The following is an 81,728-nucleotide window of genomic DNA, read 5'->3' on the forward strand; positions in this document are numbered from 1 at the left end:
GCTGTCCATGCGGGTGGATGTGCCGGGTATACCGTGTACACGGTTTGCGGGTTAAATCCCAAAATATGGGATGTAAATATATATATTGAGATTGTTCGGCGGTCGGGTTTATAGTCGGTTCCATCAGCAACATGCACTCACACTAAAAAAACAACACAGGTGAAGTGATGCAACGATCTGCCCTCGCGTGCCTCGGTGGCACAAGCGACTCTCCGTTCCAGCAATGCCAAAGGCCGGTCATCCCTGGATGCCCGGCCTTTGGCACGCCTTCGAACCGGGGGGCCTGAGCGATGGCCCAACCGCTTTGCTTGCCACCGGTGCCCGAGCCACCCAAGGGCGAGCGATTGAAGAACAAGGTGGTGCTGTTGACCGGTGCCGCCCAAGGGATCGGCGAGGCGATCGTCGCCGCGTTCGCTTCGCAGCAGGCGCGGTTGGTGATCAGCGATATCCAGGGCGAAAAGGTCGAGCAGGTCGCCGCTCAGTGGCGGGAGCGCGGGGCGGATGTGCAAGCATTGAAAGTCGATGTGGCGAAACAGCATGACCTGCACGCCATGGCACGCCGCGCCGTGGAACTGCACGGACGCATCGATGTGCTGGTGAATTGCGCTGGCGTCAATGTGTTCCGCGATCCACTGCAGATGAGCGAAGAAGACTGGCGTCGCTGTTTCGCCATCGACCTGGACGGCGCCTGGTATGGCTGCAAGGCGGTGTTGCCGCAGATGCTGGAACAGGGCGTGGGCAGCATCATCAACATCGCTTCGACCCACTCGTCCCACATCATTCCCGGCTGTTTTCCTTACCCGGTGGCCAAGCACGGCTTGCTCGGCCTGACCCGCGCCCTGGGCATCGAATATGCGCCCAAGGGCATACGTGTCAATGCCATCGCACCAGGTTATATCGAGACCCAACTGAACGTCGATTACTGGAACGGCTTTGCCGACCCCCATGCCGAACGCCAGCGGGCGATGGACTTGCATCCGCCCCGGCGCATCGGCCAGCCGATCGAAGTGGCAATGACAGCCGTGTTCCTGGCCAGCGACGAAGCACCTTTCATCAACGCTTCATGCATCACCCTCGATGGTGGACGTTCGGTCATGTATCACGACTGAATGTCCGGGTTGGCAGGTGGTTATGCTGTCTGTCATCCAATCATCATACGATATGACTATTTGGATCTATGCTGTAGCAACACGATTTGACGGCCCGGCCTGCGCAGCACCACCCCGTAGGGGAGCAGAACCGAGGCCTTGGCTTTCAATAAAAAAAACAAGGAGTCAGCTATGAATCATCGTCGTGGGATTCGTTCCCTGTGTCGCGCCGCCCTGGCCGTTACCGCGTTCACTTTCGGCAGCAACCTGCTGGCCGCTGAAGAAGTGAAAATCGGCTTCCTGGTCAAGCAGGCCGAGGAGCCCTGGTTCCAGACCGAATGGGCGTTCGCCGAGAAGGCCGGTAAGGACCGAGGCTTCAAAGTGATCAAGATCGCCGTGCCTGACGGCGAGAAGACCCTCTCGGCCATCGACAGTCTTGCCGCCAATGGTGCCAAGGGCTTCGTCATCTGCCCGCCGGACGTGTCCCTGGGTCCGGCGATCATGGCCAAGGCCAAGCTCAACGATCTGAAAGTCATCGCGGTGGATGACCGTTTCGTCGATGCCAACGGCAAGTTCATGGAGGATGTGCCGTACCTGGGCATGGCCGCATTCGAAGTGGGCCAGAAGCAGGGCGCCGCCATGGCCGCCGAAGCGAAGAAACGCGGGTGGGACTGGAAAGACACCTACGCGGTGATCAACACCTACAACGAACTGGACACTGGCAAGAAACGCACCGACGGTTCGGTCGATGCCCTGAAGAAAGCCGGCATGCCCGAGGACCACATCCTCTTCTCGGCCCTCAAGACCCTCGACGTACCCGGCAGCATGGACTCCACCAACTCCGCGCTGGTGAAACTGCCCAGCGCCGCGAAGAACCTGATCATCGGTGGCATGAACGACAACACGGTGCTGGGTGGCGTACGCGCTACCGAAGCCGCCGGATTCAAGGCCGCCAACGTGATCGGGATCGGCATCAACGGTACCGACGCCATCGGCGAATTGAAGAAACCGGAGAGCGGCTTCTTCGGCTCGATGCTGCCAAGCCCGCACATCGAAGGCTACAAGACCGCCGAGATGATGTTCGAGTGGGTCACCACCGGCAAGGAGCCACCGAAGTACACCGCCATGGATGAGGTGACGCTGATCACTCGGGAGAACTTCAAGCAGGAGCTGGAAAAGATCGGCCTGTGGAATTGATGGCCGGTTGATTCAAAAGCGGCGCAGGTGTCCTGTCCCCAGCTTCGGACAGGACCTCGACGGCGCCGCTTGATCTCTGTGAGTTCGAGGTGGTTATGCAAGCGCAGACAGCGACACAACAACACAACACCGGCGCCAGCCTGCGGTTCAATGGGATCGGCAAGGCCTTTCCTGGCGTGCAGGCGCTGGCCAATATCAGTTTCGTTGCCCATCCGGGGCAGGTCCATGCCTTGATGGGCGAGAACGGCGCGGGCAAGTCCACGTTATTGAAGATTCTCGGTGGCGCCTACATTCCCAGCAGTGGCGAGTTGCAGATCGGCGAGCAGACGATGGCGTTCAAATGCACCGCCGACAGCATCGCCAGCGGTGTGGCGGTGATCCACCAGGAATTGCACCTGGTGCCGGAAATGACCGTGGCGGAAAACCTGTTCCTGGGGCACCTGCCGGCCCGTTTCGGCCTGGTCAATCGCAGCGTGCTGCGCCAGCAGGCGCTATCGTTGCTCAAGGGCCTGGCCGATGAAATCGATCCGCTGGAGAAAGTCGGTCGCCTGTCTCTCGGCCAGCGGCAACTGGTGGAGATCGCCAAGGCCTTGTCCCGGGGCGCCCATGTCATTGCGTTCGACGAGCCCACCAGCAGCCTTTCGGCTCGGGAAATCGATCGTTTGATGACGATCATAGGGCGCCTGCGGGACGAGGGCAAAGTGGTGCTGTACGTCAGCCACCGCATGGAAGAAGTGTTCCGTATCTGTGACGCGGTGACGGTGTTCAAGGACGGTCGCTACGTGCGTACCTTCGAGGACATGAGCGAGTTGACCCATGACCAGTTGGTGACTTGCATGGTCGGTCGCGATATCCAGGACATCTATGACTACCGCCCGCGGGAGCGGGGTGACGTGGCGCTGCAAGTGAAAGAGCTGCTGGGGCCGGGCCTGCGCGAGCCGGTGAGTTTCCAGGTGCACCAGGGCGAGATCCTCGGCCTGTTCGGGTTGGTCGGCGCCGGTCGTACCGAGTTGCTGCGTTTGCTCAGCGGCCTCGAACGCCAGAGCGAGGGGAGCCTCGTCCTGCACGGCCACGACTTGAAATTGCGTTCTCCAAGGGATGCCATCGCCGCCGGCGTGCTGCTCTGTCCGGAAGACCGCAAGAAGGAAGGCATCATTCCGTTGGGCAGCGTGGGCGAGAACATCAACATCAGCGCCCGTGCGTCCCATTCCACCCTCGGCTGCCTGCTGCGGGGCGATTGGGAACGAGGCAATGCCGACAAGCAGATCAAGGCGCTGAAAGTGAAGACGCCGACAGCCGGGCAGAAAATCATGTACCTGTCCGGTGGCAATCAGCAGAAGGCGATCCTCGGTCGCTGGCTGTCGATGCCGATGAAGGTGCTACTGCTGGACGAGCCGACACGTGGCATCGATATCGGGGCCAAGGCCGAGATCTACCAGATCATCCACAACCTGGCGGCCGATGGCATCGCCGTGATCGTGGTGTCCAGCGACCTGATGGAAGTGATGGGTATTTCCGACCGAATCCTGGTGCTCTGCGAAGGGACCTTGCGTGGCGAACTGCCCCGTGACCAGGCCAATGAATCCAACCTGCTGCAACTGGCGCTGCCACGCCAACGCGTTGCCGACGCGGCGAACTGAGAGGTAATCATGACCATTCAAAACAATGCACTGCCGACGGCGCGCAAACCCCTGGACCTGCGGCGTTTCCTGGACGACTGGGTCATGCTGCTGGCGGCCATCGGGATCTTCGTGCTCTGCACCCTGATGATCGACAACTTCCTGTCTCCGCTGAACATGCGGGGCTTGGGCCTGGCGATTTCCACCACGGGCATCGCCGCGTGCACCATGCTGTATTGCCTGGCGTCCGGGCACTTCGACCTGTCGGTCGGCTCGGTGATCGCCTGCGCCGGCGTGGTGGCGGCGGTGGTGATGCGTGACACCAACAGCGTTTTCCTGGGCATCGGCGCGGCGTTGGTGATGGGGCTGATCGTCGGCCTCATCAACGGTATCGTCATCGCCAAGCTGCGGGTCAATGCGTTGATCACTACCTTGGCGACCATGCAGATCGTCCGGGGCCTGGCCTACATCTTTGCCAATGGCAAGGCGGTGGGTGTGTCCCAGGAAGCGTTCTTCGTGTACGGCAACGGCCAACTGTTCGGCGTTCCGGTACCGATCCTGATCACCATCGTCTGCTTCCTGTTCTTCGGCTGGCTGCTGAACTACACCACCTATGGGCGCAACACCATGGCCATCGGTGGCAACCAGGAGGCGGCCTTGCTGGCGGGGGTCAATGTCGACCGCACCAAGATCATCATCTTCGCCGTGCATGGCGTGATCGGTGCGCTGGCGGGAGTGATCCTGGCGTCGCGCATGACTTCCGGCCAACCGATGATCGGCCAGGGGTTCGAGCTCACGGTGATCTCCGCCTGCGTCCTGGGTGGGGTGTCGTTGAGCGGTGGCATCGGCATGATTCGCCACGTCATCGCCGGGGTACTGATCCTGGCGATCATCGAGAACGCGATGAACCTGAAGAACATCGACACGTTCTACCAGTACGTCATCCGTGGCTCGATCCTGCTGTTGGCGGTGGTCATCGACCGGATGAAGCAACGCTGAGGTTTGCCAGGCTCCGTACGAAGAGTCTTGAGACAAAGGTCAGGCAACGGGAGAACAGCCGAGCAAGCGCAGAGTGCTGGAGTACATGAGCATGGCGAGGCCGTTTTCAACGCTGCATGGATGAGTATCAAAGGCTTTTCGTAGAGCCTGGGAAAAGGGTGGCTCGACCTCATCGTCAGTTGACCCAACGCCATCGCGAGCCGGCTCGCGATGGCGTGTTGCCGCTTACTAGCCGGCCTTGCGCAGCGCTTGGATCAGCTCCTCCTTGCGCATCTTCGATCGGCCGGGAATGTTCTTCGCCCGGGCCTCCTTCATCAGGCTATCCACGGTCTGCGCCTCATGGGAGGCCTTGCTGGTACGCGGATGTCCTTCGCGGGTCTTGGCGGCGCGTCGGGCCGATTCCTTGCGGTCGGTTTTCTTCTGCTCGGCGGGTTTTTTCTTGCCCGACCCGCCGGAGCGTTCGCCGCCGCCGGACTGCTTGTTCACCGTTGCCCAGGCCCGCGCCTCGGCCTGGCCTTCGGACACACCTTTTTGCTCATAGCTCTCTTCGATGTGTTCGGCCTTGCGTTTCTGCTTGTCGGTGTACTTGTCTTTGCTTCCACGAGGCATGCCAATTCCTCCTCATCTGTCGCTCAGCGGTTATTGGCTGGCGGCGCCACCTTCCGAGCCCGATCCCCCGGTGGTGGTCTTGGAACCCACGCCGGTCTCGGCGTTGTCGGGGGTGTTGGTGTCGGGGGTGTTCAAGCCACCCTGGCGCCCGGTGTCGTTGCCCTGCACGCGTGGATCGGTCCCGGTGGCCGGAGGCTGGCCGTTGTTCAAGGTGCCGCCTGTGCCGTCGGTGTTCAACTTGGGCAGGCCCTGGGTCGCCGGTGAGTTGGGTGCTTGTACCGGGTCGGTGGGGCCGGTTCCGGAGGTGGAAGCCGCCAGGGCCACCGAGGAAAGCAATGCGGCAAATGTGAATGCAGTCAGCCTTGCAGTGATCATGGTGTCGCCTCCATTTTTCGGATACTTGCCTGATCTTGGGCTGCCCGGGATAGGCGTTGGTGCCGTATGGGCGACGAATGGCGTTTTGAAGGGCGGGATCATTGAGGTGTGACGAGCGCTGCGTAGCGGCTTAGTATGGCGCTTTCCATTGGCTACAAGGGCCGTTCATGTCGATCGAGATCCGTCCCGCGCAACCCAGCGATGCGCCTCAAATCCTTGCCTTCATCACCGAGTTGGCCGACTACGAAAAAGCCCGCCACGAAGTCATCGCCAGCGTCGCCGACATCGAGCGCAGCCTGTTCAGCGAAGGCGCGACCGCCCACGGGCTGATCTGCCTGCGCGACGGTGTGCCGATCGGTTTCGCGGTGTTTTTCTTCAGCTATTCGACCTGGCTGGGCAGCAATTGCCTGTACCTGGAAGACTTGTACATCACGCCTGAACAGCGCGGCGGCGGTGCGGGCAAGACCTTGCTGCGCCACCTGGCAAAGATCGCCTGCGACAACGACTGCGGTCGCTTCGAGTGGAGCGTGCTGGAATGGAACACGCCGGCCATCGAGTTCTACAAGTCCCTCGGCGCGCAACCCCAGGAGGAATGGGTGCGCTACCGAATGGACGGCAAGGTGCTGCGGGACTTCGCCCAAGGCAATTGAACGCCTCAGCAATAGGTGTCGCCTGCGTATTCGGCAAACCCCGGTCGCTGTTCCAGTCGCTTGCAATAGGCGGCCACTGCCGGGTAGTCCGGGCGTTCCATGGGCGTCTGGCGCCAGCGGTGCACCGACAGCCCGATGAGCACGTCCGCGAGGGAAAAGTCCTTGCCGGCCACGTAGGCGCCGGTGCGGTTCAACTGCTGTTCAAGCAGCCCCATCTTCTCGTTCCACCCTTTGATACCGGCAGCGATGCGCTGCGGGTCCTGGAAATCCGGGTTCTTGCGTACCAGGGCGTGGAATGCATAACCCCATGACGGGTTGAGTTCCGTCGCCTGCCAATCCATCCATTGCTCGATTCGTGACCGGGCTGCAGGTTCGGCAGGCAGCAAATCATCGCGCCCTTGCTTGCCTGCCAGGTAGCGGCAGATGGTGTTCGATTCCCAGAGCACGCCGTTCTCGTCGATGATCACCGGCACCTGGGCGTTGGGGTTCAGGGCCAGGAATGCAGGGTCGTGGGTGGAATTGAAACCGATGCCCCAATCTTCACGGTCGTAGGGGATCTCAAGTTCCTGACAGGTCCACAGCACTTTTCTGACATTGATCGAGGAGGTGCGACCAAGGATTTTCAGCAGTTGGCCCATAAACGTTTTCCCTGAGTGGCTAAGGCATCCGATCAGGAAACTTAGCAGGGTCGTTGGCGGATAGCGATGGGCTTTAATCAAAGCTTATCCCTATATATGGGATCAATATTTATATATTGAGATTTTGCTGCGCCCAGGTTTATAGTCCGTTCACTCACTGCCAAAAAACAGAACAGGTGAAGCGGATGCAGGCGCAATTGATCGCGCTCGATTGGGGGACCACCTCATTACGGGCATACAAACTCGCCGACGGAGGCGAGGTGCTCGAACAGCGCTCGTTATCCTCGGGAATCATGCAATTGCCTGCCGGGCCGCGAACGGTGGCCGGGCAGGCCTGCACGGACGGTTTCGAACTGGCGTTCGACGAGGCCTGCGGCGACTGGCTCGACGCGCAACCAGGCCTGCCCGTGATCGCCTGCGGCATGGTCGGCAGCGCCCAGGGCTGGCGCGAGGCACCTTACTGCGACACGCCAGCCGATGTCGCCCAGCTCGGGCACTCCCTGCAAACCATCCGCAGCCTGCGTGGTGTCGATGTACACATCGTGCCGGGGGTGATCCAGCGTTCGCGGCTGCCCAATGTCATGCGCGGCGAAGAGACCCAGGTGCTGGGCGCCTTGCACAGCCTGCCGAACGAAGCCGTGCTGATCGGCCTGCCTGGCAGCCACTCCAAATGGGTGGAAGTGGCTGACAGCTGCATCGTGCACTTCGACACCTTCATGACCGGCGAGATCTTCGCCGTGCTCAGCGACCACAGCATTCTCGGCCGTACCCAGCAACGAGGCGTGGCTTTCGACGCTCAGGCCTTTGACCGGGGCGTGCACGTGGCCTTGTCGACGGATGGCCAGGCCGGCCCGTTATCCACCGTGTTCAGTGCCCGCAGCCTGGGCCTGACCGGCGAACTTGCCGCCGGTGCCCAGGCGGACTACCTGTCCGGCCTGTTGATCGGCCACGAACTGACGGCACTGGCCGCCGTGCAGCGCCAACGCCGCAACAGCGTCCATCTGCCGACGGTGGTGCTGATTGGCAATTCCCAACTCTGTGCCCGTTACCAACGGGCCCTCGACGCCTGCGGTTTCGCCCGGGTGACCCTGGCCGAACAGGCCACCGAACGTGGTTTGTGGCAGTTGGCCGTGGCGGCCGGGCTGCTTGGCCGCTGAACCTGACTGGAGGTCTGACAATGCTCACACAAGCCCTGGCGCAAAACGGGTTGATCGCGATTCTGCGCGGTCTGCGTCCCCAGGAAGCGACAGCCATCGGCCACGTCCTGTACGAGGCCGGATTCCGAGTCATCGAAGTGCCGCTCAACTCCCCCGAACCGTACGAAAGTATTCGCATCCTGCGCAGTACCTTGCCCGCCGATTGCCTGATCGGTGCCGGTACGGTGCTCACACCGGAGCAGGTTGCCCGGGTGAAAGCCGCTGGCGGCCAGGTGATCGTCATGCCTCACAGCGATCCGAAGGTGCTGCGGGCGGCGAAAGCGGCGGGGCTGTACCTGTCGCCCGGGGTCGCCACCCCGACCGAGGCGTTTGCCGCGTTGGCCGAAGGCGCCCATGTATTGAAGATGTTTCCCGCCGAGCAAATGGGCCCGGCGGTGGTCAAGGCCTGGCTCGCGGTATTGCCGGCCGGGACCGTGCTGGTGCCAGTGGGGGGAATCACACCCGACAACATGACGCCGTTCGTCGAGGCGGGCGTGAAGGGCTTCGGCCTCGGCTCCGGTCTGTTCAAACCAGGCCTGACGGCCGATGAGGTGGCGGTGCGCGCCAAGGCATACGTGGCCGCGTGGAAAGCCTTGAACTGAAGATTTTTCCGGCGCTCCGTGCGCTGCATCCGACAAGAGAGACAACACGATGAAAATCACCAAATTGTCCACGTTTATCGTTCCGCCGCGCTGGTGCTTCCTCAAGGTCGAAACCGACGAAGGCGTCACTGGTTGGGGCGAGCCCGTGGTCGAGGGGCGCGCCCACACGGTGGCGGCTGCCGTCGAGGAATTGTCCGACTACCTGATCGGCAAGGACCCACGCAATATCGAAGACATCTGGACCGTGCTCTATCGCGGCGGCTTCTACCGGGGCGGAGCGGTGCACATGAGTGCCCTGGCCGGTATCGACCAGGCGTTGTGGGATATCAAGGGCAAGGCCCTGGGCGTGTCGGTCAGCGATCTGCTGGGCGGCCAGGTGCGCGACAAGATCCGCGTCTATTCATGGATCGGCGGCGACCGGCCGGCGGACACCGCACGCGCCGCCAAGGAGGCCGTGGGGCGGGGGTTCACCGCAGTGAAGATGAATGGCACCGAAGAACTGCAGTTTCTCGACACGTTCGAAAAGGTCGACCTGGCCCTTGCCAACGTCGCGGCGGTGCGGGACGCGGTGGGGCCGAACGTCGGCATCGGCGTGGATTTCCACGGGCGGGTCCACAAGCCCATGGCCAAGGTGCTGATGAAGGAACTCGACCCCTACAAGCTGATGTTCATCGAGGAGCCGGTGCTCAGCGAAAACTACGAAGCGTTGAAGGAACTGGCGCCGCTGACCAGCACGCCGATCGCCTTGGGCGAGCGGCTGTTTTCCCGCTGGGATTTCAAGAGGGTACTCAGCGAAGGCTACGTGGACATCATCCAGCCGGATGCCTCCCATGCCGGCGGCATCACCGAAACCCGCAAGATCGCCAACATGGCCGAAGCCTACGACGTGGCGCTGGCGCTGCACTGCCCGCTGGGCCCCATCGCCCTGGCGGCGTGCCTGCAACTGGATGCGGCCTGCTACAACGCGTTCATCCAGGAACAGAGCCTGGGTATCCACTACAACGAGAGCAACGACCTGCTGGACTACATCAAGGATCCGCGGGTGTTCGACTACGAGAAAGGCTTCGTGAAAATCCCCAATGGCCCGGGCCTGGGTATCGAGATCAACGAGGAATACGTAATCGAGCGTGCGGCCGTCGGCCATCGCTGGCGCAATCCGATCTGGCGTCATGCCGACGGCAGTTTCGCCGAATGGTAAGTCAGGCCTGACCCTGTGGGAGCGAGCTTGCTCGCGATGGCGATGTATCAGTTACACATGCACCAACTGACACGCCCTCATCGCGAGCAGGCTCGCTCCCACAATTTGATCTTCGCAAGCAGGGAGATCTTCTTCGATACGCCCGTTTCCTCAATAAACATAAAAAAGAGGCACCTCACATGCAAGCGCACACCCTGAGCGCGCAAGCGTCGTTGGTGACGCCCAGCCGCAAGCGTTTTTTCATCATGGTCCTGCTGTTCATCACGGTGGTGATCAACTATCTGGACCGCAGCAACCTGTCCATTGCCGCCCCCGCACTGACCAGTGACCTGGGCATCGACCCGATCCATGTCGGGCTGATCTTCTCGGCGTTCGGCTGGACCTACGCCGCCATGCAGATCCCGGGTGGCTGGCTGGTGGACCGGGTGCCGCCGCGCATTCTCTACAGCGTCGCGCTGCTGCTATGGTCGGTGGCCACGGTCATGCTGGGGTTCGCCGCCAGCTTCATCGCCTTGTTCGTGCTGCGCATGGCCGTCGGCGCCCTGGAAGCGCCGGCCTATCCGATCAACAGTCGTGTCGTCACTACCTGGTTCCCTGAGCGCGAGCGGGCCACGGCCATCGGTTTCTATACCTCCGGACAGTTCGTCGGCCTGGCATTCCTGACGCCGGTGCTGGCCTGGCTGCAGCACACGTTCGGCTGGCACATGGTGTTCGTGGTGACCGGCGCGGTGGGGATTCTCTGGGCGGTGATCTGGTACGCGGTGTATCGCGAACCACGTGACTTCAAAGGCGCCAACGCCGCAGAGATCGAGCTGATTCGCGAAGGCGGCGGGTTGGTGGATATCCAGGCCGAGACTGCCCGAGTGAAGGCGAAATTCAGCTGGGCCGACCTGGGGATCGTGCTGACCCAACGCAAGTTGTGGGGCATTTACCTGGGGCAGTTCTGCCTCAACTCCACGCTGTGGTTTTTCCTCACCTGGTTCCCCACTTACCTGGTGAAATACCGTGGCATGGATTTCATCAAGTCCGGCCTACTGGCGTCGTTGCCGTTCCTTGCGGCATTTGTCGGCGTGCTGTGCTCCGGTTTCTTCTCCGACTGGCTGATTCGTCGCGGCGCCACGGTAGGATTCGCACGCAAGTTGCCGATCATCGGTGGGTTGCTGATTTCCACTTCGATCATCGGCGCCAACTTTGTCGAGTCGACGCCGCTGGTGATCGCGTTCCTGGCCCTGGCATTCTTCGGCAATGGCCTGGCGTCGATCACCTGGTCGCTGGTTTCCACCCTGGCGCCGGCGCGATTGCTCGGGTTGACCGCAGGGGTGTTCAACTTCATCGGTAACCTGGCGGCCATCGCGACGCCGATCGTCATTGGCTTCCTCGCCAGCGGCGATTCGTTTGCCCCGGCCATCACCTATATCTCTGTCCTGGCCCTGGCTGGCGCGCTGTCCTACATCCTGCTGGTGGGGAAGGTCGAGCGCATCGAGTTGTAGTCCGACGGGGCGGGCGACCATAATGCCGCCCGTTCCCCGCTCACAGTCGAAGGCCGGATATGCAGCAAGACGATCCAAAAATCACCAAGGACGCCGCGCCTACTGGCACGCAAACCCTGCTGCGCGGCCTGGGTGTGGTCCATGCGGTTGCCAGTGGCGCCCGGGATCTGAAGGAAATCGCCCGGCTGATCGGTACCACCCGCAGCACGACCCATCGCCTGGCCAGTTGCCTGGTGGACGAGCGGTACCTGCGAGTGGTGCCGCAGGTGGGTTATCTGCTGGGACCGAAACTGATCGAGCTGGGTTTCCAGGCCCGGGAGGAATTGCCCCTGGTGAGCCTGGCGGGACCGTATCTGGACGAGCTGTCGGCGTTGACCGGTGACACCGTGCACCTGGCGATTCGCGAGGGCGACGAGGTCTTGTACCTGCTGAAGAATCCGGGACGCAATGGTCCGGAGATGCGCTCGCGGGTGGGGCATCGCATGCCGTTGGCGCGTACGGGGATCGGCAAGGCGCTGATGCTGGACGACACTGAGGAGCAATGGCAGCGCTTGTATGAAATCAGCTTGCCGGCAGTAGGAAAAAATCAGTTCTGGCCGCAGCATCAGGAGCAATCCTGGGAGCAGTTCCAGCAGCGGATGCGGGAGTACGTGGCGGGGGGCTACGCGTTCGACCTGGAGGACAACGAACCGTCGATTCGTTGTGTGGCGGCACCGATTCGCGACGCCGGCAAGCGTATTGTCGCCGGTATCAGCATCGCCAGCACCGTGCCGTACATGCCATTGGAAAAAATGGCCGAGCTGATTCCCCTGGTCAAAGGGGTCACAGCCCGGCTGTCGGCGGAGCTGGGCGCCAAGGTCTGAGGAAAATCAGGCCTTGAGCGTCGCCATGTCGATGACGAAGCGGTACTTCACGTCACCGGCGATCATGCGGCTGTAGGCCTCGTTGATCTGGCGGATGTCGAGCATTTCGATGTCGCAGCTGATGTTGTGTTCGGCGCAGAAGTCCAGCACTTCCTGGGTCTCTGCGATGCCGCCGATCAACGAGCCGGCCAGGACGCGACGACCCATGATCAGTTTCGCGGCATGGACCGGCGGATCGATCGGTTCCACCAGGCCTACCAGGATGTGCACGCCGTCGAAACGCAACGTGTCGAGGTAGGGGTTGAGGTCGTGCTGTACCGGAATGGTGTCCAGCAGGAAGTTGAAGCGTCCGGCGGCAGCGGCCATCTGCGCAGGGTCGGTGGATACGATCACATGGTCGGCGCCCTGGCGACGGGCCTCTTCAGCCTTGCCGGCCGAGCGGGTGAACAAGGTCACTTCCGCACCCATGGCCTTGGCGAACTTGATGCCCATATGGCCCAGCCCACCCATGCCCAGCACGCCGACCTTGTCGCCGGCCTTCACACCGTGGTGCTTGAGGGGCGAGTAGGTGGTGATGCCGGCGCAGAGGATCGGCGCGGCAGCGGCCGGGTCGAGTGTCTGCGGTATGCGCAGCACGAAATGCTCGCTGACCACGATGCTGTTGGAGTATCCCCCCATGGTGTGGCCGCCGCTGATGCGATCCGGGCTGGCGTAGGTCTGCGTCATGCCCTGGTAGCAGTATTGTTCCAGGTCGGCGCGACAGGCCTCGCATTCGCGGCAGGAGTCGACCATGCAGCCAACGCCCACCAGGTCACCGACCTTATAGCGGGTCACATTCGCACCGACCGCGGTAACTTTGCCTACGATCTCATGACCGGGCATCAGTGGGTAGACGGCGATGCCCCATTCATTGCGGGCCTGGTGGATATCGGAGTGGCAGACGCCACAGTAGAGGATGTCGATGGCCACGTCGTCAGCCTGCGGGCTACGGCGCTGGAATTTCATCGGGGCGAGGGGAGTGGTGGGCGATTGGGCGGCATATCCGATGGCGGTATACATAATGAACCTCGCTAGGCTGTGAACAGAGGCGATCTATTCTGGGTGCCGTGGCGGCATGGGGCGATGGCGATTCCTACGGGTGTCATGCCTAATCCTCCGACCTTGGCCGTGGATCAGTCTTATGTGACGCCAGACCTGCGATGATGTTCCCATCCCTTTTTGCGTGAAGTTCCTACCATGTTGTTGACCCGCCATCTCGATGCCAATGCGGCGCTGGTTTCACTGATCGAACCCCTGGCGACCCGTGACGGTTTCATCCCTACATCGCTGCCGGGTGTGCAAGTGCTGCGGTGCAGCCAGGACATCGCCCGGGGGCCGCAGCTCTATGAGCCAAGCCTTGTGATCATTGCCCAAGGCAGCAAACTGGCTTACCTGGGACCTCGCACAATGGAGTATGGCGCCGGGCACTACCTGATCCAGGCGTTGCCGGTGCCGTTCGAGTGCGAAACCTATGCCATGCCCGATGCTCCGTTGCTCGGGGTTTCCGTGGCGATCGATCGGGCGATGCTGGGGGAACTGGTGCTGGCCATGGGGTTGACGCCGGGGCGAAGCCTGGCGGCGCAGACACCGGAATCCATGACCAGCGCCGCGCTCGATGGTGCGATGCGAGGGTGTGTCGAACGGCTGTTGCACTGTTTGCACGATCCGCTGGAGTGCCAGGTCATGGGCCAGGCGCGACTGCGGGAATTGCTGTTCGTCGCCTTGCGCGGGCCTCAGGCCGACGTATTGCGAGCGCTGGTGGAGCAGCATGGGCAATTCGCTCGGATTGCCGCGGCCCTGAGTCATCTGCATGCGCATTTCACCGAACCGCTGAACGTCGAGACACTGGCCAGTTGCGCCAACATGAGCGCTTCGACGTTTCATGAACATTTCAAGCGCAGCACCTTGCTCTCACCCGTGCAGTACCTCAAGCGTTTGCGTTTGCTGAAGGCGCAGCGGTTGCTACTGGTCGAGGGCATGGGCGTGGCGCAGGTCGCGCATCAGGTGGGCTATCAGAGCTCTTCGCAGTTCAGCCGGGAGTACAAGCGCTACTTCGAACACAGTCCCGCAGATGAGCGCGCCGCCTGAGCCAGTGATGTTCCCCTGTGGGAGCGAGCTTGCTCGCGATAGCGGCGGTTCAGTTTGCATCAAGGTTGAATGGGCTGCCGTCATCGCGAGCAAGCCCGCTCCCACATTGGGTTGTGGTGTTCCTTGGATGGCAGGCAACAAAAAGGCCCCCATTGCGGGAGCCTCGATGTCTTGCGTGCCAGCTTACATGTTCGGGTAAGTCGGACCGCCGGCGCCTTCCGGCGAGACCCAGGTGATGTTCTGCGCAGGATCCTTGATGTCACAGGTCTTGCAGTGCACGCAGTTCTGGGCGTTGATCTGGAAGCGCTTCTCGCCGTCCTCCTTGGTCACCACTTCGTACACACCAGCCGGGCAGTAACGCTGCGCCGGTTCGTCGTACAGCGGCAGGTTCTTGCTGATCGGGATGCTCGGGTCGGTCAGCTTGAGGTGGCAGGGTTGTTCTTCCTCATGGTTGGTACCGGAGATGAACACCGAGCTGAGTTTATCGAAGCTGATCTTGCCGTCCGGTTTCGGATAGTCGATCTTCTTGCACTCTGCCGCCAGTTTCAGGCAGGCGTAGTCGGGCTTGTTGTCATGCAGGGTGAACGGCAGCTTGCCGCCGAAGATGTTCTGGTCGAGCCAGTTGAAGCCGCCGCCGATGATGGCGCCGTACTTGTGGATCGCCGCGCCGAAATTGCGGCTGGCGAACAGTTCTTCGTACAGCCAGCTGTTCTTGAAGCTGTCGACGTAGGCGGTCAGTTCATCACCGCCTTCGGACTCGGCGAACAGGCGATCGGCCACCGCCTCGGCAGCGAGCATGCCGGATTTCATGGCGGTATGGCTGCCCTTGATCTTGGCGAAGTTCAGGGTGCCGAGGTCGCAACCGATCAAAGCGCCGCCCTTGAAGACCATTTTCGGCAGCGAATTCAGGCCGCCCTTGCAGATGGCACGGGCACCGTAGCTGACACGCTTGCCGCCTTCCAGGTATTGCTTGAGCACGGGATGGTGCTTGAGGCGCTGGAACTCGTCGAACGGCGAGAGGAACGTGTTGCTGTAGGACAGGTCGACGATCAGGCCCACCACCACCTGGTTGTTTTCCAGGTGATAAAGGAATGAACCACCGGTGTTTTCGGTACCCATGATGTCCAGCGGCCAGCCGGCGGTGTGTACCACCAGGCCGGGTTGATGCTTGGCCGGGTCGATTTCCCAGATTTCCTTCAAGCCGATGCCGTAGTGCTGCGCATCGGCGTCGCTGTCCAGGTTGAAGCGCTTGATCAGTTGCTTGCCGATATGACCACGGCAGCCCTCGGCGAACAGCGTGTACTTGCCGCGCAGTTCCATGCCGGGCGTGTAGAGGCCTTCCTTCGGATGGCCTTCGCGGTCGACGCCCAGGTCACCGGTGATGATCCCGCGCACCACGCCGTTCTCGTCGAACAATGCTTCCTGGGCGGCGAAGCCTGGATAGATTTCCACGCCCAGGTTCTCGGCCTGCTGGGCCAGCCAGCGGCACAGGTTGCCCAGGGAAATAATATAGTTGCCTTCGTTGTGCATGGTCTTGGGCACAAAGAAGTCAGGGATTTTGCTCGCGGTGTCGGCGTTTCTCAGGACATAAATGTCATCGCGCTTGACGGGCGTGTTCAATGGCGCGCCCAGCTCTTTCCAATCCGGGAACAGCTCGTTCAGGGCGCGGGGCTCGAACACCGCACCGGAGAGGATGTGCGCGCCAACTTCAGAGCCTTTTTCCACCACGCAGACGCTGATTTCCTTACCGGCTTCGGTGGCCTTCTGTTTCAGTCGGCAAGCGGCAGACAGGCCAGCGGGGCCGGCACCGACGATGACCACGTCGAATTCCATGTATTCGCGTTCCACAGGCTATCTCCTACTCAAGGCTCAGCGGTTTTTTCTAATTGGAGGTTGGCGTTGCATCCATTGTTTCCTTCATCGGTATGACGAAAGCGACAATGGATGAATCGCGGCGCTCTCTTTGAGCGGCGCATTATATCTACACCACTCTCAGCGTCCAATACAAACGTTTGTTTGAAATCGCTGGAAGCCAGATAAATCACTGACGTGCGGCTTATGGCTGGACATTTTGCCGTATTGACCGGAATAGGCGTTCCGGTCAAGATACGGTCGGTTTTGCGCTCGCCGTAGGCTGACTGTTGGTTTCAAGAGCACCTCTAAAGACAGGGCGAAGGCAGCACAAAGTGACTGGATTGCGTGTTCGGATGCGCAGTTTACACGCCGCGATAATGAATGACTCATCGGTCACCACTGACGAACGGTCATCACTCCCGTGAGCAAGGTCATGTGTGGTTCATGCCGGCGTTTTTAGAGGTGCCCTTGCGCCCATGAGCATCAACCGCCAGGTTCGCCTAGGCGACTTTCTTTTCACCGGAGAGTAACGAGGAATCCATGAAGGTTCTTGTAGCTGTCAAACGAGTGGTCGACTATAACGTCAAGGTTCGCGTCAAGGCGGACAACTCCGGCGTCGACCTCGCCAACGTCAAGATGTCGATGAACCCTTTCTGCGAAATCGCCGTAGAAGAAGCCGTGCGCCTGAAAGAAAAAGGCGTGGCGACTGAGATCGTCGTTGTCTCCATCGGTCCGACCACTGCCCAGGAGCAACTGCGCACCGCGCTGGCGCTGGGTGCCGATCGCGCCATCCTCGTCGAATCCGCCGAAGACCTGACCTCCCTGGCCGTGGCCAAGCTGCTCAAGGCCGTCGTCGATAAGGAACAGCCACAGCTGGTGATCCTCGGCAAGCAGGCCATCGACAGCGACAACAACCAGACCGGCCAGATGCTTGCTGCACTGAGCGGCTACGGTCAGGGCACCTTCGCGTCGAAAGTCGAAGTGTCCGGCGACAGCGTTGCCGTGACCCGTGAAATCGATGGCGGTGCGCAGACCGTTTCCCTGAAGCTGCCGGCCATCGTCACCACCGACCTGCGTTTGAACGAGCCGCGTTATGCGTCCCTGCCAAACATCATGAAAGCCAAGAAGAAGCCTCTCGAGACGCTGACTCCGGACGCTTTGGGCGTTTCCACCGCCTCCACCAACAAGACCCTGAAAGTCGAAGCGCCGGCTGCACGCAGCGCGGGCATCAAGGTCAAGTCGGTGGCTGAACTGGTCGAGAAACTGAAAAACGAAGCGAAGGTAATCTAACGATGACTATCTTGGTAATCGCCGAACACGACAACAAAGCGCTGGCTCCTGCCACGCTGAACACCGTTGCTGCCGCTGCCAAAATCGGTGGCGATGTGCACGTCCTGGTGGCCGGTCAGGGCGCAGGCGCCGTTGCCGAAGCCGCTGCGAAAATCGCTGGCGTGAGCAAGGTCCTGAACGCTGACAATGCCGCTTACGCGCACCAGCTGCCGGAAAACGTCGCTCCGCTGGTGACCGAGTTGGGCAAGGGCTACAGCCACATCCTGGCAGCCGCGACCTCCAACGGTAAAAACATCTTGCCGCGCGTCGCCGCTGCCCTGGATGTCGACCAGATCTCCGAGATCATCTCGGTAGAAAGCGCCGATACCTTCAAGCGTCCGATCTACGCCGGTAACGCCATTGCCACCGTGCAATCGAACGCCTCGGTCAAGGTCATTACCGTTCGCGCCACCGGTTTCGACCCGGTTGCCGCCGAAGGTGGCTCGGCTGCCATCGAAGCCGTGGGCGCCGCCCATGACGCCGGTATCTCCAGCTTCGTCAACGAAGAGCTGGCCAAGTCCGATCGTCCGGAACTGACCGCTGCCAAGATCGTCGTTTCCGGCGGCCGTGGCATGCAGAACGGCGACAACTTCAAGCACCTGTACGCCCTGGCCGACAAGCTGGGCGCTGCCGTCGGCGCTTCCCGCGCGGCGGTCGACGCAGGTTTCGTACCCAACGACATGCAGGTCGGCCAGACCGGCAAGATCGTTGCGCCACAGCTGTACATCGCCGTCGGTATTTCCGGCGCGATCCAGCACCTGGCCGGCATGAAGGACTCCAAGGTGATCGTTGCGATCAACAAGGACGAAGAGGCGCCGATCTTCCAGGTGGCCGATTATGGCCTGGTGGCGGACCTGTTCGAGGCCGTTCCAGAGTTGGAGAAGCTGGTCTGATCCGGCATCTTCACTTATAAAGAACCCGGCCGGTTGGCCGGGTTTTTTATTTCTGCATCGTGTGTTTGCAAGGGGAGCGTATCGTCATGGAGCTTCATCGTCTGGCTGGCTGGTCGCTGGCGTGGTTGCTGACAGGTGCACCGGCCCTGTCCGTTGCGGCCGGCAAGTGTGAGCGACTGATCGCCACCGGCAGCCCGGATGCGCCACCCTACCTCTGGCAGGACCCTCAGGACCCCAAGCACCTCATCGGTGCCGGCGCCGACCTGCTGACGAAAGTGGCGGGTGAGTTGGGTATCAAGGTCGAACTGCTCTACGCCGGCAAGCGGGCCCAGGCGCTGGAGGAAGTGCGCAGCGGCCGCATGGACCTGCTCACCGATGCCCCGCTGACCACCGCCGGGCTCGATTCGCTCGATTACATCCACCCGCCGTTGCTGGAGAACGATTACCTGGTCTGGACCCGCAAGGATTCGCCCCTCATCGCCGAGCGCCCCGAAGACCTCCACGGCCACACCGGGGCGTTGTCGGAAAAGGCGCGCATGACCCAGGCATTCGGTATGTTCGCAGAGCAGCAATTGTCCCTGGTACGCACCTCCAACTTGACCCAGGCCTTTCAGAAATTGCTGCTTGGAGAGGTCGAGTATGTCCTGGCGGGGCGCTATTCGGGCCTGGCGATGGCGCAGACGTTGGGCATGGCGCAAGACCTCCAGGCCATGCCGCAACCGGTGGATAAACCGGGGCTGTTCCTGGCGGTTTCCCATGACTCGGCCTGCAATGACCCATGGCTACGCGGACAGCTGGCGCAAAAGATGACAGAATTGGCCGCGTCCGGCCTGGCGGAGTCTGTATTGCAACGCAATCTCGAGCGCTGGAACACACAGTTGCAGTCATCTGCCAGCGCCTCAAAACAGTAGGGAACATTAGTGACTATTCGACCTCTTTTCGCTGCCCTGGCCGTTCTGGCTCTGGCGGGCTGCGCAGCCGATCCGGCGCCGAATGAACAGATCCGCCTGACCGAACAGGCGTTGGAGCAAGCCCGGGCAGTGGGTGCCACCGCCGACGAAGTGCCGGAGCTGAAACTTGCCGAAGAAAAGTTCGCCCGGGCCAAGAGCAACATGGCTGACGAATCGTACAAGAAGGCGCGCATGCGCGCCGAGCAGGCCGAGCTGGATGCGCGCCTGGCGGAAGCGAAGGTGCTGACGCTCAAGAGCCAGGAGCAATTGAACGTGCTCAACACCCGCATTGCACGCCTGCGCAAGCAATTGAGGGAGGATGCCCAATGAAACTCTCCCATGTGATGGGCAGCCTGGTCCTGCTGGGGCTGGCCAGTCTGTATGGCTGCGCGGGGCAGCGCAGCGAGGCAGCACTGGAAAAAGCCAGCGACGACTTCCAGAAGGTCAAGGAAGACTCCAACGTGTTGCGTGCCGCGCCCAAGGACGTGATACGCGCCGGTGAATCACTGGCCCGTGCCGATCGGCTTTCCACATACTGGGGCAGTGGCGAGGACGTCTTGCATTACGCCTACCTCAGCCAGCGCTACAGCGAAATTGCCCGGGAACACACCAACCAGGTGCTCAACGAAGAGCGCGCGGCGAAACTCGAACTGGAGCGCCAGCGCCTGCAGTTGGCCTTGCGAGAGTCCAAGTTGCTCAGCGTCCAGCAGCAAGGCAAATGGCTCGAAGAGCAGATCAAGGAAATGGCGACCACCCAGACCGATCGCGGCCTGGTGATGACCCTCGGTGATGTCTTGTTCGACACCGGCGAAGCTGAACTCAAGAGCTCGGCCAACCGGGTAGTGCTCAAGATCGTGCAGTTCCTGCAGCTCAATCCCAAGCGCGTGGTGCGCATCGAAGGGTATACCGACAGCACCGGAGGCAAGCAGGAGAACCTCAAGCTCTCCCGCGACCGCGCGCAGTCGGTGGCGGACGTGCTGGTGGATCTGGGTATCGATGAAAAACGCATCCAGGTCGAGGGCTACGGCGATCAGTTTCCGGTGGATGTGAACGCTACCGAACGAGGGCGGGCGCAGAACCGTCGTGTTGAAATCGTCTTTTCCGACGAAAAGGGCCAGCTCGGCGCCGCCCGCTGAAACTTGCCTGATCCAAAAACCCGGCCCCCTGCAAAGGCGCCGGGTTTTTGCTTTCTGAACCAGCCATCATGAGTACAGTTGGGGCTATCAACCCACTGTACTGTCGAGTAATCTGGCAACTGTCCCAGTACACTTCTAAACTGTTCCGGTATCGTTTCCGACAAGAATAAAATGCCCGTGAAATCGAGTGCTGCGCCATGACCAATCTCTTGCTCTATCAACGTATTGCACAGCAACTGGCTGAAGACATCCGGCGTGGTGTGTATCAGCCCGGTGAACGCGTGCCTTCGGTGCGCAAGATGAGCTCACAGCTCAACGTCAGCCACGCGACGGTGTTGCAGGCCTACGCGAACCTCGAGGACCAGGGGCTGATTCGGGCGCGGCCGCAATCGGGCTATTACGTGCACCAGACCCCTGCGCTCACGGCGTCGACCCCGGATATCGCCCGGGTGGAGCGCCCGGGCCTGGTGACCCGCAGCAGCATCATCCAGCAGGTGCTGGTGGAGTCGCGACGCGAAGGAGTGTTTCCCCTGGGGGCGGCGGTGCCGAGCGTCGATTACCTGCCAGTCCGAGCGCTGCATCAGCAGTTGGCCAAGGTCACGCGCTTCCACAGTCCGCGGGCGTTCAGCTACATGTTCAGCCCGGGTTTCGAGCCGTTGCGGCGTCAGGTGGCGATCCGCATGCGCGATGCCGGCGTGGTGGTGGATCCCTCCGAAGTCGTGATCACCCACGGCTGTGTCGATGCGCTGCAGATGTCCTTGCGAGTACTGACCCGCCCGGGAGACCTGATTGCCGCCGAGTCACCCACCTACTATGGCTTGTTGCAACTGGCGGATCTGTTGGGGCTCAAGGTCATCGAGATTCCCAGCGATCCGGTGACCGGCATGAGCCTGGAAGCCCTTCAACTGGCGGCCAACCAATGGTCGATCAAGGCATTGGTACTGACCACGCGCTTGAGCAACCCTCTTGGCGGGACCATGCCGGAAGAGCGGCAGAAACAGCTGTTGCGCCTGGCATCGGACTTCGACATCCAGATCGTCGAGGACGATATTTATGGCGAGTTGATGTTCGAGCAGGGCCGTACCAAGGCGCTCAAGGCCTATGATCGGCTGGACCGAGTCATCTACTGTTCGAGCTTCTCCAAGACATTGTCACCGGGCGTGCGCATTGGCTGGATGATCGCCGGTAAATTCCAGCAGGAAATCCAGCGGCTCCAGACCTTCAGTACCCACTCGGCCTGCAGCGTCACCCAGATGGGCATTGCGGCCTATCTGGAAAATGGCGGCTATGACCGGCACCTGCGCTATATCCGCCAGGAATACCGCAAGAATCTCAGCGCCTTCCAATTGGCGGTGCAGCAGCATTTCCCCGAGGGTACGCAGATGAGCCGCCCCACCGGGGGCTTCATCCTGTGGGTCAGCCTTCCGGGGCGGGTCAATACCCAGGAACTGCATGTCCGTGCGCTGCAACAGGGCATCAGCATCGCACCGGGGTTGATCTTCAGTAATACCGAGCAGTTCAACCACTGCATCCGCCTGAACTGTGGCATCCCCTGGAATCGCGAGGCGGAACGGGCCTTGATGACGCTGGGGCTGCTGGCCACTCAGTTGTGCCAGGAGACGGCCGGCGGGTTCTTTTAGAAAATCCGCTTGAAGATCAGCACCTTGGATTGATGTGCTTGTCAGCGCCCCATTATCGGGCGAGCATGGGTACCTCTGTCGTAGCTGCCATTGTATTTATGAAAGTCATTGCTCCTGCCGCCTGGGTTCTGATCGGCCTGCTGACCGCCTTCCATGCCGAAGGCGTTCTGGCTGCGCCAGCGCAGGAGAAACCGGCCGCCAGCGCCACGAACAACGTGTCCAAAAAAACAGTGGCGGCGAAAAAGGCTCCTGCCAAAAAAGCGGTCTCCCCGAAGAAGAAACGACCGCCCATTGCCTCCAAGACCAAGTCGGCCCGGGAAATCGCCAAGACTCCCCTGCCTGCGGCCAGACTGGACCTGAGCCTGCCTCATGAAATGGTCGAGGAGCTGGAGCCGCCGGGAAAAGCCCCTTTGCCCAAACGTGAGCCGCTGCTGCCGTCGATGTTTGGAGAGAAGCCTGGTCCGTTCCAGCTCAACGGTCGTCTGCTGAGCAACGAAATGCAGCTTCCGCTGCGTAATCAGGAACGCAACGAGGTTGAAGGGGCCGCGTTGGACTTCGAATTCAAACAGTGAAACCTGATGGCCATCGAGCCGTCGCTGACTGTCCGGTCGTCTGCATTGAGCGAAAAAACGCGTTCACGGCAATTTAAAACGAGCGTTTTAGCCGTTACTCTGTGTTGCGTTATGAATCCGTTACCTGTCGTGAGGATGTCGACGTCATGAAATGCCGTGAAGGCTGTGGCGCCTGTTGCATTGCCCCTTCCATCAGTTCGTCGATCCCTGGCATGCCCCATGGCAAGCCTGCCGGCGAACGTTGCGTGCAGCTGTCAGTCGATAACCTGTGCCAGATCTTCGGGCAGCCGGAACGTCCGGCGGTCTGCTCGGGATTCGCGGCCGACATCGAGGTTTGCGGCAGCAGTCGTGAAGAAGCCATTCGATTGCTCGGATGGTGGGAACAAGTCACCGCAGCGTAACGGGTCGACGGACGGGTCCTGGCGATTCGTTCCGATGACAAAACTCAATGAACGGACTTCGACAATAAGGAAAACACTATGGGTTCGCTGCATCGTATGGCTGTGTCGTGTGGTCTGGTCGTTCTGTTGGCGACGGCAAGCGCCCAGGCCGAAGACTGGAAAGTCGCCAAGGAGCAGGACGGCATCAAGGTTTCCCTCAGTGAAGTGGCCGGCTCCAAATACAAGGCCTACCGTGGCGTCACCGTCATGAACACCACGGTGGACAAACTACGCGCCCTGCAGGAAGACGTTCCCGGGGCCTGTGCCTGGATCCACGAGTGCAAGAAGCAGGAACTGATCAAGCACGAAGGCGACAAGAGCTGGACCTACACCCAGTTCAACACGCCGTGGCCTGTCACGTCACGGGACTCGGTGCTGGAAGTCACCACTGTAAACGGTGCCGATGGAAGCCTGACCCGTAACCTCAAGGGTGTGCCAACCTATCGGCCAGAAGAAAAGGGGTTCGTGCGGGTGACCCAGGTCGACGGGTTCTGGAAGTTGACGCCCAAGGGCCCGGGCCAGGTCGAAGTGGTCTATCAGGTCCATACTGAGCCAGGTGGGGATGTACCGTCCTGGCTGGCCAACAAGTTCGTGGTGGATGCGCCATTCAATACGCTGAAAGCCCTGAAAAAGCTTGCCGAAGAGAAGTAATCGGCGAGATTGTCTGCAAACAGCATCGACAGACCGCCGCGAGGCGGTCTTTTCATCTGTACCGCCCAGTACCCGGCGGAACGATCGTTCAGCCTTCAAGGTCGAGATAGAGGTAAGCCCGACGATGAATTGATCGAGGAGACACCAATGCGCAAGTGGGAGATCACTTTCGTTGATGATCACGGCGAAGCCATCGCCGAGCAGTTCGACCATGACCAGGAACCCACTATGGAGCAGGCAGCTCAGCTGATTCGTGAAAGATTGCTCCCGGTGTCCGCCAAGCTGGATCTCAATGACCTGGAAGGAAGGACAGAAGATCCCACGGTGAAGAATCTCAAGTCCCAGCACAGCATCGAAATCATCAGTATTAAACCGATTTCATGAAATCGTGGCCTGGCCCCGCTTGGCAGTGGCCATGACTTGCGACTACTCTGCAAACGAGATCAGCGAAGAGATCGCTAAGGTCTGGTCTTGTCAGCTACATGCTTGTGTCCCGACGGTCAGTTGATGCCGTGTTGCACGCAATCCCCGGATTGCCTGCGCGGGAAGACGGAAAGTCTATCCATCGATTTGAGGAGGACGTTTCATGAGCACAGCCTATCAAGAAGACATCAGCACCCGTGTGTTGCGCCGCATGAAAGAAGGCGGGTTCGATTTTTCACAATTCCATCCCATCGAGTTCTACGCCATCTTCCCGGATGAGGAGCGGGCGCGCAGGGCGGCGGGTCAATTTCGGGGTGAGTCCCTGAATGCACAGATCAGTCCACGGGATGACGGTGGCTGGTCACTGGAACTGAGTCGGGTGATGTACGCCACCTACGATGACATCGGGGACTTCGAGCAAGACTTCGAAGCGGTTGTGGAGCCCTTGGGCGGTGTCATCGAGGGTTGGGGCGTCAAGCAGGAAATCCGGCGCTTCCAGGCCTGAGGATTCATCCGCGACAACTGACAACGGCTGGCCTTTGGGCCGGCCGTTTTTCGTTTTGTACCCAACTGTATCCGGGACGGGCCGGGTTCTTTTTCCATGTCTATGCTCAGGGGAGCGAAGCTCCTGCGCCGCAACGAACCAGCGGCGCAGGAGAGGGCCGCGATGCCTTGATGTCGGATGACAGGGAGAACGGCATGAGCCGCGCCGGTTTTGATGAAATGTACGATGCCGAGGGTCAGGTTCGCCCGCATTACCGGGCGTTTGCCCATTGGCTGGCGTCAGCGCCGGAGGAGCTCCTGGCCCAGCGGCGGCGCGAAGCCGATCTGTTGTTTCATCGTGCGGGAATTACCTTCACGCTCTACGGCGATGAGCAGGGAACGGAGCGCCTGATTCCCTTCGACACGATCCCGCGCAGCATTCCCGCCAGCGAATGGCGAGTCGTCGAGCGTGGCTGCGTCCAACGGGTCCGGGCGCTGAACATGTTCCTGGCCGACCTCTACCATGAGCAACGGATCATCCGTGCCGGCATCATCCCGGCCGAACAGGTGTTGGCCAACGAACAATATCAGCTGGCGATGCAAGGCCTGGATCTGCATCGTGACGTCTATGCCCACATCTGCGGTATCGATCTCGTACGCGATGGGGATGGCACGTACTACGTACTCGAGGACAATCTTCGTACGCCCAGTGGCGTGAGCTATATGCTGGAAGACCGCAAGATGATGATGCGGCTGTTCCCCGAACTGTTCGCGGCCCAGCGCATCGCCCCCATCGACCATTATCCCAACCTGCTGCTCGATACCCTGAGAAGCGCCAGCGCGCTGGAAGATCCCAGCGTCGTGGTGCTCACGCCGGGGCGTTTCAACAGTGCATTCTTCGAGCATGCATTCCTGGCCCGGGAAATGGGCGTGGAGCTGGTGGAAGGCGCGGACCTGTTCGTACGCGATGACAAGGTGTTCATGCGTACCACCGACGGGCCGAAAGCGGTGGATGTGATCTACCGGCGCCTTGACGATGCGTACCTCGATCCGCTGGCCTTCAATCCGGAATCGATGCTCGGCGTGCCGGGGATCCTGTCCTCCTACCGCTCCGGCAACGTGGTGCTGGCCAATGCCATCGGTACCGGCGTGGCGGACGACAAGTCGGTGTACCCGTTCGTCACCGATATGATCCGTTTCTACCTGGATGAAGAACCGGTCCTGAAGAACGTTCCCACCTGGCAGTGTCGTGATCCTGTCCATCTGTCCCATGTACTGGCGCACCTTCCAGACCTGGTGGTCAAGGAAACCCAAGGTTCCGGTGGGTATGGAATGCTGGTGGGGCCTACTTCGACGAAGGCCCAGATCGACGCATTCCGGGAGCGGATCAAGGCCAGGCCGCATGCGTATATCGCCCAGCCGACGCTATCGCTTTCCACCTGCCCGACTTTCGTCGAGAACGGTATCGCACCGCGCCACATCGATTTGCGACCGTTCGTGTTGTCCGGCCAAGAAACCCGGGTAGTGCCCGGTGGCCTGACCCGCGTAGCGCTTCGCGAAGGATCGCTGGTGGTCAATTCGTCCCAGGGTGGTGGCACCAAGGACACCTGGGTGGTCGAGCAATGAGGGAGCTACGATGCCAGGAAGCCTGCCATGTTGAGTAGAACCGCCTCGGACCTTTACTGGATGTCACGTTACCTGGAGCGGGCGGAAAATCTCGCCCGGATGCTCGACGTCAGTTATTCGCTGTCCTTGATGCCCCAGGACGGTCATGGCGATGGCCTGCACGAGTTGGCCATGCCCTTGCTGATCACCGGTACGCTGGATGACTACCGGGAGCGACACGGCGATCTGCATGCCGAGCGATTGCTGCATTTCTTCGCCCTGGAGGCCGCCAACCCCGCCAGTATCTACAGTTGCCTCGGGGCGGCTCGGGCCAGCGCCCATGCGGTGCGTGGGCGAATTACCGCCGACATGTGGGAAAACATCAATGCCACCTGGCTGGATATCCGCGATATTGCCGGGCAGGGCCTGGGGCGTTACGGGCTGAGCCGTTTCTGTGAATGGATCAAGGAGAGGTCCCACCTGTTTCGGGGGGCAACCTATGGCACCGTCATGCGCAACGATGCGTTCAGGTTCATCCGCCTGGGAACGTTTATCGAAAGGGCCGACAACACCCTGCGTCTGCTCGATGCCCGCTATGAGATGGCCGGCGACCAGGCTGACGCCGTCAGCGACGGCACGGCCCATGCGTATTATCAGTGGAGCGCGGTGTTGCGTGCCCTGTCTTCCTTCGAAGCCTATACCGAGATCTACCGCGATGCCCCCGGAGCCCGCCATGTGGCCGAGTTGCTGTTGTTGCGTGCCGATGTGCCGCGCTCGCTGCGCGCCTGCACCGAGGAAATCGACCAGATCCTGGCCAGCCTGCCAGGGACCAATGGGCGGCCGGCGCAACGCCTGGCGGCGCAGATGGATGCACGCCTGCGCTATACCGGTATCCATGAAATCCTTGATGGAGGTCTGCATGCCTGGCTCACGGAGTTCATCCCGAGGGTCCGCGAGCTGGGCGACGCGATCCACCGTTCCTACCTGGAGGTCATATGAGACTCTCGATCAGCCACGAAACGGCCTACCACTATGAACATCAGGTTCGCGCCAGCATCCAGTACCTGCGCCTCACACCCCAAGACAGCGAACGCCAGCACGTGCTGAGCTGGAAGCTCGACTTGCCTCGACCGGTGCGTTCCCAGCTGGATCCGTTCGGCAATATTCTCCATGTGCTCACCCTGGACGAGCCCCACGAAACCATCATCATTGGTGCACGCGGCCAGGTCGATATCGATCCCTCGCATGAGGCCGAGCATGAGCAACGCTCGGCGCTACCGTTCCTGCGGTTCACCCGGCTGACCGAAGCGGACGAGGCCTTGCGTGACTTCGCCCATGAGCAGTGCGGGCAACGGCGTGACCGCGTGGCACTGATCGACCTGATGCACGGGCTGAACCGGCACATCGCGTATACCCCGGGCTCGACCCAGGTCGAGACCCGCGCGGCACAGGCGTTCGCCGGCCGCAGCGGGGTGTGCCAGGATCATACCCACGCCTTCCTGGCCTGCGCCCGCAGTCTGGGCGTGCCGGCGCGCTATGTGTCTGGCTATGTGTACAGCGACGGCTGCGAGCACCTGGCCAGTCATGCCTGGGCCGAAGCCTGGCTCGACGACGCCTGGTACAGCTTCGATGTCACGCACCAACTGGCCCGCCCGGAGCGACACTTGAAACTGGCCGTAGGCCTGGATTACCTCGACGCCTGCCCGGTACGGGGCATGCGTCGCGATGGCGGTTGCGAGCAGATGCGGGCCCGGGTGGTCGTGACGCCGGCTACGGTGGTTGCCTGGCAGGAACAATGATGCCTCATGGACTCGGCAGCTGTTTGCGTCCGGCCATGTGCTTCAGATAACCCACCAACAGGTCCAGTTCCGAATCCGGCAACACCGCTGCGGAGAACCCTGGCATCTTCCCTTGGGGCCAGCGGCGCAGGCTCTGGGGGTCGCGGATGTAGCGTTTGAGGAAGTCCCCCGAGAAGTATTCGGTGGGATTGAAGGGAATATTCAGGTCCGGACCGAACTGTGCGTCGCCCGCGCCATTGAGGCGGTGACACGCCAGGCAGTTTTTCTGGAACAGCTCGAAGCCTTTGTTGACCGGATCGTCCTTGGCCAGGGTAGGCGCCGGCAGCAGGGCAGGGAAGCGTTCGGCTACCGCTGGCAGGCGCTTGATGCTCGCCACCGCGTAGGGCCATTGCTCGGGGCTGATATGGCCCGCCTGCGGATCGGTCCAGACCAGGTAGAAAGGCCCGGCGCTGTGCTTGCCTTCACCCAGTGGAGGCCATGGCGCGGCCGGATCCTCTATCGCCAGCCAGGCGCGTGCGCCGCTCTTGTTCAACAAGGGCGCAGCGGGCAATTCGGCGGCGAAGCCATCCAGTGCCACGGCTTGCAGATGATCGTCCGGCTGGATGCCGGTCAACAACTCCGTCAGCGGCACGGCGCGGTAGGTCATCGGTTTCTTGTAGGAGACGTCCTCGGCGATTTGTACGGTCCGGGCTTGCGGATGCTTGAGCAGTTCTTCTGTTTGCCAGGTGCGTGTATTCGCGCCCAGTTCCAGCGTCAGCTGGGCGGCGTACAGGGGCGTGCCGAGCAGCAACGCCCCGAGCATGATGAGAGCCTTCAATGGATCGCCTTCCATGTCGAGTGGGGTGCCGCAAAGGTTGGCACAGCCACTGCGGCCCGAACAACGAGCCTGTCGCTTTTTTTAGCGAGAAACACAGTATCGAGGCAACTGCCCGCGTACGGATTCAGCCGATCATCTTGGGGATATTCGGCAGAATCAACAGCAGCGTCGTGGCGAAGAGAATGAGTCCGGCTTGACGAACTTTCGTATGTTTGAACATGGCTGACCCGCCTTTTTTGTTATTTCCTGAGCCAGCCTGCATAACTCCATGACGGCTGGCGTTGCACTTCCTGTCTGACAAGCGCCTCGGCAAAACCCGACGACTCTCTTGTACAAGGATTACATTAGGGGCCGCAGCCGGCTTGGCTTAGATCCAATTAGTATCAGTTTTTAACCAGCAGTTATCAAAACGCTATGAGGCCTATTGCCATCTACCTGAAGGACCTTTTGCTAGACAGTTCGCTCTCCTGAAACGGTTAACCCGATAGCTCGCTACCGTTCGTCTGACCGTGGTCGTCAACGCTGTTGAGCGCTGTGGTCATTGAATCCCCTGCCGCTGGGCTTATGGTTGGAGGCCTTGCATACAACTGCGGTTCGAGGGTGTCATGACCGAGGCTTTGATTTTCGACGCGTTGCGCACGCCCCGTGGCAAGGGCAAGGCTGACGGTGCCTTGTACAGCGTCAAGCCGGTGAGTTTGGTGAGTGGGCTGCTCAATGCCCTGCAGCAGCGCATGGACCTGGATACCGGCCAGGTGGATGACATCGTGCTCGGGTGTGTGACACCGGTGGGCGACCAGGGCGCCGACATCGCCAAGACCGCCGCCGTGGTGGCAGGCTGGGATATCAGTGTCGCGGGCATGCAGCTCAACCGGTTCTGTGCCTCGGGCCTGGAAGCGGTGAACCTGGCGGCGATGAAAGTGCGCTCCGGGTTCGAAGACCTGGTGGTGGCCGGTGGCGTCGAATCCATGTCCCGGGTGCCCATGGGCAGCGACGGCGGGGCCTGGGCGCTGGATCCGCAGTCCAACCTGTCGGGGCATTTCATACCCCAGGGCATTGGCGCCGACCTGATTGCCACCCTGGAAGGTTTCAGCCGGGAGGATGTCGACCGCTATGCACTGCATTCCCAGCACAAGGCTGCGCGAGCCAGGGCGGACGGTTCGTTCGATCGATCCCTGGTGACGGTGCGGGACCAGAACGGCCTGGCGCTGCTGGATCAGGATGAATTCATTCGCGCCGACTCGACCCTTGAGGGTCTTGGCAAGCTCAAGCCGAGTTTCGAGGCCATGGGCCAGATGGGATTCGATGCCACCGCACTCAGGGTCTACAGCCATGTCGAGCGGATCGATCATGTGCATACGCCGGGCAACAGCTCCGGGATCGTCGATGGCGCGGCGCTGATGCTGGTCGGCTCCGAAGCCAAGGGGCGGGCCCTGGGCTTGCAACCCCGTGCACGGATCGTCGCCACGGCCATCACCAGCACCGACCCGACCATCATGCTCACCGGTCCCGCGCCAGCTACCCGCAAGGCCTTGGCCAAGGCCGGCTTGCGGGTGCAGGACATCGACCTTTTCGAGGTCAACGAAGCGTTTGCCTCGGTGGTGCTCAAATTCATCAAGGACATGGCCATCGATCCGACGAAGGTCAACGTCAACGGCGGTTCCATTGCCCTGGGCCATCCCTTGGGGGCGACGGGGTGCGCGATCCTCGGCACCTTGCTCGACGAACTGGAGGCGCGTCGCCTGCGTTATGGCCTGGCGACCCTGTGCGTCGGTGGTGGCATGGGCATCGCCACGGTGATCGAGCGTCTCTGAGCCCGTCTTCAAGGAACCGTATTTTTTTAGGAACGCTATCGATGACCGATGCCATACGTTACGAAACAGGCCCCGACCGGATTGTCGTCCTGACCCTGGATATGCCGGGCCAGAGTGCCAACACCATGAATGCGGTGTACCGCGAGGCCATGGCCGCCTGCATCGCCCGACTGAGTGCTGAAAAGGACCGCATAGCCGGGGTGGTCATCACGTCCGCCAAGAAAACCTTCTTCGCTGGCGGCGATCTCAACGAACTGGTCAAGGTCGGCAAGGACCAGGCCAAGGCGTTCTACGACATGATCCTGGCTCTCAAGGCGCAACTGCGCGCCCTGGAAACGTTGGGCAGGCCGGTGGTGGCCGCTATCAACGGCGCGGCCCTGGGCGGTGGCTGGGAGCTCTGCCTGGCCTGTCATCACCGTGTGGCGCTGGACGATCCATCCGTGCAGATCGGTCTGCCGGAGGTCACCCTCGGCCTGCTGCCGGGCGGTGGCGGGGTGGTGCGGATGGTGCGTCTGCTTGGCTTGGAGAAAGCCTTGCCGTATCTGTTGGAGGGTAAGAGGGTCACCGCTCGGCAAGCCTTGCAGGTTGGGTTGATCGATGAGCTGGCAGGCGACCGTGACGAGTTGCTGGCCAAGGCTCGCGCCTGGATACTCGCCAATCCGAATGTGCTCCAGCCCTGGGATTTGAAGGGGTATCGGATTCCGGGGGGCACGCCATCCGACCCGGGCATGGCGCAGATGCTGGCGATTGCACCTTCGATTCTGCGCAACAAGACCCAGGGTTGCCTGCCGGCGCCGGAGAAAATCCTTTGTGCAGCGGTGGAGGGCGCACAGGTGAGCTTCGACGCTGCGCACTTGATCGAAACCCGCTATTTCACCGAACTGACCACCGGCCAGGTGGCAAAGAACCTGATCGGTACCTTCTGGTTCCAGCTCAACGAGATCAAGGCCGGACGCTCCCGTCCGCAAGGCTTTGCGCCGTTCTCGACAAAAAAAGTCGGCGTGCTGGGAGCCGGTATGATGGGCGCCGGTATTGCCGGTGTCTGCGCCCAGGCCAACATCGAGGTGGTCCTCAAGGACATCGACCTGACCGCGGCAGAGAAGGGCAAGGCTCGTCTGGCGGCTTTGCTCGACAGCAAGGTCGACCGCGGGCAGATCAGCGCGCAACAACACGAAGCCACGCTGGCGCGGATTCATGCCACTGACCGCGATGCCGACCTCGCCGGCTGCGACCTGATCATTGAAGCGGTGTTCGAAGATCGCGCCCTGAAGGCCAGGGTCTCGGCCGCCGCCCAGGCTCTGGCAGGGCACGACGCCGTGATTGCCTCCAACACTTCGACATTGCCTATCACCGGCCTGGCGACGGCGGTACCGGACCCGACGAAGTTCATCGGCCTGCACTTTTTCAGCCCGGTGGAAAAAATGCCCCTGGTGGAAATCATCAAGGGCGCCGGTACCAGTGATGAAACCCTGGCGCGCAGTTTCGATTTCGTCCTGCAGATACACAAGACGCCGATTGTGGTCAACGACAGTCGCGGCTTCTTCACATCACGGGTCTTCGGTACCTTCGCCCAGGAAGGCATCGCCATGCTCGGCGAGGGCGTGAGTGCGCCCATGATCGAGACCGAAGCACGCAAGGCCGGCATGCCGGTCGGCCCCTTGGCGGTTTCTGATGAAGTTTCCCTCAGCCTGATGAGTCATATTCGCGCCCAGACCCTTCAGGATCTGGAGGCGGAAGGGAAAGCCCCCATCGAGCATCCCGCGTTCGCGGTAATCGATTGGCTGCTCAATGAATGCAAGCGCCCAGGCAAGGCCGCTGGAGCGGGTTTCTACGAATACCCGGCCAGCGGGCCGAAGCACTTGTGGCCGGGACTCAAGATGCATTTCGAGGAGGCGGGCAGGCGGATTTCAGCGCAGGATATCCGTGACCGCTTGCTGTTCATCCAGGCCCTGGAGACGGTGCGTTGTGTGGAAGAGGGCGTGCTCAATTCGACGGCCGATGCCAACGTCGGCTCGATTTTTGGCATCGGCTTCGCGCCATGGACCGGCGGCGCGTTGCAGTTCATCAACCAGTACGGCCTGAAGGATTTCATTGCTCGCGCCCAGTATCTGTCCGAGCAATATGGCGAGCGTTTCGCTCCGCCGGCCCTGTTGCTGGAAAAGGCCGCGAAGCAGGAGCTGTTCTGACGACGAGGAAGGGCTTGCCTTGGAACAGTGTTTCGAGGCAGGCTCTTGGGTGTGCAATATTCCCATCACCGTGTCAGGTATTTTTTATGTCGCTACGCATCTGCATCTTGGAGACCGATATCCTGCGTCCGGAATTGGCCGATCAATATCAGGGCTACGGGCAGATGTTCCAGCGCCTGTTCTCGCAGCAGCCCATCGAGGCGCAATTCGTCGTCTACAACGTGATGCAAGGCCATTACCCCAGCGATGACGAGCGTTTCGATGCCTATCTCGTGACGGGCAGCAAGGCTGACTCCTTTGGCACCGATCCGTGGATTCAAACCCTCAAGGCCTTCCTGCTGGATCGCTACAAGCGGGGCGATAAATTGCTGGGCGTCTGTTTCGGGCATCAGTTGCTGGCGCTGTTGCTTGGCGGCAAGACCGAGCGCGCGACCCAGGGCTGGGGCGTAGGCACCCATCGCTACAAATTGGCAGCCAAGGCGCCATGGATGAGCCCGGTGATGGAAGAGCTGACCTTGCTGATCAGCCACCAGGACCAGGTCACCCAGCTTCCGGAAAACGCCACGGTCATTGCCTCCAGCGATTTCTGCCCGTTCGCCGCCTACCACATCGACGATCAGGTGTTGTGTTTCCAGGGCCATCCTGAATTCATCCACGACTATTCCCGGGCGTTGTTGGATATTCGCCAGGAACACCTGGGCGAAAAGGTCTACAGCCAGGGTGTGGCAAGCCTCGAACAGGAGCACCACGGCACGACCGTGGCGGAATGGATGATGCGTTTTGTCGCCCATAAGCCCCAGGGGTAAGCGTCGCAGGAAGGGTAGTCGGAGGGCGGGCTTGTCTGGAGAAGGGGCGGCCTGTCCGTTATCGATGCCGACTGACCGGGCAGCATTGCGCAACGCCCTGCACCATGGCTTCGGGCGTCATCCAGGAAATCCTGCCTTTGGACCGCTCTACAACCACCCCGATCGCTTGAAGCTCGCCCAGAGCCCGGTGCACCCCACCGCGATCACTCCCAGCACCATGAAGTAGCCGTAATGCCAGGTCAGCTCTGGCATGTTCTCGAAGTTCATCCCGTAGATACCGGCCACCGCCGTGGGAAATGCGAGGATCGCGGCCCACGCTGCGAATTTGCGCTGCACCACGCTCTGGCGCGACGCTTCGAGCAATACCCCGACCTCGATGGTCTGGCTGGCGATATCCGCCAGGGTGGTCAGGTCTTCCATCTGCCGCGTGACATGGATCTGCACATCGCGGAAGTAAGGACGCATGTTCTTGTCGATGAAAGGAAAGCTCAGTCTCTGCAGTTCTTCACTGATTTCCACCATCGGCGCCGCGTAGCGACGCAGCCGTAAGACGTCCCGTCGCAAGCCATGGAGTTTCTGGATGTCCCGTTCGTTCAGGGCGCTGCACAGGACATGTTGTTCCAGCTCATCGATCTCGGCATGAATGGCTTCGCCCACTGGCTGGTAGTTCTCGATCACGAAGTCGAGGATGGCATAAAGAACGAAGTCTTCCCCATGCTCCAGCAGCAGGGGACGGGCCTCGCAGCGTTGTCGCACGTAGGCGTAGGACGCCGAGTGGCCGTTACGGGCGGTGATGATGTATCCATTGCCAGCGAAGATATGGGTCTCGATGAACTGCAGCTTGCCGTCCTTGCGTACCGGTGAATACGTCACAATGAACAGCGCATCGCCGAAGGTCTCCAGCTTCGGGCGGCTGTGCTTCTCCATGGCGTCTTCGATCGCCAGTTCATGCAGGTTGAACTGGCGCTGCAGGTTGGTCAGTTCCTCGTTATTGGGCTCCTCGAGGCCGATCCATACGAAATGATCGGGTTTGGCGGCCCAGGTGCTGCCTTCATCGAGGGTGATATTGGTGACTTTCTTACCGGCGCTGTAGACCGCAGCGGCAACGACTCTACCCATGGTGGTGGTTCACTTTTCTTGGAAATGGCAGTGACAGGCTATGCGATGCGCAGCTTAGCGCGCCCTGATGCTTGAGAGTCAGCAAAATCCGCCAAGTTCGCCGGCAAAAGAAAACCCGCCGTGGGGCGGGTTTCGTTCAGGATTTGCGGATCTGTCGATCCATCGACTCGATGCATTCATGCATCTGCTCACGGCATTGGTTCATGAGCCGGGGCATGTCTTCCATGCTCAGCCCGGCTGTAGGAATTGCTGGCAATGAGCGTATGAGAATGTCACCGCTGCGCCAGCGATTGAGGCGCATGTGGTTGACGTAGTTGCTGACGCACACCGGGACAATCGGTACCCCGGCGGCGATCGCCATCTGGAAGGCGCCTTTCTTGAATGGCAGCAACTCATGGCCAAGATTGCGCGTACCCTCCGGGAATACCCAGATGGACGTATCTTCATGCTGCAACGTGTGGGTGGTGGTCAGCATCGCCCGGCGTGCCTTGATCGCGTTGCCCCGGTCGATCAGCACGTTACCCGCCAGCCAGAACAGTTGCCCGAACAACGGCACCCATTTCAGACTCTTCTTGCCGATGCACACGGTGCGCCGCGGCACCACGCTGCCGAAGACGAACAGGTCATAGTTGGACTGATGATTGGCAATGATCACGCAGCTCCGAGGCTTGTTCGCCAGCGTATCCACCCCGGCCTTGAGCCGCAGGCCCAGGATCCACATCGCGGGCCAGGCATACAGCCGGGCGCATAAACGGCTGTTGTCCGGATTGAACGGTCGGCAGACGCCAAGGATCAGGCCGAGCACACCCGCGAGGATAAAGTGCAGGCCCAGCAACAACATACGCAGTACGAACAACATCTACAGGCCCATCGGGACAAAGGTGGCGCAGTGTACGGATGTGCACTGTTTTCGGCAATTACTGCCCTGCAGGAAGGAGATGGGCGATGTTCGACGGCGTGCCCACGGATGGACGCGTCAGAAGCAGGCTAGAGCGGCCGGGGATTTTTAAACGCAACATGAAAAAGCCCGACACGTGGGCCGGGCTTCGATTCGCGGGTGTAGATGTCAAACCTGGAAATCCTGGTCCAGCAGAATGGCACCGTCCAACGTGTCCAGCAGAGCCTTGCGTACTTTCAACTTGGTCTGCTTGTGGGCGTTCATGTTGATTTTCTTCAACTGACGTGCCGCTTCCAGCGCAGCCCCTTGCAGCTCTTCGGCCGATACCACCTTGTCGAGGAAGCCGGCATCCACCGCTGTCTGTGGATTGAACATCTCGCCGTTGATCACCGAGCGATGGAAGGCAGACTTGCGCAGGCGATCACGGGCCAGTTCGATTCCGGCGTGGTGCATGGTCATGCCGATCTGCACCTCGTTCAGGCCGATGCTGAAAGGCCCGTCCACGCCGATGCGGTAGTCCACCGAAAGCAGCAGGAAAGCGCCCTTGGCCACTGCATGGCCCGGGCACGCGACGATGACGGGGAAGGGGTGTGACAACAGGCGACGGGCAAGGGTCGAGCCCGCCGTGACCAGGCTCACCGCTTCCTTGGGGCCGGCAGTCATCACCTTCAAGTCGTAGCCGCCCGACAGAATGCCCGGTTGGCCGGTAATGATCACCACCGCCCGATCCGCCACTGCCCGATCCAGCGCAACGTTGAACGCGGTAATCACATCCGGCGAAATGGCGTTGACCTTGCCGTTGTTCAAGGTCAGGGTCGCGATACCGTCTTCGAGATGGTAGGCAATCAGATCGCTCATGACGCTATTCCTTGTAAGAGAAGTGATGCAGACGTTACCCACCACCGCAGGTCAGGTAAAGCGCCGTGACTGACTCACCGGTCAGTGCCGGACCTCCTAAACAGCCTGCTCCACCCAATCGGCCGCGCTGGGGGCCATCACATCGCGTACAGACCGACCCAAAGATTGTCCGGTTTGCCATGTCCGCTGGATTTCAAATCGTCGTCCATCTTAAGCGCATGAAAATTCTCAAAAAAACCTTTGCCATCAGGAAAGCTTTCGACTACATTAGCGCGCCTCGACAGACTGAACAGTTTGCCGAGACACGGTGAAGTGTCCGAGTGGCTTAAGGAGCACGCCTGGAAAGTGTGTATACAGGAAACTGTATCGAGAGTTCGAATCTCTCCTTCACCGCCAAATTCGTTGAACACAAACCCCCGATTTTCAAGAGAAAATCGGGGGTTTGTGTTTTCTGGTGCCTGCAAAAAAGTAGCGATAGGGGCCCCGATCGATGCCGACGGTCCGCAGTTGCGTCGAGTTGGCCGGCTGGGGTGGGTATGGAGGTCGGATGCTGGCGTGCCGATGATGGTTGAATGGCCCGTCGCCGTCATTGGATAGTCGTTTTTGATTTGCTACTGTCCAGGCGTGGAATGGATTTGCTAACCAGACGGTACATTTTCGGTGGCAGCCCCTTCACGCTCGAACTACGCTCAAAACATCGTTTGTCGATTGGAAATGGAAAAATGAAAAGGATGTCGCCTGCTGTCATTGCGCTGACAATGTTCGTCGCATGCTCGAATACCGTGCTGGCCGATGCCGCTTCGCTCAATGACGCTCGTACCCTCGTTGCCCGGTCCGGAATGGGCAATAAACTCTCCTCCCTGGCGCTTTTGACGGCCAAGAGCAGTACGACCTACGCGGTTATCGCCGACAAGCTGGGAAACGCGAGTGCGAACAGCGCACTGTCCGATGAGATCAATGCACTGTTGCCGCAATACCAGCCCAAGTGGGATGAAAACCTGGCGGCTGCCTATGAACAGTCGTTTACCGGAGAAGAGTTGGCGTCCCTTGCCACCGAAGGCCGCGCCTCGAAGTACGCGCCGAAGGTCAGGGAGCGGCAAGACGGGATTGGTCGCTACATGGCGGTGAATGCCGAGCCTATCCTGGCGGCCCTGGCCTCCGATGCACTCAAGGCGACCTTGTCCAAATACGTTTCTCCACAGTAGGAAGCAGGTTTCGTCTGAAGAGCGCCAGGTTCAATTGCGTTTCGCCAGTCAGTGCCCTTTCCCAGCATCAGGCAACTTCGCAGCAGTATCGGGCAAAAGTTTTTGAGTGCGTGCCGTTAAGGTTTTCCCGGAGAGAAAATTCATCAACCGGGAGAAACCGCCATGACTCTATGGACAAGTTCGATCGTGCGTCTTCAGTTCTTTTTGCTGTGCCTGATACTGCCGGGAGCCGTTTGGGCTTCGCAAGCCTACGGCCAGGATGCCAACGCGCATCGGGTCCACCAGTCCTTCGTGAATTGGCAGCAGGGCAAAGGCAGTGTGTTCGATCTGCTGGCGCCCAATGCCAGATGGACAGTCGCCGGCTCCAGTCCCGTCTCCGGAGTGTACGAGAGCAAGGCAGATTTGATGGACCGGGCCGTACGCCCCATTACAGCCCGGCTGGCAACGCCTATTTTCCCTACGGTCCAGAGCATTGTTGCCGAAAATGACATCGTGGTCGTTCTCTGGAGCGGCAAGGCAACGGCGCTGGACCAGCAGCCCTATAACAATACTTACCTGTGGCACATGAAGTTCAAGGACGGGAAAGTGATCGAGGTAACCGCCTTACTCGACACTTATGTGCTGAACGACCTCCTGCACCGCGTGAAGCCAGCCGGTTGAGTCGGCCTTGACGCATTGGCGCTCCAGAACAAAAGCAGCTATGCATGGTCTTTGAGAACCGAAACTCAACGCCTGAGGTTGCATAATGAGTCTGATCGATTGTCCTGAATGCGCTTCCCGAATTTCCGACAAGGCTTACGCTTGCCCGCATTGCGGCAACCCGTTCAGGGAGCCAAGTTTCCGATTGACGGAAAAAAACGTCGGCCAGATCGCCGGAGTGACCGGCGTCTGGCTTACCGCGCCCTGGATCGCCCGCATGGTATTCGGTGTGACGGCCGTGATCGCGGTTGCTGCCGTGCTGATCCTGCGTTGAGGCAAGCGGGGGGACGCGACGCTGGGGCTGGTGACTACCGCGAGGTTGCGGCTGAACTCGAATACTCCACAACGCCGGTGTGTCTTGCCGTGAACGAGATGGTATCGCCTGTCTTCATCTCCAATCGCTCGCCGGTGTCGAGGGAAATGGCGATATGGCCTTCGATCAGCACGAAGGCTTCGTCGTTATCGAAGCACCAGCGAATTCAGACGGATGTGAAGTCAAAACACCCTGGAGGAAGGCAGGCCTGATGGCGGCTGCCTTGTTTGCACCACGCTCTCAGCCGGACGGGCTGCTGGCAGGTTCCAGCTGACGCATGCCGCGTTCGATCACGGCATCGATGTAACTTGAGTCGTCGTAGATGCGCGCCAACAGAATCGCACCTTCGAAATCGGCCACCAATTGTCGCGCCAGGCCATGCGCCTCAGCCTGGCCGTGGGCGGCGCGATAAAGCTCGGCGAAGGCCTGGGCCCAGTCATCCAGAAAGCGCCGGATCGGCGCCATGAGTTCCACCTTTCCATAAGTGGCATCGACTGCCACGACGCCCATCAGGCAACCGATCGAATCGTCCTGGAAAAGTCGCTTGGCCTTGCGTCCCATGCTGGCGAGGCGTTCGTGCACCGGCAGGTTTTCATCGAAGGCAATGGCGAACAACGATTGCTTCAATCGCTCGTGCGTCCAGTCCAGCACATCCCGCAGCAGCGCTTCCTTGTTGGGGTAATGGTGATAGAAGGAGGCCTTGGTCAGGCCGCAGGCCGATGACAGTTCATCCATGGTCGTGCCGTGGTAGCCGAGACGCTTGAAGGTATTGGCACAGCGTTGCAGAAGCACATCGCGTGGGATTTTCGGTGGACGCACGGGTAACTCCTGCGAACGATCATGCAAATTGATTCTACGGCATAAGCCTGACCGTCACAATTTGACGGTTACCGAATGTTTGTTTAGTTTTCTTGAACCGAACGTTCGGTAAGTAATGGGTTGGTACGGACCCTTACGTTCCTCCATGAAGCCAGGAGACTTTTTCCATGAGCGAAGCAAACAGTGGACCGGGTCGAGTGACCCGGGAGCAGCGCGGTCATCTGATCCTGATCGGCCTCGATCGGGCCGGTAAGCGCAATGCATTCGATAGTGCCATGCTGAACGACCTTGCCCTGGCCCTGGGCGAGTACGAGCGCAATGACGAGCTGCGTTGCGCCGTCGTATTCGCCCATGGCGAGCACTTCACCGCGGGTCTCGATCTGATGGAGTTGACCCCCAAACTGGCTTCGGGAGGCTTCAGGTACCCGGATGAAGGCATCGACCCGTGGGGTGTGTCGAAACCGCGCCGCAGCAAACCGGTGGTGGTGGCCATCCAAGGCACTTGCTGGACCGCCGGTATCGAACTGATGCTCAACGCCGACATCGCGATTGCCGCCAGCAATGCCCGCTTCGCGCACTTGGAAGTGCTGCGTGGCATCTCGCCGTCCGGCGGGTCCACCGTGCGTTTCACCCAGGCTGCCGGCTGGACTGACGCCATGCGCTACATGCTGACCGGCGAGCCATTCAATGCCGCCGATGCGCTGCGCATGCGCCTGTTGACCGAGGTCGTTGAGCCCGGGCAGGAGCTGGCGCGTGCCATCGAGTACGCCGAACGCATCGCCAAGGCTGCGCCCCTGGCGATCAAGGCCACCCTGCAATCAGCCTTCCAGGCTCGCGACGAAGGCGCCGATGCGGCCCTCGGCAAGCTCAACGATCTGCTGTTCACCCTGATCAAGAGCGAAGACGTGCGCGAAGGCGTCATGGCGATGATGCAAAAGCGCGAACCGGTGTTCAGAGGTCGTTGATTCCTCAGGGCAGGGGTAAGCGATGCAGCAGCACCAGACACCGATGGCAGCGCGCGGTATAGCGCGTCTGTCTGAAGCCCAGCGGCCTGTTAAGGCGGATTCTTTGATGATCGAACAACTGACGCTGGTGGCGGACGATGGCTACCGCCTGGCCGCCAACCGATACTCGGCCCAAGGGCCATTGAAAGGCAATCTCATCATGGCGGGCGCGACGGGTGTGCAACAACGCTTCTACCGCCGCTTCGCCGAACATGCCAGCAGACAGGGCTTCAATGTCCTGACGATGGATTACCGGGGTGTCGGTGCGTCCGCCCCCGACTCCTTGAAAGGCTTCGAGATGTCCTACCTCGATTGGGGGCTGCGCGACCTGGCGGCGGCCGTCGAGTACATGGATGACGCAGAGACGGGGTTGTACTGGGTCGGTCACTCTTTCGGAGGGCATGCATTGGGATTGCTGCCCAACCACCGCAAGATCGCGGCGGCCTATTGTTTTGGCACAGGGGCCGGATGGGCCGGGTGGATGCCCAGGCTGGAGGCCATCAAGGTGCGTCTGTTGTGGCGATGCGTCCTGCCACTGATCGTGACGTACAAGGGCTACATGGCCTGGAGCCTGCTGGGAATGGGCGACGACCTGCCGCTGGGGGTCTACAAGGATTGGCGGCGCTGGTGTGTCTATCCCCATTACTTCTTCGATGACCCATCGATGGCGGCTGTCGCCGACCGCTACGCGCAGGTCCGTTCGCCTTGTGTGTTCGCCAACGCGGTGGATGATCCATGGGCGCCGCCTCGGTCGAGAGACGCCTTCATCAAGGGCTATCGCAATGTGCCGTTACGGGTCCGGGACCTGCATCCTGAAACGAAAAAGCAACCCATCGGCCATATGGGCTATTTCCGTCCAGACGCCGCGCCCCTCTGGGATGAGGTTCTCGGCTGGTTCATTGACCAAAAAGCCTGGCAGACGAGCCAACGGCCAATGAGCGATGCCTGAACGTCAATCCGCAATCTATCCCATGGGGATCATCGTCCGATGGGATAGTGCTTGATACGGCACGGGTGGCTATTGCCATCGCCTTTGCAGATGCCGTCCAGATAGCGATAGTCGACCTGCATGGATTGCCCTTTTCGAGGCCATTGCCGGCGAGGAAGCGTGGCCTGGTAATCGGCGGTTTCCGGCGTGAAGGTCAATGTTGACCCTTGCTCCGGACATTCCACCGAGGCTGACGCGGGGTTTGCCTTCAGGATCTTGGCTTGTAGTTGGGGGAATGGACGTTTCAATACGTCAGTAATCTCCAGGTCCATCTTGCAAATCTGCCAGGTTCCTGCCTGTGCGTGGCCACAGCACACCAGCAGTGCAAGAACCGATAACCCGTAGCGTGTTGCGTGAGATTTCATGATGGCTTGCCTGGGTTTCAGGTGTGTCGATGATGAAGCGATCAGACCTAGGATGCCCTGCGCGTTGAAATGCATCAAATCGTCGATCAGCGTAGAGACAGCGAAATGTCGGGCTATTATCGAGCCGACAACAGGAAGAAGGACCTTCACCGTGCAAATCTTCCCTGAGCTGCAGACCCGACGCCTTTTACTCTCGCCCCTGCAACTGAGCGACGCAGCGGCCATCCAGCAGCTGTTCCCTCATTGGGACGTGGTGCGTTATCTCGACAGTCGCGTGCCATGGCCATATCCCGATGACGGCGCGCTGGCGTACGTTCGCGACCAGGCACTTCCCGCCATGGCGGCGGGGCACGAATGGCACTGGATGATTCGCCTGCGCGAGGAGCCGTCCCCTTGCATCGGCAGCATCAGTCTGTATGACCAGCCCGGCAATAACCGAGGTTTCTGGCTGGCACCCCAATGGCAGGGGAAAGGCTATATGCGCGAAGCCTGCGAAGTCATCAATGTCTTTTGGTTCGAAACCCTGGGACGTCCCACGATGCGAGTCCCCAAGGCCGTCGGCAATCACGCCTCGCGCCGGATTTCGGAGCACGAGGGCATGCGTCTGGTGGCAACGGCTCAAGGGGATTTCGTTTGCGGGACTTTGCCCAAGGACATCTGGGAAATGACGCGGGAGAACTGGCTGGCAAGCACTGCTTCGCCCGACCCACAGCGCCCAGGGGGGCTGCAATAAATCCTTGAGGTTTCAGGACAATCAGAAACGCGAGCTCCCCCCAGCCGGACTGATCTACAATGCCGCACCTTCGCAGAGGCTGGCATTTCGTGGATGCTTTTTCCCTTGTCTATCAACAACTGATCGAGTGGGTCGTCGAGCCCGTCTGCGAACAGTTCTTCAGCCTCTTCAACCTGAACGGTCGTCTCGGGGCCTTGTTCCTCTGCGCTTCCTACGGGGTTGCCTATGGTCTTTATCGTTCGCGCAAGCACCGCGGCCTGACCCAGGCCCGTTCGTTCTGGCAATTCATCGGCGGCAGTCGGGTGTATTGGCATCCCTCGGCATTGCTCGATTACCGGTATTACTTCGTGCGGGCGATTCTCAAGGTTGCCCTGGTATTGCCCATCGTCCATCTGGTGGATCCTTACATCCTGCGTTCAGGAGACTACCTGGCTTTCTTCATCAATCTCTGGGGCGCGCGACCGCGCCTGGGGGAGAGTCTATCGCTGGCCTTGCTCTATGGGCTTGGGGTGTTCCTGGTGAAGGACTTTATCCACTACTGGGCGCACCGGGCGTTCCACTCGCGCTGGCTCTGGGCATTCCATAAGGTTCATCACTCGGCCCCGGTACTGGTGCCGGCCACGGCGAGTCGGGTGCATTTTTTGGAAAAGATTGTCGAGAAGCTCGCCGTCGGCGCTGGTCTTGGGCTGTACGTCGGAGGGTTCTGGTATGTCTGCGGCGACGAGGTCAGTCGCTACACATTGTTTGGGGTGACCTATCTGGTGTTCATCTTCAATGGTCTTGCGGCGAACCTGCGCCACACCCATGTCTGGCTGTCATTCGGCCCGGTGATGGAGCATCTGCTCAATAGCCCCGCCCAGCATCAGATCCACCACAGTGACGCGCCGCGCCATTTCAACCGGAATTTCGGTACTAATCTGTCACTCTGGGACTGGATGTTCGGCACGCTCCATGTCACCCGTTCTCAACCCGAAAGCCTGCGCTTCGGCACCGGCGAGCCGGAGCATGACCGTTACCAGACGGTCTATGGCTTGATTGTCACGCCGTTTGTCGAAACCGTGCGCAAAATCAGGGGAAGGCGAGGGCAGCGGATCGAGCCGCAAGCGCCAAGTCCATGAGAGCGCCACTGATCCTTTGGAACTGATTGGCAGGCAAATTCCTTATTACGTGTAGGACGCGTCTGTAGTTTTATCGCCATTTTTTACCGTTCAGCACTCGGTCGCAGCGCTATACGCCTCACATTCCAATCGCACATTCCCGTCCGGCACGGGATAATACGGCGCGGCTTGAGGACGCAAGCACTTCGCTTCGATGATAAGGCAGTTGGGAAGGATCGAACGCATGACAGACTGGCTGCAGAGCGATGGTGAAATGGCCGCCCAGGTAAGGCGTCATGATTGGGCCGGCACGGCCATCGGACCGCTGGAGCAATGGCCGGATGTGCTCAAGACGACCGTGGCGCTGAGCCTTGCTTCGCAGTTTCCCCAGGCCATTGTGTGGGGACCGGAGCTGATCACCCTGTACAACGACGCATTCATGGCCATTCTCGGCAACAAGCCCGACGCATTGGGTCGCGGGTTCGACGAGATCTGGCAGGAGGCATGGAGCGAGATCGGCCCCATCGTGCAGGGGGCCTTCGACGGGCAAGCGACCTATATCGAGAACTTCCCCTTGGTCATCGAGCGGGGCGGTGGCCCTGAACAGGCCTATTTCACCTTCTGCTACAGCCCTATCCGCGACCAGTTCGGCAAGGTGGTGGGCATGCTCGACACCGTCACCGAGACCACGTCCACCGTCTTCATGACCCAGCGCCTGGCCGTTCTCGATGCCATTGGCAGCGCGGTGGCCAACGCCACCGATCCACAGACCATCATGGCAACCACCACGCGCATCCTGGCGGCGCATCTGAACCTGTCCAACTGCGCATACGCGGACATGGAAGAAGACGAGGACGCCTTCACGATTCGTGGCGATTGGGCCAGGGTGGGGTCTGCGAGTATTGTCGGTCGCTATCGACTGGCGGATTTCGGTCGGCTGGCGGTCGCCAACCTGCGGGCCGGCAAGCCCCTGGTGATCAATGACAACCTGGCGGAGCTGGCGCCGGAAGAAGCCGCGACATTCCAGGCGATCGGCATCGCCGCCACCATCTGCGTCCCGCTGATCAAGAACGGACGTTTGACCGCCTTGATGGCGATCCACGATAAAACGCCTCGGGTCTGGTCTTCCAACGATCTGGCGCTGCTGCTGGAGGTCACCGAGCGCTCCTGGGCCCACATAGAGCGCGCCCGTGCCGATGCGGCGGTGCGCGAGGGGCTCGCGGCCCTGGCCGAACTGAACGCGACGCTGGAGGAGCGGGTCGAGGAGCGCACTACCCGGCTGCAGCAGACCGAAGCGGCACTGCGCCAGTCGCAGAAGCTCGAAGCCATTGGCCAGCTTACCGGGGGCGTGGCCCATGATTTCAATAACCTGCTGACCATTATCCGCTCCTCCATGGATTTCCTGCGCCTGCCCAACCTCAGCGATGAGCGCCGCCAGCGCTACATGACGGCGGTGTCCGAAACGGTAGAGCGTGCCGCCAAGCTGACCAGCCAGTTGCTGGCCTTCGCTCGGCGTCAGCCTTTGAAGCCGAAAGTCATCGATGTGGGCAAGCAGGTGCAGAGCCTGGGGGACATGCTGGAGACCATCACCGGGGCACGCATGCAGGTCAAGGTGCAGTTGTGCGAGCGTCCCTGCTTCGTCCGCGCGGACTTGAGCCAGTTCGAAACAGCCCTGATCAACATGGCGTTGAACGCTCGGGATGCCATGAGCGGGCAGGGCACGCTGTGGCTGCGACTCAAATGCGGTAAAGGCATGCCGCCGATCCGTGGCCACGCCGGGTCCGGGCAGGCTTTTGTCGCCGTCGCCCTGGCAGACACCGGCACGGGGATCGCGCCTGAGGTCCTCGAACACATTTTCGAGCCGTTCTTCACCACCAAGGAGGTGGGCAAGGGCACGGGATTGGGCTTGTCCCAAGTGTTTGGCTTTGCCAAGCAATCCGGTGGCAATGTCGATGTCTCGACTGTGGTCGGCGAGGGTACGGTGTTTACCCTGTACCTTCCCGAAGTGAAAGCCGAAAAGACAAAGGAGCCCGCGAAGGAGGAAGCAGTCGATCTGATCCTGGAGAAGGGCAAGCGGCGCGTGCTGGTGGTGGAGGACAACCTGGAGGTAGGCAAGTTTGCCAACCAGATCCTGCAGGACCTGGGTTACGAAACCGTCTGGGCTACCAATGCCGAGGAGGCGCTGGACCTGGCCGGCCCGGACGCCATGGCCTTCGATGCGGTGTTTTCCGACGTGGTCATGCCGGGTATCAGCGGTATCGCCCTGGCCAAGGAGCTGCGCCGGCGCCGCGAGAGCCTGCCGGTGGTGCTGACGTCAGGCTACAGCGAGGAACTGGCCCACAGTGGCCATGAGGGCTTCGAGTTCTTGTCCAAGCCCTATTCGGCCGATCAGGTTTCCCGGGTGCTTAGCCGGGCAATCGTGCGTACAGGTTGACTGTTTCCCTTCTGAAACAGTGGGTTCCATTCGTCGGTCAAGCGAGCATCGAATGAGCGGTCTGTTGATGACCGGCTAGTCTCAAGACTTGAAGATCGATATTTTCCAGGCAACGGTTGTTGCCGGTATCGGTCCCGACGAAAGGGGAAGGCGATGGGAGCATCCTACAGCGAGGACATCGGAGCCACTTATCCGATTAACGAAGGGTTGCAATGCGGTCAATCGGCTTATCGATCTGACTTCGGCGATGAGCCGATCAAGTCCATCAGGACCAGGGTGCCCAAAGTGCAACGTGGGGAGAAGGCCAAGTTCCTGCCCAGGGTCCCGGCCAGAAGGTAGCGACAGTCGCAGCCCCGTCAGTGGACGGGGCTTTTTGTTGGGGGACCGGATGCGCGCGCGTGCAGCATCGACCGGCGTGTAGATTTTTTCTTCATCTTTTTTGTCGACGTTTCTTTCACGTTTCTTTCACACTCGGCCGCGTAGTCTCAGCTCATCCGTTAGAAAGCAGTACCTGCCCGTTTCCCCAGCGGGCTTTTTTTTGCCTGTCATAAAACAACTCCTGCATTCGCTGTCCAACCGGCATGGTTGAGCCGTTTGGCGTAAACTCGCGCCCGCGCGCAGCGGCCATTTTTCCCGATGCGGCATTTTCGAGGTTTTTATCATGCGTTTGACTTTGTCCACCCTGGTGCTTGGGCTTGTGATTGCCCAAGGTGCGATGGCGGCTGGCGATGGAACCGCTGCAATCGGCGGTGGCCTTGGCGGTGTCTTGGGTAATGTGGTTGGCCAGCAGATGGGCGGTAGCACAGGTGCCGCCATCGGTGCCGGTGTCGGCGGTGCGGCCGGCAGCGCGGTGGGGGCTCGCAAGGGCAGTCGTACAGAAGCAGCCATCGGCGGCGGCCTGGGGTCGGCCGGTGGTTCGATCGTCGGCAATCGCTTGGGTGGCTCAACGGGTTCCACCATTGGCGCGGGCATTGGCGGCGCAGCAGGCGGAGCCCTGGGCAGCAACCTGTCCAACGACAACGACGGGCACTCCGGCAAGAAACACAAGCACAAGAAAAAGCATCGCTGAGGTGATGCCTGAATGAGAAAACCCGGCCCCCGTGCCGGGTTTTTCTTTCTCGGGGATTTGTCCGGAACGTTTACCTTCCTCTCGCCTCGAATCCATACATCCATCTGCAATTGCGAGGTGTGCCATGACGCCGGAAACAGAAGGCAAGGAAGAGAAAGGTCCGTCGGGCCTTCCTTTCGTCAATGATCCGGGCAATGAGGATCCCGGTTCCCTGATGGACGACGCTCAGGTCCCCCTGATCGACGATGAAGACGCCGAGCTTGAGGAAGAATCCTACGATTGAGGTCGGTTCATCCGCCTCTGGAGGTTGCCATGACTGCCAATTCACCTGCCCCCGACGAAGATGAAACGCCGGAATACCCACTGCCATCACCCACGGACTCCCTGAGCCGGGACCAGCGTCCGCCGGATGACGAGGCCGGCATCGAGCAGGTGCCCGAAGAGGATGACAGCGTCGAAGCGACCCCGGATGACCCGGACATCGCCGGTGACGATGCTTCCGGTAAACCCAGCTGAACGCCGCAAGAGCGGCCGCCTGTCGATTTCGGGGCACCATCGGCGTCTCCTGGCGGCCACACATCAGGTAGGTACCTTGAAAAGGAGACTCACCATGATGAAATCACACCTGGCGGCGATGACACTCGCCGGCATTCTTTCGACCAGTTCGCTGGCGGCTTTCGCACAGACCACGGGCGATAATCCACCCGTGGACAAAGGTGGAATGCCACCTTCCACCCAGATGGATGCCGGTTCCACGACCGACACCAGCGGTAACGCCTTGCCCCCTGGCTCTGTCAGTGGTGGTAACGGCGGCGACGCCAGCGGCAGCAGCACCAGCCCTGGCACAGGGACCGGTTCGACCAGTGGGGGCAGTTCCATGGGTGGCGATGCCTCCAGCAGCGGGACCGGAGCCGGCACCACCGACAGTGGTGGTAGCTCAGGCGGATCCAGCGGGTCGAGCCAATAAGATAGATGAGCATTGACGGTGGGCACTGTAGGAGCTGGCGAGGGAAAGCTCGCCAGCTCCTACAGATTGCGCATGTACCTGTCGTAAGATTTTTCGTTGCCTGTTCCAACTCCCCCTCGTTATCCTGCTGAATCCTTTAAGGCGCACACCTCATCCTGGACGTACCTGAGCCATTTTCCGGAATGTAGTGTTGATAACGGATCCGCTGCGATGAAAGCACCGCACAAAGAGTTTGGCCCGATCAAGGCTGTGATATTCGACATGGATGGTCTGTTGCTGGATACCGAGGGCATCTACACCGAAGTCACCTCCATCATTGCCGAGCGTTACGGACGTACGTTCGATTGGAGTGTGAAGCAGAATATCATCGGCCGTGGCGCCGGGGACCTGGCTCGCTACGTGGTCGAGGCGCTGGAGCTGCCGATCACCCCCGAGGAGTTCCTGGTGATCCGCGAACCGCTCATGCGCGAGCGGTTTCCTCATGCCCTGGGGATGCCCGGTGCCGAGGAGCTGGTGCGGCATCTGAAGGCCCATGATGTGCCGATCGCGGTGGGCACCAGCTCGTCGAGCCATACGTTCAAGCTCAAGACCACTTTGCACCGAGACTGGTTCGCCCTGTTCGATTTCATCGTCACGGCGGACGATCCCGAGGTGGGAGCGGCAAAACCGGCGCCGGATATCTTCCTCACCGCGGCGCGGCGCCTGGGCGTGGCGCCGCGAGATTGCCTGGTGTTCGAAGACTCGCCATTCGGTGTCACCGCAGCCAAGGCGGCCGGCATGACAGCCATCGCGGTGCCGGACTCGGCCATGGCCGATGAGAAATACGCCCATGCCGACGCGATCATCCGTTCTTTGAAGCTGTTCCAGCCGGCCTTGTGCGGTCTGCCGCAGCTTGAGTGGGCCTGAGAAAACAAAGCAAAACGCCGGTCATGGTCGAGCCATGGCCGGCGTTTTCCGCATGGGCCGGGTCAGGCGCCGAAACCACCGTCGATGGTCAGGCTGGCCCCCGTGATATACGCCGCTTCCGGACCGGCCAGATACGCAACGAAACTGGCGATTTCATCCACATTGCCATAGCGACCGATGGCCATCAGTGACATCAGGCTGCCAGCGAACTCGCTGTCGGCCGGGTTCATGTCGGTGTCCACCGGGCCGGGTTGCACGTTATTGACCGTAATGCCCCGTGGGCCGAGATCGCGGGCCATGCCTTTGGTCAGGCCCACCAGCGCCGCTTTGCTCATGGCGTAGGGTGCACCTCCGGCGAAGGGCATGCGATCGGCGTTGGTGCTACCGATGTTGATCACCCGACCTCCTTCCTTCATATGCCGCGCAGCCTCCTGGGTCGCGATGAACACGCTGCGCACGTTGACGGCCAGGGTCTGGTCGAAATCCTCCAGCTTGAATTCTTCCAGCGGTGCCATTGCCAGGATCCCGGCGTTATTGACCAGGATGTCCAGCCCGCCGAAGGCTTCGACAGTGGCGTTGACAGCATTGCGGATCGCCTCGGCGTCGGCGCTGTCGGCCTTGATTGCCAGGGCCTTGCCGCCGGCGGCGATGAGGCTGTTCTGCAGTTCCTCGGATTTGGCCGCGGAGCTGACGTAGGTGAAGGCCACCGCGGCGCCTTCGGCGACCAGGCGTTTGACGATGGCGGCGCCGATGCCGCGGGAACCGCCCTGGATCAAGGCGACTTTACCGTTCAGTGTTTGAGTGCTCATGGTGTTTCTCCAAAGTATGCCGGGGCGAGAGGCCACGGGGATGGAGCGAGTATCGGGATCGGATCGCCGGCTGTGTAGACCGCCATTGATATAGTCTGTGTAAACCAGAAGTTTAGAGTGGCGCTTATGGAGACCTTCAGCAGTATCGAATGCTTTGTGCGCAGTGCCGAAGTCGGCAGCTTTGCCGAAGCCGCCCGGCGACTGAGTATTACCCCGGCGGCGGTGGGCAAGAATGTCGCCAGGCTCGAAGCACGGCTGGGGGTGCGCCTGTTCCAGCGCAGTACCCGCAGGCTGACCCTGACCGAGGCCGGTCATTTGTTTTTGAGCGAAGTGAGCGGCAGCCTCAATACCATCCAGAACGCGGTCGCCAACCTGGCCAGCGCCGGTGGGCAGCCGGCAGGTACGTTGAAGGTGAGCATGGGCACGGCATTCGGACGACTGTATGTGGTGCCATTGCTGGGGCAGTTTCTACGACGCTTCCCGGCGATCAGCCCGGACTGGCACTTCGATAACCGACAGGTCGACCTGATCGGCCAGGGTTTCGATGCGGCCATCGGGGGTGGTTTCGAGTTGCCCCAAGGCGTGGTGGCACGCAAGCTGGCGGTGGCCCATCGGGTACTGGTGGCCTCACCGGGTTACCTGCAGGAGCACGCCGCGGTGCTGGAGCCGGACGACCTGGCGAACCATCAGGGCATCCTGATCCGTTCGCCCCAGACCGGGCGCATTCGCTCCTGGCAACTGACCAGTCATACCGGGCAGCACAGTCCGCTGATGCTCAAGGCGCGCATGACCATGAGTGACTCGGAAGCCGACTGTGCGGCCGCGGCCCAGGGGCTGGGCATTGGACTGGTGAGCATGCCGGTGGCCGTTCCGTTCCTGGAGTCCGGCGAACTGCAGCGGGTATTGCCGGACTGGTATGTGGATGATGGCAACATTTCCATCTATTACGCCGAGCACAAGTTGCTGCCGGGCAAGACCCGAGCCTTCGTGGATTTCATCATCGAACAGTTTGCCGAGCAGGAATGGGCGCAGCGGTTCAGGGCCGTTTGAGACCACTCGCCCATCGCAGCACGATCGCGATGGGCACGACGTGTCTCAGCGCCCGAACCGCCCCGGCCAGCCGATGATGGTCTTGGGCCGAGGTGTCGCGTAGGTGCGGACCTTGGAAGTGGATAACCCCAGTCGCACCAGGGATTCGGCGATGGTCACCGCCGCGGTCACCCCATCCACCACCGGCACCCCGGTGCATTGGCGGATCCGTTCATCGAGCCCGGCCATGCCGCCGCATCCCAAGCAGATCACCTCGGCCTTGTCCTGGCTCACCGCCAGTTCCGCCTGCTGCACAATGGCTTCGACGGCCCGTTGCGGGTCCTGCTCCAGCTCCAGCACCGCCAGGCCACTGGCCCTGACCGATGCACACCGGTCGTACAGGCCGGAGAGCTTGAGCCGGTCTTCGATCAGCGGCACGGTGCGGTCCAGGGTGGTGACCACTGAATACGCATGGCCCAGGAACATCGCGGTGCTGGCGGCGGCGTCGGTGATATCCACCACCGGCACGTCGAGCAGCTCCTGCAGGCCTTCGCGGCCATGCTCGCCATAACCGGCCTGGATCACGGCGTCGAACGGCTGATCGTAGGACATCACTCGGTCCATCACTGCGATGGCGGCCAGGTAACTTTCGAAGTTGCCTTCGACCGAGTCGGCCCCGAAATGCGGCGTGAGCCCGACAATCTCCGTACCTGGGGCGGCCACGGCCTGCGCCTGGCGGGCAATGGCCTGGGTGATGGACTCGGTGGTGTTGACGTTGACTACGAGAATTCGCATGGGCTTTCCTTGAGGTGAGATAAGCGGCCCGAGCCGGGCAGGCCGCGTTGAAATCGGGCTTCAGTGGCTGACGTTATCCACGGCGATGGATTCACCGCTGACATCTTCGTAAAACGGCTGCCGCTTGGCGATCGCCAGGTAGAGCAGCCCGGCGATCCCGGCGCCGATCAACCAGGAGAACGGTGAAACGCTGTCGAAGCCGGGCACCAGCGCCAGGACGATGGCAATCAGGGCCGCCGGAATGAATGCCGCCACCGCACGCAGGTTGACCCCCTTGCTATAGAAATAGGCGCCATCGGGGTCTTCGCTGTAGAGCTGTGGCACATTGATCCGGCCTTTTCTGATCAACCAGTAGTCGACCATGATCACGCCATACAGCGGCCCGAGCAGCGCACCGAGGCCGGACAGGAAATACACGATCACCAGCGGGCTGTTATAGAGATTCCACGGCAGGATCAGCACGGCGATGGCGGCGCTGATCAGTCCGGCCCGGCGGAACGTCAGGTATCTGGGGGCCAGGTTGCTGAGCACGAAGGCCGGTGCGACGAAATTGGCCATGATGTTCACGGCCACGGTGACGATGAGGAACGCCAGGCAGCCAAGCACCAGTAAAAAGGTGTTGGGGATCGAGGCGATGACCTGGGTCGGGCTTTCGATGATCTGCCCGTTGATCTGGAACTGCGCACCGCACAGCAGGATCGTGATTGCGGCGAAAACCAGGATATTGACCGGCAGGCCCCAGAAGTTGCCGACGACGATGGTTCGGCGGCAGGGCGAAGAACGCGCGAAGTCGCAGAAGTTGAGTACCAGGGTGCCGTAGATCGCCAGCCACAACGCGCCGCCGGCGAAAATGTTGCGCCACATCTCGGCACCGCTCAGCGGTTCACGGATCGACCAGGCAATGGTGGCGCCGGCCTGGGTGTACATCCAACCGGCCAGGGCGGCGACGGTGACGAGAATCACCGGCCCGGCAAAGCCTTCGTAGCGGCGTACCATTTCCATGCCATAGGCCAGGATCAACAACTGCACGAACCAGATCACCACGAAACACACCCAGCCCAGGCTCGACAGGCCCAGGATCGAGTCCTGGTCGTAGTCGGCGAAGCCCGGGTGGATGGCGGTCAGCAATACCCGAAAGACCACCGACGCAAGGTAGGTCTGGATACCGAACCAGGCGATGGCGATAACCGCCCTGATCAACGCAGGAATCTGCGCGCCGTGGATGCCGAAACTGATCCGGCTGATGACGGGAAACGGCACTCCGGTCTTCTGCCCCATGTAGCCGGACAGGTTCATGAAGCCATAGACCAGCGCGGCACCGATCCCCAGGGACAGCAGGATCTGCCAGCCGCCCAGGCCCAGCGCATACAGGCCGATGGCGAAGGAATAGTTGGCGATGTTGTGTACGTCGTTGGTCCACAGGGCAAAGATGCTGTATCGACCCCAGCGCCGGCCCTCGGCCTTGGTCGGCGCCAGGTCCTTGTTGTGCAGCCTGGGGCTCAGGATCAGGGGGGCTGTGGTTCGGGTATCCGCGGCAGTGGTGGAGGAGGGTAGATCCAGTGCGATGTCATTGGAGAGGCTAGTACGCATTCCGGCAGGCTCCTGATCCTCGATGCCGCGATGACTGTGCATGAGCGCATGGCTCGACAAATCTTCGTCGCGGCGGGCGAGCATCCTTGGTCAAGGGGCATCTGCAGCCTGTACGGGATAGGGCGCTTCAGGCTTGCGGAGCTAAAGTGTGTGTAGGTTTTATTTGATTTGTATACAAAACACATGTCGACTCAAGCCATATCTATGCCAGCTTCGGATCTAAAGCTTTCTGCCTTGATTTCGTTTCGTTATTTGTTTCGTATAAGTCACTGAAAAAAGGTCGTTATAAATTGACCAATCGAACAGGTATTTATTTTCAGGACGCGAGCTTTCGCCAGGAAGGAAAAATGCGATGGGGAGGGCAGGTGTAACTTTTCGGGGCATTACGGGAATAAGTGCACACAAAAATGGCACCTGAGGTGACATTTTTGTGTACAGGTTGCCGGCGCGTCACGCCATGGCCAGCAGGTCATCCCTACCGCTTCCTTCAAAGTTCGAAGCGGTCGCGGGTTGAGGGATCAGGCCTTGGATTTGCTGATGATGTTACCGGCATGCAGGCCACATTCTTTCTGCGTGGCTTCTTCCCACCACCAGCGACCTTCGCGCTCATGCTGGTTCGGCAGCACCGGGCGGGTGCAGGGTTCGCAGCCGATGCTGATGAACCCCCGTTCATGCAAGCTGTTGTAAGGCAGCTCAAGCATGCGGATATAGCCCCAGACTTCCTCGCTGGTCATCTGCGACAGCGGATTGAATTTGTACAGGGTGCGTTCCGGGGTCGAGAATGCTGTGTCGATCTCCAGCACGGCCACCTGGCTGCGGGTCCCGGGGCTCTGGTCGCGACGCTGGCCGGTGGCCCATGCGCGGACATCGGCCAGTTTGCGTCGCAATGGTTCGATCTTGCGGATGCCGCAGCACTCGCCATGACCGTCCTTATAGAAACTGAACAGGCCTTTTTCCTTCACGAACGGCTCCAGTTTCGTATGGTCCGGCGAAATCACCTCGATATCGATCTTGTAGTGTTCGCGCACCTGATCGATGAACCGGTAGGTTTCCGGGTGCAGGCGACCGGTGTCGAGGCTGAACACCTTGACGTTCTTGTTCAGCTTCCAGGCCATGTCCACCAGCACCACGTCCTCGGCGCCGCTGAAAGATATCCACAGGTCGTCGCCGAACTCGGCGAAGGCCAGCTTGAGGATGTCTTGTGGAGACTTGTTGGCATAGGTCGTGGCGAGTTCCACGACGTCAAACGATGGGCTCATCAGGGCGGTTTCCTACAGGTCGGTGGCGCTGAGCGCTCTATAGGAGGCCGATGGTAACAAAAGCGGCCGGGACTGGCGCGCTCCTGTGCGAATGGCTAGAGTCGGCAAGCCTTTTGTTCGCTCAACCGACAGACATCAATAATGGGAGTGTCCTGTGGAAATTGCCTGCCTCGACCTGGAGGGTGTATTGGTCCCGGAAATCTGGATCGCCTTCGCTGAAAAAACCGGGATTCAATCCCTCAGGGCAACCACTCGGGACATTCCCGACTACGACGTGCTGATGAAACAGCGGTTGCGCATCCTCGACGAACACGGGCTCAAGCTTTCCGATATCCAGGAGGTGATCGCCACCCTCCAGCCGCTGGACGGCGCCATCGAGTTCGTCGACTGGCTGCGGGAACGCTTCCAGGTGGTGATTCTTTCGGACACGTTCTACGAGTTTTCCCAACCCTTGATGCGGCAGCTGGGTTTTCCCACCTTGTTGTGCCATCGCCTGATCACGGATGAGAGCGGGCGGGTCACCGGGTATCAACTGCGTCAGAAAGATCCCAAGCGGCAGTCGGTCCTGGCATTCAAGAGTTTGTACTACCGGGTGATTGCCGCGGGAGATTCCTACAATGACACCACAATGCTCGGCGAAGCCGACGCCGGCATCCTGTTCCATGCCCCGGATAATGTGATCCGTGAGTTCCCGCAGTTCCCGGCGGTGCACAGCTTCGCCGAGTTGAAGCAGGAATTCATCAAGGCGTCGAACCGCAATCTCAGCCTGTAGGTAAAAAACCTGTGGGAGCGACGCTTGTTCGCGATAGCGGTGTGCCAGTCGGCTCCAGTGCTGCTGACCCAACGCAATCGCGAGCAAGCTCGCTCCCACAGGAGATGGTGTGGTCACTAAAGGTTCTGCAAGGTTTCCAGCAAGACCCTGACCTTGGTAATCGACTCCTGATACTCCGCCTGCCAGTCCGAGTCCGCGACAATCCCGCCGCCGCCCCAGCAGCACACCTGTCCATCCTTGACCAGCAGGCTGCGGATGGCGATGGAGCTGTCCATCTCCCCACGTACGTCCAGGTACAGCAACGAACCGCAATAGAGGCCGCGCCGGGTCGGTTCGAGCTCGTCGATGATCTGCATGGCGCGGATCTTCGGTGCGCCCGTGATGGAGCCGCCGGGGAAACTGCCGGCGATCAGGTCCAGGGCGTCTTTGCGCTCGGCCAGTTCGCCGGTCACGCTGCTGACCAGATGGTGTACGTTCGGGTAGCTTTCCAGGCTGAAGAGTTCCGGTACCCGCACCGAGCCGATGCGGCAGGTACGGCCCAGATCGTTGCGAAGCAAGTCGACGATCATCAGGTTCTCCGCCCGGTCCTTGGGGCTGGCAAGCAGCTCGGCGGCATGGGCGGCGTCTTCGCCAGGCGTGCTGCCACGGGGGCGGGTGCCCTTGATGGGACGGGTTTCGACGTGGCCCTCGCTGACCCTGACGAAACGCTCGGGCGACAGGCTCAGCACCGCGCCGCCATCCGGCAGGCTCTGGAAGCCCGAGAACGGTGTCGGGCAAGCCGCTCGCAGTGCCTGGTACGCAACCCAGGCATCACCCTGGCAAGGCGCCCGGAAGCGCTGGGCAAAATTCACCTGGTAACAGTCACCAGCCTGGATATAGGCCTGGATCCGGTCGATTGCCTGTCGATAGGTTTCGGCGCTGAGGTCCGGCGCCATAGGTCCTTCGAGCCTGAAAGCGCTGGCGGGCATCGGGGTGGTCCGGCTGAACAGCTCGATCAGACGCTGGCGTTCGCTTTCGCCACAATGAGGGTGGAACACCAATTGGCTGGTGCCGGCCTGATGGTCGCTGACAAGCGCCCAGTCATAGACGCCGAAGCAGGCATCGGGCAGTTGCAGGTCGTCCTGGGCCTGGGAAGGCAGGGTTTCCAGGTGTCGGCCGAAGTCATAGCTCAAGTAGCCGATCAAGCCGCCCGCGAAGGGCAATTGCACCGTGGACGGCAGCGCCGCGTCGCCCAGTTGGGTCAGCTGAATGCGCAGGCGTTGCAGGAAGTCACTGCCGCTCTCGTTCGGCATCACCGCCAATTGTGTCAGTGGCCATGCGCTGAGCACGTCATAACGTCCGCGTTCGGCACTCGGCCGGCCACTGTCGAGCAGCACGCTGCCCGGGGCATGACGAATCGCCGCGAAATACTCGGCAGGGTTGGCGCGGTAAGGTAACGGGTGTACGGAGCAGGTTGGCATGGGCGGGGCGGGTCAGCCATTCAGGCGGGGGAGCGATTGTAATCCCCCGTAGGATTTGCTCCTAGGGGGATGTCGGAGATGAGCACGTCTGTGGCTGTCGAAGATGACTGCGGGGAACATTTGTGATGAGAACATCCTGTGGCGAGGGCATTTATCCCCATTGGGTTGCGAAGCGACCCCAGACAGGTAGTGCAACCACCCTGATGTATTGGGGTGGCAGCTTTTGGGGATACCACGCAACCCAGCAGGGATAAATCCCCTCGGCACAAGTTCACAATGTCCCGGTCCAGACAATTGGCATTGTTCAGGATTAGAGGGATCAGCCCTCAACCGGCGGGATATGCCCGAACAGCTCCTGGGCAAACGCCACGCGCTCTTCCACGGTTTCCACGACGCCCCGTGCCTGGAGCTCCTCCAGGTGCGCTTCCACCGCATGGGTACGCAGGGTCAGGCCGCAGTCGTTGGCGATCTGGATGTTCAGCCCTGGTCGGGCGTTCAGTTCCAGGATCAACGGCCCTTTCTCCTGGTCCAGCACCATGTCGACGCCGATGTAGCCCAGTCCGCACAGTTCATAGCAACCGGCGGCCAGTTTCATGAAACCGTCCCAGTAGGGCAGTTGCACGCCGTCCACCGCGTTGGTGGTGTCAGGGTGTTTGGTGATGATGTTGTTCAGCCAGGTGCCGCGCAGGGTCAGGCCAGTGGCGAGGTCCACGCCGACGCCGATGGCGCCCTGGTGCAGGTTGGCCTTGCCACCGGACTGCCGGGTCGGCAGCCGTAACATGGCCATCACCGGATAACCCATCAGTACGATGATGCGAATGTCCGGCACGCCCTCGTAGCTGATGCTCTTGAAGATCTGGTCCGGGGTCACGCGGTACTCGATCAGCGCCCGGTCACGGTGCCCGCCCAGGGAATACAAGCCGGTGAGGATACTGGAAATGTGATGCTCGATTTCCTCGTGGCTGATGATCTTGCCGGACACGGTGCGGTAGCGGCCCTCGAAACGGTCGGCGATGACGATGATCCCGTCGCCGCCGGCGCCCTGGGCCGGCTTGATGACGAAGTCGGTGCGCCCGCCGATGATGCCATCGAGCTTGTCGATTTCCTTCTCGGTGGAAATGATCCCGTACAGCTCCGGCACATGGATGCCGGCGGCGATGGCCCGTTCCTTGGTGATGATCTTGTCATCGACGATGGGGTACAGGCTGCGCTTGTTGTATTTGAGCACGTAGTCGGCATTGCGCCGGTTGATGCCCATGATGCCCCGGGCTTCCAGGGCCTTCCAGGTTTTCCAGAGGCCGAACATTACGAGTCAGCCTTGACGAAGGCCTTGAACCGTACCAGCTCGGTCAGGCGGTAGCCGCGGTAGCGACCCATGGCCAGCATGAAGCCCACCAGGATCAGCAGGATGGCCGGGAAGGTGAACACGAAGTAGACCAGCTCCGGCACGCTCATGATCAGGTGCGCCAGGGACGCGGCGAACAGCGTGCCGATGGCCACCTTCATGGCATGGCCGGCGCCGCGCTCTTCCCAGGTGATGGACAGGCGTTCGATGGTCATGGTCAGGATCACCATCGGGAACAACGCCACCGACAGGCCGCGCTCCAGGCCCAGCTTATGGCTGAGCAGGCTGATGGCGGCGATCAGCACCACCACGAATGTCAAGACCACCGAGAGTCTTGGCAGCATCTGCAGCTTGAGGTGCTCCAGGTACGAGCGCAGCGACAGGCCCAGGGTGGTGATCACCGTGAACAGGATGATCCCGAAGCCCAGTTGGGTTTCACGGAAGGCCAGTGCGATCAGCACCGGGGTGAAGGTGCCGAGGGTCTGCAGGCCGATCAGGTTGCGCAGCACGAGGATCACCAGCACGCCGATCGGGATCATGACCATGATCATGAAGGTCTGCTGGGTCTGCAGGGGCAGGCCGTAGAGCGAGTATTCGAGGAAGTTGGCGTCGGTGTTCTCGTCCGTCAGCTTGGCCAGGCGAATGGCGTTCATTTCGCTGTTGTTCATGCTGAACGTGACGGTGGCTTTCTTGCCGCCATCGACGGTGATCAGGTTTTCATCGCCAGTCCACCACAGCAGGCGGTCGGTGGGCAGCCCCTGCTCGCCGGTGTCCGGGTTGAAGTACAGCCAGTCGGTGCCGTTGAAACTGCGCAGCCACAGTTCGGGCGTCTGCGGCTGGTCGGCCACCAGGCGGATGGTGTGGACCTTTTCCACCGGCACATGGGCGATGGACAGCACCAGCTCGACGATCCTTGCCTTGTTGCCCGAGGAGACGTCGCCGGCCAGCAGCAGCTTGACGTTGTCGTCGTTGAGGTTGTTGACCCGCTTGATGGCTTCGCTGATGAAGGTCTCGACGTCGGCAGAGTGCTGGCGGATCGGCGCGAGCAGTGCTTCGGCGGCGATCTTCTCCGGGCCTTCGACGGCGATGCTGTCGCGGAAGGTCGGGCCCTTGACCTTGGTTTTCTCGGCGCTGTAGCGCTTGGTCAGCACCAGGCGGTAATACAGGGTCTGGTTGCCCTTGGCCCGGCGGGCCGACCAGGTCACCTTGCGGTTACCGTCGATCCGGTTCACCGCCACGCCATAGTTGTTGGAAATGAAGCTCTCGTTGAGGCTCACATAGTCGCGGCTCAGGGGCGGCACGAACATCTGGACCTTCACCGGATCCTTGGCGTTGGGCACGAACTCGACCTTGGCGTCGATGTTCCACAGGTCGTCGGTGGCATCTTCGGTCACCGGGATGCCGAGCACGAAAATCTGATAGGCCGTCACCGACAGGCCCAGCACCACCAGGATGGCGATCAGCATTTTCAGATGGAGGGTAAGGGAGCGCATTGGGATTACTCTGCGGTTTGAGCGGCATTGGCGCAGGCGGGTTTGCCGGCAGCGTATTTGAGACTGGGGTCGACCAGCGCGTCGAAGCGTTTGAGCGCCTCGGAGCCGATCAGCAACGGGTATTGGAATGCACTGCGGTCGGTCAGGTTCACTTCGATGCTGCGCAGGGCCGAGCCCATGCAGATATCCAGTTCGATGACCGGCCGGGCCGTGTATTTCTTGCCTTCCTCCGGGTCGTAGTCACCGGCGCGGCGCTTGATCTTGCTGACCCGGGCCAGCGGGCGTTCGATAGGGTGCGAATGGGCCGCGTCGATGGCGAGGTAAAAGCGGACCCAGGATTCGCCGTTGCGCTTGAAGCGCTTGATGTCTCGGGCGCTGAGGGACGCGGTCTTGGCCCCCGTGTCCAGCTTGGCGGCGACTTCCAGGTCGATGCCCTGGAGCGCCGCATATTCGTTCAGGCCGTACACGGTCTTTTCACCCGCCGCGGCAAAGCCAGGCAGGCAAATGAAACACAGAACAGCGGAGAAGGGCTTGAATGTCATAGATCCTGGTGCGCAGCGGTCCGTTTATCGGTTCAGGCCCTGGCATTACTGCACAAGCTCCCTGGCGGCCTTCTTTAATAAGAAGAGAGTGGCGAATAGCGGCGGCATTCTAGCACGGTGGTTTTCTGACGCCACCGCTGGCAGGACGCTACGAGCCCGCCCAGCGGCCGGTTATGGCAAGGCACCTTGTTAGACGATTGTCGACAATATATATATTTTCTTTGACCTTTATCCTGCTCTTGGCTATTTTTCGGCGTATTGATTTTCAAGGTGTCGACAATATGCTCGATCAGCTCGAAACCCCGGTCGTCGCCCAGGACGACTCGGAAACCCTTTCCGAGAACGTCTTCCGGCGCATCCAGGCGGCCATCGTCAAAGGTGAGATCGCCCCCGGCAGCAAGATCTCCGAGCCCGAGCTGGCCCGCACGTACGGCATCAGCCGCGGTCCCTTGCGCGAAGCGATCCATCGCCTGGAAGGCCAGCGCCTGCTGGTGCGTGTGCCTCACGTCGGTGCCCGAGTGGTGTCCTTGAACCATGCCGAACTGCTGGAGCTCTACGAAATACGAGAGTCCCTGGAGGGCATGGCCTGCCGCCTGGCGGCCGAACGCATGACCCTGGAAGAGATCGACGAATTGCGCCGCGTACTGGAAACCCATGAGCGCGACGCGGCGTTCCAGGCCGGTGTCGGCTACTACCAGCAGGAAGGGGATTTCGATTTCCACTACCGGATCATCCAGGGCAGCGGCAACCGCACCCTCACGCAGATGCTCTGCGGCGAGCTGTACCAGTTGGTGCGCATGTACCGCATCCAGTTTTCCACCACCCCCAATCGTCCGCGCCAGGCCTTTGCCGAGCACCACCGGATACTCGATGCCATCGCCGACCGTGACGGCGAGCTGGCTGAATTATTGATGCGACGGCACATCGGCGCATCCAAACGCAACATCGCGCGTCATTACCAGGACAGCGCCGCCACTGAACGAGGTGAGTCATGAGTTCCAGCAAGAGCACGCCAGGCCAGCGTTTTCGCGAGGCGGTCGCCACCGAGCACCCGCTGCAAGTGGTGGGTACCATCAACGCCAACCATGCGCTGCTGGCCAAACGCGCCGGTTTCAAGGCCATCTACCTGTCCGGTGGCGGCGTGGCCGCAGGTTCCCTCGGCGTGCCGGACCTGGGCATCACCGGCCTGGATGACGTGCTGACCGATGTGCGTCGGATCACCGATGTCTGCGACCTGCCGCTGCTGGTGGATGTGGACACCGGTTTTGGTTCCTCGGCGTTCAACGTGGCCCGTACCGTCAAGTCGATGATCAAGTTCGGCGCGGCGGCGATCCACATCGAAGACCAGGTGGGAGCCAAGCGCTGCGGCCATCGTCCGAACAAGGAGATCGTCTCGCAGCAGGAAATGGTCGACCGCATCAAGGCCGCGGTGGATGCCCGCACCGACGACAGTTTCGTGATCATGGCCCGCACCGACGCCCTTGCGGTGGAAGGGCTGGAGTCGGCCCTCGATCGAGCTGCCGCCTGCATCGAGGCCGGGGCCGACATGGTCTTTCCCGAAGCCATCACCGAACTTGAAATGTACAAGCTGTTCGCCAGCCGCGTGAAAGCGCCGATCCTGGCGAACATCACCGAATTCGGCGCGACACCGCTGTACACCACCGAGCAACTGAAGGCGGCCGACGTCTCCCTGGTGCTGTACCCGCTGTCGGCCTTCCGGGCCATGAACAAGGCGGCCGAGAACGTCTACACCGCGATTCGCCGAGACGGCACGCAGCAGAACGTCATCGATACCATGCAGACACGCATGGAGCTTTACGATCGCATCGACTACCACACCTTCGAGCAGAAGCTCGATGCGTTGTTCGCTGCGAAGAAGTAAGGCGCCCATTCCCTGCAACTTGCCGATTCCCTACAAATTCAAAAATTGGAGAAAGCAAATGGCCGAAGCAAAAGTACTCAGTGGCGCCGGGCTCCGTGGCCAGGTGGCCGGGCAAACCGCATTGTCCACCGTGGGCCAGTCGGGCGCCGGCCTGACCTATCGTGGCTATGACGTGCGCGACCTGGCGGCCGATGCGCAATTCGAAGAGGTGGCCTACCTGCTGCTTTATGGCGAACTGCCGACCCAGGCCCAGCTGGATGCCTATATCAGCAAGCTGCGCCAGTTGCGGGACTTGCCCCAGGCCTTGAAGGAAGTGCTGGAGCGTATTCCCGCCGACACTCATCCGATGGATGTGATGCGCACTGGCTGTTCGTTCCTGGGCAACCTGGAGCCGGAGAAGGATTTCTCCGAGCAGCATGACAAGACTGACCGCCTGCTGGCCGCGTTCCCGGCGATCATGTGCTACTGGTATCGCTTCAGCCATGAAGGCCAGCGCATCGAATGCGTGACCGACGAAACCTCCATCGGTGGCCATTTCCTGCACCTGCTGCATGGTCGCAAGCCCAGCGAGTTGCACGTCAAGGTGATGAACGTGTCGCTGATCCTGTACGCCGAGCATGAGTTCAACGCCTCGACCTTCACCGCCCGGGTGTGCGCCTCCACGCTCTCGGACCTGTTTTCCTGCATCACGGCAGCCATCGGCTCGCTGCGCGGCCCGCTGCATGGCGGCGCGAATGAAGCGGCGATGGAAATGATCGAGCGCTTCCAGTCGCCGGAGGAAGCGATCAAGGGCACCCTGGCGATGCTCGAGCGCAAGGACAAGATCATGGGCTTTGGCCACGCCATCTATAAGGACAACGACCCGCGCAACGAGGTCATCAAGGGCTGGTCCAGAAAACTTGCCGATGAGGTGGGCGACACGGTGCTGTTCCCGGTTTCCGAAGCCATCGACAAGACCATGTGGGAACAGAAGAAGCTGTTTCCCAACGCCGATTTCTACCACGCTTCGGCTTATCACTTCATGGGCATCCCCACCAAGCTGTTCACGCCGATCTTCGTCTGCTCGCGCCTGACCGGCTGGGCCGCCCACGTATTCGAACAACGCGCCAACAACCGCATCATCCGCCCGAGCGCCGAATACACCGGCGTCGAACAGCGCAAGTTCGTGCCAATCGAACAACGCTGAGCTGGAGGGTTTTAGCCACCGGAACTGAATGACCCCGAAACCCTGTGGAAGCGAGCTTGTTCGCGATTGCGCACTGACATTCAACGTCGATATGCACCGCTATCGCAAGCAAGCTCGCTCCCAGTGGCCGGAGGGTGACTTCAAATCCTTCGCCAACCCCTTCTGAAACCACCGTGACCGAGTCCTGACGATGAACACAGAATTTCGTAAACCGCTGCCCGGCACCGCCCTGGATTATTTCGACGTTCGCGCCGCGGTGGATGCCATCTGCCCTGGCGCCTACGATGGGCTGCCGTACACCGCCCGCGTGCTGGCGGAAAACCTGGTGCGTCGCTGCGAGCCGGCCACGCTGCGTGAATCGCTGCTGCAATTGATCGAGCGCAAGCGCGACCTGGACTTCCCGTGGTTTCCGGCCCGGGTGGTGTGCCATGACATCCTTGGCCAGACGGCCCTGGTGGACCTGGCCGGCCTGCGCGACGCCATCGCCCAGCAAGGCGGCGATCCGGCGCAGGTCAACCCGGTGGTGCCGACCCAACTGATCGTCGACCACTCCCTGGCGGTGGAAAGCGGCGGTGCCGATCCCCAGGCATTCGCCAAGAACCGCGCCATCGAAGACCGGCGCAACGAAGACCGTTTCCACTTTATCAACTGGACCAAGAAGGCCTTCAAGAACGTCGATGTGATTCCGCCCGGCAACGGGATCATGCACCAGATCAACCTGGAGAAAATGTCGCCGGTGATCCAGCAGCGTGACGGCGTCGCGTTCCCCGATACCTGCGTGGGCACCGACAGCCACACTCCCCATGTCGATGCGCTGGGCGTGATCGCCATCGGAGTCGGTGGGCTGGAAGCCGAAAGCGTCATGCTCGGTCGCGCCTCGTGGATGCGCCTGCCGGAAATCGTCGGCGTCGAGCTGACCGGCAAGCTGCAACCGGGCATCACCGCCACCGACATGGTGCTGGCGCTGACCGAATTCCTGCGCAAGCAGAAAGTCGTTGGTGCCTGGCTGGAGTTTTTCGGTGAAGGCGCCAGCGCCTTGACCCTGGGCGACCGTGCGACCATTTCCAACATGGCGCCGGAATATGGCGCCACGGCGGCCATGTTCTATATCGACCAGCAGACCATCGATTACCTGAAGCTCACCGGACGCGAAGACACGCAGGTGCAGTTGGTGGAAACCTATGCCAGGCACGTGGGGCTATGGGCCGATAGCCTCAAGGGCGCGCAATACGAGCGTCGCCTGACCTTCGACCTGTCCTCGGTGGTGCGCAACATGGCCGGTCCGAGCAATCCGCACGCCCGCGTCGCGGTGTCGGACCTGGCCGCCAAAGGCATCGCCGGGCAATGGACCGAAGTGCCGGGGCAGATGCCCGACGGTGCTGTGATCATCGCCGCCATCACCAGTTGCACCAATACCAGCAACCCACGCAACGTCATCGCAGCCGGTCTGCTGGCGCGCAATGCCAATCGCCTGGGCCTGACCCGCAAGCCATGGGTCAAGTCGTCCCTGGCGCCCGGCTCGAAGACCGTGGCGCTGTACCTGGACGAAGCCGGCCTCACCCCTGAACTCGAAAAGCTGGGCTTTGGCGTGGTGGCGTTCGCCTGCACCACCTGCAACGGTATGTCCGGCGCGCTGGATCCGGCGATCCAGCAGGAAATCATCGACCGCGACCTGTATGCCACCGCAGTCCTGTCGGGTAACCGCAACTTCGATGGGCGAATCCATCCGTATGCCAAGCAGGCTTTTCTCGCCTCGCCGCCGCTGGTGGTGGCCTACGCCATCGCCGGGACCATCCGCTTCGACATCGAGAAGGATGTGCTGGGTGTGGTGGAGGGTCGGGAAATCCGTCTCAAGGACATCTGGCCGAGCGACGAGGAAGTCGATGCCGTGGTCAAGGCCTCGGTGAAACCGGAGCAGTTCCGCCAGGTGTACATCCCGATGTTTGCCATCCAGGAAGACACCGGGCCGAAAGTGACGCCGCTGTACGACTGGCGTCCACAAAGCACCTACATCCGCCGTCCGCCCTACTGGGAAGGGGCACTGGCCGGCGCGCGGCCGCTCAAGGGCATGCGCCCTTTGGCGGTGCTGCCGGACAACATCACCACCGATCACCTGTCGCCGTCCAACGCCATCATGGCGGACAGTGCGGCCGGGGAATACCTGGCCAAGATGGGCCTGCCCGAAGAGGACTTCAACTCCTACGCAACCCACAGGGGCGACCACCTGACCGCGCAACGCGCCACCTTCGCCAACCCGAAACTGTTCAACGAAATGGTCCAGGAAAATGGCAAGGTCAAGCAGGGCTCCCTGGCCCGGGTGGAGCCGGAAGGCAAGGTCATGCGCATGTGGGAAGCCATCGAGACCTACATGGGGCGCAAGCAGTCGTTGATCATCATCGCCGGTGCCGACTACGGCCAGGGTTCGTCCCGGGACTGGGCGGCCAAGGGGGTGCGCCTGGCCGGTGTCGAAGCGATCGTCGCCGAAGGGTTCGAGCGCATTCACCGCACCAACCTGGTGGGCATGGGCGTATTGCCGCTGGAGTTCAAGCCGGGCACCAACCGCAAGACCCTGGGCATCGATGGCAGTGAAATCTATGACGTGATCGGCGAGCGCACACCTCGGGCGACCTTGACCCTGGTGATCACCCGCAAGAACGGTGAGCGCCTCGAAGTGCCGGTGACCTGCCGCCTCGATACCGCCGAAGAGGTGTCGATCTACGAAGCCGGTGGCGTGCTGCAGCGTTTCGCCCAGGACTTCCTCGAGTCGGCGGTTGCCGTTTGAGTCTGCTGCGCGGGTGTGGGATTCGAGACCCCTTGCCCGCGGGCTTCAACATTCAGGAGTAGGCGCATCATGGCTCACGCCCCCCAAATCAGAATTCCCGCTACCTATATGCGTGGCGGCACCAGCAAAGGCGTGTTCTTCAGCCTGCAGGACCTGCCCGAAGCCGCCCGTGTCCCGGGTGCCGTCCGGGACGCCTTGCTGCTGCGGGTGATCGGCAGTCCCGATCCGTACGAAAAGCAGATTGATGGCATGGGCGGTGCGACGTCCAGCACCAGCAAGACCGTGATCCTGTCCAAGAGCACCCGGGCCGACCATGACGTCGATTACCTGTTCGGCCAGGTGTCCATTGACAAGCCGTTCGTGGACTGGAGCGGCAACTGCGGCAACCTGTCGGCGGCGGTGGGGTCATTCGCCATCGGCAGCGGCCTGGTGGATGCCGCTCGCCTGCCGGAGAACGGCGTGGCGGTGGTGCGGATCTGGCAGGCCAATATCGGCAAGACCATCATTGCCCATGTGCCGATCACCGATGGCGCGGTGCAGGAAACCGGCGATTTCGAACTCGACGGCGTGACCTTTCCGGCAGCCGAGGTGCAATTGGAATTCATGGAGCCGGCGGCCGAGGAAGAGGGGGGAGGAGGATCGATGTTTCCCACCGGCAACCTGGTGGACGACCTGCAAGTGCCTGGTGTCGGTACGCTCAAGGCAACTCTGATCAACGCCGGCATCCCGACGATCTTCATCAACGCCCGAGACGTCGGGTACACCGGTACCGAACTGCAAGGCGCCATCAATGGCGATCCCAAGGCCCTGGCCATGTTCGAAACCATTCGTGCCCACGGTGCCTTGCGCATGGGCCTGATCAAGCACCTGGACGAAGCCGCCCAGCGTCAGCACACGCCGAAAGTAGCGTTTGTCGCGCCGCCAGCGGATTACCTGTCCTCCAGCGGAAAAGCCGTGGCGGCAGGGGATATCGACTTGCTGGTGCGGGCGTTGTCCATGGGCAAGTTGCATCACGCCATGATGGGCACTGCCGCCGTGGCCATCGGCACTGCGGCGGCTATTTCCGGCACCCTGGTGAACCTGGCCGCCGGCGGCATCGAACGCAACGCCGTGCGCTTCGGCCATCCCTCCGGCACTTTGCGCGTTGGCGCCGAGGCCAGCTTGGTGAACGGCGAATGGACCGTAAAAAAAGCCATCATGAGCCGCAGCGCGCGGGTGTTGATGGAAGGGTTCGTGCGGGTGCCGGGGGATGTTCTGAACTGAGTCGAAAAAGCTGTGGGAGCGAGCTTGCTCACGATGGCGGTGTGTCAGCCGACACCAATCTTGAATGTGCCGGCCTCTTCGCGAGCAAGCTCGCTCCCACAAGGGATGGCCGTCAGCCTTCCGTCAGCGCGGCGACGACCAGTCCCACATTACTCTCCAGCTCCGCCACCGGATCGGCGGCATCGGTGCTGAGCACCAGCAATCGGCTGCCGCCCTCGGCAATGGCTGCCTTCAGCGCATCCGAAGGCTGGCGATGATGGAGCACCAGCGCCACGTCGTTGTCCTTCAACGTCGCACTCAATTGCTTGAGGGTTTCGGCGGTCCATTCGGCATCGGGCCGGGTATCGGTGCTGATGGCGTCCAGGTTGAGCCCGCTGATCAGGTAGCCGAAATGCTCGCTCAGGTTGACCACGCTCAGGTTGTCGGCATTGGCGAGCTGTTTTTCGCTGTCGGCGCCGAGCTTGAGCAGACGCTGCTTGAGGGCCGCCAGGTTGGTATCGATCCTCGGTTTGGCCGTCGGGGCCAGTCGCACCAGATCGGCGGCGATCACATCGGCCATGCGGCCCAGGTTATGACTGGCCATCCACGGCTGGCTCGCCAGGCCGTCGGCCATTCCCGGTTGCACGGCGATACCGGGCAGGGCGCCATCCACCGGGCGCGCGGCGTCGATTTCGACGACGCGGATATTGCTGCGTCGGGCCATGGGATACAGCGGATCGTCCGGCCATAGCGAGCGTAGGCCGATCACCGCGTCGGCGTCACTGGCCAGCTTGCTCAGCGCCGCTGCGCCCCGGCCGCTGAAGTAGGCACTCTGGCGGGTGCCGGGCAGGTTGGCGGGGGCGGCTCGCTCCAGGCTGACATCGGTGCCCTTGAGCAAGGCCTCGCTCAATCCATAGGTAACTGGCAGAGATGCCAGCAGACGAACCTTTTCGCTGGCGAATGACGAGGTGGCGGCCACGCCGCACAACGCGAAGGCCAGGGTCAGTTGTCGCAATGAAAAAACCATTTATCCAAGATTCCCTTTGAGGCTGGGGACGACGCCACGGGCGATGGCGCTCAGGGCGAAGGCGATGCCGGCCACCAGGATGATCGCGGCACCGGATGGGATCGGCAGGTCGAAGACAATTGGCGCAAGAATCCCGCACAAGGTACTGAGGGTCGCGATCAGTACCGAACACCAGAAGAAGCCTTTCAACGATTGGCTGAGCAAGCGTGCCGCCGCGGCGGGAATCACCAGCAACGCGCCCACCAGAATGGCCCCGATGACCTTCACTGCCGCTACGGTGATCAAGGTCACCAGGACCACGAACAGGTAATCCAGGGTCTTGACCGCCACACCGCGCACCGCCGCCAACTGCGGGTTGAAGCTGGCGAGCATGATGCGGTTGTACAGCGGCAAGGCCAGCGCCATCACCAGCGAGCCGACCACCGCCAGCACCAGCAGGTCATTGCCGTTGACCGTCAGCACCGAACCGAACAGCACGTTCTCCAGGATATGCACGTTGATCTTGCCGGCCAGGATCAACAGCAGGCTGGCGCCCAGGGCCAGGGAAACCGACAGGAAGACGCCGATCAGCGTGTCGGGGGCCAGGCCGGTGCGGTTGCGCAGGTAATTGAGAAGGATGCCGAACAGCAGGCAGTAGCCGAACAGGCTGCCGTAGGGGCCGGTATAGGGTTCGCCCAGCAGAATGCCGATTGCCACGCCGGTCAGTGCGGCATGGCCCACGGCCTCGGAGAAGAACGCGAAACGCTTGACCACCACCAGCGTGCCGAGGCCGCCCAGTACCGGGCCGATCAACAGCCCGGCCAACAACGCATTGACCACGAAACCGTAGGCCAGCGCCTCGGGCAGGTAACCGGACGAGGCCCAGGCCTGCACCGTCAGACGAAAGGCTTCATAACTCATCAGGCGGCACTCCCGTTGCTGTGTGGATGAGGGGTGCGCGGATGCGTGGAAAACAGTGACAGCAACCGTTCCGGCGTCAAGGCCTGGCGCGGCGGGCCGTCGAACAGTACCCGGCGATTCAATCCGGTGACACGGTCGGCCAGGCGCCCGACGGCTTCCAGGTCATGTTCGATCCACAGCACGGTGACACCCGCCAGGCGCCAGTCCTGCAGCAACCGCTCGAAAACCTGGATGCCAGCCTCGTCCAGGGCCGACATCGGCTCGTCCAGCACCAGCAATTGCGGCGAGGGAATCAACCCTTGGGCCAGCAACACCCGCTGGCGCTCGCCGCCGGACAGCGCGCCCATGCGGCGCTTGCGTTTGTCTTGCATGCCGACCCGCTCCAGGGCCTGGCCGATGGCGTCGGTGTAATGCTTGCTCAAGCCGAGAAAGGCGGGCTTGCGCTGACACATCGCCGCCATGAAGTCATCCACGGTCATGGGCAGGCCCCGATCGAATTCCAGCGCCTGGGGCACATAGCCGATGACGCCGGGTTCGCCTGGCCATTGCAGGCTCAGCTGTCCCTGGTGGGGCATCTGCCCGAGCAGGGTCTTGATCAATGAGCTCTTGCCGCCGCCGTTGGGGCCGACCAGGGCGTGGACGCTGCCGGCCTGCACCTGGAAAGCCACGCCGTCGAGAATGAGCGTGCGGCCCAGGTTCAGGCTGACGTCGGCGAATTCGACCAGGGGCCCGACGCGTTGCAGGGTGAGGGTTTCCTGGACGGTCATGCGCCGGACTCCTGGATTGCCCGGACCACGGTGTCGAGGTTGCCGGCCATCTCCTTTTCATATTTCTCGGCGCTGTATTCACCGTAGGAAATGTGCGAAAGCGGATACAGCTTCACTCCGGATTCACGCTGGATGGTGTCGACATAGGTGGACGGGAAATCCATCTCCGAGAAGATCACCTTCACGTCCAGCTCCCGGAGTTGATCGATGGTTTTCTTCAACTGGCTGGGGCTCGGTTCGATGCCATGTGCCGGCTCCACCACGGCGGTCACTTCCAGGCCGAATTCACGCAGCAGGTAGTCGTAGGCGGCATGTACCGTGGCGACCCGCAGTTCGGCGTTGGGTGCCTGGGTCAGCTTCGCCAGGGCGGCGGCGCGCATCTGCCGCAGGCGCTTGCCATAGGCACGGGCGTTCTGGGTGTAGGCCTGGGCGTTGTCCGGGTCGAGCTTGCCCAGTTCCCGGGCAATGTTGTTGACCTGGGCAATGGAGGCACTGATGGACAGGAAGGTGTGCGGGTTCACCACCTTGCCGGCTCCCCGGGCGGCAGTACCGGTGGCGGCCAGCAGGGGAACGTTCTCGTTGGCCTCGATCACTTTCACGTCCGGGGTTTCGCTGGCGGCGATCATCCGGTCGGCGAAATCGTCATGGCCGACGCCATTGAGCACGACCACATCCAGACCGCTGATGCGCTTGATGTCCTCGGCGCGTGGTTCATAGGCATGGGGATTGAAACCGGCGGGGATCAGCGGCACTACTTCAGCCTTGTCGCCGACGATGTTGGCGACGTAACTGTAGTAAGGGTGCAGGGTAATGCCGATGCGCAGGCGCTTGGCGGTTTCGGCATTGGCCGGGGCGGTGAACAGGCAGGCCAGCAGGCCGATCAGCAGCAGGCGTAGCAAGGGCTGGCGTTGAGATGCAATAGACATGGGCGAGCGGTCTTCTCTGCAGTGAGACGTGGGGTCAGTGCCGGTGCTGGCGCGTTACGCCGGCATCGAACTGCGCGACGATCTGTTGCCAGCCCGCGGCGGACAGGGTGCTGTCGTCCAGCGCGCCGGGGGGCGCGAGCGGGGTACCCCGGTTGAGCCAGATATCAGGGGCTGCGTCGGACGTTTCGCTGATGCGCATCAGAAACGAACCGGCAATGGAGGCATTGGCACTTGCACCGAAGTAGGCGTGGTCCTCCAACCGTTGCCAAGCGTGGCCGCCCCGGCTGACGGAACTCGCGTCCTTGGCGAAAGGGGCAAAGCCTTCATCGGCCAGGACCTGCGGACTGGGCAGCGCCTGTTGCTCCTCGCGCAACAGGCGGATCTCATCCAGGGTCACCCGCAGGTCGGCATAGATGCCTTGTTCGGCGGCGCTGAGGTCGCGGCGGGCGTCGATCTGGTGAGCGGCGAGGTGGCTGACATCCTGGGTTTCTCCATGCAAGGCCACGACCGAACCGGCCACAAGGACGATGAACAGGCACAGCAGCAATACGTAGAGTGTTTCATGGCCCGCGCCTGCGGGGCGGATGACCTGAGTGGTGGCGTTGCTCATGGGGCCTCGATGTCGGCTTGGTCGATTTCCACCACGTGGCCAGGGCCTGCGTCGAAGAGTACGTAGAATTCGGTGTCCGGTTTCTTGAAGGTCAGTTTCGAATCGGCGCCGAGCTTGCCCGGCACCAGGATGGTTTCGTCGTAGCCGATCACGTCCAGCGTCACGCCGGGAGCGCCACTGCCGTCGGAAAAGCCGCCGGTGCACTGGATCTGCTCGGCATCGATGGCCTTGCATTCGCACATGGGGTTGTGGGCCTGGACGCCGGCGCTGAAACCGACGCACAGGAGCAGCGCCAGGCTGCGCAGAGAGGTGTTGTGGGTCATGGTTGGGTTCCGTGGGTCTTCAGCCAGGCAATGGTGGCCGGAGAAGCCTGGCTCAGGGGAATGGAGGCCTGGTGCATCGAACCGTCCCAGCCTTCGAGGGTGAGCCACAGTTCGGCGTCGGGCTGGGTCTTCTTCGGCACCGGCAACCAGGCGCCCATGCGATAGGGGGAACCGAAGAAAATCACTCCGGCGGCTCGCAGGCTGCGAGGCTTGCCGATGCGCAGGTAGGTGGCCTTGACCTGGCTGATGCAGCTTTGGCAAAGCGCGGCGTTGAATTGCTTCATGTGCCCGGCCGGGCCGTCGGCACGCGGGGCTTCATCGCGAAATTCGGCCAGTCGCACGCTCCAGGGACCGACCTGGATTTCGCCGACCTCCCGTTCGCCGAGGCCGGCATCGCCCCGGAACAGGGCCGCTTCGGAAAAGTACTTGGGCATGAAGCCCAGGGGAATCAGCAGCAACAGCACGTTGAGATGGAAGCGCCATTTCTGCCAGAACAGGGTCAGGCGAGAGGGAGAGGGTGGTGCCACGGTGGTTTGGCTCACAGGTTGCCCTCCGGTGATTCACGATTGATGGACGGTTGCAGCGGGCGGACGGCCTGAGGCGCGCGCGGGGCTTTATGACTGCGCTTGAAGGCATTGGCGGTGGCCAGGGCGGTGCGTTTGGTCCAGATCAGCAGTCCGCTGAGGACCATCATGCTCAGGATCAGGCCGAAGAAAAACCAGATGAGTTTGATCCAGAGCCCGCCGAAGTCCCCGGTGTGCAACGGGCGCATCGACTCGGTGACGAACTCCAGCGCCGTGCGATCCGACAGCAACCGCGAGGCCGCCACCTCGCCTGTATAGGGATGGATCGTGGCGGTCTGGAACATCAGCGGGTACCAGCCGCGCCCACCGATCTCCAGGTGGCTGTAGGCATTGCCGGGCATGCTGATGAAGCTCGCTTCCAGGCCAGGAATCCGTTGCCGGGCGATCTCGACGGCCCGGTCCAGGCTCAGTTGCGGCGGTGGCAGGCCGTCGGTCGACAAGGGCACGCTTTCACGGGAGACGGCCGGTATTACCGGGGCGCTGGAAATGGAAATGTGGTTATCGCCCAGCACGGCCTGGATCAGGAACCAGGTGCCGGTAATGGAGATGACTGCGATGAACCAGATCGACCAGATGCCGCTGAGGCGGTGGAAATCTCCCCAGAAAATCCGTGCACCGTGGCGCAGGCGCAGGGTCGGATGGAAGAATCCTTTCCAGAACCGCTTGTAGACCACCAGCCCGGTCACCAGGGAGGCCAGCAGCGGCAGCCCCAGGAACGAGACCAGATACCAGCCCCAGCTGTAGCCGTTGGTGAACGGCACCAACCACCATCCATGCAGGGCGCGGGTGAAGGCCCTGAAGTTGAACACCGGCGCCGAGCCCTGGACGATCCCGGTGTACGGGTTGACGTAGACGGTGTCGGGACGGCCGTCGGGGTAGGTCACCTTGGCCTCCAGGGCGAAATGCGACTCGTCCGGACGGGCGATGCTTAGCACCTGGGTCTGCGGCTGGGCGCGCTTGATGGCGGCGACGACCTGGTCGTAGCTGAGCCGTTGGGCATCGTCCGAGGGTTTGCTGGCGCGCATGTCCGGGTTGACCAGCCAGACGATTTCCTGGCTGACCACCGCCAGTGTGCCGGTGACGCAGACGATGAGTACAAAAAACCAGATGGGCAGCGCCAACCAGCTATGCACCAGGAACCAGAGTTTGGAGCGGGACTTCTTTGACATGGCTGAACGTCTTGATCCGATGAAAGGTTCCGTATCGCGGGCTTCGCAACACCGTGAACCATGAAAAACAGGCCGTGGCTTTTGCCGACGCGGCCTGTTGCATCTAATTAAGACGAACGAGCAGAGGAAATCCCGAAGATAAAGATGAAAGAAAATGTTTCGCGTTTACCGAACGCGCCCGGCCTTTGCAGATGAGCCTGTGCGCGAGAGTGACGTGTCGGTTGGCAGCCTCTGTACCGTCGGACCGCAGTGCTCGCGAACAGGCCTGGGTGATTGCAGGGATGAGCAGGGAAATCAGTTTTGCTGAAACATCTCCCTGGCCCGCTGTTCGATCTGCTCCTGGGTCAAATCCTCTTTATGGGTTGCCAGAAACCACACGTGCCCATAGGGATCCTTCAGGGAACCGCTGCGGTCGCCATAGAACTGATCCCTGACTTCGCAAATCACGGTTCCACCGGCGGCGATCGCCTGGGCAAACAGGCTGTCGACGTCCTCGACGTATAGGTGCAGGCCCACCGATGGCGATTGATCGGGATTGCTCAGCGGGCCCTGATCGCATGGCGTGCCGAGCATGATGGGGCTTCCGCCGATCCGCAGTTCGGCATGACCGATGCTCCCGTCGGGCATGGCCAGGCGCATGACTTCAGTGGCATTGAAGGCTTTTTTATAGAAATCGATGGCTTGCGCAGCTTCTTTGATGCCCAGGTAAGGCGTGACGCTGTGGAAGCCTTCTGGAATGGCTTTGACGCCCATGACATTTCTCCTTGTTCCCGTACGACGAAGAGGCCTTCGTCGATTTGCGCTTCACCACTATAGGGCAGCGACCTGGAGCCGACTCTTGCGCCGACGAACGTTTCAGGTCTGATCCAGCAGATGAGGGCCCGGTCCACGCTTGCCCAATACGTCCCCCTGGTTGCGCAGCGGACACGCTTGCATCGACAGGCACCCGCAGCCGATACAGCCTTCGAGCCGGTCACGCAGTGCCACCAATTGATTGATGCGTTCGTCCAGGTCGCGACTCCATTGTTGCGACAGGCGCTTCCAGTCGGCAGCCGTCGGGGCTTGGTCGGCGGGCAGGGTTTCCAGGGCCCGGCCGATTTCCGCCAGGGGGATACCCAGGCCCTGGGCCGCCTTGATCACCGCCACGCGCCGTAACACGCCCCTGGGATAGCGTCGTTGGTTGCCCTGGTTGCGGGTACTCCTGATCAGCCCCTTTGCTTCATAGAAATGCAAGGCAGTGACCGCGACGCCGCTGCGGGCGGCCACCTGGCCTACGGTGAGCGCTTTGTGGACATCGATCTGCGTCATGATCATTCACCGCTTGACCTTGAGTTAACTGGAGGTTTACCCTGCACGCCTTCGGATCGCAAGATTCGCCCCACCTGTATCGAGGAACCGTCATGCACGTGCCTGGGAACAATCGCAGCTTTACTCAACTGATCGAATTCGACATCGAACCGCAATGGCAGCCGACATTGATCCTGGCGCTGTCGGAACGGATCGAACGCCTGGCTCGGGATCAGCAGGGGTTTCTAAGCGCCAGTATCCAGGCCAGCGAGGATGGCAGGCGTGTACTCGGCTACTTGCAGTGGCGAACCCGCGAGGCGGGCCAAGACGCGTTTCGATGCTTTGAAAGCGGTGACGAGGATTTCTGGCAATTGATTCCGGCGCACCGGGTCAGGGCGGTGACGTTCGGCTCGTTCCAGGTGGTGCGCAGCATCGAGCGCAGCCCGGACAATGCGCTGCATTGCCAATTGGTCGTCTGAGCGCAGCGACGGGATCCGAAGCGGCGATACCCACTATCGAGAGGGTTGATTTCTGCCCCGCGAGGCTGGCGGGTAGCCTTTGTTCCATCACCTCGGAACACTGGACACTCGCCATGAATCGTATCCTTGCTGTCTTGCTGTTGTCGGCCATCGCCGTATTGAGCGGTTGCGCCAGTTCCTCGCCTGAATTGCGTCCCTACACCGCCGAAGAAACCCGTGAACTGGCGCTTGAAGCCTTGAATCGCCGGGGACTGTCGTTCGATGAATATCATGCGAAAAAAGCCGAGTTGCTCGGTCCATCGCAGAAGAATTCGAGCTTCGATGACCGTGGCGAGATGAGCGCTGAGCAGACCGTACAGAAGCTGCCAGGCAGGCCAAGCTGAGCGACTGTACTGCTTTAAGTTTCACTCAACTGTCCATGGGTTTGGGTCGAAACGTCGGGTAGGGTCATTACCCGACCACCCGATGGATTCCTGCCATGACCCTTTCGCTTGATCTGCTGCTGGGCTTTGCCCTGTTTGCCCTCGTGACCTCGATCACGCCTGGCCCCAACAACACCATGTTGCTGGCTTCGGGTGTCAATTTCGGATTCAACCGCACCATTCCTCACATGCTGGGCATCACCTGCGGGTTCTTTTCCTTGGTGCTGGCGGTGGGCCTTGGCCTGGGGGCGGTGTTCCAGACTTATCCGTTGCTCTATACCGTGCTGCGCTACGCCGGCGCAGCCTACCTGCTGTACCTGGCCTGGAAAATCGCCCACTCCGGTCCGGTCTCGGACAGCCGGACGGGGGAGCAGACACCTATCAGCTATTGGGGCGCGGCGGCCTTCCAATGGGTCAACCCCAAGGCCTGGATCATGGCTATCGGCGCTATCAGTACATACACGCCGCTTCAGGGTTATTTCTTCAATGTGGTGGTGATTGCCGCGGTGTTTGCTCTGATCAACTTGCCCAGCGTGAGCCTGTGGGTGGTGTGCGGCAGTCTCTTGCGCAATCTGCTGCGTGATCGCCGCTGGTTGCGGTTGTTCAACTGGGGCATGGCCCTGTTGCTGGTTGCCTCGCTGTACCCGTTGTTGCTCGAAAGCATCGGTTGAGGGCTGAGCTTCGACCGGATGCCTGCTAAGCTCGCTGTTCAGGAGCGTTCCTACGCACTTTTAAACGAAGTCTCACTTCTTTAAGGTCTTGATCGGGTAACGCCAGTCTCGAACCCAACGAGGGCGCCCGGTCCCGGAACAGGCTCTGCGAGTTTTCCATGAATAAACGTCCTTTGTATTTCGATTATGCCGCCACTACGCCGGTGGATGAGCGGGTCATCCAGGTGATGGTTGAATGCCTGGGCTTCGACGGCAATTTCGGCAATCCGGCCTCCAGCTCCCACGCTTTCGGCCAGCAGGCCCGCCGCTCGGTGGAGCATGCGCGCCGGCAGGTGGCGCAGTTGGTGGGAGCGCAGTCGGAGCAGATCGTCTGGACTTCCGGCGCCACCGAATCCAACAATCTGGCCCTCAAGGGCGTGACCCAGGCGCGCGGGGCGTCCACGGGGCATGTCATCACCAGCCTGATCGAGCACAAGGCGGTTCTCGACACAGTCCGGCAACTGGAAGAGGGCGGCGTTGCGGTGACCCGGCTGGCGCCGGACGCCGATGGCCTGATCGACCCGCAAGCGGTGCGCGAGGCGTTGCGCGAAGACACTTTCCTGGTGTCGCTGATGCTGGTGAACAATGAGTTGGGTACCCTGAACGACGTCGCGGCCATCGGCGAGATCGTGCGTGGCCATGGCGCACTGTTTCATGTGGATGCTGCCCAGGGGGCCGGCAAGGTCAGGATCGACCTGGCCCGGTGGCCGGTGGACCTGATGTCGTTTTCCGCCCACAAGATCTATGGCCCCAAAGGTATCGGCGCGCTTTATGTCGGTGAGCGCGCACGGCCGCGTCTGTCAGCCCAGATCCATGGCGGCGGGCATGAGGGAGGTTTCCGTTCCGGCACGCTCGCAACCCATCAGATCGCAGCCATGGGCGCGGCCTTCGAACTGGCGAATCAGGCGTTCGACGATGAACTCGACAAAATCGCTCGATTGCGCAATCGTTTGCTCGAACCGCTGCTGGCCCTGCCGGGCGTGCGAGTCAATGGCAGTGCGACTCAGCGAATTGCGCATACGCTGAGCCTGACTTTCAATGACGGGGAATTCGACCCGACTGCATTGGGGGCTTCGCTTGCTTTTTCCGCCACGTCTGCCTGCAATTCGGCGAACAATACGCCATCCCACGTGCTGCTGGCCTTGGGGCTCGATGCGCGTGCGGCGGGGCGCACCATCCGCTTGAGTCTGGGACGCTTCACCCGTGAACAGGATATCGACGAGGCGGTACGGTTGATCAAGGCGGCCTGCGCCGCTGCGCCAGCATTCTGGGCCACCACTTCATAAGCCGGATGTCCGGCGCGAACAATAATGATGAACAGGAGAAACGATGAGTACCGAGCCTTTGACCCACGGACTGGTTCCCCAACGCCTGGCCCGAATCCGTGAGCTGATGAGCCGTGAAGGCATCCATTCGCTGCTGGTGCCGTCGGCCGATCCGCATCTTTCGGAGTACCTGCCAGGTTACTGGCAAGGTCGGCAATGGCTGTCGGGGTTCCATGGCTCGGTCGGTACCTTGATCGTGACGGGGGATTTCGCCGGGGTCTGGGCCGACAGTCGTTATTGGGAGCAGGCTACCCATGAGCTGGAGGGGAGTGGGATCGAACTGGTCAAGCTCATTCCGGGCCAACCCGGTCCGTTGGACTGGCTTGCCGAACAAACCCCTGAAGGCGCGGTGGTCGCGGTCGATGGGGCGGTGATGGCCGTGGCGTCGGCGCGGACCCTGAGCGGTAAGCTTCAGGAGCGAGGCGCGCGGCTGCGCACCGATATCGATCTGCTCGACGAGGCCTGGAGCGACCGTCCGGACCTGCCCAACCAGCCGGTCTACCCGCATTTGCCCCCTCACGCGACCGTCAGTCGCGTCGAGAAGCTCGCCAAGCTGCGTGCAACCCTCAAGGAGCGTGGCGCCGACTGGCATTTCATCGCCACCCTGGACGATATCGCCTGGCTGTTCAACCTGCGTGGCGCGGATGTGTCGTTCAATCCGGTGTTCGTTTCGTTTGCCTTGATCAGCCAACAGCAGGCGACCTTGTTCGTCGCCCTGGACAAAATCGACGGTGCGTTGCGCGCGACTCTGGAGCAGGATGGCGTATCCCTGCGCGATTACAGCGAAGCGGCCAGCGCGCTCCGGGAAGTGCCGGACGGTGCGAGCCTGCTGGTCGATCCGGCCCGAGTCACGGTCGGCTTGCTGGACAATCTGCCCAGCGACGTGAAACTGGTGGAAGGGCTCAACCCCACCACGCTGGCCAAATCTCGCAAAAGCCTGGCCGATGCCGAGCACATCCGTCGGGCCATGGAGCAGGATGGCGCGGCGCTCTGTGAGTTCTTCGCCTGGCTGGAAGGTGCCTGGGGCCGAGAACGCATCACCGAGCTGACCATCGACGAACACCTGACGGCGGCGCGCAGGCGGCGTCCGGATTTCGTTTCCCTGAGCTTCAATACCATTGCCGCGTTCAACGCCAACGGTGCGATGCCTCACTACCGCGCCACGGAAGAATCCCACGCGGTCATCGAAGGCAATGGCTTGCTGTTGATCGACTCTGGCGGCCAGTACCTTGGCGGCACCACCGATATCACCCGCATGGTGCCGGTCGGGACGCCCAGCGCTGAACAGAAGCGTGACTGCACGCGCGTGCTCAAGGGCGTCATTGCCTTGTCCAGGGCTCGGTTTCCGCGGGGTATCCTGTCGCCTCTGCTGGACGCCATCGCGCGGGCGCCGATCTGGGCCGAGCAGGTGGACTACGGGCACGGTACCGGTCACGGCGTCGGATATTTTCTCAACGTCCACGAAGGTCCGCAGGTCATTGCCTACCAGGCGGCTCCCACACCACAGACGGCCATGCAGCCAGGCATGATCACATCCATCGAACCGGGAACGTATCGTCCGGGACGCTGGGGCGTACGCATCGAGAACCTGGCCATGAACCTTGAGGCGGGCAGCAGCGAGTTCGGCGAATTCCTCGAGTTCGAAACCCTGACCTTGTGCCCGATCGACACGCGTTGCCTGGAGCCATCGTTGCTGACCCAGGATGAAAAGGCCTGGTTCAACGCCTACCACGCCGAGGTGCAGCGGCGCCTGAGCCCGTTGCTGGAGGGCGACGCCCTGCAATGGTTGAACACGCGAACGATGGCAATCTGATCCACAGATCAACCGAGGGCTTCCCGGACGAAGTCCAGCCGATCCTGGCCAAAGAACAACTCTGCGCCAACGAACATGCTGGGGGCACCGAATACGCCCCTGGCAATGGCTTCTTCGGTGGTGGCCTTGAGTGCTTGCTTGATTTGTTCGTCTGCTGTCAGCGCCAGCACCTGGCCAGGGTCGAAGCCGCCTTCATCCAGCACCGTCGCCACGGTTTCCGGTTGGTTGAGATCTCGAGCATCGACCCATAGGGCCTGGAACAGACAATCGAGGAATGTCATGAAACGTTCCGGCTGGCGAATTTGCATGCCAGTCACGGCGCGCATCAATGACAGGGTGTTGATCGGGAAGTAAGGATTGAGCTTGAAGGGCACGCCATAACGCTTGGCGAAGCGCTCCAGGTCCTTGGCCATATGCGCGCCCTTGGCTGGAACGGTCACGGGCGATGCATTGCCTGTCGCCTTGAAGACACCGCCCAGCAGCATGGGGCGATAGATCAGCTCACTGCCGGTATGTGCGCAGAGCAAGGGGAGTTGGGTAAACGCCAGATAAGTCGCGGGGCTGCCAAGATCGAAGAAAAACTCTACCGATTTGCTCATGGTCACAGCTCTCTTGTTGTTATGGGGAGGGACTTACCAGCGTTCGCTCCAGGGGCGCAGGTCCAGCTCGAAGGTCCAGGCGTCACGAGGTTGGGTATGCAGGTACCAATAGTTCTCGGCGATATGTTCAGGATCGAGGATGCCGTCCTCATCCTTGGTCGCGTACTTTTCCGGGAAATTGTCGCGAATGAAGTCGGTGTCGATGGCGCCGTCCACCACTACATGGGCCACATGGATATTCAGGGGGCCCAACTCACGAGCCATGCTCTGGGCCAGCGCTCGAATGCCGTGTTTGGCACCCGCGAACGCGGCGAACCCCGAGGCGCCCCGTAGGCCTGCTGTGGCTCCGGTAAAAAGAATGGTTCCACGCTGGCGCTTGACCATGCGTTTGGCCACTTCCCGGGCGTTCAGGAAACCGGAGAAACAGGCCATTTCCCAAATCTTGAAATATTTACGGGCGGTTTCTTCGAGAATGCTGCAGGGCACGTTGGCACCGATGTTGAACACGAACGCGTCGATGGGGCCGATCTGGCTTTCGATTTGTTCGATAAGCGCGATCACATCGTCTTCCTTTCGTGCGTCACAGGCAAAGCCGTGGGCTTCGCCGCCCTGGCTGTGTATCGCCTCGATCAATGGTGCGAGTTTATCGGCGCTGCGGCGCGTGACGCAGGCGATGAACCCTTCCCGCGCGAAACGTTTGGCAATTGCGCCACCCGTGGCATCTCCCGCGCCAACAACCAGTACGACCTTCTTGTTATCCATGATCAGCCTCATTGGTAAACGATCGTTAGCTTAACGGACGTTATGCTAAGGTCGGGTATAGGTCAAGGTGAACGATCAGAGGCAGGATTCATGCGTTATTCAGCCAATCACAAAATGGAAACCCGGGAAAAGCTGCTTGCCAGCAGTGCCGTATCCGCCAAGAAATCAGGTTTTTCGACGGTGGGCGTCGATGGGCTGATGAAGGCGATCGGGCTGAGTGGAGGAGCGTTCTATAGCCACTTTTCTTCCAAGGATGAGCTTTTCAAGGCCATCGTAGAGCGGGAACTGACCCACAGCCTGGATCGTTTGAGTGGTGGTC

The 81,728-nt window shown here is 61.2% G+C and carries 87 protein-coding genes and 1 tRNA gene (2 of these 88 running past the window's edge); 56 read left to right on the plus strand and 32 right to left on the minus strand.

Going from position 1 to position 81,728, the window contains the following annotated elements; all coding sequences use genetic code 11:
• The 5 genes from BW992_RS15240 to araH form a co-directional block, all read left to right on the plus strand.
• Window positions 1-55, plus strand: partial view of an SMP-30/gluconolactonase/LRE family protein gene (locus BW992_RS15240; protein ID WP_072431815.1) — the final stretch only. It extends 821 nt beyond the left edge of the window; only the last 55 of its 876 coding nucleotides appear in the window; the start codon falls outside the window, past its left edge; its stop codon occupies window positions 53-55.
• A 235-nt stretch (window positions 56-290) separates the two neighbouring features.
• Window positions 291-1,109 carry an SDR family oxidoreductase gene (locus BW992_RS15245; RefSeq protein WP_072393337.1) on the plus strand — a complete coding sequence of 273 codons (819 nt, stop codon included), beginning with the start codon at window positions 291-293 and terminating at the stop codon, window positions 1,107-1,109.
• Between the two features lie 171 nt (window positions 1,110-1,280).
• The gene (locus BW992_RS15250) at window positions 1,281-2,285 is read left to right on the plus strand and encodes a substrate-binding domain-containing protein (RefSeq protein ID WP_072393334.1); all 1,005 of its coding nucleotides are present in this window, start codon (window positions 1,281-1,283) and stop codon (window positions 2,283-2,285) included.
• Window positions 2,286-2,380: 95 nt separating this feature from the next.
• Window positions 2,381-3,925 (plus strand): L-arabinose ABC transporter ATP-binding protein AraG, encoded by a 1,545-nt coding sequence (araG, locus tag BW992_RS15255; protein ID WP_072431816.1) that lies wholly within the window; start codon window positions 2,381-2,383, stop codon window positions 3,923-3,925.
• 9 nt (window positions 3,926-3,934) lie between these two features.
• Window positions 3,935-4,903: an L-arabinose ABC transporter permease AraH gene (gene araH / locus BW992_RS15260; RefSeq protein WP_072393328.1), complete on the plus strand. Its 969-nt coding sequence runs from the start codon at window positions 3,935-3,937 to the stop codon at window positions 4,901-4,903.
• A gap of 228 nt (window positions 4,904-5,131) precedes the next feature.
• Here araH and BW992_RS15265 read toward each other — a convergent pair whose 3' ends face one another.
• Entirely contained in the window at window positions 5,132-5,512 is a 381-nt protein-coding gene (locus BW992_RS15265) for a Rho termination factor N-terminal domain-containing protein (RefSeq protein ID WP_072393324.1), read from the minus strand.
• 30 nt (window positions 5,513-5,542) lie between these two features.
• Entirely contained in the window at window positions 5,543-5,887 is a 345-nt protein-coding gene (locus tag BW992_RS15270) for a hypothetical protein (RefSeq protein WP_072393321.1), read from the minus strand.
• A 167-nt stretch (window positions 5,888-6,054) separates the two neighbouring features.
• Between BW992_RS15270 and BW992_RS15275 the strand changes: the two genes are divergently transcribed.
• Entirely contained in the window at window positions 6,055-6,537 is a 483-nt protein-coding gene (locus BW992_RS15275) for a GNAT family N-acetyltransferase (RefSeq protein ID WP_072393318.1), read from the plus strand.
• Window positions 6,538-6,542: 5 nt separating this feature from the next.
• On the opposite strand, the gene BW992_RS15280 is transcribed toward BW992_RS15275, so the two are convergent.
• Window positions 6,543-7,175 carry a glutathione S-transferase family protein gene (locus BW992_RS15280; RefSeq protein WP_072393315.1) on the minus strand — a complete coding sequence of 211 codons (633 nt, stop codon included), beginning with the start codon at window positions 7,173-7,175 and terminating at the stop codon, window positions 6,543-6,545.
• Between the two features lie 185 nt (window positions 7,176-7,360).
• Between BW992_RS15280 and BW992_RS15285 the strand changes: the two genes are divergently transcribed.
• From BW992_RS15285 to BW992_RS15305, 5 genes are all read left to right on the plus strand, one after another.
• Window positions 7,361-8,332 carry a 2-dehydro-3-deoxygalactonokinase gene (locus BW992_RS15285; RefSeq protein ID WP_076406493.1) on the plus strand — a complete coding sequence of 324 codons (972 nt, stop codon included), beginning with the start codon at window positions 7,361-7,363 and terminating at the stop codon, window positions 8,330-8,332.
• 20 nt (window positions 8,333-8,352) lie between these two features.
• A complete protein-coding gene (locus BW992_RS15290; protein WP_072393309.1) occupies window positions 8,353-8,973 on the plus strand; it encodes a 2-dehydro-3-deoxy-6-phosphogalactonate aldolase in 621 nt (206 codons plus the stop codon).
• A 49-nt stretch (window positions 8,974-9,022) separates the two neighbouring features.
• Window positions 9,023-10,171 carry a galactonate dehydratase gene (gene dgoD / locus BW992_RS15295; protein ID WP_076406495.1) on the plus strand — a complete coding sequence of 383 codons (1,149 nt, stop codon included), beginning with the start codon at window positions 9,023-9,025 and terminating at the stop codon, window positions 10,169-10,171.
• A 179-nt stretch (window positions 10,172-10,350) separates the two neighbouring features.
• Window positions 10,351-11,661 (plus strand): MFS transporter, encoded by a 1,311-nt coding sequence (locus BW992_RS15300; protein WP_072459185.1) that lies wholly within the window; start codon window positions 10,351-10,353, stop codon window positions 11,659-11,661.
• Between the two features lie 59 nt (window positions 11,662-11,720).
• Window positions 11,721-12,524: an IclR family transcriptional regulator gene (locus BW992_RS15305; protein ID WP_072393299.1), complete on the plus strand. Its 804-nt coding sequence runs from the start codon at window positions 11,721-11,723 to the stop codon at window positions 12,522-12,524.
• A 6-nt stretch (window positions 12,525-12,530) separates the two neighbouring features.
• Here BW992_RS15305 and BW992_RS15310 read toward each other — a convergent pair whose 3' ends face one another.
• Window positions 12,531-13,583 (minus strand): NAD(P)-dependent alcohol dehydrogenase, encoded by a 1,053-nt coding sequence (locus BW992_RS15310; protein ID WP_072393296.1) that lies wholly within the window; start codon window positions 13,581-13,583, stop codon window positions 12,531-12,533.
• 177 nt (window positions 13,584-13,760) lie between these two features.
• Here BW992_RS15310 and BW992_RS15315 point away from each other — a divergent pair, with 177 nt between their 5' ends.
• On the plus strand, window positions 13,761-14,651 hold the full coding sequence (locus BW992_RS15315; RefSeq protein WP_076406497.1) for an AraC family transcriptional regulator: 891 nt from the start codon (window positions 13,761-13,763) through the stop codon (window positions 14,649-14,651).
• Window positions 14,652-14,834: 183 nt separating this feature from the next.
• On the opposite strand, the gene BW992_RS15320 is transcribed toward BW992_RS15315, so the two are convergent.
• Window positions 14,835-16,499 carry an electron transfer flavoprotein-ubiquinone oxidoreductase gene (locus BW992_RS15320; protein WP_072459187.1) on the minus strand — a complete coding sequence of 555 codons (1,665 nt, stop codon included), beginning with the start codon at window positions 16,497-16,499 and terminating at the stop codon, window positions 14,835-14,837.
• Between the two features lie 546 nt (window positions 16,500-17,045).
• Between BW992_RS15320 and BW992_RS15325 the strand changes: the two genes are divergently transcribed.
• From BW992_RS15325 to BW992_RS15390, 14 genes are all read left to right on the plus strand, one after another.
• Window positions 17,046-17,795, plus strand: coding sequence for an electron transfer flavoprotein subunit beta/FixA family protein (locus BW992_RS15325; RefSeq protein WP_039760104.1), 750 nt, complete (start codon window positions 17,046-17,048; stop codon window positions 17,793-17,795).
• Between the two features lie 2 nt (window positions 17,796-17,797).
• Entirely contained in the window at window positions 17,798-18,727 is a 930-nt protein-coding gene (locus BW992_RS15330; protein ID WP_072393286.1) for an electron transfer flavoprotein subunit alpha/FixB family protein, read from the plus strand.
• 86 nt (window positions 18,728-18,813) lie between these two features.
• The gene (locus tag BW992_RS15335) at window positions 18,814-19,638 is read left to right on the plus strand and encodes a substrate-binding periplasmic protein (protein WP_076406500.1); all 825 of its coding nucleotides are present in this window, start codon (window positions 18,814-18,816) and stop codon (window positions 19,636-19,638) included.
• A gap of 9 nt (window positions 19,639-19,647) precedes the next feature.
• Complete coding sequence (locus BW992_RS15340; protein ID WP_072393279.1) at window positions 19,648-20,007, plus strand: DUF4398 domain-containing protein; 360 nt, start codon at window positions 19,648-19,650, stop codon at window positions 20,005-20,007.
• Window positions 20,004-20,813 (plus strand): OmpA family protein, encoded by an 810-nt coding sequence (locus tag BW992_RS15345; protein ID WP_072459188.1) that lies wholly within the window; start codon window positions 20,004-20,006, stop codon window positions 20,811-20,813. The genes BW992_RS15340 and BW992_RS15345 overlap by 4 nt, the downstream gene beginning before the upstream one ends.
• Before the next feature lie 197 nt (window positions 20,814-21,010).
• On the plus strand, window positions 21,011-22,453 hold the full coding sequence (locus tag BW992_RS15350; RefSeq protein ID WP_072393273.1) for an aminotransferase-like domain-containing protein: 1,443 nt from the start codon (window positions 21,011-21,013) through the stop codon (window positions 22,451-22,453).
• Between the two features lie 98 nt (window positions 22,454-22,551).
• Entirely contained in the window at window positions 22,552-23,025 is a 474-nt protein-coding gene (locus BW992_RS15355; protein ID WP_072393271.1) for a translation initiation factor 2, read from the plus strand.
• Window positions 23,026-23,171: 146 nt separating this feature from the next.
• Window positions 23,172-23,426, plus strand: coding sequence for a YkgJ family cysteine cluster protein (locus BW992_RS15360; RefSeq protein ID WP_072393268.1), 255 nt, complete (start codon window positions 23,172-23,174; stop codon window positions 23,424-23,426).
• Window positions 23,427-23,504: 78 nt separating this feature from the next.
• A complete protein-coding gene (locus BW992_RS15365) occupies window positions 23,505-24,116 on the plus strand; it encodes an START domain-containing protein (RefSeq protein WP_072393265.1) in 612 nt (203 codons plus the stop codon).
• A 147-nt stretch (window positions 24,117-24,263) separates the two neighbouring features.
• Window positions 24,264-24,500, plus strand: coding sequence for a hypothetical protein (locus tag BW992_RS15370; protein WP_072393262.1), 237 nt, complete (start codon window positions 24,264-24,266; stop codon window positions 24,498-24,500).
• 202 nt (window positions 24,501-24,702) lie between these two features.
• Window positions 24,703-25,044, plus strand: a complete 342-nt coding sequence (locus tag BW992_RS15375; protein WP_072393259.1) for a ribonuclease E inhibitor RraB — start codon at window positions 24,703-24,705, stop codon at window positions 25,042-25,044.
• 194 nt (window positions 25,045-25,238) lie between these two features.
• The gene (locus tag BW992_RS15380) at window positions 25,239-26,648 is read left to right on the plus strand and encodes a circularly permuted type 2 ATP-grasp protein (RefSeq protein ID WP_076406502.1); all 1,410 of its coding nucleotides are present in this window, start codon (window positions 25,239-25,241) and stop codon (window positions 26,646-26,648) included.
• A gap of 27 nt (window positions 26,649-26,675) precedes the next feature.
• Complete coding sequence (locus BW992_RS15385) at window positions 26,676-27,626, plus strand: alpha-E domain-containing protein (RefSeq protein WP_072393252.1); 951 nt, start codon at window positions 26,676-26,678, stop codon at window positions 27,624-27,626.
• Window positions 27,623-28,426 (plus strand): transglutaminase family protein, encoded by an 804-nt coding sequence (locus BW992_RS15390; RefSeq protein WP_072393249.1) that lies wholly within the window; start codon window positions 27,623-27,625, stop codon window positions 28,424-28,426. Before BW992_RS15385 ends, BW992_RS15390 begins: the two co-directional genes overlap by 4 nt.
• A gap of 4 nt (window positions 28,427-28,430) precedes the next feature.
• Here BW992_RS15390 and BW992_RS15395 read toward each other — a convergent pair whose 3' ends face one another.
• Window positions 28,431-29,258, minus strand: a complete 828-nt coding sequence (locus tag BW992_RS15395) for a c-type cytochrome (RefSeq protein WP_072393246.1) — start codon at window positions 29,256-29,258, stop codon at window positions 28,431-28,433.
• Between the two features lie 590 nt (window positions 29,259-29,848).
• On the opposite strand from BW992_RS15395, the gene BW992_RS15400 reads away from it, so the two are divergent.
• The 3 genes from BW992_RS15400 (at window position 29,849) to BW992_RS15410 (ending at window position 34,046) form a co-directional block, all read left to right on the plus strand.
• Window positions 29,849-31,054, plus strand: coding sequence for an acetyl-CoA C-acetyltransferase (locus tag BW992_RS15400; RefSeq protein WP_072431826.1), 1,206 nt, complete (start codon window positions 29,849-29,851; stop codon window positions 31,052-31,054).
• A 41-nt stretch (window positions 31,055-31,095) separates the two neighbouring features.
• Window positions 31,096-33,240, plus strand: coding sequence for a 3-hydroxyacyl-CoA dehydrogenase NAD-binding domain-containing protein (locus BW992_RS15405; protein WP_076406505.1), 2,145 nt, complete (start codon window positions 31,096-31,098; stop codon window positions 33,238-33,240).
• 86 nt (window positions 33,241-33,326) lie between these two features.
• Window positions 33,327-34,046: an amidotransferase gene (locus tag BW992_RS15410; protein ID WP_072431828.1), complete on the plus strand. Its 720-nt coding sequence runs from the start codon at window positions 33,327-33,329 to the stop codon at window positions 34,044-34,046.
• Between the two features lie 147 nt (window positions 34,047-34,193).
• Here BW992_RS15410 and BW992_RS15415 read toward each other — a convergent pair whose 3' ends face one another.
• From BW992_RS15415 to BW992_RS15425, 3 genes are all read right to left on the minus strand, one after another.
• On the minus strand, window positions 34,194-35,165 hold the full coding sequence (locus BW992_RS15415; RefSeq protein ID WP_072393234.1) for a magnesium and cobalt transport protein CorA: 972 nt from the start codon (window positions 35,163-35,165) through the stop codon (window positions 34,194-34,196).
• Window positions 35,166-35,301: 136 nt separating this feature from the next.
• Window positions 35,302-36,024, minus strand: a complete 723-nt coding sequence (locus BW992_RS15420) for a lysophospholipid acyltransferase family protein (RefSeq protein WP_072393231.1) — start codon at window positions 36,022-36,024, stop codon at window positions 35,302-35,304.
• A 207-nt stretch (window positions 36,025-36,231) separates the two neighbouring features.
• Entirely contained in the window at window positions 36,232-36,921 is a 690-nt protein-coding gene (locus tag BW992_RS15425; RefSeq protein WP_076406507.1) for a crotonase/enoyl-CoA hydratase family protein, read from the minus strand.
• A gap of 306 nt (window positions 36,922-37,227) precedes the next feature.
• Here BW992_RS15425 and BW992_RS15430 point away from each other — a divergent pair.
• The 4 genes from BW992_RS15430 to BW992_RS15445 all read left to right on the plus strand — a co-directional run bounded on the left by BW992_RS15430 (window position 37,228) and on the right by BW992_RS15445 (window position 39,099).
• A tRNA-Ser gene (locus BW992_RS15430) sits at window positions 37,228-37,317 on the plus strand.
• Between the two features lie 176 nt (window positions 37,318-37,493).
• Entirely contained in the window at window positions 37,494-38,126 is a 633-nt protein-coding gene (locus BW992_RS15435) for a hypothetical protein (protein ID WP_143147045.1), read from the plus strand.
• A 162-nt stretch (window positions 38,127-38,288) separates the two neighbouring features.
• A complete protein-coding gene (locus BW992_RS15440; RefSeq protein ID WP_231991056.1) occupies window positions 38,289-38,786 on the plus strand; it encodes a nuclear transport factor 2 family protein in 498 nt (165 codons plus the stop codon).
• A gap of 85 nt (window positions 38,787-38,871) precedes the next feature.
• Entirely contained in the window at window positions 38,872-39,099 is a 228-nt protein-coding gene (locus tag BW992_RS15445) for an integrase (RefSeq protein ID WP_072393222.1), read from the plus strand.
• Between the two features lie 34 nt (window positions 39,100-39,133).
• Here BW992_RS15445 and BW992_RS27550 read toward each other — a convergent pair whose 3' ends face one another.
• Window positions 39,134-39,271 (minus strand): hypothetical protein, encoded by a 138-nt coding sequence (locus BW992_RS27550; protein ID WP_371856268.1) that lies wholly within the window; start codon window positions 39,269-39,271, stop codon window positions 39,134-39,136.
• 107 nt (window positions 39,272-39,378) lie between these two features.
• Entirely contained in the window at window positions 39,379-39,957 is a 579-nt protein-coding gene (locus BW992_RS15450; RefSeq protein ID WP_072393219.1) for a TetR/AcrR family transcriptional regulator, read from the minus strand.
• Window positions 39,958-40,124: 167 nt separating this feature from the next.
• Here BW992_RS15450 and BW992_RS15455 point away from each other — a divergent pair, with 167 nt between their 5' ends.
• Window positions 40,125-40,922: a crotonase/enoyl-CoA hydratase family protein gene (locus tag BW992_RS15455; RefSeq protein ID WP_072393216.1), complete on the plus strand. Its 798-nt coding sequence runs from the start codon at window positions 40,125-40,127 to the stop codon at window positions 40,920-40,922.
• Between the two features lie 106 nt (window positions 40,923-41,028).
• The gene (locus tag BW992_RS15460; protein WP_072431831.1) at window positions 41,029-41,910 is read left to right on the plus strand and encodes an alpha/beta hydrolase family protein; all 882 of its coding nucleotides are present in this window, start codon (window positions 41,029-41,031) and stop codon (window positions 41,908-41,910) included.
• A gap of 29 nt (window positions 41,911-41,939) precedes the next feature.
• Here BW992_RS15460 and BW992_RS15465 read toward each other — a convergent pair whose 3' ends face one another.
• Window positions 41,940-42,464 carry a hypothetical protein gene (locus tag BW992_RS15465; protein ID WP_371128593.1) on the minus strand — a complete coding sequence of 175 codons (525 nt, stop codon included), beginning with the start codon at window positions 42,462-42,464 and terminating at the stop codon, window positions 41,940-41,942.
• Between the two features lies 1 nt (window position 42,465).
• Here BW992_RS15465 and BW992_RS15470 point away from each other — a divergent pair, with 1 nt between their 5' ends.
• The 8 genes from BW992_RS15470 to BW992_RS15505 all read left to right on the plus strand — a co-directional run bounded on the left by BW992_RS15470 (window position 42,466) and on the right by BW992_RS15505 (window position 49,520).
• Window positions 42,466-43,047 carry a GNAT family N-acetyltransferase gene (locus tag BW992_RS15470; protein WP_072393210.1) on the plus strand — a complete coding sequence of 194 codons (582 nt, stop codon included), beginning with the start codon at window positions 42,466-42,468 and terminating at the stop codon, window positions 43,045-43,047.
• 89 nt (window positions 43,048-43,136) lie between these two features.
• Complete coding sequence (locus tag BW992_RS15475; RefSeq protein WP_076407343.1) at window positions 43,137-44,165, plus strand: sterol desaturase family protein; 1,029 nt, start codon at window positions 43,137-43,139, stop codon at window positions 44,163-44,165.
• Window positions 44,166-44,388: 223 nt separating this feature from the next.
• The gene (locus BW992_RS15480; protein WP_076406509.1) at window positions 44,389-46,578 is read left to right on the plus strand and encodes a GAF domain-containing hybrid sensor histidine kinase/response regulator; all 2,190 of its coding nucleotides are present in this window, start codon (window positions 44,389-44,391) and stop codon (window positions 46,576-46,578) included.
• A 661-nt stretch (window positions 46,579-47,239) separates the two neighbouring features.
• Complete coding sequence (locus tag BW992_RS15490) at window positions 47,240-47,647, plus strand: glycine zipper domain-containing protein (protein WP_072393204.1); 408 nt, start codon at window positions 47,240-47,242, stop codon at window positions 47,645-47,647.
• Window positions 47,648-47,771: 124 nt separating this feature from the next.
• Complete coding sequence (locus BW992_RS27080) at window positions 47,772-47,930, plus strand: hypothetical protein (protein WP_165887350.1); 159 nt, start codon at window positions 47,772-47,774, stop codon at window positions 47,928-47,930.
• Between the two features lie 29 nt (window positions 47,931-47,959).
• Window positions 47,960-48,163: a hypothetical protein gene (locus BW992_RS15495; RefSeq protein ID WP_072393201.1), complete on the plus strand. Its 204-nt coding sequence runs from the start codon at window positions 47,960-47,962 to the stop codon at window positions 48,161-48,163.
• 94 nt (window positions 48,164-48,257) lie between these two features.
• A complete protein-coding gene (locus BW992_RS15500; RefSeq protein WP_072393198.1) occupies window positions 48,258-48,614 on the plus strand; it encodes a hypothetical protein in 357 nt (118 codons plus the stop codon).
• A gap of 210 nt (window positions 48,615-48,824) precedes the next feature.
• On the plus strand, window positions 48,825-49,520 hold the full coding sequence (locus BW992_RS15505) for an HAD-IA family hydrolase (RefSeq protein WP_072393195.1): 696 nt from the start codon (window positions 48,825-48,827) through the stop codon (window positions 49,518-49,520).
• 62 nt (window positions 49,521-49,582) lie between these two features.
• On the opposite strand, the gene BW992_RS15510 is transcribed toward BW992_RS15505, so the two are convergent.
• The gene (locus BW992_RS15510; RefSeq protein ID WP_072393192.1) at window positions 49,583-50,329 is read right to left on the minus strand and encodes a 3-oxoacyl-ACP reductase family protein; all 747 of its coding nucleotides are present in this window, start codon (window positions 50,327-50,329) and stop codon (window positions 49,583-49,585) included.
• Window positions 50,330-50,455: 126 nt separating this feature from the next.
• Between BW992_RS15510 and BW992_RS15515 the strand changes: the two genes are divergently transcribed.
• Window positions 50,456-51,379, plus strand: coding sequence for a LysR family transcriptional regulator (locus BW992_RS15515; RefSeq protein WP_072393188.1), 924 nt, complete (start codon window positions 50,456-50,458; stop codon window positions 51,377-51,379).
• A 45-nt stretch (window positions 51,380-51,424) separates the two neighbouring features.
• Here the strand turns inward: BW992_RS15515 and BW992_RS15520 are convergent, their stop codons facing one another.
• The 3 genes from BW992_RS15520 to BW992_RS15530 all read right to left on the minus strand — a co-directional run bounded on the left by BW992_RS15520 (window position 51,425) and on the right by BW992_RS15530 (window position 55,002).
• Window positions 51,425-52,153: an aspartate/glutamate racemase family protein gene (locus BW992_RS15520; protein ID WP_072393184.1), complete on the minus strand. Its 729-nt coding sequence runs from the start codon at window positions 52,151-52,153 to the stop codon at window positions 51,425-51,427.
• Between the two features lie 60 nt (window positions 52,154-52,213).
• The gene (locus tag BW992_RS15525) at window positions 52,214-53,743 is read right to left on the minus strand and encodes an NCS1 family nucleobase:cation symporter-1 (protein ID WP_072394102.1); all 1,530 of its coding nucleotides are present in this window, start codon (window positions 53,741-53,743) and stop codon (window positions 52,214-52,216) included.
• Window positions 53,744-54,261: 518 nt separating this feature from the next.
• The gene (locus BW992_RS15530) at window positions 54,262-55,002 is read right to left on the minus strand and encodes a phosphoadenylyl-sulfate reductase (RefSeq protein WP_072393181.1); all 741 of its coding nucleotides are present in this window, start codon (window positions 55,000-55,002) and stop codon (window positions 54,262-54,264) included.
• A 154-nt stretch (window positions 55,003-55,156) separates the two neighbouring features.
• Between BW992_RS15530 and thrH the strand changes: the two genes are divergently transcribed.
• Window positions 55,157-55,774: a bifunctional phosphoserine phosphatase/homoserine phosphotransferase ThrH gene (gene thrH, locus BW992_RS15535; RefSeq protein WP_072431836.1), complete on the plus strand. Its 618-nt coding sequence runs from the start codon at window positions 55,157-55,159 to the stop codon at window positions 55,772-55,774.
• Window positions 55,775-55,890: 116 nt separating this feature from the next.
• On the opposite strand, the gene pabB is transcribed toward thrH, so the two are convergent.
• The 4 genes from pabB to rloA form a co-directional block, all read right to left on the minus strand.
• Window positions 55,891-57,234 (minus strand): aminodeoxychorismate synthase component I, encoded by a 1,344-nt coding sequence (gene pabB, locus BW992_RS15540; RefSeq protein WP_072459197.1) that lies wholly within the window; start codon window positions 57,232-57,234, stop codon window positions 55,891-55,893.
• A gap of 319 nt (window positions 57,235-57,553) precedes the next feature.
• Window positions 57,554-58,540 carry an alpha-L-glutamate ligase-like protein gene (locus BW992_RS15545; protein ID WP_072393172.1) on the minus strand — a complete coding sequence of 329 codons (987 nt, stop codon included), beginning with the start codon at window positions 58,538-58,540 and terminating at the stop codon, window positions 57,554-57,556.
• The gene (gene rloB / locus BW992_RS15550; protein WP_072393169.1) at window positions 58,540-60,072 is read right to left on the minus strand and encodes an osmotic stress tolerance membrane protein RloB; all 1,533 of its coding nucleotides are present in this window, start codon (window positions 60,070-60,072) and stop codon (window positions 58,540-58,542) included. The genes BW992_RS15545 and rloB overlap by 1 nt, the downstream gene beginning before the upstream one ends.
• A 5-nt stretch (window positions 60,073-60,077) precedes the next feature.
• Window positions 60,078-60,614: a retropepsin-like aspartic peptidase RloA gene (gene rloA / locus BW992_RS15555; protein WP_072393166.1), complete on the minus strand. Its 537-nt coding sequence runs from the start codon at window positions 60,612-60,614 to the stop codon at window positions 60,078-60,080.
• A gap of 281 nt (window positions 60,615-60,895) precedes the next feature.
• Here rloA and BW992_RS15560 point away from each other — a divergent pair, with 281 nt between their 5' ends.
• From BW992_RS15560 to prpF, 5 genes are all read left to right on the plus strand, one after another.
• Window positions 60,896-61,609 carry a GntR family transcriptional regulator gene (locus BW992_RS15560; RefSeq protein WP_072459198.1) on the plus strand — a complete coding sequence of 238 codons (714 nt, stop codon included), beginning with the start codon at window positions 60,896-60,898 and terminating at the stop codon, window positions 61,607-61,609.
• A complete protein-coding gene (gene prpB, locus BW992_RS15565) occupies window positions 61,606-62,496 on the plus strand; it encodes a methylisocitrate lyase (protein ID WP_072393160.1) in 891 nt (296 codons plus the stop codon). The genes BW992_RS15560 and prpB overlap by 4 nt, the downstream gene beginning before the upstream one ends.
• A 58-nt stretch (window positions 62,497-62,554) precedes the next feature.
• Window positions 62,555-63,682, plus strand: a complete 1,128-nt coding sequence (gene prpC / locus BW992_RS15570) for a bifunctional 2-methylcitrate synthase/citrate synthase (protein WP_072393157.1) — start codon at window positions 62,555-62,557, stop codon at window positions 63,680-63,682.
• A gap of 190 nt (window positions 63,683-63,872) precedes the next feature.
• On the plus strand, window positions 63,873-66,464 hold the full coding sequence (gene acnD / locus BW992_RS15575) for a Fe/S-dependent 2-methylisocitrate dehydratase AcnD (RefSeq protein WP_076406511.1): 2,592 nt from the start codon (window positions 63,873-63,875) through the stop codon (window positions 66,462-66,464).
• Window positions 66,465-66,533: 69 nt separating this feature from the next.
• Window positions 66,534-67,727 carry a 2-methylaconitate cis-trans isomerase PrpF gene (gene prpF / locus BW992_RS15580; protein ID WP_076406513.1) on the plus strand — a complete coding sequence of 398 codons (1,194 nt, stop codon included), beginning with the start codon at window positions 66,534-66,536 and terminating at the stop codon, window positions 67,725-67,727.
• 112 nt (window positions 67,728-67,839) lie between these two features.
• On the opposite strand, the gene BW992_RS15585 is transcribed toward prpF, so the two are convergent.
• The 10 genes from BW992_RS15585 to soxR form a co-directional block, all read right to left on the minus strand.
• The gene (locus BW992_RS15585) at window positions 67,840-68,733 is read right to left on the minus strand and encodes a metal ABC transporter solute-binding protein, Zn/Mn family (RefSeq protein WP_076406515.1); all 894 of its coding nucleotides are present in this window, start codon (window positions 68,731-68,733) and stop codon (window positions 67,840-67,842) included.
• Entirely contained in the window at window positions 68,734-69,633 is a 900-nt protein-coding gene (locus BW992_RS15590) for a metal ABC transporter permease (protein WP_072393143.1), read from the minus strand.
• The gene (locus tag BW992_RS15595) at window positions 69,633-70,400 is read right to left on the minus strand and encodes a metal ABC transporter ATP-binding protein (RefSeq protein WP_076406517.1); all 768 of its coding nucleotides are present in this window, start codon (window positions 70,398-70,400) and stop codon (window positions 69,633-69,635) included. The genes BW992_RS15590 and BW992_RS15595 overlap by 1 nt, the downstream gene beginning before the upstream one ends.
• Entirely contained in the window at window positions 70,397-71,326 is a 930-nt protein-coding gene (locus BW992_RS15600) for a metal ABC transporter solute-binding protein, Zn/Mn family (RefSeq protein WP_072393137.1), read from the minus strand. Before BW992_RS15600 ends, BW992_RS15595 begins: the two co-directional genes overlap by 4 nt.
• Before the next feature lie 34 nt (window positions 71,327-71,360).
• Window positions 71,361-71,936 (minus strand): DUF6162 family protein, encoded by a 576-nt coding sequence (locus BW992_RS15605; protein ID WP_072393134.1) that lies wholly within the window; start codon window positions 71,934-71,936, stop codon window positions 71,361-71,363.
• The gene (locus BW992_RS15610) at window positions 71,933-72,259 is read right to left on the minus strand and encodes a hypothetical protein (protein ID WP_072431846.1); all 327 of its coding nucleotides are present in this window, start codon (window positions 72,257-72,259) and stop codon (window positions 71,933-71,935) included. The genes BW992_RS15605 and BW992_RS15610 overlap by 4 nt, the downstream gene beginning before the upstream one ends.
• Window positions 72,256-72,801 (minus strand): thiamine pyrophosphate-binding protein, encoded by a 546-nt coding sequence (locus BW992_RS15615; RefSeq protein WP_076406519.1) that lies wholly within the window; start codon window positions 72,799-72,801, stop codon window positions 72,256-72,258. The genes BW992_RS15610 and BW992_RS15615 overlap by 4 nt, the downstream gene beginning before the upstream one ends.
• A complete protein-coding gene (locus tag BW992_RS15620; protein WP_076406522.1) occupies window positions 72,798-74,012 on the minus strand; it encodes a PepSY-associated TM helix domain-containing protein in 1,215 nt (404 codons plus the stop codon). The genes BW992_RS15615 and BW992_RS15620 overlap by 4 nt, the downstream gene beginning before the upstream one ends.
• 294 nt (window positions 74,013-74,306) lie before the next feature.
• Window positions 74,307-74,765, minus strand: a complete 459-nt coding sequence (locus BW992_RS15625; RefSeq protein ID WP_072393122.1) for a VOC family protein — start codon at window positions 74,763-74,765, stop codon at window positions 74,307-74,309.
• A gap of 102 nt (window positions 74,766-74,867) precedes the next feature.
• On the minus strand, window positions 74,868-75,320 hold the full coding sequence (gene soxR, locus BW992_RS15630) for a redox-sensitive transcriptional activator SoxR (RefSeq protein WP_076407344.1): 453 nt from the start codon (window positions 75,318-75,320) through the stop codon (window positions 74,868-74,870).
• A gap of 92 nt (window positions 75,321-75,412) precedes the next feature.
• Between soxR and BW992_RS15635 the strand changes: the two genes are divergently transcribed.
• The 5 genes from BW992_RS15635 to BW992_RS15655 all read left to right on the plus strand — a co-directional run bounded on the left by BW992_RS15635 (window position 75,413) and on the right by BW992_RS15655 (window position 80,048).
• Window positions 75,413-75,778, plus strand: a complete 366-nt coding sequence (locus BW992_RS15635) for an antibiotic biosynthesis monooxygenase (RefSeq protein ID WP_072393118.1) — start codon at window positions 75,413-75,415, stop codon at window positions 75,776-75,778.
• A gap of 113 nt (window positions 75,779-75,891) precedes the next feature.
• On the plus strand, window positions 75,892-76,161 hold the full coding sequence (locus BW992_RS15640) for a hypothetical protein (RefSeq protein ID WP_072393115.1): 270 nt from the start codon (window positions 75,892-75,894) through the stop codon (window positions 76,159-76,161).
• A gap of 95 nt (window positions 76,162-76,256) precedes the next feature.
• A complete protein-coding gene (locus BW992_RS15645; protein WP_072393113.1) occupies window positions 76,257-76,871 on the plus strand; it encodes a LysE family translocator in 615 nt (204 codons plus the stop codon).
• 158 nt (window positions 76,872-77,029) lie between these two features.
• Window positions 77,030-78,196, plus strand: coding sequence for a cysteine desulfurase family protein (locus BW992_RS15650; RefSeq protein ID WP_072393110.1), 1,167 nt, complete (start codon window positions 77,030-77,032; stop codon window positions 78,194-78,196).
• Window positions 78,197-78,239: 43 nt separating this feature from the next.
• The gene (locus BW992_RS15655) at window positions 78,240-80,048 is read left to right on the plus strand and encodes an aminopeptidase P family protein (RefSeq protein ID WP_076406524.1); all 1,809 of its coding nucleotides are present in this window, start codon (window positions 78,240-78,242) and stop codon (window positions 80,046-80,048) included.
• A gap of 8 nt (window positions 80,049-80,056) precedes the next feature.
• Here BW992_RS15655 and BW992_RS15660 read toward each other — a convergent pair whose 3' ends face one another.
• The gene (locus BW992_RS15660; protein WP_076406526.1) at window positions 80,057-80,647 is read right to left on the minus strand and encodes a 2-hydroxychromene-2-carboxylate isomerase; all 591 of its coding nucleotides are present in this window, start codon (window positions 80,645-80,647) and stop codon (window positions 80,057-80,059) included.
• Between the two features lie 33 nt (window positions 80,648-80,680).
• On the minus strand, window positions 80,681-81,409 hold the full coding sequence (locus tag BW992_RS15665) for an SDR family oxidoreductase (protein ID WP_072394096.1): 729 nt from the start codon (window positions 81,407-81,409) through the stop codon (window positions 80,681-80,683).
• A 90-nt stretch (window positions 81,410-81,499) separates the two neighbouring features.
• On the opposite strand from BW992_RS15665, the gene BW992_RS15670 reads away from it, so the two are divergent.
• Window positions 81,500-81,728, plus strand: partial view of a TetR/AcrR family transcriptional regulator gene (locus BW992_RS15670; protein WP_076406529.1) — the start only. Its footprint extends 341 nt past the window's final position; 229 of the gene's 570 nt are visible here — the first part of the coding sequence; its start codon is at window positions 81,500-81,502; its stop codon lies beyond the right edge, outside the window.

This window comes from Pseudomonas sp. 7SR1, assembly GCF_900156465.1.
Classification (GTDB): domain Bacteria; phylum Pseudomonadota; class Gammaproteobacteria; order Pseudomonadales; family Pseudomonadaceae; genus Aquipseudomonas.

What these genes read in the sequence shown, in the direction of transcription:
- BW992_RS15245 (WP_072393337.1), top strand. Translation starts at nt 291, where the DNA reads ATGGCCCAACCGCTTTGCTTGCCACCGGTGCCCGAGCCACCCAAGGGC.
- BW992_RS15250 (WP_072393334.1), top strand. Translation starts at nt 1,281, where the DNA reads ATGAATCATCGTCGTGGGATTCGTTCCCTGTGTCGCGCCGCCCTGGCC.
- araG (WP_072431816.1), top strand. Translation starts at nt 2,381, where the DNA reads ATGCAAGCGCAGACAGCGACACAACAACACAACACCGGCGCCAGCCTG.
- araH (WP_072393328.1), top strand. Translation starts at nt 3,935, where the DNA reads ATGACCATTCAAAACAATGCACTGCCGACGGCGCGCAAACCCCTGGAC.
- BW992_RS15265 (WP_072393324.1), bottom strand. Translation starts at nt 5,512, where the DNA reads ATGCCTCGTGGAAGCAAAGACAAGTACACCGACAAGCAGAAACGCAAG.
- BW992_RS15270 (WP_072393321.1), bottom strand. Translation starts at nt 5,887, where the DNA reads ATGATCACTGCAAGGCTGACTGCATTCACATTTGCCGCATTGCTTTCC.
- BW992_RS15275 (WP_072393318.1), top strand. Translation starts at nt 6,055, where the DNA reads ATGTCGATCGAGATCCGTCCCGCGCAACCCAGCGATGCGCCTCAAATC.
- BW992_RS15280 (WP_072393315.1), bottom strand. Translation starts at nt 7,175, where the DNA reads ATGGGCCAACTGCTGAAAATCCTTGGTCGCACCTCCTCGATCAATGTC.
- BW992_RS15285 (WP_076406493.1), top strand. Translation starts at nt 7,361, where the DNA reads ATGCAGGCGCAATTGATCGCGCTCGATTGGGGGACCACCTCATTACGG.
- BW992_RS15290 (WP_072393309.1), top strand. Translation starts at nt 8,353, where the DNA reads ATGCTCACACAAGCCCTGGCGCAAAACGGGTTGATCGCGATTCTGCGC.
- dgoD (WP_076406495.1), top strand. Translation starts at nt 9,023, where the DNA reads ATGAAAATCACCAAATTGTCCACGTTTATCGTTCCGCCGCGCTGGTGC.
- BW992_RS15300 (WP_072459185.1), top strand. Translation starts at nt 10,351, where the DNA reads ATGCAAGCGCACACCCTGAGCGCGCAAGCGTCGTTGGTGACGCCCAGC.
- BW992_RS15305 (WP_072393299.1), top strand. Translation starts at nt 11,721, where the DNA reads ATGCAGCAAGACGATCCAAAAATCACCAAGGACGCCGCGCCTACTGGC.
- BW992_RS15310 (WP_072393296.1), bottom strand. Translation starts at nt 13,583, where the DNA reads ATGTATACCGCCATCGGATATGCCGCCCAATCGCCCACCACTCCCCTC.
- BW992_RS15315 (WP_076406497.1), top strand. Translation starts at nt 13,761, where the DNA reads ATGTTGTTGACCCGCCATCTCGATGCCAATGCGGCGCTGGTTTCACTG.
- BW992_RS15325 (WP_039760104.1), top strand. Translation starts at nt 17,046, where the DNA reads ATGAAGGTTCTTGTAGCTGTCAAACGAGTGGTCGACTATAACGTCAAG.
- BW992_RS15330 (WP_072393286.1), top strand. Translation starts at nt 17,798, where the DNA reads ATGACTATCTTGGTAATCGCCGAACACGACAACAAAGCGCTGGCTCCT.
- BW992_RS15335 (WP_076406500.1), top strand. Translation starts at nt 18,814, where the DNA reads ATGGAGCTTCATCGTCTGGCTGGCTGGTCGCTGGCGTGGTTGCTGACA.
- BW992_RS15345 (WP_072459188.1), top strand. Translation starts at nt 20,004, where the DNA reads ATGAAACTCTCCCATGTGATGGGCAGCCTGGTCCTGCTGGGGCTGGCC.
- BW992_RS15350 (WP_072393273.1), top strand. Translation starts at nt 21,011, where the DNA reads ATGACCAATCTCTTGCTCTATCAACGTATTGCACAGCAACTGGCTGAA.
- BW992_RS15355 (WP_072393271.1), top strand. Translation starts at nt 22,552, where the DNA reads ATGAAAGTCATTGCTCCTGCCGCCTGGGTTCTGATCGGCCTGCTGACC.
- BW992_RS15360 (WP_072393268.1), top strand. Translation starts at nt 23,172, where the DNA reads ATGAAATGCCGTGAAGGCTGTGGCGCCTGTTGCATTGCCCCTTCCATC.
- BW992_RS15365 (WP_072393265.1), top strand. Translation starts at nt 23,505, where the DNA reads ATGGGTTCGCTGCATCGTATGGCTGTGTCGTGTGGTCTGGTCGTTCTG.
- BW992_RS15370 (WP_072393262.1), top strand. Translation starts at nt 24,264, where the DNA reads ATGCGCAAGTGGGAGATCACTTTCGTTGATGATCACGGCGAAGCCATC.
- BW992_RS15375 (WP_072393259.1), top strand. Translation starts at nt 24,703, where the DNA reads ATGAGCACAGCCTATCAAGAAGACATCAGCACCCGTGTGTTGCGCCGC.
- BW992_RS15380 (WP_076406502.1), top strand. Translation starts at nt 25,239, where the DNA reads ATGAGCCGCGCCGGTTTTGATGAAATGTACGATGCCGAGGGTCAGGTT.
- BW992_RS15385 (WP_072393252.1), top strand. Translation starts at nt 26,676, where the DNA reads ATGTTGAGTAGAACCGCCTCGGACCTTTACTGGATGTCACGTTACCTG.
- BW992_RS15390 (WP_072393249.1), top strand. Translation starts at nt 27,623, where the DNA reads ATGAGACTCTCGATCAGCCACGAAACGGCCTACCACTATGAACATCAG.
- BW992_RS15395 (WP_072393246.1), bottom strand. Translation starts at nt 29,258, where the DNA reads ATGGAAGGCGATCCATTGAAGGCTCTCATCATGCTCGGGGCGTTGCTG.
- BW992_RS15400 (WP_072431826.1), top strand. Translation starts at nt 29,849, where the DNA reads ATGACCGAGGCTTTGATTTTCGACGCGTTGCGCACGCCCCGTGGCAAG.
- BW992_RS15405 (WP_076406505.1), top strand. Translation starts at nt 31,096, where the DNA reads ATGACCGATGCCATACGTTACGAAACAGGCCCCGACCGGATTGTCGTC.
- BW992_RS15410 (WP_072431828.1), top strand. Translation starts at nt 33,327, where the DNA reads ATGTCGCTACGCATCTGCATCTTGGAGACCGATATCCTGCGTCCGGAA.
- BW992_RS15415 (WP_072393234.1), bottom strand. Translation starts at nt 35,165, where the DNA reads ATGGGTAGAGTCGTTGCCGCTGCGGTCTACAGCGCCGGTAAGAAAGTC.
- BW992_RS15420 (WP_072393231.1), bottom strand. Translation starts at nt 36,024, where the DNA reads ATGTTGTTCGTACTGCGTATGTTGTTGCTGGGCCTGCACTTTATCCTC.
- BW992_RS15425 (WP_076406507.1), bottom strand. Translation starts at nt 36,921, where the DNA reads ATGAGCGATCTGATTGCCTACCATCTCGAAGACGGTATCGCGACCCTG.
- BW992_RS15435 (WP_143147045.1), top strand. Translation starts at nt 37,494, where the DNA reads ATGGCCCGTCGCCGTCATTGGATAGTCGTTTTTGATTTGCTACTGTCC.
- BW992_RS15440 (WP_231991056.1), top strand. Translation starts at nt 38,289, where the DNA reads ATGACTCTATGGACAAGTTCGATCGTGCGTCTTCAGTTCTTTTTGCTG.
- BW992_RS15445 (WP_072393222.1), top strand. Translation starts at nt 38,872, where the DNA reads ATGAGTCTGATCGATTGTCCTGAATGCGCTTCCCGAATTTCCGACAAG.
- BW992_RS15455 (WP_072393216.1), top strand. Translation starts at nt 40,125, where the DNA reads ATGAGCGAAGCAAACAGTGGACCGGGTCGAGTGACCCGGGAGCAGCGC.
- BW992_RS15460 (WP_072431831.1), top strand. Translation starts at nt 41,029, where the DNA reads ATGATCGAACAACTGACGCTGGTGGCGGACGATGGCTACCGCCTGGCC.
- BW992_RS15480 (WP_076406509.1), top strand. Translation starts at nt 44,389, where the DNA reads ATGACAGACTGGCTGCAGAGCGATGGTGAAATGGCCGCCCAGGTAAGG.
- BW992_RS15490 (WP_072393204.1), top strand. Translation starts at nt 47,240, where the DNA reads ATGCGTTTGACTTTGTCCACCCTGGTGCTTGGGCTTGTGATTGCCCAA.
- BW992_RS27080 (WP_165887350.1), top strand. Translation starts at nt 47,772, where the DNA reads ATGACGCCGGAAACAGAAGGCAAGGAAGAGAAAGGTCCGTCGGGCCTT.
- BW992_RS15495 (WP_072393201.1), top strand. Translation starts at nt 47,960, where the DNA reads ATGACTGCCAATTCACCTGCCCCCGACGAAGATGAAACGCCGGAATAC.
- BW992_RS15500 (WP_072393198.1), top strand. Translation starts at nt 48,258, where the DNA reads ATGATGAAATCACACCTGGCGGCGATGACACTCGCCGGCATTCTTTCG.
- BW992_RS15505 (WP_072393195.1), top strand. Translation starts at nt 48,825, where the DNA reads ATGAAAGCACCGCACAAAGAGTTTGGCCCGATCAAGGCTGTGATATTC.
- BW992_RS15510 (WP_072393192.1), bottom strand. Translation starts at nt 50,329, where the DNA reads ATGAGCACTCAAACACTGAACGGTAAAGTCGCCTTGATCCAGGGCGGT.
- BW992_RS15515 (WP_072393188.1), top strand. Translation starts at nt 50,456, where the DNA reads ATGGAGACCTTCAGCAGTATCGAATGCTTTGTGCGCAGTGCCGAAGTC.
- BW992_RS15520 (WP_072393184.1), bottom strand. Translation starts at nt 52,153, where the DNA reads ATGCGAATTCTCGTAGTCAACGTCAACACCACCGAGTCCATCACCCAG.
- BW992_RS15525 (WP_072394102.1), bottom strand. Translation starts at nt 53,743, where the DNA reads ATGCGTACTAGCCTCTCCAATGACATCGCACTGGATCTACCCTCCTCC.
- BW992_RS15530 (WP_072393181.1), bottom strand. Translation starts at nt 55,002, where the DNA reads ATGAGCCCATCGTTTGACGTCGTGGAACTCGCCACGACCTATGCCAAC.
- pabB (WP_072459197.1), bottom strand. Translation starts at nt 57,234, where the DNA reads ATGCCAACCTGCTCCGTACACCCGTTACCTTACCGCGCCAACCCTGCC.
- BW992_RS15545 (WP_072393172.1), bottom strand. Translation starts at nt 58,540, where the DNA reads ATGTTCGGCCTCTGGAAAACCTGGAAGGCCCTGGAAGCCCGGGGCATC.
- rloB (WP_072393169.1), bottom strand. Translation starts at nt 60,072, where the DNA reads ATGCGCTCCCTTACCCTCCATCTGAAAATGCTGATCGCCATCCTGGTG.
- rloA (WP_072393166.1), bottom strand. Translation starts at nt 60,614, where the DNA reads ATGACATTCAAGCCCTTCTCCGCTGTTCTGTGTTTCATTTGCCTGCCT.
- BW992_RS15560 (WP_072459198.1), top strand. Translation starts at nt 60,896, where the DNA reads ATGCTCGATCAGCTCGAAACCCCGGTCGTCGCCCAGGACGACTCGGAA.
- prpB (WP_072393160.1), top strand. Translation starts at nt 61,606, where the DNA reads ATGAGTTCCAGCAAGAGCACGCCAGGCCAGCGTTTTCGCGAGGCGGTC.
- prpC (WP_072393157.1), top strand. Translation starts at nt 62,555, where the DNA reads ATGGCCGAAGCAAAAGTACTCAGTGGCGCCGGGCTCCGTGGCCAGGTG.
- acnD (WP_076406511.1), top strand. Translation starts at nt 63,873, where the DNA reads ATGAACACAGAATTTCGTAAACCGCTGCCCGGCACCGCCCTGGATTAT.
- prpF (WP_076406513.1), top strand. Translation starts at nt 66,534, where the DNA reads ATGGCTCACGCCCCCCAAATCAGAATTCCCGCTACCTATATGCGTGGC.
- BW992_RS15585 (WP_076406515.1), bottom strand. Translation starts at nt 68,733, where the DNA reads ATGGTTTTTTCATTGCGACAACTGACCCTGGCCTTCGCGTTGTGCGGC.
- BW992_RS15590 (WP_072393143.1), bottom strand. Translation starts at nt 69,633, where the DNA reads ATGAGTTATGAAGCCTTTCGTCTGACGGTGCAGGCCTGGGCCTCGTCC.
- BW992_RS15595 (WP_076406517.1), bottom strand. Translation starts at nt 70,400, where the DNA reads ATGACCGTCCAGGAAACCCTCACCCTGCAACGCGTCGGGCCCCTGGTC.
- BW992_RS15600 (WP_072393137.1), bottom strand. Translation starts at nt 71,326, where the DNA reads ATGTCTATTGCATCTCAACGCCAGCCCTTGCTACGCCTGCTGCTGATC.
- BW992_RS15605 (WP_072393134.1), bottom strand. Translation starts at nt 71,936, where the DNA reads ATGAGCAACGCCACCACTCAGGTCATCCGCCCCGCAGGCGCGGGCCAT.
- BW992_RS15610 (WP_072431846.1), bottom strand. Translation starts at nt 72,259, where the DNA reads ATGACCCACAACACCTCTCTGCGCAGCCTGGCGCTGCTCCTGTGCGTC.
- BW992_RS15620 (WP_076406522.1), bottom strand. Translation starts at nt 74,012, where the DNA reads ATGTCAAAGAAGTCCCGCTCCAAACTCTGGTTCCTGGTGCATAGCTGG.
- BW992_RS15625 (WP_072393122.1), bottom strand. Translation starts at nt 74,765, where the DNA reads ATGGGCGTCAAAGCCATTCCAGAAGGCTTCCACAGCGTCACGCCTTAC.
- soxR (WP_076407344.1), bottom strand. Translation starts at nt 75,320, where the DNA reads ATGACGCAGATCGATGTCCACAAAGCGCTCACCGTAGGCCAGGTGGCC.
- BW992_RS15635 (WP_072393118.1), top strand. Translation starts at nt 75,413, where the DNA reads ATGCACGTGCCTGGGAACAATCGCAGCTTTACTCAACTGATCGAATTC.
- BW992_RS15640 (WP_072393115.1), top strand. Translation starts at nt 75,892, where the DNA reads ATGAATCGTATCCTTGCTGTCTTGCTGTTGTCGGCCATCGCCGTATTG.
- BW992_RS15645 (WP_072393113.1), top strand. Translation starts at nt 76,257, where the DNA reads ATGACCCTTTCGCTTGATCTGCTGCTGGGCTTTGCCCTGTTTGCCCTC.
- BW992_RS15650 (WP_072393110.1), top strand. Translation starts at nt 77,030, where the DNA reads ATGAATAAACGTCCTTTGTATTTCGATTATGCCGCCACTACGCCGGTG.
- BW992_RS15655 (WP_076406524.1), top strand. Translation starts at nt 78,240, where the DNA reads ATGAGTACCGAGCCTTTGACCCACGGACTGGTTCCCCAACGCCTGGCC.
- BW992_RS15660 (WP_076406526.1), bottom strand. Translation starts at nt 80,647, where the DNA reads ATGAGCAAATCGGTAGAGTTTTTCTTCGATCTTGGCAGCCCCGCGACT.
- BW992_RS15665 (WP_072394096.1), bottom strand. Translation starts at nt 81,409, where the DNA reads ATGGATAACAAGAAGGTCGTACTGGTTGTTGGCGCGGGAGATGCCACG.